The sequence below is a fragment of the Campylobacter peloridis LMG 23910 genome (genome assembly GCF_000816785.1).
Lineage (GTDB): Bacteria > Campylobacterota > Campylobacteria > Campylobacterales > Campylobacteraceae > Campylobacter_D > Campylobacter_D peloridis.
In genome coordinates this window covers 403,700-519,042 of the sequence record NZ_CP007766.1, presented here as the reverse complement: position 1 = coordinate 519,042, position 115,343 = coordinate 403,700, and the positions used below count along the sequence as shown (strand labels likewise).

Annotated in this window: 102 protein-coding genes, 8 tRNA genes and 3 rRNA genes (2 of these 113 running past the window's edge); 47 read left to right on the top strand and 66 right to left on the bottom strand. The window is 29.9% G+C overall.

What is annotated here, in order from left to right:
• Positions 1-241: the 5' portion of a uracil-DNA glycosylase family protein gene (locus tag CPEL_RS02560; RefSeq protein WP_044598491.1), read on the bottom strand. 371 nt of this gene lie to the left of the window's left edge; 241 of the gene's 612 nt are visible here — the first part of the coding sequence; it begins with the start codon at positions 239-241; the stop codon falls past the left edge of the window.
• Positions 242-715, bottom strand: a complete 474-nt coding sequence (locus CPEL_RS02555; RefSeq protein WP_049984616.1) for a GNAT family N-acetyltransferase — start codon at positions 713-715, stop codon at positions 242-244.
• Positions 716-860: 145 nt separating this feature from the next.
• Between CPEL_RS02555 and rpmH the strand changes: the two genes are divergently transcribed.
• The 11 genes from rpmH to CPEL_RS02500 are packed head-to-tail and all read left to right on the top strand — an operon-like array spanning position 861 to position 11,941.
• Complete coding sequence (gene rpmH, locus CPEL_RS02550; protein WP_004277342.1) at positions 861-995, top strand: 50S ribosomal protein L34; 135 nt, start codon at positions 861-863, stop codon at positions 993-995.
• Complete coding sequence (gene rnpA / locus CPEL_RS02545) at positions 992-1,318, top strand: ribonuclease P protein component (protein WP_044598489.1); 327 nt, start codon at positions 992-994, stop codon at positions 1,316-1,318. The genes rpmH and rnpA overlap by 4 nt, the downstream gene beginning before the upstream one ends.
• The gene (gene yidD / locus CPEL_RS02540) at positions 1,306-1,689 is read left to right on the top strand and encodes a membrane protein insertion efficiency factor YidD (protein WP_044598488.1); all 384 of its coding nucleotides are present in this window, start codon (positions 1,306-1,308) and stop codon (positions 1,687-1,689) included. Before rnpA ends, yidD begins: the two co-directional genes overlap by 13 nt.
• On the top strand, positions 1,653-3,236 hold the full coding sequence (gene yidC, locus CPEL_RS02535; protein ID WP_044598487.1) for a membrane protein insertase YidC: 1,584 nt from the start codon (positions 1,653-1,655) through the stop codon (positions 3,234-3,236). Before yidD ends, yidC begins: the two co-directional genes overlap by 37 nt.
• Entirely contained in the window at positions 3,220-4,062 is an 843-nt protein-coding gene (locus CPEL_RS02530; RefSeq protein ID WP_044598486.1) for a Jag N-terminal domain-containing protein, read from the top strand. Before yidC ends, CPEL_RS02530 begins: the two co-directional genes overlap by 17 nt.
• Complete coding sequence (gene mnmE / locus CPEL_RS02525; RefSeq protein WP_044598485.1) at positions 4,059-5,390, top strand: tRNA uridine-5-carboxymethylaminomethyl(34) synthesis GTPase MnmE; 1,332 nt, start codon at positions 4,059-4,061, stop codon at positions 5,388-5,390. Before CPEL_RS02530 ends, mnmE begins: the two co-directional genes overlap by 4 nt.
• A gap of 10 nt (positions 5,391-5,400) precedes the next feature.
• On the top strand, positions 5,401-7,578 hold the full coding sequence (gene purL, locus CPEL_RS02520) for a phosphoribosylformylglycinamidine synthase subunit PurL (RefSeq protein ID WP_044598484.1): 2,178 nt from the start codon (positions 5,401-5,403) through the stop codon (positions 7,576-7,578).
• 2 nt (positions 7,579-7,580) lie between these two features.
• Positions 7,581-8,351, top strand: coding sequence for a Dna-J like membrane chaperone protein (locus CPEL_RS02515; protein WP_044598483.1), 771 nt, complete (start codon positions 7,581-7,583; stop codon positions 8,349-8,351).
• 9 nt (positions 8,352-8,360) lie between these two features.
• Complete coding sequence (gene purH, locus CPEL_RS02510) at positions 8,361-9,893, top strand: bifunctional phosphoribosylaminoimidazolecarboxamide formyltransferase/IMP cyclohydrolase (RefSeq protein ID WP_044598482.1); 1,533 nt, start codon at positions 8,361-8,363, stop codon at positions 9,891-9,893.
• A gap of 27 nt (positions 9,894-9,920) precedes the next feature.
• Positions 9,921-11,513: an MCP-domain signal transduction protein gene (locus tag CPEL_RS02505; protein WP_044598481.1), complete on the top strand. Its 1,593-nt coding sequence runs from the start codon at positions 9,921-9,923 to the stop codon at positions 11,511-11,513.
• Positions 11,514-11,527: 14 nt separating this feature from the next.
• Positions 11,528-11,941, top strand: coding sequence for an META domain-containing protein (locus tag CPEL_RS02500; RefSeq protein WP_044598480.1), 414 nt, complete (start codon positions 11,528-11,530; stop codon positions 11,939-11,941).
• A gap of 11 nt (positions 11,942-11,952) precedes the next feature.
• Here the strand turns inward: CPEL_RS02500 and pyrF are convergent, their stop codons facing one another.
• The 6 genes from pyrF to CPEL_RS02470 are packed head-to-tail and all read right to left on the bottom strand — an operon-like array spanning position 11,953 to position 16,605.
• Complete coding sequence (pyrF, locus tag CPEL_RS02495; protein WP_044598479.1) at positions 11,953-12,636, bottom strand: orotidine-5'-phosphate decarboxylase; 684 nt, start codon at positions 12,634-12,636, stop codon at positions 11,953-11,955.
• Positions 12,636-13,031, bottom strand: a complete 396-nt coding sequence (gene nusB, locus CPEL_RS02490) for a transcription antitermination factor NusB (RefSeq protein ID WP_044598478.1) — start codon at positions 13,029-13,031, stop codon at positions 12,636-12,638. The genes pyrF and nusB overlap by 1 nt, the downstream gene beginning before the upstream one ends.
• Before the next feature lies 1 nt (position 13,032).
• A complete protein-coding gene (ribH, locus tag CPEL_RS02485) occupies positions 13,033-13,503 on the bottom strand; it encodes a 6,7-dimethyl-8-ribityllumazine synthase (protein ID WP_044598477.1) in 471 nt (156 codons plus the stop codon).
• An 11-nt stretch (positions 13,504-13,514) separates the two neighbouring features.
• Positions 13,515-14,318, bottom strand: coding sequence for a 3-deoxy-8-phosphooctulonate synthase (kdsA, locus tag CPEL_RS02480; protein ID WP_044598476.1), 804 nt, complete (start codon positions 14,316-14,318; stop codon positions 13,515-13,517).
• A gap of 9 nt (positions 14,319-14,327) precedes the next feature.
• Entirely contained in the window at positions 14,328-15,683 is a 1,356-nt protein-coding gene (locus CPEL_RS02475) for a uracil-xanthine permease family protein (RefSeq protein WP_197556441.1), read from the bottom strand.
• Positions 15,673-16,605 (bottom strand): DMT family transporter, encoded by a 933-nt coding sequence (locus tag CPEL_RS02470; RefSeq protein WP_044598474.1) that lies wholly within the window; start codon positions 16,603-16,605, stop codon positions 15,673-15,675. The genes CPEL_RS02475 and CPEL_RS02470 overlap by 11 nt, the downstream gene beginning before the upstream one ends.
• 97 nt (positions 16,606-16,702) lie before the next feature.
• Between CPEL_RS02470 and der the strand changes: the two genes are divergently transcribed.
• From der to CPEL_RS02445, 5 genes are read left to right on the top strand one after another with little or no spacing between them, the layout of a single operon-like run.
• Positions 16,703-18,088, top strand: a complete 1,386-nt coding sequence (gene der / locus CPEL_RS02465) for a ribosome biogenesis GTPase Der (RefSeq protein ID WP_044598473.1) — start codon at positions 16,703-16,705, stop codon at positions 18,086-18,088.
• The gene (locus CPEL_RS02460) at positions 18,072-18,569 is read left to right on the top strand and encodes a shikimate kinase (RefSeq protein WP_044598472.1); all 498 of its coding nucleotides are present in this window, start codon (positions 18,072-18,074) and stop codon (positions 18,567-18,569) included. Before der ends, CPEL_RS02460 begins: the two co-directional genes overlap by 17 nt.
• On the top strand, positions 18,566-19,525 hold the full coding sequence (trpS, locus tag CPEL_RS02455) for a tryptophan--tRNA ligase (RefSeq protein ID WP_044598471.1): 960 nt from the start codon (positions 18,566-18,568) through the stop codon (positions 19,523-19,525). The genes CPEL_RS02460 and trpS overlap by 4 nt, the downstream gene beginning before the upstream one ends.
• 10 nt (positions 19,526-19,535) lie before the next feature.
• Positions 19,536-20,771, top strand: coding sequence for a serine--tRNA ligase (serS, locus tag CPEL_RS02450; RefSeq protein WP_044598470.1), 1,236 nt, complete (start codon positions 19,536-19,538; stop codon positions 20,769-20,771).
• Positions 20,772-20,780: 9 nt separating this feature from the next.
• Positions 20,781-23,180: a tetratricopeptide repeat protein gene (locus CPEL_RS02445; protein ID WP_044598469.1), complete on the top strand. Its 2,400-nt coding sequence runs from the start codon at positions 20,781-20,783 to the stop codon at positions 23,178-23,180.
• A gap of 11 nt (positions 23,181-23,191) precedes the next feature.
• Here the strand turns inward: CPEL_RS02445 and CPEL_RS02440 are convergent.
• From CPEL_RS02440 to secA, 7 genes are all read right to left on the bottom strand, one after another.
• A tRNA-Asn gene (locus CPEL_RS02440) sits at positions 23,192-23,266 on the bottom strand.
• Between the two features lie 56 nt (positions 23,267-23,322).
• Complete coding sequence (locus tag CPEL_RS02435) at positions 23,323-24,231, bottom strand: radical SAM protein (protein WP_044598468.1); 909 nt, start codon at positions 24,229-24,231, stop codon at positions 23,323-23,325.
• A complete protein-coding gene (hemE, locus tag CPEL_RS02430) occupies positions 24,228-25,250 on the bottom strand; it encodes a uroporphyrinogen decarboxylase (protein ID WP_044598467.1) in 1,023 nt (340 codons plus the stop codon). The genes CPEL_RS02435 and hemE overlap by 4 nt, the downstream gene beginning before the upstream one ends.
• An 11-nt stretch (positions 25,251-25,261) precedes the next feature.
• A complete protein-coding gene (locus tag CPEL_RS02425; protein WP_044598466.1) occupies positions 25,262-25,768 on the bottom strand; it encodes a YqhA family protein in 507 nt (168 codons plus the stop codon).
• Positions 25,769-25,771: 3 nt separating this feature from the next.
• Positions 25,772-26,794 carry an aspartate-semialdehyde dehydrogenase gene (locus tag CPEL_RS02420; protein WP_044598465.1) on the bottom strand — a complete coding sequence of 341 codons (1,023 nt, stop codon included), beginning with the start codon at positions 26,792-26,794 and terminating at the stop codon, positions 25,772-25,774.
• A gap of 12 nt (positions 26,795-26,806) precedes the next feature.
• Positions 26,807-28,096 (bottom strand): sigma-54-dependent transcriptional regulator, encoded by a 1,290-nt coding sequence (locus CPEL_RS02415; protein WP_044598464.1) that lies wholly within the window; start codon positions 28,094-28,096, stop codon positions 26,807-26,809.
• A 10-nt stretch (positions 28,097-28,106) separates the two neighbouring features.
• Entirely contained in the window at positions 28,107-30,698 is a 2,592-nt protein-coding gene (gene secA, locus CPEL_RS02410; RefSeq protein WP_044598463.1) for a preprotein translocase subunit SecA, read from the bottom strand.
• Positions 30,699-30,813: 115 nt separating this feature from the next.
• Here secA and lolA point away from each other — a divergent pair, with 115 nt between their 5' ends.
• A complete protein-coding gene (lolA, locus tag CPEL_RS02405) occupies positions 30,814-31,323 on the top strand; it encodes a LolA-like outer membrane lipoprotein chaperone (protein ID WP_044598462.1) in 510 nt (169 codons plus the stop codon).
• Here lolA and CPEL_RS08695 read toward each other — a convergent pair whose 3' ends face one another.
• From CPEL_RS08695 to modB, 9 genes are all read right to left on the bottom strand, one after another.
• Positions 31,324-31,962, bottom strand: coding sequence for a flagellar basal body-associated FliL family protein (locus CPEL_RS08695; RefSeq protein ID WP_049984567.1), 639 nt, complete (start codon positions 31,960-31,962; stop codon positions 31,324-31,326).
• Positions 31,963-31,964: 2 nt separating this feature from the next.
• Positions 31,965-33,305 carry an ATP-dependent DNA helicase gene (locus CPEL_RS02395; RefSeq protein ID WP_044599492.1) on the bottom strand — a complete coding sequence of 447 codons (1,341 nt, stop codon included), beginning with the start codon at positions 33,303-33,305 and terminating at the stop codon, positions 31,965-31,967.
• Positions 33,306-34,092: 787 nt separating this feature from the next.
• A 5S ribosomal RNA gene (gene rrf, locus CPEL_RS02385) occupies positions 34,093-34,209 on the bottom strand.
• A 120-nt stretch (positions 34,210-34,329) separates the two neighbouring features.
• A 23S ribosomal RNA gene (locus tag CPEL_RS02380) occupies positions 34,330-37,237 on the bottom strand.
• A gap of 513 nt (positions 37,238-37,750) precedes the next feature.
• A tRNA-Ile gene (locus CPEL_RS02375) sits at positions 37,751-37,827 on the bottom strand.
• Positions 37,828-37,834: 7 nt separating this feature from the next.
• Positions 37,835-37,910: transfer RNA gene (locus tag CPEL_RS02370), tRNA-Ala, on the bottom strand.
• 96 nt (positions 37,911-38,006) lie between these two features.
• Positions 38,007-39,519: ribosomal RNA gene (locus tag CPEL_RS02365) — 16S ribosomal RNA — on the bottom strand.
• The 16S, 23S and 5S rRNA genes sit together here with 2 tRNA genes alongside, the layout of an rRNA operon.
• Positions 39,520-40,166: 647 nt before the next feature.
• Entirely contained in the window at positions 40,167-43,610 is a 3,444-nt protein-coding gene (locus CPEL_RS08690) for a two-partner secretion domain-containing protein (protein WP_049984566.1), read from the bottom strand.
• Positions 43,611-43,701: 91 nt separating this feature from the next.
• Complete coding sequence (gene modB / locus CPEL_RS02355; protein WP_335334174.1) at positions 43,702-44,280, bottom strand: molybdate ABC transporter permease subunit; 579 nt, start codon at positions 44,278-44,280, stop codon at positions 43,702-43,704.
• On the opposite strand from modB, the gene CPEL_RS09500 reads away from it, so the two are divergent.
• Entirely contained in the window at positions 44,216-44,404 is a 189-nt protein-coding gene (locus CPEL_RS09500) for a hypothetical protein (RefSeq protein WP_235362652.1), read from the top strand. The genes modB and CPEL_RS09500 overlap by 65 nt on opposite strands.
• A 2-nt stretch (positions 44,405-44,406) precedes the next feature.
• Here the strand turns inward: CPEL_RS09500 and CPEL_RS02350 are convergent, their stop codons facing one another.
• A complete protein-coding gene (locus CPEL_RS02350; protein ID WP_044598460.1) occupies positions 44,407-45,612 on the bottom strand; it encodes a saccharopine dehydrogenase family protein in 1,206 nt (401 codons plus the stop codon).
• Positions 45,613-45,753: 141 nt separating this feature from the next.
• Here CPEL_RS02350 and putP point away from each other — a divergent pair, with 141 nt between their 5' ends.
• From putP to CPEL_RS02330, 4 genes are all read left to right on the top strand, one after another.
• Positions 45,754-47,232, top strand: a complete 1,479-nt coding sequence (gene putP / locus CPEL_RS02345) for a sodium/proline symporter PutP (RefSeq protein ID WP_044598459.1) — start codon at positions 45,754-45,756, stop codon at positions 47,230-47,232.
• The gene (locus CPEL_RS02340; RefSeq protein ID WP_044598458.1) at positions 47,232-48,212 is read left to right on the top strand and encodes a putative transporter; all 981 of its coding nucleotides are present in this window, start codon (positions 47,232-47,234) and stop codon (positions 48,210-48,212) included. The genes putP and CPEL_RS02340 overlap by 1 nt, the downstream gene beginning before the upstream one ends.
• A 57-nt stretch (positions 48,213-48,269) precedes the next feature.
• Positions 48,270-49,640, top strand: a complete 1,371-nt coding sequence (locus CPEL_RS02335) for a hemolysin family protein (RefSeq protein ID WP_044598457.1) — start codon at positions 48,270-48,272, stop codon at positions 49,638-49,640.
• A 72-nt stretch (positions 49,641-49,712) separates the two neighbouring features.
• Complete coding sequence (locus tag CPEL_RS02330; protein WP_049984565.1) at positions 49,713-50,207, top strand: heme oxygenase, HugZ family; 495 nt, start codon at positions 49,713-49,715, stop codon at positions 50,205-50,207.
• A 33-nt stretch (positions 50,208-50,240) separates the two neighbouring features.
• On the opposite strand, the gene fusA is transcribed toward CPEL_RS02330, so the two are convergent.
• The 19 genes from fusA to CPEL_RS02235 all read right to left on the bottom strand — a co-directional run bounded on the left by fusA (position 50,241) and on the right by CPEL_RS02235 (position 67,786).
• Positions 50,241-52,316: an elongation factor G gene (gene fusA, locus CPEL_RS02325; protein ID WP_044598456.1), complete on the bottom strand. Its 2,076-nt coding sequence runs from the start codon at positions 52,314-52,316 to the stop codon at positions 50,241-50,243.
• Positions 52,317-52,329: 13 nt separating this feature from the next.
• Positions 52,330-52,800 (bottom strand): 30S ribosomal protein S7, encoded by a 471-nt coding sequence (gene rpsG, locus CPEL_RS02320; protein ID WP_012661188.1) that lies wholly within the window; start codon positions 52,798-52,800, stop codon positions 52,330-52,332.
• Between the two features lie 67 nt (positions 52,801-52,867).
• Complete coding sequence (gene rpsL / locus CPEL_RS02315; RefSeq protein WP_012661187.1) at positions 52,868-53,251, bottom strand: 30S ribosomal protein S12; 384 nt, start codon at positions 53,249-53,251, stop codon at positions 52,868-52,870.
• 62 nt (positions 53,252-53,313) lie between these two features.
• Positions 53,314-53,946 (bottom strand): CatA-like O-acetyltransferase, encoded by a 633-nt coding sequence (locus CPEL_RS02310; RefSeq protein ID WP_044598455.1) that lies wholly within the window; start codon positions 53,944-53,946, stop codon positions 53,314-53,316.
• Positions 53,947-53,985: 39 nt separating this feature from the next.
• The gene (gene rpoC, locus CPEL_RS02305; protein ID WP_044598454.1) at positions 53,986-58,539 is read right to left on the bottom strand and encodes a DNA-directed RNA polymerase subunit beta'; all 4,554 of its coding nucleotides are present in this window, start codon (positions 58,537-58,539) and stop codon (positions 53,986-53,988) included.
• Positions 58,532-62,665, bottom strand: coding sequence for a DNA-directed RNA polymerase subunit beta (gene rpoB, locus CPEL_RS02300; protein ID WP_044599488.1), 4,134 nt, complete (start codon positions 62,663-62,665; stop codon positions 58,532-58,534). The genes rpoC and rpoB overlap by 8 nt, the downstream gene beginning before the upstream one ends.
• 99 nt (positions 62,666-62,764) lie before the next feature.
• Positions 62,765-63,145 carry a 50S ribosomal protein L7/L12 gene (gene rplL, locus CPEL_RS02295; protein ID WP_044598453.1) on the bottom strand — a complete coding sequence of 127 codons (381 nt, stop codon included), beginning with the start codon at positions 63,143-63,145 and terminating at the stop codon, positions 62,765-62,767.
• Positions 63,146-63,165: 20 nt separating this feature from the next.
• The gene (gene rplJ, locus CPEL_RS02290; protein WP_044598452.1) at positions 63,166-63,645 is read right to left on the bottom strand and encodes a 50S ribosomal protein L10; all 480 of its coding nucleotides are present in this window, start codon (positions 63,643-63,645) and stop codon (positions 63,166-63,168) included.
• Positions 63,646-63,801: 156 nt separating this feature from the next.
• Entirely contained in the window at positions 63,802-64,503 is a 702-nt protein-coding gene (gene rplA / locus CPEL_RS02285; RefSeq protein WP_044598451.1) for a 50S ribosomal protein L1, read from the bottom strand.
• Positions 64,504-64,566: 63 nt separating this feature from the next.
• Positions 64,567-64,992 carry a 50S ribosomal protein L11 gene (gene rplK, locus CPEL_RS02280; protein WP_044598450.1) on the bottom strand — a complete coding sequence of 142 codons (426 nt, stop codon included), beginning with the start codon at positions 64,990-64,992 and terminating at the stop codon, positions 64,567-64,569.
• A 27-nt stretch (positions 64,993-65,019) separates the two neighbouring features.
• Positions 65,020-65,553, bottom strand: a complete 534-nt coding sequence (gene nusG / locus CPEL_RS02275; RefSeq protein WP_044598449.1) for a transcription termination/antitermination protein NusG — start codon at positions 65,551-65,553, stop codon at positions 65,020-65,022.
• An 8-nt stretch (positions 65,554-65,561) separates the two neighbouring features.
• The gene (gene secE, locus CPEL_RS02270) at positions 65,562-65,744 is read right to left on the bottom strand and encodes a preprotein translocase subunit SecE (RefSeq protein ID WP_044598448.1); all 183 of its coding nucleotides are present in this window, start codon (positions 65,742-65,744) and stop codon (positions 65,562-65,564) included.
• Positions 65,745-65,760: 16 nt separating this feature from the next.
• Positions 65,761-65,836: transfer RNA gene (locus CPEL_RS02265), tRNA-Trp, on the bottom strand.
• A gap of 20 nt (positions 65,837-65,856) precedes the next feature.
• Entirely contained in the window at positions 65,857-66,015 is a 159-nt protein-coding gene (gene rpmG, locus CPEL_RS02260) for a 50S ribosomal protein L33 (protein ID WP_044598447.1), read from the bottom strand.
• 40 nt (positions 66,016-66,055) lie between these two features.
• Positions 66,056-67,255, bottom strand: coding sequence for an elongation factor Tu (gene tuf, locus CPEL_RS02255; protein WP_044598446.1), 1,200 nt, complete (start codon positions 67,253-67,255; stop codon positions 66,056-66,058).
• A 65-nt stretch (positions 67,256-67,320) separates the two neighbouring features.
• A tRNA-Thr gene (locus CPEL_RS02250) sits at positions 67,321-67,395 on the bottom strand.
• 100 nt (positions 67,396-67,495) lie between these two features.
• A tRNA-Gly gene (locus CPEL_RS02245) sits at positions 67,496-67,572 on the bottom strand.
• Positions 67,573-67,579: 7 nt separating this feature from the next.
• Positions 67,580-67,665, bottom strand: a tRNA-Tyr gene (locus tag CPEL_RS02240).
• A 45-nt stretch (positions 67,666-67,710) separates the two neighbouring features.
• Positions 67,711-67,786: transfer RNA gene (locus tag CPEL_RS02235), tRNA-Thr, on the bottom strand.
• A gap of 92 nt (positions 67,787-67,878) precedes the next feature.
• On the opposite strand from CPEL_RS02235, the gene CPEL_RS02230 reads away from it, so the two are divergent.
• The gene (locus CPEL_RS02230; protein WP_044598445.1) at positions 67,879-68,616 is read left to right on the top strand and encodes a YaaA family protein; all 738 of its coding nucleotides are present in this window, start codon (positions 67,879-67,881) and stop codon (positions 68,614-68,616) included.
• Between the two features lie 29 nt (positions 68,617-68,645).
• Here the strand turns inward: CPEL_RS02230 and CPEL_RS02225 are convergent, their stop codons facing one another.
• The 8 genes from CPEL_RS02225 to mqnE form a co-directional block, all read right to left on the bottom strand.
• Complete coding sequence (locus tag CPEL_RS02225; protein ID WP_044598444.1) at positions 68,646-69,857, bottom strand: major outer membrane protein; 1,212 nt, start codon at positions 69,855-69,857, stop codon at positions 68,646-68,648.
• 264 nt (positions 69,858-70,121) lie between these two features.
• Positions 70,122-70,859 (bottom strand): pilus assembly FimT family protein, encoded by a 738-nt coding sequence (locus tag CPEL_RS02220; protein WP_044598443.1) that lies wholly within the window; start codon positions 70,857-70,859, stop codon positions 70,122-70,124.
• Entirely contained in the window at positions 70,856-72,013 is a 1,158-nt protein-coding gene (locus CPEL_RS02215; RefSeq protein ID WP_044598442.1) for a membrane protein, read from the bottom strand. Before CPEL_RS02215 ends, CPEL_RS02220 begins: the two co-directional genes overlap by 4 nt.
• Before the next feature lie 3 nt (positions 72,014-72,016).
• On the bottom strand, positions 72,017-72,550 hold the full coding sequence (locus CPEL_RS02210) for a monoheme c-type cytochrome (RefSeq protein ID WP_044598441.1): 534 nt from the start codon (positions 72,548-72,550) through the stop codon (positions 72,017-72,019).
• Positions 72,551-72,552: 2 nt separating this feature from the next.
• A complete protein-coding gene (locus CPEL_RS02205) occupies positions 72,553-74,952 on the bottom strand; it encodes a molybdopterin guanine dinucleotide-containing S/N-oxide reductase (protein WP_044598440.1) in 2,400 nt (799 codons plus the stop codon).
• Positions 74,953-75,017: 65 nt separating this feature from the next.
• Positions 75,018-75,458: a phosphoribosyltransferase gene (locus CPEL_RS02200; protein ID WP_044598439.1), complete on the bottom strand. Its 441-nt coding sequence runs from the start codon at positions 75,456-75,458 to the stop codon at positions 75,018-75,020.
• A 1-nt stretch (position 75,459) separates the two neighbouring features.
• A complete protein-coding gene (locus CPEL_RS02195; protein WP_044598438.1) occupies positions 75,460-76,782 on the bottom strand; it encodes an NCS2 family permease in 1,323 nt (440 codons plus the stop codon).
• An 8-nt stretch (positions 76,783-76,790) separates the two neighbouring features.
• Positions 76,791-77,855 carry an aminofutalosine synthase MqnE gene (gene mqnE / locus CPEL_RS02190; protein ID WP_044598437.1) on the bottom strand — a complete coding sequence of 355 codons (1,065 nt, stop codon included), beginning with the start codon at positions 77,853-77,855 and terminating at the stop codon, positions 76,791-76,793.
• Positions 77,856-78,200: 345 nt separating this feature from the next.
• On the opposite strand from mqnE, the gene CPEL_RS02185 reads away from it, so the two are divergent.
• The 5 genes from CPEL_RS02185 (at position 78,201) to CPEL_RS02165 (ending at position 85,611) form a co-directional block, all read left to right on the top strand.
• Positions 78,201-80,327: an ACT domain-containing protein gene (locus CPEL_RS02185; protein WP_232088180.1), complete on the top strand. Its 2,127-nt coding sequence runs from the start codon at positions 78,201-78,203 to the stop codon at positions 80,325-80,327.
• 3 nt (positions 80,328-80,330) lie between these two features.
• Positions 80,331-82,130 (top strand): glutamine--fructose-6-phosphate transaminase (isomerizing), encoded by a 1,800-nt coding sequence (gene glmS, locus CPEL_RS02180; RefSeq protein ID WP_044598436.1) that lies wholly within the window; start codon positions 80,331-80,333, stop codon positions 82,128-82,130.
• Between the two features lie 126 nt (positions 82,131-82,256).
• Positions 82,257-83,648, top strand: coding sequence for a class II fumarate hydratase (gene fumC / locus CPEL_RS02175; protein ID WP_044598435.1), 1,392 nt, complete (start codon positions 82,257-82,259; stop codon positions 83,646-83,648).
• A 42-nt stretch (positions 83,649-83,690) separates the two neighbouring features.
• Positions 83,691-84,065: an HIT family protein gene (locus CPEL_RS02170; protein WP_044598434.1), complete on the top strand. Its 375-nt coding sequence runs from the start codon at positions 83,691-83,693 to the stop codon at positions 84,063-84,065.
• Positions 84,058-85,611, top strand: coding sequence for an MFS transporter (locus tag CPEL_RS02165; RefSeq protein WP_044598433.1), 1,554 nt, complete (start codon positions 84,058-84,060; stop codon positions 85,609-85,611). The genes CPEL_RS02170 and CPEL_RS02165 overlap by 8 nt, the downstream gene beginning before the upstream one ends.
• 52 nt (positions 85,612-85,663) lie before the next feature.
• Here CPEL_RS02165 and CPEL_RS02160 read toward each other — a convergent pair whose 3' ends face one another.
• From CPEL_RS02160 to nadD, 3 genes are read right to left on the bottom strand one after another with little or no spacing between them, the layout of a single operon-like run.
• Positions 85,664-88,039 carry a tetratricopeptide repeat protein gene (locus CPEL_RS02160; RefSeq protein ID WP_044598432.1) on the bottom strand — a complete coding sequence of 792 codons (2,376 nt, stop codon included), beginning with the start codon at positions 88,037-88,039 and terminating at the stop codon, positions 85,664-85,666.
• A gap of 8 nt (positions 88,040-88,047) precedes the next feature.
• Positions 88,048-88,377 (bottom strand): ribosome silencing factor, encoded by a 330-nt coding sequence (gene rsfS, locus CPEL_RS02155; RefSeq protein WP_044598431.1) that lies wholly within the window; start codon positions 88,375-88,377, stop codon positions 88,048-88,050.
• The gene (nadD, locus tag CPEL_RS02150; protein ID WP_044598430.1) at positions 88,361-88,936 is read right to left on the bottom strand and encodes a nicotinate (nicotinamide) nucleotide adenylyltransferase; all 576 of its coding nucleotides are present in this window, start codon (positions 88,934-88,936) and stop codon (positions 88,361-88,363) included. Before nadD ends, rsfS begins: the two co-directional genes overlap by 17 nt.
• 59 nt (positions 88,937-88,995) lie before the next feature.
• Here nadD and gap point away from each other — a divergent pair, with 59 nt between their 5' ends.
• From gap to CPEL_RS02110, 8 genes are all read left to right on the top strand, one after another.
• Positions 88,996-89,991 carry a type I glyceraldehyde-3-phosphate dehydrogenase gene (gap, locus tag CPEL_RS02145; protein ID WP_044598429.1) on the top strand — a complete coding sequence of 332 codons (996 nt, stop codon included), beginning with the start codon at positions 88,996-88,998 and terminating at the stop codon, positions 89,989-89,991.
• Between the two features lies 1 nt (position 89,992).
• Entirely contained in the window at positions 89,993-91,195 is a 1,203-nt protein-coding gene (locus tag CPEL_RS02140) for a phosphoglycerate kinase (protein ID WP_044598428.1), read from the top strand.
• Positions 91,192-91,872 carry a triose-phosphate isomerase gene (locus CPEL_RS02135; RefSeq protein WP_044598427.1) on the top strand — a complete coding sequence of 227 codons (681 nt, stop codon included), beginning with the start codon at positions 91,192-91,194 and terminating at the stop codon, positions 91,870-91,872. The genes CPEL_RS02140 and CPEL_RS02135 overlap by 4 nt, the downstream gene beginning before the upstream one ends.
• Before the next feature lie 3 nt (positions 91,873-91,875).
• On the top strand, positions 91,876-93,510 hold the full coding sequence (locus CPEL_RS02130; protein ID WP_044598426.1) for a hydrogenase small subunit: 1,635 nt from the start codon (positions 91,876-91,878) through the stop codon (positions 93,508-93,510).
• Positions 93,511-93,635: 125 nt separating this feature from the next.
• A complete protein-coding gene (locus tag CPEL_RS02125) occupies positions 93,636-94,184 on the top strand; it encodes an invasion antigen I (protein WP_044598425.1) in 549 nt (182 codons plus the stop codon).
• An 11-nt stretch (positions 94,185-94,195) separates the two neighbouring features.
• Complete coding sequence (gene dut / locus CPEL_RS02120; protein WP_044598424.1) at positions 94,196-94,888, top strand: dUTPase; 693 nt, start codon at positions 94,196-94,198, stop codon at positions 94,886-94,888.
• Positions 94,885-95,595, top strand: a complete 711-nt coding sequence (locus CPEL_RS02115) for an EI24 domain-containing protein (protein WP_044598423.1) — start codon at positions 94,885-94,887, stop codon at positions 95,593-95,595. The genes dut and CPEL_RS02115 overlap by 4 nt, the downstream gene beginning before the upstream one ends.
• Positions 95,588-95,995, top strand: a complete 408-nt coding sequence (locus CPEL_RS02110; protein ID WP_044599486.1) for a pyridoxine 5'-phosphate oxidase family protein — start codon at positions 95,588-95,590, stop codon at positions 95,993-95,995. Before CPEL_RS02115 ends, CPEL_RS02110 begins: the two co-directional genes overlap by 8 nt.
• Positions 95,996-96,030: 35 nt before the next feature.
• Here CPEL_RS02110 and fldA read toward each other — a convergent pair whose 3' ends face one another.
• The 5 genes from fldA to CPEL_RS02085 form a co-directional block, all read right to left on the bottom strand.
• Positions 96,031-96,522 carry a flavodoxin FldA gene (gene fldA, locus CPEL_RS02105; RefSeq protein WP_044598422.1) on the bottom strand — a complete coding sequence of 164 codons (492 nt, stop codon included), beginning with the start codon at positions 96,520-96,522 and terminating at the stop codon, positions 96,031-96,033.
• Positions 96,523-97,215 carry a hypothetical protein gene (locus CPEL_RS02100; protein WP_044598421.1) on the bottom strand — a complete coding sequence of 231 codons (693 nt, stop codon included), beginning with the start codon at positions 97,213-97,215 and terminating at the stop codon, positions 96,523-96,525.
• Positions 97,216-97,218: 3 nt separating this feature from the next.
• On the bottom strand, positions 97,219-97,536 hold the full coding sequence (locus CPEL_RS02095; protein WP_044598420.1) for a DUF2325 domain-containing protein: 318 nt from the start codon (positions 97,534-97,536) through the stop codon (positions 97,219-97,221).
• Positions 97,537-97,621: 85 nt separating this feature from the next.
• A complete protein-coding gene (truD, locus tag CPEL_RS02090) occupies positions 97,622-98,746 on the bottom strand; it encodes a tRNA pseudouridine(13) synthase TruD (RefSeq protein ID WP_414437337.1) in 1,125 nt (374 codons plus the stop codon).
• Positions 98,724-99,545 carry a thiamine-phosphate kinase gene (locus CPEL_RS02085; protein WP_044598418.1) on the bottom strand — a complete coding sequence of 274 codons (822 nt, stop codon included), beginning with the start codon at positions 99,543-99,545 and terminating at the stop codon, positions 98,724-98,726. Before CPEL_RS02085 ends, truD begins: the two co-directional genes overlap by 23 nt.
• A gap of 96 nt (positions 99,546-99,641) precedes the next feature.
• Here CPEL_RS02085 and CPEL_RS02080 point away from each other — a divergent pair, with 96 nt between their 5' ends.
• Genes CPEL_RS02080 through CPEL_RS02030 form a run of 11 tightly spaced genes read left to right on the top strand, consistent with a single transcriptional unit; the run spans position 99,642 to position 107,569 of the window.
• Complete coding sequence (locus CPEL_RS02080) at positions 99,642-100,280, top strand: DUF5644 domain-containing protein (RefSeq protein ID WP_049984564.1); 639 nt, start codon at positions 99,642-99,644, stop codon at positions 100,278-100,280.
• Positions 100,281-100,290: 10 nt separating this feature from the next.
• Positions 100,291-100,983, top strand: coding sequence for an HdrB C-terminal domain-containing protein (locus CPEL_RS08685; protein WP_049984563.1), 693 nt, complete (start codon positions 100,291-100,293; stop codon positions 100,981-100,983).
• The gene (locus tag CPEL_RS02070) at positions 100,980-101,375 is read left to right on the top strand and encodes a hypothetical protein (protein WP_044598417.1); all 396 of its coding nucleotides are present in this window, start codon (positions 100,980-100,982) and stop codon (positions 101,373-101,375) included. The genes CPEL_RS08685 and CPEL_RS02070 overlap by 4 nt, the downstream gene beginning before the upstream one ends.
• Complete coding sequence (locus CPEL_RS02065; RefSeq protein WP_044598416.1) at positions 101,368-102,030, top strand: RsmD family RNA methyltransferase; 663 nt, start codon at positions 101,368-101,370, stop codon at positions 102,028-102,030. Before CPEL_RS02070 ends, CPEL_RS02065 begins: the two co-directional genes overlap by 8 nt.
• A 55-nt stretch (positions 102,031-102,085) precedes the next feature.
• Complete coding sequence (locus CPEL_RS02060; RefSeq protein WP_044598415.1) at positions 102,086-103,132, top strand: flagellar basal body P-ring protein FlgI; 1,047 nt, start codon at positions 102,086-102,088, stop codon at positions 103,130-103,132.
• The gene (locus tag CPEL_RS02055; RefSeq protein ID WP_044598414.1) at positions 103,132-103,497 is read left to right on the top strand and encodes a rod-binding protein; all 366 of its coding nucleotides are present in this window, start codon (positions 103,132-103,134) and stop codon (positions 103,495-103,497) included. The genes CPEL_RS02060 and CPEL_RS02055 overlap by 1 nt, the downstream gene beginning before the upstream one ends.
• Before the next feature lie 60 nt (positions 103,498-103,557).
• The gene (locus CPEL_RS02050; RefSeq protein WP_044598413.1) at positions 103,558-103,764 is read left to right on the top strand and encodes a flagellar biosynthesis anti-sigma factor FlgM; all 207 of its coding nucleotides are present in this window, start codon (positions 103,558-103,560) and stop codon (positions 103,762-103,764) included.
• A gap of 42 nt (positions 103,765-103,806) precedes the next feature.
• Positions 103,807-104,241, top strand: a complete 435-nt coding sequence (locus tag CPEL_RS02045; protein WP_044598412.1) for a flagellar protein FlgN — start codon at positions 103,807-103,809, stop codon at positions 104,239-104,241.
• A 10-nt stretch (positions 104,242-104,251) separates the two neighbouring features.
• A complete protein-coding gene (flgK, locus tag CPEL_RS02040; protein WP_044598411.1) occupies positions 104,252-106,081 on the top strand; it encodes a flagellar hook-associated protein FlgK in 1,830 nt (609 codons plus the stop codon).
• Position 106,082: 1 nt separating this feature from the next.
• Positions 106,083-106,832: a TIGR02757 family protein gene (locus CPEL_RS02035; RefSeq protein WP_044598410.1), complete on the top strand. Its 750-nt coding sequence runs from the start codon at positions 106,083-106,085 to the stop codon at positions 106,830-106,832.
• On the top strand, positions 106,817-107,569 hold the full coding sequence (locus tag CPEL_RS02030) for a TSUP family transporter (protein WP_044598409.1): 753 nt from the start codon (positions 106,817-106,819) through the stop codon (positions 107,567-107,569). Before CPEL_RS02035 ends, CPEL_RS02030 begins: the two co-directional genes overlap by 16 nt.
• On the opposite strand, the gene CPEL_RS02025 is transcribed toward CPEL_RS02030, so the two are convergent.
• The 6 genes in view from CPEL_RS02025 to nifJ are tightly spaced (at most 30 nt apart) and all read right to left on the bottom strand, a layout consistent with a single transcriptional unit that may run on beyond the window.
• A complete protein-coding gene (locus CPEL_RS02025; protein WP_044598408.1) occupies positions 107,566-108,726 on the bottom strand; it encodes a transformation system, type II secretion system membrane protein CtsF in 1,161 nt (386 codons plus the stop codon). The genes CPEL_RS02030 and CPEL_RS02025 overlap by 4 nt on opposite strands.
• A complete protein-coding gene (locus CPEL_RS02020; RefSeq protein WP_044598407.1) occupies positions 108,723-110,285 on the bottom strand; it encodes a transformation system, type II secretion system ATPase CtsE in 1,563 nt (520 codons plus the stop codon). The genes CPEL_RS02025 and CPEL_RS02020 overlap by 4 nt, the downstream gene beginning before the upstream one ends.
• A complete protein-coding gene (locus CPEL_RS02015) occupies positions 110,269-110,607 on the bottom strand; it encodes a transformation system, membrane protein CtsX (RefSeq protein WP_049984562.1) in 339 nt (112 codons plus the stop codon). Before CPEL_RS02015 ends, CPEL_RS02020 begins: the two co-directional genes overlap by 17 nt.
• On the bottom strand, positions 110,588-111,979 hold the full coding sequence (mshL, locus tag CPEL_RS02010; protein WP_044598406.1) for a pilus (MSHA type) biogenesis protein MshL: 1,392 nt from the start codon (positions 111,977-111,979) through the stop codon (positions 110,588-110,590). The genes CPEL_RS02015 and mshL overlap by 20 nt, the downstream gene beginning before the upstream one ends.
• A complete protein-coding gene (locus CPEL_RS02005) occupies positions 111,948-112,250 on the bottom strand; it encodes a hypothetical protein (protein WP_148308764.1) in 303 nt (100 codons plus the stop codon). The genes mshL and CPEL_RS02005 overlap by 32 nt, the downstream gene beginning before the upstream one ends.
• A gap of 30 nt (positions 112,251-112,280) precedes the next feature.
• Positions 112,281-115,343, bottom strand: partial view of a pyruvate:ferredoxin (flavodoxin) oxidoreductase gene (nifJ, locus tag CPEL_RS02000; protein WP_044598404.1) — the 3' portion only. Its footprint extends 492 nt past the window's final position; only the last 3,063 of its 3,555 coding nucleotides appear in the window; its start codon lies off the right edge, out of view; it ends in the stop codon at positions 112,281-112,283.

Below are 115,343 nucleotides of genomic sequence, written 5' to 3'. Positions count from 1 at the left end.
AAAACTCTCCACTTTCATTTTCTTCTTTATCTATATAAGCTTGATATACTATAATCTTAGCTTTTTTTACATCATTATTAATTAAAGATTTTTTTCTTAGCTTTGAAAAATGGCAAAGCGAACATGTTCTTATTTTTTCATTTAGCTCTTGATAATTAAAATCTATTTGAAAAATGTGTTTATTTTCTTGTATATATTCAAAGCCAAAAGCTTTAAGATAATGTAATTTTCTTTTATCCATTTACATCAATACTTCTAAATTTTCACCTTCTAAACGATAGGTTCTCCACTCTTTCATGTGTCTTGCTTTTAATGCTGTATAAAAATTTATACCCAAATCATTATCATTTAAGCAAACCCATTCTAAGCGTTTGAGATTTTTTTCTTTACAGATCTTTGCTAAATACCTAAAAACTGCTTTAGCATAACCCCTACCTCTAAATTCAGGTTTAATATAAATATCTTCAAGATACAATCCTCCACGCCCCCAAAAAGATGAAAAAGTAAAAAAATACATTACATAACCTATAATTTTTCCATCTACTTTTAAACTTAATGCCTTAGCATAATTATTTACAAAAAAAGATTCTTCTAGTTCTTTAGTAGTGCATTTTACCTCATCAAGCATGTTTTCATGTATTGCAAGTTCTTTTAAAAGCTCTAATATCTCTGCTAAGTCCTCTTTTTTACTTTCACAAATCTCAAATTTCATAATTATTCCTTTATAAATATATCTGTTAATCAAAACAAAAATCAAAATTTAGCAAAATCTTTTAAAATAACTCTTAATTAAAAGCAGATTTAAGTAAGATTTTGCTAAAATACCCGTTTATTATTTTGTTATTATTTAAGGAAAAAATATGAAAAGAACATACCAACCACATAAAACACCTAAAAAAAGAACTCACGGATTTCGTGTTCGTATGAAAACTAAAAATGGTCGTAAAGTGATCAATGCTAGACGCGCTAAAGGTAGAAAAAGATTAGCAGTATAAAAGATTTTCTAAGTATTAGTGATTTAGAAGAGTTCTCAGCAATATATAAAGAAGGTAAAAAATGGCATTGCGAAGGAATGATCATTTTTTATACTCAAAGTAAAGAGAAAAAAATTGCTGTAGTAGCTAGCAAAAAGGTAGGAAAAGCTGTTATTAGAAATCGTGCCAAAAGACTCTTAAGAGCAGCTTTTTTTCAGGTTAAACAAGAGGTGGAAAACGGAAAATACATACTTGTAGCTAAAACAAGTATCAATGAAATTCCTTTTTTAAAATTAGAAAAAAATTTAAGATGGGGTTTGAAAAAACTAGGATGTATAAAATAGTTTGCATTAAGCTAATTAGATTTTACCAACTTTTTATAAGCCCTTTCAAACCAAAATGCTGTAGATATTACCCAAGTTGTTCTGAATATGCATTATGGCATTTTAAAAAAAACAATACTCTTAAAGCTTTTGGTGCAGTTTTTTTGAGGATTTTAAAATGTAATCCGTTTTTTAAAGGAGGGATTGATTATCCTAAAATATGCAAGAAAAAACTACAATCAGGAATTTGTTTTAAACCAAATTTTAATGCTTTAAAACAACTTCGTTATTTATATATACCTTGCAATGATAATCAATTTTTTTTAATTAAGATTATATTTTCAAAGGACAATCCGTGTCAGAAAACTTATCTCAACAAAAACGTATATTAATTGCCGTTGTTTTATCATTTTTATTTTTTGTAGTTTATGATTATTTTTTTATTCCAAAAACCCCGCCAATTGAACAAAATACTACTCAAGTAGAACAAAATAATTCAGCACCAATTACATCTTCTACAAACACAGCTCAAGCTGCACCAAAAACAGAACTTAGTGTTAACAAAAAAGAAGAAATAGCTATAGTAAAAAGCGAACACTTTGAAGCACATATTGATTCTTTAGGTAGGATAGTTAAATTTTATTTAAGTGATAAAAAATACCAAGATGAAAATGGAAAAAGCATCAACTTAGTTGATACATCTTTATCGCCTTTACCTTTAGAAATTAGATTTAGCGATAATAAAATCAACCAAGAAGCTTTTAATACAGCTTATACAACTAATCAAAAAACTATTAATGTAAGCGATGAAAATACTACTTTGATTCTTACTCAAAATTTAAATGATTTAGTAGTTACTAAAAAAATTACATTTTATAAATATGGAAATTATGATTTAGAAGTAAATTTAAGTAAAGATATGCCATATTTTATTACTCCTGGGTATCGTCCAAACATAGCTGTAGACAGCTACACCGTGCATGGGGTTTTAATTTTAGATAAAGCAGATAAAATCACTATGTTAGAAGATGGTGATGTGAAAAATGATGAAAGTTTTTCTAATGTAACCTTAATGGCAGCTTCAGATCGTTATTATAGTGCATTTTTTTATAATTTTAACAATCCTTTAAACGCTGTAGTTACCAAAGACAATCACGAAAATTCCATTGTATTTGCAAGTGCAAATAATACCTTTAAAGCTAGTGGTTATATAGGCTCTAAAGAACACGAAATTTTAAGAAGTATTCATGCGGATTTAGATGATGTTGTAGAGTATGGTTGGTTTACTTTTATAGCTAAACCTATGTTTGAATTTTTAAATTTCTTACATGGCTATATGGGAAATTGGGGATGGGCTATAGTTGTAATGACTTTAATTGTGCGTATTATTTTATTCCCGCTAACTTATAAATCTATGATTTCTATGAATAAATTAAAAGACTTAGCACCTAAAATGAAAGAAATAAGAGATCGTTATAAAGGCGATCCGCAAAAAATGAATCTACACATGATGGAACTTTATAAAAAACATGGTGCAAATCCAATGAGTGGATGTTTACCTATACTTATCCAAATTCCTATTTTCTTTGCAATTTATAGAGTTTTATTAAATGCTATAGAATTAAAAGCGGCTCCTTGGGCTTTTTGGATTACAGATTTGTCTGTTATGGATCCATGGTTTATATTACCTATTTTTATGGGACTTACAATGTTTATACAACAACTCATCACTCCAATGGCTATACAAGATCCTATGCAAGAGAAGATTATGAAATTTTTACCTTTAATTTTCACTTTCTTCTTTCTAACATTCCCAGCAGGATTAACATTATATTGGTGTGTAAATAATATTTGCTCATTAATCCAGCAAGTAATTGTTAATAAACTTTTCAAAAATCACAAAAAAGAGGAAATAGCTAAACATGAACATAGAAGCTAAAGATTTACAAACAGCACTCATAGAAGCTTCAAAGCAGTTTGAGTGCTCTGTGATAGACTTAGAATACGAAGTTATACAACATGCAAAATCAGGTTTTTTTGGTTTGTTTAGAAAAAATGCCATTATTTGTATTAAAGGACATAAAAATTCTATACAAACTCAAAGTGAAAAACCAAGAAAAAGCTTTAATGATAAAGTTACAAAAACTACAAACAAAAGCCATGAAAAAAATGATACCAAAAAAACACATAAAGAAGAATTTACAACTTCTAATACAGAAAAAATAGAAAAAAAAGAACATTATAAAGTTAAAAATGATGCAATCTTTGATTCTTTTCACAAAGAATCAGAAGATAAAGATATTGCCTCTTATATAGATGAAATTAAAATTTCACTAGATAAGTTATTATCAACTTTTGATTTTGATATCAAAATAATAGACATTAGTGTTTATAGTGATAACTGCATTCTTATTAAACTAGATGGCAATGATGCTGCTTTACTTATAGGCAAAGAAGCTCATAGATATAAAGCATTTTCTTATTTGCTTTATAATTGGTTAAACTCTAAATATAAAATTTATCCACGATTAGAAATTGCTCAATTTTTAGAAAATCAAACACAAGCTATAGAAAATTATCTAAAAATACTTATAGAAAAAATAGAAGTAAATGGAAAAATTCAAACAAAACCACTAGATGGTATATGGCTAAAACTAGCTCTTGAAAAACTTAGAGAACGCTTTCCAGATAAATATGTAGGAATTAAACAAAATGATAACCAACGCGTTATCGTTGTTAATGATTTTTTGAAGAAAAATGAATGAATGATACTATAGCAGCTATAGCTACAGCTCATGGCATAGGCTCCATTAGCATTGTTAGAATCAGCGGTAAGCAAGCTTTAGAGCTTGCTTTAAAACTCACAAAAAGAACACAACTTAAACCTCGCTATGCTCATTTATGCCAAATTTATAAAAATAATGAAGATTTTTTAGATGAAGCTTTGGTTATTTATTTTAAAGCACCATATTCATTTACTGGAGAAGATATAGTAGAATTTCAACTTCATGGCGGCTTCTCTTTAAGTGAAATTTTACTTGATGAACTTATCAACTCAAAATTATGTCGTTTAGCAGAACCTGGAGAATTTAGCAAAAGAGCTTGCTTAAATGGAAAAATGGATCTTTTAAAGGCTTTAAGTATTCAAGATATTATCATGTCTAAATCCTCAAGTGCAGCAAATATCATTGCTAAAAACATAAAAGGTGATTTGGGTAATTTTTTAAATACCATAAGAATAGATCTTGTTAAAACTCTAGCCTTTGTTGAAACTAGCATTGATTATGCAGATGATGATTTACCACCAAATTTACTAAAACAAATTGTTCTTATGTGTGAAAAAAATTCAAAACTTTTACATGATATAGTGGATATTTCTTTAACTAAAAAAGGACTTATTGATGGCTTTAAAGTTGCTATTGTTGGCAAGCCAAATGCTGGAAAAAGTTCTTTGTTAAATTCTCTTTTAGCTTATGAGCGTGCTATAGTATCTAATGTAGCTGGTACTACAAGAGATCGCATTGAAGAAAATATAAAAATTGGCTCTCATTTAATAAAAATTATAGACACAGCAGGTATTAGAAATACCGACGATGAAATAGAAAAAATTGGAGTAAACTTAAGTTATGAAAGCATTAAAGAAGCGGATATAATCATAGCAGTATTTGACGCTTCAAAAGAATTTGAAAATGAAGATGAAGAAATTTTAAACATTTTAAAGCAAAGCAAAAAAAAGATTATTTATACTTTAAATAAAGTAGATTTAGAAATTAAATTTAACCACTCAATTAAAAATTCATGTGTTTTAATTTGTGCTCAAAAATCAGTTCAAGCAATTAAAAATGCTTTAAATGACTATCTAAATACTTTAGATGGCGATGGGATGTTAATTACCAATACGCTAATTTTAAATGCTTGTAAAAATGCAAGTGAAGCCATTTTGCGTGCAAAAGATTTATTACAAGAGCATTCTTTAGAATTATTTGCATTTGAATTAAATTTAGCCATAGGAGAAATAGCCCAATTTACAAAAGAATTTAAAAGAGATGAAATTTTAGATGAGATGTTTGGTAATTTTTGTTTAGGAAAATAAAGGAGAAAAGATGGATAAAGAACTTATAAAACAGCATAAAATTAGCGAAGAAGAATATCAAGAGATTATTAATATTTTAGGAAGAGAGCCAAATTTATTAGAACTTGGAGTAATTTCTGCTATGTGGAGTGAGCATTGCTCATATAAATCAAGTAAAAAATACCTCAATGGCTTCCCAACAAAAGCACCATGGGTGATCCAAGGCCCTGGAGAAAATGCAGGGGTTATAGACATAGGCAAAGGTATGGCAGCAGTTTTTAAAGTAGAAAGCCATAATCATCCAAGTTTTATAGAGCCTTTTGCAGGTGCTGCTACTGGTGTAGGTGGCATTATGCGTGATGTTTTTACTATGGGTGCAAGAGTTGTTGCGGGAATGAATTCTTTAAAATTTGGAAATATCCACGATGAGCAAATTGGAAAACGCCAAAAATACTTAGTTAAAGGTGTAGTAAGTGGAATTTCTCACTATGGTAATTGCATGGGAGTTCCTACCATAGGTGGAGAATGTGCCTTTGATGAATGCTTTAATGGCAATATCTTAGTAAATGCTTTTGCTTTAGGCACATGTAAAATTGAAGATATATTTTATGCAAAGGCAGAAGGTGTTGGAAATCCTGTAATTTATGTAGGCTCTAAAACAGGTCGTGATGGGCTTGGTGGTGCTGTTATGGCAAGTGATAGCTTTTCTCAAGCAGATAAAAGTTTAAGGCCTACGGTGCAAATTGGCGATCCTTTTATAGAAAAACTTTTAATGGAAGCTTGTTTAGAACTTTTTAAAACAGATTATATTATAGGAATTCAAGATATGGGAGCTGCAGGACTTACTTCAAGTTCCTTTGAAATGGCTGGACGCAGTGGTAGTGGTATGAAATTATATCTTGATAAAACCCCTATGAGAGAAGAAGGTATGAGCCCTTATGAGCTTATGCTAAGCGAATCACAAGAGCGTATGTTAATTTGCGCAAAAAAAGGTTATGAAAAAGAAATTATAGCTATTTTTGAAAAATGGGGGCTTGATGCAGCGATTATTGGCGAGGTTAGTGATAGTGGCAATATGGAACTTTTTTGGCATGATGAATTAGTAGGTTTAATCCCAATTGAACCTCTTAGCCAAAAAGCCCCTATTTTAGATAGAAATACCCAAAAACCAAAATATCTAGACATTATAAAAACTTATAATTTTTCTTTAAAAAGCTCACAACAAGATGCTTTTATAGCACTTTTGAAAAATGAAAACGCAAGCGATAAGGCTTATATTTATGATCAATTTGATTCTAGCGTGCAAACTAATACCATAAAAGCAGATGGAAGCTTAGGTGCTTGCTCTATACGCGTTAAAGAAAATCAATGTGCCTTAGCAATGGCTATTGAGTGTAATTCAAGATTAAATTATGTTGATCCAAAAATAGGCGCAGCAATGAATGTTGCTAGTGCAGGAAGAAAGGTTGCTTGTGCGGGTGCAAAACCTTTAGCAATTAGCGATTGTTTAAATTATGGTAATCCACAAAATCCTGAAGTAATGTGGCAATTTGCCCAAGGTTGTGAGGGTATAAAACAAGCTTGCAAAGAATTAAACACCCCAGTAGTAAGCGGTAATGTTTCTTTATACAATGAAACAGATGGTATAAGCATATTTCCTAGCCCTACTATAGTATGTGTTGGGGTTTGCGAAGATGCAAATAAAATTTTAAAATCTTATTTTAGCAAAAACACACAAGCAATTTATTTACTTGGAGAAACAAAGGCTAATTTCGCAGGTTCTTTAATTAGTAAAATTTTAGATCAGCAAGTTGCTGGAGTTCTTGATGCAATAGATTTTAAAGAAGAAAGAAAACTTTGGGAGTTTTTACTAAAAGCCAATGATATGCAAGTACTTGATTGTGCTAATAGCGTAGGCATAGGAGGTATAGCACTTACTTTAGCTAAAATGAGTGCAAAAGCAAATTTAGGCATAATAGCTAATACTAATTTTACTAATGATAGCTTGATTTTTGATGAAAGTCCAACTAGAGCTATAGTTGGTGTGAAAAACGAAGATGAATTTATAAAATTAGCTCAAACTTTTAATATAAAAACCACAAAACTTGGAAAATTAAATGATGAAGAATTCATTTTAGATGACATTAAAATTTCTTTAGCAGATTTACAAAAAAATTATTTTAAATCTTTTAAAGAGTTCTTGGAATAAAAATGGTTTTTGTTATTTTAATATTAGCTATATTAGCCTTTTATTGGTATTACAAAACTTGGGGAAAGCAGGATTTTTTAAATTCCACAAAGCGTGGGGCAAAAGGTTTTGCTAAAGGATTTATGCGTGGAGTTATGGAAGAAAGGGTAGATGAATTTAAAAGACGCATGAATTATTATGTTATAGCACTTTTAGCAAAAATCGCTAAAAGCGATGGCAGAATAAGCCAAGATGAAGCAGATATGATAAGTCAAATTTTAGATGCCAATGCCAAAGATGCAAAGGAAAGAGCTTTTTTAAAAGCAAGTTTTAATGAGCATAAAGAAAATTTAAACGACGCTTTTTATGTGGCAAAAGATTTTTTAAAAGAAGTTCCACTTCCTAAAAATGAGCGTTTTAATGTGCTTAGAGTATTGGTTTTTATGGCTTTAATTGATGGAAAATTAAATGATAAAAAGCAAGAAATTTTAAGTCAAATCGCAAAGGCTTTTGATATAGCAAAATCTGAACTTGATGATTTTATCGCTAATTTATCACGCTTAAAAAGTAGTGAAAATACAATGAGTTTAGAACAAGCTTTTAGTATTTTAGAACTTAATAACCAAGCAAATTTAAATGAAGTAAAAAAACAATACAGAGCCTTAGCTAAAAAATACCACCCTGATATATTAAATGCAAATAATGTTAGCGAAGAAGAATTAAAAAAAGGGGTGGAAAAATTCCAAAAAATCAACGAAGCTTATGAAAAAATCAAAAAACATTTAGAAAATTAAGGAGGATATATGAGGGCATTAATTAGCGTAAGCGATAAAGAAGGGGTTGTAGAATTTGCTAGTGAGCTTGAAAAATTAGGTTTTGAGCTTTTATCTACAGGTGGTACTTATAAACTTTTAAAAGAAAACAATTTAAAAGTAGAAGAAGTTAGCGAATTTACTCAAAGTCCTGAAATGTTTGAAGGGCGTGTTAAAACTTTGCACCCAAAAATTCATGGTGGAATTTTATATAAAAGAGAAGATGAAAACCACCAAGAACAAGCCAAAAAACATGATATAAAAAGTATAGATTTAATTTGTGTGAATTTATATCCTTTTAAAAAAACTACTATCTTAACTCAAGATTTTGATGAAATTGTTGAAAACATTGATATAGGAGGCCCTGCTATGATACGCAGTGGGGCAAAAAATTTTAAAAATGTGATTGTAGTTTGTGATATTTTAGATTATGAAAAAATAATCAAAGCTTTAAAAGAAGGAACTTTAGATCTTGAATTTAGAAAAAATTTAATGATAAAAGCTTATGAGCATACAGCAAATTATGATGCTTATATAGCAAATTATATGAATGAACGATTTAACGATGGTTTTGGTGCTAGTAAATTTATAGTAGGACAAAAAGTATTTGATACAAAATATGGAGAAAATCCTCATCAAAAAGGCACTTTATATGAATTTGATGATTTTTTTACTCATAATTTTACTAGCTTAAAAGGCGAAGCAAGCTTTAACAACCTAACTGATATTAACGCAGCACTAAATTTAGCAAGTGCTTTTGATAAAGCTCCAGCAGTGGCAATTGTAAAACACGCCAATGCTTGCGGTTTTGCTATAAAAGAAAATTTACTCCAAAGTTATATCCACGCATTAAAATGCGATACTTTGAGTGCTTATGGTGGCGTTGTGGCTATTAATGGAACTTTAGATAAAAAATTAGCAGAAAAAATCAATGAAATTTATATAGAAGTAATCATTGCAGCAAATGTAGATGAACAAGCTTTAGAAGTTTTTAAAGATAAAAAACGCATTAAAATCTTTACACAAAAAGCACCATTTTTAACTAGAGCTTATGATAAATATGATTTTAAACATATTGATGGAGGTTTTGTATATCAAAATAGTGATGAAGTTAGAGAAGATGAGATAAAAAATGCAGTGTTAAAAAGCCAAAGAAAGGCTAATGAGCAAGAATTAAAAGATCTTGAAATTGCTATGAAAATTGCTGCATTTACCAAATCAAACAATGTAGTTTATGTTAAAAATGGCGCTATGGTAGCCATTGGTATGGGTATGACAAGTCGTATTGATGCGGCTAAAGCAGCTATTAGCAAAGCCAAAGAAATGGGGCTTGATCTAAATGGTTGTGTTTTAGCAAGTGAAGCTTTCTTTCCGTTTAGAGATAGCATAGATGAAGCAAGTAAAGTTGGAGTAAAAGCCATTATAGAACCAGGCGGAAGTATAAGAGATGAGGATATTATTAAAGCTGCTAATGAATATGGCATAGCTTTATATTTTAGTGGCATAAGACACTTTTTACATTAAAAATATAAAAATAAAAAGGGAGGATTTATGTTTAAAAGTATAGGTGCAAAGATATCTTTAGCGATGATTTTAACCTTGCTAATTAGTTTTATTATTATGCAAATTATTTTGCAAAAAGATTCTCAACAAACCACAGATAGAATCAGTCGTGCAAATTTAGATACCTTAAGTACTTCTGTTTTTCAAACATTAAGAATGGCAATGAATTTAGGTGATCCAACCATAATTGAACAGGCTATAAAAGAAGCCGGTGAAATAGAAGGTATAAAAGATATTAAAATTTACCCCTCACAAAGCACTATAGAGCTTTTTGAGATGAAAAAAACTTCAAAAATCAACGATCCTTTAATCAGTGAGCAATTTTCTAAGCCTAATATAAATGCTCTTGAAATTAATAACGAGCAAGGTCATTACCTAAGACTCATACGCCCACTAATTGCAAATGAAAGTTGTCTTGCTTGTCATGCTAATGCTAAAGAAGGTGATGTTTTAGGTGTTATGGATATGTATAATGATTTAAAATATATTGATGAGGACTTAAAAAATTCATCAAGGACTTATATTATAATATTTACCATTGCTTTGATTTTCACTGTTTTTGCTGTGCTTTATATATTAAAAATAGTTGTTGGAACACCTATTAATAATCTTTTAAAACACGCAAAAGAACTTGCAAGTGGCGATGGTGATTTAAGAGCAAGAATTAATATAAAAAGCAGTGATGAAATAGGACAAGCTTGCACGCATATTAATCACTTTATAGAAAAAATTCAAAACACAGTTGTATCCACTAATGAAAATTCTCAAATGGTTGATGAACAAGCAAAACTTTTAAATGAAAATGCTTTAAATTTAGCCAATAGAGCTAAGGAAGGCCATGTAAAAACTGATGAGTCATATCAATTAAGCGAACAAATTCATGCAGAATTGCAAGATCTTGCAGAACTTTCAAGCAATGCAAATAAAGCAAATAGCACTTCTTTTGAAGTATTAAATAACATGCTTAATTCTTTAAATCAAATTGCCAATAAAGTTAGAATAGCAGCTGAGAATGAAAATTCTCTAGCACAAAAAATAGAAATCATGGAAAAACAAGCTGATGAGATTAAAAAAGCTTCAGAAATGATGGGAGAAATTGCTGATAAAACCAATCTTTTATCACTAAATGCTGGTATAGAAGCAGCGCGTGCGGGAGAATTTGGTAGAGGTTTTTCAGTAATTGCAGATGATGTTAGAAAACTTGCACAAAATTCTGAAGAATTCTTAAAAAATATAGCTATGGTCACTAAGCAATTAGTTGATAGCATTAATGAAGTATCTAAAGAACTAAAACACAATGCTAACGAAATCAATTCTTTAGATAAAGATACTAAAAATTTAGTAGAAGGAACAAATGAAGTTAAATTATGCAATGAAAATGCTAGAGATTTAGCAAGTGCTTGTATGCAAAAAATTTCAAGCACACAAGGAACTCTACAATCTTTACTTGAAAAAATGCAAGAAACAGTGAAACTTAGTGATAAAAATGAAGAAATTTCAAAAATTTTACTTGATGTTGCTCATGAGTTAAATGTAGTTTGTAAAAATTTAGAAGATGAATTAAAACATTTTCAAGTTTAATTAAAGGAGAATATATGAAAAAAATTAAATTATTAGGTTTAACAGCTTTGGTTTTTAGTGCTTGCTCAGTATCTACTTTAAGCGTAAATGATTTGCAAAATAAAGAATTTAGCATTAGTTCATTCGAACTTAATGGAAAAACATTTCAATTACCGCAAAATACTACAGCTACAATTAGTTTTGATAATAAAGATAAAAGAGTATTTGGAGTTGCAGCGTGCAATAGATTTTTTGGAAACTATAAAGATCAAGGAAATAGCATTCAAATAGAGGATAATTTAGCTTCAACAAAAATGCTATGCGATAAAGAAGCTATGAATTTTGAAGATAATTTTTTAAGAAATTTTAATGGAGAATTTAAAATTATCAACAAAGACGAAGGAACTATTTCTTTAGAAAGTAAAAAAATGAAAATATTTTTAAAATAAGCCAAAAAGGCTTATTTTATATGTTTTAAGACATCTTCGCAAATTTTTCTAGGTTCCTCTGCTTTATATATAGGTCTTCCAATAACGATAAAATCGCTTTTGTTTTCTTTTGCTGTGTTTAAATCTCCAATTCTTTTTTGATCATCTTGTTTTTCTTTAAAAGGGCGAATTCCTGGAGTTAGTGTTAAAAAATTTACATGCGTATTTTCTTTAATCAATAAGCTTTCATAAACTGAACAAACCATACCATCAAGCCCGCACTCATAACTTAATTTAGAAAAATTACTCACAGCATGTTTTATATCTTGTTTGTATATACTAAAAAATTCCTCTTCATCAAAACTAGTTAATGCAGAAACTGCAAATACCAATGGTCTTTTATTTAATGTATTTAATCTATCCATTATCATACACATAGCACTTTTTCCTGCACTAGCATGGATATTAAACATATCTATATCAAGTTTAGCAAGTTCAAAACAAGCATCCGCCATAGTATTTGGGATATCATAAAGCTTCAAATCCAAAAATATTTTAAAATCATCAATTTTTTTAATAGCTTCTAAAAGCTTCACTCCATCTCTTAAATAAGATCTTAATCCTATTTTTACCCAAATATCCAAGCCTTTTAGTTTTTTAGCTAAATTAATACAATCATCAAAACTAGCTACATCAAATGCTACGCAAAGCTTCATTATATTTCCTTATTGATTTTATCTAATACACCATTTATAAATTTTGGTGCATTATCCCCTGCCATTTCTTTTGCAAGCTCTATGGCTTCATTTATAATAATTGCTTTTTGAGTTTGAGTAAATAAAATTTCATAAGCACCCAAACGCAAAATCGCTTTTTCTATACTAGCTACTTCTTCTAGTTTATATTCTTTAAGATACTCATTAATTCTTTTATCAATTAAAGATAATTTTTCATTAATTCCATTATATAAATCTAAAGTGAACTTTCGCTGCTCGTTGCGAATTTTTTTCTCATCTAAAAATTCTTCAATAAATTTATCATTATCGTTGTTTAATTCTTTAGCATAAAGCAAAGAAACCACACTTTGTCTTACTTGATGTCTTGTTGCCATATTAAGCCTTAAAAGCCTTGTTTAAATCAAGCATTTCTATGATAGTAAGCATAGCTTCAAAGCCTTTATTACCTGCTTTGCTACCTGCTCTTTCTATGGCTTGTTCTAAGCTATCAGTGGTTAAAACTCCAAAGCTTACAGGTATATTTGAATTTAAACTCACACTAGCAATACCCTTAGTTGTTTCAGCCGCCACATAATCAAAATGCGGAGTGCTTCCGCGAATTACCGCTCCAACACAACATATTCCATCAAATTTTTTACTCTCACAAGCTTGTTTTAAAGCAAAAGGAATTTCAAAAGCACCAGGAACTAAGATAAGACTTAAATTTTCTTCCTTACCTCCATGTCTTAAAAAAGCATCTTTTGCACCTTCTACTAAACGATCTGTTATTATATGATTAAATCTTGCATTAATAATTGCAATTTTCTCATCGCCTTTTAAATTTAATTTTCCTTCTATGATATTCATAATCTTTCCTTTTAAATGGTTTCTTGAATTTTTAAAAGCGTATTTACGCAATTTTTAAGCCTTGAAATTTCAAGCATATTAGGCCCATCACAAAGAGCTTTGCAAGGATTAATATGCGTTTCAAAGAAAAAGCCATCTACACCCACGCTAGCTGCAGCCCTTGCTAAAGGTTCTACAAATTCGCTTTTGCCACCACTACTTCCCCCATTTGCTCCAGGCATTTGAACACTATGGGTTGCATCAAAAATAACCGGTGCATATTTTCTCATTATCACTAAACTTCTCATATCCACCACTAAATTCCCATACCCAAAACTAGATCCTCTCTCAGCCACAAAAACTCCATTTTTTTGAGCTATCTCATAGCCTTCTTCTTCTATATTTCTTGTTTGTAAAACTTTTTTAACGCTGTATTTTATATCATCAGGGTTTAAAAATTGTCCTTTTTTAATATTTACTTTAGCCTTAGTCTTTGCAGCCGCAACCAAAAGATCTGTTTGTCTGCATAAAAACGCAGGAATTTGCAAAACATCTGCTACCTCACTCACGCTTTGTGCTTGAACGCTTTCGTGTATATCGGTTAGTATTTGCATGCCAAATTTATCTTTTACCTTTTGTAAAACTTCTAAACCTTTTTCAAGTCCAGGCCCTCTAAAGCTATTAATACTCGTGCGATTAGCCTTATCAAAGCTTGATTTAAAATAAAAATCAATTCTATCATCTTTTAAAAAACACTCTAATTCTTGTGCGACTTTAAAAACAAGCTCTTCACTTTCTATCACGCAAGGCCCTGCTATTAAAATCATTTTTTTCATTTTTTTCCTTTATAATTTATTTTTACTATCTTCTGGTGGAAAAATAAAATTTAAAATAATTGCCGTAATCCCACCTGCTGCAATTCCTGAAGAAAATAAAGTTTTAAACCACATTGGCATAAATTCTAAAATATCAGGATTATTAGAGACTCCAAGTCCTATTCCCAAACTCATTGCAATAATTATAATACTACGGCGATTTAAATTTTCTTTAGATATAATTCTCACTCCAGTTGCTGCAATAGTTCCAAACATTACCAAAGTTGCTCCGCCTAAAACAGGTTCTGGAATTTGCAAAGTAATATCTGCTACAATTGGAAACAATCCTAAAATCATCAACATAAATGCAACTATAAAACCTACATATCTACTAGCAACTCCAGTTAATGCTATAACACCATTATTTTGTCCAAAGCACGAATTAGGAAAAGTATTAAAAAAAGCTGAGACAAAAGAATTTAAACCATTTGCCAAAACTCCACCTTTTAATCTTTTAGCATAAAGATCGCCTTTAACTGGTTGATTTGATACTTCACTTGTTGCACTAATATCACCAATTGTTTCTAAAGAGGTTACCATAAAAACCAAAATTAAAGGTAAAACTAGATTAAAATCAATACTTAAACCATAATAAACTGGATTAGGTAAAAACACTGCCGGTAAATTTTCATTAAAATTAAAACTAAAATTTTCAAAAGCCATGGCTACTAAAAGCCCTATAATCATAGCTATAAACAAAGATGAAATTCTTATATAAGCATTATTGAAACGATTTAACACAATAATGCTAAAAATCACAACTCCTGCTAATAACAAATTTTGCAAAGAACCAAATTCTCCACTAGCTTTAGCACTAAAGCCACCCCCAGCACTTATAAGTCCTACATTAATCAAGCTAAGTCCTATAATCATCACTACAATACCAGAAACCAAAGGTGAAATAATCCTTCTAATAAAAGGCAAAATTTGAGAAATAATCATTTCGGTTGTTGAGCAAAGCATTAAAGTTCCAAAAATAGCTCCCAACATAGCCTCTTGAGTTAAACCTTCATTTTTTAAAGCAAGCCCACCTAAAATTAATGGAGAAACAAAGTTAAAACTAGTTCCTTGAATAGATAAAAGTCCACTACCTATAGGACCCCAAGTTTTAATCTGCAAAAGCGAAGCAACGCCTGAAGCAAAAAGCGACATACAAATAATTCTTGCTGTATTTTCATCATCAACACCAAGTCCTTTACATATTAACAAAGCTGGAGTAATCACTGCTACAAACATCGCCATTAAATGAACCAAAGCTGCAAAAAATGCTTTTGCAAATGGTGGCTTATCTTCTAAGCCATAAATTAAATCTGTGTTATTTTGCACTTTTATTTCCTTTTTCTTGTTTACTAACCAAAATAATACCTCCTAAAACTATACTGAAAATTCCAACAAATACCATCAAACTAGGAAAACTATCACCTAATAAAATTCCTAAAAATAAAGTAAATACAACATCTATATAACTTACCCCTGCAACAACTCCTGCTTTTTTAGCCACTCCATAAGCTTTAGTAACATGAATTTGATACATTGCTCCAAAAACACCCATTAAAACTATAAAAATCCATGCCTTAAAACTAGGCATAATAAAAGGTGCGATTAAAAAATCAAGCTCTTTTATCTCATAAAATGAGCCTATAACCATAGAAATTAAAGGCATAAGAGTTCCAATTAACACAAAAGATAAAGCAATGAAAGGTGCTGGATAGGATTTTCTAAGCTCTCTAACACTAGTTAAAGCTAAAGCCGCACAAAACCCACTTAAAATCCCTAAAATACTATTTTTTAAATCAAAACCAGAATGATTTAGCTCATCAGCAAAAGGTTGACAAACCAAAAGAACCCCTATAAAAGCTATTAAAATCCCAAAACACGCCTTTATTCCTAAACTTTCCTTAAAAAAGAAAAAAGCAATCAAAGCTATAAAAATCGGAGCAGTTTTTTGAAAAGCAAAAGCCCCTCCTAAAGAAATATTAGATACATTATAGAAAAAAAGATACAAAGCAATAGTTCCAATAACACCTCTAAATACAAGCAAACCAAAATGCCCACCACTTTTATGAAATTTTAACTTAGTAAGCATATAAACCATAAAAGCCGTGCCTATAATATTTCTAAAAAACATAATTTCAATAGATGATAATTCTTCGCTTAATATTTTTGCACATGCACCAACCAATGCAAATTCAATAGAAGCAATTATCATAAAATAAATACCTAAATTTTTCTTGACTATTCTTAACATAATGATTCCATATAAAATTCTTGTTATTTTAGTCTTTTTTGCTTAATTTTAAGGCAAATTTTATATAATCACAAATAAAAAATAAAAATGAGAATAAATGCAAAGTATTATTTTAATAGGAAAACCAAATGTTGGCAAATCAAGTCTTTTTAATAGACTTGCAAGAAAACGCATTGCTATTACAAGTGATATTAGCGGCACAACAAGAGATACAAATAAAACAGAAATTCAAATAGATAACAAAAAAGCTTTATTAATAGATAGTGGCGGACTTGATGAAAGTAATGAACTTTTTAAAAATGTTAAAGCAAATTCACTTAAAGCTGCTAAAAATAGTGATATTATTTTTTACATGGTTGATGGAAAATTTTTACCTGATGATGAAGATAAAGCATTTTTTTATGAAATGAAAAAACTTAATAAACCTATAGCATTAATAATAAACAAAATAGATAGCAAAAAAGACGAAGAAAGATCTTGGGAATTTTTAAATTTTGGTGTAAAAGAGATTTTTAATATTTCAGTTACACATAATATAGGCATAGATGAGCTTTGTATGTGGGCTGGAAAATTTTTAAATGAACAAGTATTAATTCAAGATAGCGAAGAAGATTTTGAAAGTTATTTAGAAAATTTTGACGAAAATAATGAAAATTTTAATCTTAAAAACATCGATGAAAACCATATTAAAGTAGGTATTATAGGCAGGGTAAATGTCGGCAAATCAAGTCTTTTAAATGCTTTAGTAAAACAAGAAAGATCAGTAGTAAGTAATATAGCAGGAACTACCATAGATCCAGTAAATGAAACTTTTATGTATAAAGATAAAATTATAGAATTTGTAGATACAGCAGGCATTAGAAAGCGTGGTAAAATTCAAGGACTTGAACGCTATGCTTTAAACAGAACAGAAAAAATTTTAGAACAAGCACAAATTGCACTTTTAGTTTTAGATGCAGCCGAGGGTTTTAATGAGCTTGATGAGCGTATAGCAGGACTTGCTGCCAAACATTATTTGGGCGTGATTATAGTTTTAAACAAATGGGATAAAAGCGATTTAGAATTTGATAAAACCATAAAAGAATTAAAACTTGATAGGTTTAAATTCTTAGCTCATGCGCCTATAATTAGCGTGAGTGCTTTAAGTGGTAAAAGGGTGCATGTTCTTTTGGATAAAATTTTAGAAGTTTTTGCTAATTTTATTCAAAAAATTCCAACTGCTAAATTAAACACCTTGATAGAAGAAGCCACAAAAGCCCACCCTTTGCCTCATGATTATGGTAAATTAGTAAAAATTTATTATGCAGCTCAATACGACATCGCTCCGCCAAAAATAGCTTTGATTATGAACCGCCCAAAAGCTTTGCATTTTTCTTACAAAAGGTATTTGCAAAATCAAATCAGAAAGCAGTTTAATTTTGAAGGCGTGCCTTTGATTTTAGCTTCACGCAAAAAAGGAAGTAAAAATGAACAAGAAGAATAATCTTCTTTTTGTTGGCTTTATGGGTTGTGGAAAAACAACTATAGCTAGAGCTTATGCCGTAAAATATAATCATTTCTTTTTAGATACAGATAATCTAATCAAAGAAAAATTTAATCTTGAAATTAGTGAAATTTTTAAAAAATATGGGGAAGATTTTTTTCGTAATGAAGAAAAAAAACTTGTTTATTTTTTAACTCATGTTAAAAATTGTATTATTGCTAGTGGTGGTGGTTTTATCAAACAAAAAAAACTTCGTAAAATAGGAACTATTGTTTATCTAAAATCAAGCTTTGATTATATCTTGCAAAGATTAAATACTCAAGAATTAAATTTAAGACCCCTATTTTCTAATATTAATAATGCTAAAATATTATTCGATCAAAGAATTAAAAAATACGAAAAAAAGGCAGATATTATTATAGATATTGAAAACAAAAGCATAGAAGAAATTATTAAAGAAATAAAAAAAGAGGTAAAATGAGAGTTTTAACAGGGCTTCAGCCAAGCGGTGATTTACATATAGGTAATTATTTTGGTTCTATAAAGCAAATGCTGAATTTACAAGATGATAATCAAATGCTTATTTTTATAGCAAATTATCACGCTTTAACTTCCAATTTTAATGGCGCAGAATTAAAACAAAACTCACTTAAAGCTGCTGCTGCATTTTTGAGCTTAGGTATAGATCCAAACAAAAGCATATTTTGGTTACAAAGTGATGTAAAAGAAGTCTTAGAGCTTTATTGGATTTTATCCCAATTTACCCCTATGGGACTTTTAGAAAGAGCCCATTCTTATAAAGATAAAATAGCAAAAGGCTTAAACGCAAATCACGGCTTATTTTCTTATCCTGTTTTAATGGCAGCTGATATTTTGCTTTTTGATACTCAAATAGTTCCAGTTGGAAAAGATCAAATTCAACATGTAGAAATTGCAAGAGATATAGCCTTAAAAGTAAATAACACATGGGGAGAAATTTTTACCTTACCAAGTGCAAAAGTAAATGAAGAAGTTGCAGTGGTAGTAGGCACTGATGGAGCTAAAATGAGTAAATCTTATAAAAATACTATAGATATTTTTGCTTCAGAAAAAGTTCTAAAAAAACAAATTTCATCTATAAAAACAGATTCTACTCCATTAGAAGAGCCAAAATCATGGCAAGATTGCAATGTTTATAATATCGCAAAGCTTTTTTTAAACAAGCAAGAGCAAGAAAATTTACAAGCAAGATACCAAAAAGGTGGCGAAGGATACGGGCATTTTAAAATGTATTTGAATGATTTAGTGAAAGATTATTTTGCAAGTGCAAAAAATGAATACGAAAATTTATTAAATAACCCTGCAAAATTAAAAGAAATTTTAGAATTTGGTGCGAGTAAAGCAAAAAAAATTGCAAAAAGCAAAATGGAAAAAATTTATGAAAAAATAGGACTTTAAAGGAATTAAAATGCTAGATTTAAAACTTTTACAAAACAACTTTGAAGAAATTGCAAAAAAACTAAAAGCAAAAAAAGTAGATGAAAATCTATTAAAAGAGCTTAGCGCGTTATTTATATCTTTAAAAAAAGAAAAAGCGTTATTAGAAGAATTACAAGCTTTTCAAAACAAATTCAGTAAAGAATTAGCAAATGCAAGCGATAAAGAAAAACTAAAAGCACAGCTTGTAGAAAACAAAGAAAAAATATCATCGCAAACAAAAATAGTAAGTGATTTAGAAAGCAAACTCGAACAAATTGCTGCTAGCGTGCCAAATATCCCCGATGATTGTGTTCCAGTAGGCAAAGATGAAGATGAAAATGTAGAATTAAAAAAGATCTTAACCCCACCAGAATTTGATTTTACCCCAAAAGAACATCATGATTTAGGTGAAAGCTTAGATTGGCTTGATTTTGTAAGGGGAGTTAAGATTTCTCAAAGTCGTTTTTGCGTGTTAAAAAACGAAGGTGCTTTGTTAAATAGAGCCTTGGTTAATTATATGATAGATTTTAACAAAAGCAGGGGATTTAACTTAGTCAATGTGCCCTTTTTAGTAAATGCAAACACTATGTTTGGTACAGGACAATTACCAAAATTTAAAGATGATATGTATAAAATAGAAAACGATGATTTATATCTTATATCTACTTCAGAAGTTCCAGTGACTAATCTTTATTCTAATGAAATTTTATTAGCTGAGTCTTTGCCTATAAAAATGACTTGTTATAGTGCTTGTTTTAGACAAGAAGCAGGAAGTGCAGGACGCGATACAAGGGGCATTATAAGACAACATCAGTTTGAAAAAGTAGAGCTTGTAAGCATCACAAAGCCTGAGCAAAGCGATATAGTATTTGAAGAAATGGTAAATTGTGCTAGTAATTTACTCACTTCTTTAGGTTTAGCACATAGACATTTAATGCTTTGCACGGGAGATTTAGGCTTTTGCGCAGCAAAAACTATAGATTTAGAAGTGTGGATACCATCTCAAAATAAATATAGAGAAATTTCATCTATATCAAATTGTAGAGATTTTCAAGCAAGACGCGCTAAAATTCGTTACAAAAATGAAAAAGGCAAAAATGAATTAGTTCATACCTTAAACGGCTCATCTTTAGCAGTTGGTAGGACTTTAGTTGCTATTATGGAAAATTATCAAGAAAAAGATGGCAAAATAGCTATACCAGATGTTTTAAGAAAATATTTTTAATGAGAAAAAATGGCTGAAGAAGTAACTTTAAAAGAACAAGATCAACAAGAACAAGTTTCTAATCTAGAAGAAAATCAAACCGAACAAGTGGAGATACCTTCTGATTTAATTCCACCTGAATTAGAAGAAGAAAGTACTTTTCAAAGAGTAGAAGAAGAACCTCAAGAAATTCAAAAAGAAGAAAAAAAGAAATTTTTGGATAAAAAATTTATTATTTTAATCTCTGCTCTTGGAGGGCTTGCTTTAGTTTTATTAATAATACTAATCTTATTGATTGTTCTAAAAAAAGAACCAGAGTCTTTACCTATAACACAAAATAATACTCAAGAGGATAACACCACAATAAGTATTACAAAAATACCTTCTTCAGCTCTTGATCAAATGATACAAAAAGCAAATGTTTTATACGAAAAAGGTGATATTGAAAATGCTTTGGAACTATATAATAATGTAAATCTTTTCAATCAATCACTATCAAGTTATAATCTTGGTGTAGCTCAAATGAAGCAAAAAGATTATACAAAAGCTATAGAAAATTTCAAACAATCATTAAAACTTGAAGAACATAAAGTAGCAGCAGCTATTAATTTAGCAGTGTGTTATTTTAACATAGGAGATAAAGATAAATTTTCTTATTATATTGATTTGGCTAGAGTTTATCTTCCACAAGATTCAAAATCAACTTTGTATAATTATTATTTAGGTTTGATTAATTACTACCAAGGCTTTTATCCAGAGGCTTTACAAATGTTAACAAAAACAGATAATAATCAAGCCTATAAGGATGAATCTTTTTATATTAGTGCAAAAATTTATTCTCTTTTAAATTCTGAAAAAGATGCTATTGAACTTTTAAAAAAACAAGAAAGCTTTGAAGCAAGTTTGCCTTTAGGGTTGTTATATGCAAAAACTGGAGATTATGTTAATGCAAAAGAATATTTACAAAGAGCTTCAAAAATAGATAATCAAAAGTCTCAAAGTGAAACTGCTTTAGCTTTAGTAGAATTAAAAACGGGTAATTATAATAATGGAGCACATATCTTAAAAAATTTATACACAAAAGATAAAAGTGAAGTGACTAAATATTACAACATTAAAACTATTTTGAAAAAAAATTTTTCAAATATAGATATCGCTCAACAATCTTTTGCTAAAAAAATTATTACCGGTAAACAGCATATCTATGATTTATTATTTTATTTTGCACCTTATAGAGTTTTTGATGCCAAACAAAGTATGGAACTTATTACAAAAGCTGATTTAGGAAATTTTATACAAGCATATGAGTATGAAAACCAGTTATTAACTCAAAGCAAAACATTATCTGGAGCTAATATAGAATTATCCAAAGCTATCAACTTAGCTTTTAATTATCATTTAAGAGAAGCAAATGAGCAGTTAAAAAACCTTAGCAATACATATCATGCACATGATGTTATTCATTACAATCTTGCTTTAACTTATGCGCAATTACAAGATTACATCAACGCTGCAAAGCATTTTTCAACAGCTTATCATCTAAATCCTAAAAATTATCTAGCAGGAATTTTTGCTATATTTTGCATGGATTTGACAAAAAAAGACTATACAAAATTATTTAATGAGCTTATAGAAAATTTACAACTTGATCAAAATATTGATCAAAGTGCTAATATATATAAATCATTATTGTATCTACCTCGCAATGATTATGTAGCTATGATTCCGTATTTAGATAATAATTCCATACAAAAAAAGACACCTTTAGAGCTAATGTTTGCAATAATTGCAGCAAATGGAAATCATTTAGATAGTATAAGAAATACAAAAATAAAAGAATTAAAAGAATTATTAAACAAAGATATTATTAGCAATATTTTATTCTTTAACTCGAAAAATATGGATCTTAGCATAAAAGACTATGCAAAACAAGCTCAAGGATATTTTCAAAGTATTGAACTTGATTATAATTCTTTATTTGGCGGAGCTGGTATAGTAAAAGATAGCTATATTGCTCTTATGCAAATTACTGGTTTACTTAATCATGTTCGAAATGACATCAAAAAAAGACTTTCTTTAAGTAGTAAAAACTCAGTGGGATTAATTTTTGCTTTGGCTTATATTGATATTTTTGCAAAAGAATACCAAGAAGCATATACTCTTTATAATATTTTAATAGATGATTATAAAATTAAAGACGCACAGACTCTATTTTTAGCAGCAGTTTCTGCTATAGGCTCAAATAATCCAAATTCAGCCATAGCATTATTAGAACTTGCTAAATTGGAAAATGAAGAAACTCTAGAAGCAAGATTAGCATTAGGACTTTTATACCATGAAGTGCAAAATATAGAACCGGCTTTGTTCCAATATGAAAAAGTTGGTAATAATTTCAATAGTAAATTTTTCACATTTGATATAAAATATTAGAATTAAGAAAGTGGCTCCGGATGTAGGATTCGAACCTACGACCAATCGGTTAACAGCCGACTACTCTACCGCTGAGCTAATCCGGAATCTAATAAATAAGAAGTGGTATTATATAAGAAAAAAATGTATTTGTCAAGATTTTTTATATAGTTTTGTAAAATTTTACTCCCAAAAGATTTAGTTCTTGAATTTTTGATTCTAAAAGTAGTTTTTTAAGTCTTTCTTTGCTTTTTGGACTAAAGGTATTTTCCACATCAAATTCGCTTTGAGCGCGTAATTTTAGCATTTTTAAAAGCTCATTTTCACTAAAATCAAATTTAGTTTGATTATAAAAATGCTTAGCCACAACAACACAAGCACTATCAATGCAAGAGCTAAGCTCTATTAGCCTTTGATTTGATATGGCTTTTACAGGATAAGCTGGGGGTCTATCTATGGTGCTAAAATCCACTCTTAAAGGTTTGATTTTTTTAAAAGCTTGGTTTAAAGCAAGCATTTCTTCTTCATTATCATTTAAACCTTGCACAATCAAAACTTCTATGATTAAATCGCCTTTAAATTTTTGACTAAATTTTATCATTTTTTCAAGCAAAAGATCGATTTTAATGCTTTTTAAAGCCCTATCAATACGATAAAAAGTTTTTTCTATCACGCTATCAAGACTAAATTTAACCACATCTATATCAAGCAAGGCATTAAAACTTTGTGAATTTAAAACCGCACTCCCATTGCTTAAAATCAAGAGTTTTTTATCTTTTTTTATGGCATTTAATTCTTGGATTAATAAAGCTAAATCAGGATATAAACTAGGCTCACCATTTGCAGTAAGCGTTAAAAAATCAAACTCAACACCACTTTCCATAGCATTTAAAACCTCAGCTAAAACCTCATCAACACTAGGATAAAGCACAGATTTTTCCACAGGTTTTGCGGCTTTTAACTCACAATAAACACAATCAAAATTACATTGTTTTTGGCTAGGACTTAAGTCAATCCCCAAAGAAAGCCCAAACCTTCTTGAGCTTATAGGGCCAAAAACAATTTTACTCATTTTTTAGATTGCTCTTGAACTAATTTAATAAAATATTTTGCATTTTCCACAGGAATATCAGGCAAAATTCCATGTCCTAGATTGAAAATATGCGGAGTGTTTTTCATGATTTGTAAAATTTCTAAAACACCTTGCTCTATAGCTTTTTTATCGTATAATCTGCATGGTTCCATATTGCCTTGCAAAGTGTATTTAGCGCTTAATTTTTCTTTTGCTAAATCCAAAGGCGTGCTCCAATCAACCCCAAAAACATCAAAATTTCCATTGATTTGATCTAAAAAAGCACTCACACCTTTAGGAAATAAAATCACAGGAATATGGGGATATTTTTCTTTGATATAGTTTGAAATTTCAAGCATATAATTAAAAGAAAATTCAAAAAAAGCCTCTTTTTCCAAAGCACTAGCCCAGCTATCAAAAATTTGCACAGCATTAGCACCTGCTTTGATTTGCTCTTCTAAATACAATTTTAAAGCATGGCTTAACTTAGATAAAATTTGGTGCAAAAATTCAGGGTTTTGATACACAAGTTTTTTGCATTTTGCATAATTTTTACTCCCACCACCTTCTATCATATAAGTAGCAATAGTCCAAGGGCTACCACAAAAACCAATCAATGCTTTATCATTGGCTAATTTTTCTCTAGTTAATTTTAAAGCATCATACACATAAGAAAGATTTTTAACACTTTTTTCTACATCTAATTTTTCTAAATCAGCTTTTGTTTCAATGGGTTTTGCAAATACAGGCCCCTCACCTTTTTGAAAGCTAAGTTGCATACCCATTTCCAAAGGCACCACCAAAATATCTGAAAAAATAATAGCCGCATCCACTCCCAAAATATCCACAGGCTGTAAGCTAACCTCACTTGCTTTTTTATAATCTTTACAAAGAGATAAAAAATCCCCAGCACTTGAGCGAACTTGCATATACTCAGGCAAATACCTTCCTGCTTGTCGCATCATCCAAACGGGAGTATAAGAGGTTGGCTTTTTAAAACACGCATCTATAAAAATCATTTTTATCCTTTTTAATGATCACTTTTATGTAAAAAATAAAGTCCTACACAAAGTGCTAAAATAGAACCTGCAAGATAAGCCATATCTAAAACAGTGCTAATTTGCATTTGTAAAATTCTTTGGAAAAAATTTACTACCAAAACCATGATAATAACTTTAGCCAATTTATCTTTTAATTGATCTAGGCTATGAACTTCTAAAACTTTTGATTGTTTTGTGCGTTTAAAATCTTCAATCTCACTAATAAAAAGCTCATAAATTCCAAAAGAAAAAATAAATAAAACCAGAGCCATTAAATACAAATCCACAGCCCCTATAATAAGCCCTACAACATCTTCATGTAAGTCAATGCTAGTATTAGGTATGAAAAAATAATCATACACATATTTTAAAACCTTAATCACATCATAACTTGCAATAAAAAACAACACAAAAGCACCAATAAGCCCAAAAATCACAGGCAATATAGTAACAATACGACTTTTTACCAATAAATTTTCAAAAAATTTTTCCAACATTCATTAACCTTTAACTAATTCTAACCATTTTTTTGCGATACGCACAGCATTGGTTGCTGCTCCAACTCTGATTTGATCAGCCACGCACCATAAGTGCAAAATATTTTTATGATTAATATCACTTCTTATTCTTCCTACATAAGTTTCGTTAGTATCGCTTGTAAAAAGTGGCATAGGGTATTTTTGATTTTTTATATCATCAATAACAACCACACTAGGTGCTTTAGAAAGAATTTCTCTAGCCTTAGCAACATCAACTTCTTTTTCAAAATGCATAGTAATAGCCTCACTATGGCTTCTAAGCACTGGAACTCTCACACAAGTTGCTGAAATTTCAAGCTTTTTGTGCAAGATTTTTTGTGTTTCATTCACCATTTTAAGCTCTTCTTTTGTGTAGCCATTTTCATTAAAAACATCAATTTGCGGTATTAAATTTAAGGCTAAAGTATATGGAAAGGTTTTTGCTTTAAAATTATCTAACTCAAAAGCAAAAAAGCTTTGCATACCCTTAACCAATTCTTCCATACCTTCTTTACCCGCTCCACTTGCTGCTTGATAAGTGCTTACATCAACTCTTTTTAAATTAAAAACATCATCAAGAGGCTTTAAAATATGCACCATTTGTATAGTAGAACAATTTGGATTTGCAATAATTCCTGTTTTTTTCCAATCCTTAATATCATCGCTATTGCACTCAGGCACCACCAAAGGCACATTTTCATCCATTCTAAAATGGCTTGTATTATCAATAACCACAGCCCCGCACTCCACAGCATACTTTGCATACTCAGCACTTATGCTTCCACCTGCACTAAAAAAGGCTATATCCACTGGGTTTTCTTTAAAAACACTTGGGGTTAATTCTTTAACCTTATAAGTTTTTCCTCTAAATTCTACCTCAGCACCCGCGCTTTTTGCACTAGCTAAAGGCAAAATGCTTTCAACTGGAAAATCAAGCTCATCTAAAACATTTAAAAGCTCCTCACCCACTGCACCTGTTGCGCCTACAATAGCTATTTTTTTCATTTTCCTTCCTTTTTAAGTAATATTGTATTTTTTCATTTTTTCGCTAAAAATTTTTTCACTCATTCCTATAAGCTTAGCTGCTTGGCTTATGTCTTGGGAATTTTTTAAAGCCTCTAGTATTAGTTCTTTTTCAAGATTTTTTATGTCCTTACTTTTTCTGCTTTCTAAAAATAAATCTTGTGCATTAACTATATCATTTTCGCTTAAAATACAAGCTCTTTGTATGATAGAGATTAATTCTCTGATATTACCTGGAAAATCATAAGCAAGCAAAGCATCTTTAGCCTCTTGGCTTAAGGTTTTTTCTTTGAAGTCGTATTCTTTACAAGTTTCAAGCAAAACTTTTTGTGCAATTTGTAAGATTTCTTCTTGGCGTTCTCTTAAAGCAGGTATATTAATAGGAATGGTATTAAGCCTATAATACAGGTCTTGTCTGAATTCATTGTTGGCAATCTTTTTTTCTAAATTTGCATTAGTTGCACTAATAATTCTTACATCAATTTTTACACTTTTAGTGCTTCCTAATCTTGTGATTTCTTTTTCTTGCAAAGCTCTTAATAATTTTGCTTGGATTTCATAGGGCATCTCCCCTATCTCATCTAAAAACAAAGTTCCCTCATTTGCCATTTCAAACAAACCAATTTTTGTAGCATTAGCATCAGTAAATGCACCCTTTTCAAAACCAAAAAGCTCACTTTCTATAAGATTTGCTGGAATGGCTGCCATATTTATAGCTACAAAAGGCTTTTGAGCTCTTTTAGAATTTTTATGTACAAAATTTGCAAAAACTTCCTTACCCACCCCACTTTCACCAAAAAGCATTATACTAGCATCAGTTTTTGCAGCTTTTAAAGCTAGATTAAGACAATGATCTAAAGCCTTAGAGCTACCATAAAATTCCTCATTATTTTCTTTTTTACTTGTTTTTTTAGTGCTTTTTTTAGAAGTTTTTTCTTGGATAATTTTAGCGCGTTTTATGGTGGTTACTAAGGTATTAATATCAAATGGTTTTACTAAAAAATCTTTCACGCCCAGTCTTAGTGCTTCTATGGCACGATTTAGCGTTGCATTTCCTGTGATAATAATAAAATCATATTTATTATCACAAGCTTGGACAAATTCTATGCCATCCATACCAGGCATATTAATATCTGTGATAATCAAATCCACTTCTTCATTTAGTTTTTTTAAAGCCTCACTTGCTGATTTGTAAGATTTAATGTTAAATTCTTCATATTCACTCAATGCAATTTCAAGTGATTTTCGCATATTTATATCATCTTCAACTATTACTAAATTCATTAATCAAACCTTATGCTAAAATACCCTTTTTAGGACCACTTTTTCCATGGCAATCTTTGTATTTTTTTCCACTACCACAAGGACAAGGTGAATTCCTAGGAACCTTTGTAATTTGAGCTTGTCCTTCCTCATTTACTCCACTTTCTGTGGTATTAGCCAAAAATTGCTCATTTTGCTCATGAGATTTTTCTTCAAAATTTTGGGCTTCTTTTTGTGTAAAAGTAACATTAAATAATAATTTTAAGCTATCAAATTTAATACGCTCTACAAGCTCCATAAATAAATTATAACTCTCTTTTTTATATTCTACTAAAGGATCTTTTTGATTATAACTTCTTAATCCAATACCTGTTTTTAAAATATCCATTTGATATAAATGTTCTCTCCAAAGATTATCTAAAATTTGAAGATACAAAATTCTCTCTATCCTTCTAGCTTCCATATCTTCAATAATACTCATTTTATCCTTATAAGATTTTTCTAAAATTTCACTAAGCTTGTTTTCAATTTCAATTACGCTTAAATCTTTAAAATCATTTTCGTTTAATTCCATATTGCATTCATAGTTAATTCTTTGTTTTAAAGTTTCAAAATGCTTTACATCATCCTCAAGTTCAGCATTTAGATAAATTTGACTTACTAAATGATTGCTGTATTCAGCTATATTTTTTAAAATTTTATCTTGTAGATTAAATTCCTCATCTAATAATTCATTTCTATAATTATATATAGTTTTTCTTTGCTCATTTGCCACATCATCATACTCAAGCAAGTGTTTTCTACTTTCAAAATGCAAACTCTCAACTTTTTTTTGCGCATTTTCAACCGCTCTTGTAACTATACGACTTTCTATATGCTCACCCTCTTCTATACCCAATCTCTCCATAATACTCTTAATACGATCACCGCCAAAAATTCTTAAAAGATTATCCTCTAAGCTCAAATAAAATCTACTCACTCCAGGATCGCCCTGTCGCCCTGCTCTACCTCTTAGTTGGTTATCAATCCTTCTACTTTCATGGCGCTCTGTTCCTATAATATAAAGCCCACCTAATGCTCTTATCTCATCATCTATTTTTATATCAACCCCACGACCTGCCATATTAGTAGCTATAGTTACAGCACCTTTTTTTCCTGCATCTTGGATAATCAAAGCCTCTTGTTCGTGATTTTTAGCATTAAGCACATGATGAGGAATGCGTTCTTTCACAAGCATATTGTGAAAAACTTCACTCCTTTCAATACTTGCAGTTCCTACCAAAACAGGCTGTCCTTTTGCATTGGCTTTTTTAATTTCTTCAATCACAGCTTTAAATTTTTCATCTTGTGTTTTATAAATCAAATCATCTTTGTCTATTCTAGCAATAGGAATATTTGTAGGTATAGAAACTACATCAAGATTATAAATTTGAGAAAATTCCGTAGCTTCAGTTTGTGCAGTTCCTGTCATACCTGCTAATTTTTTATACATTCTGAAATAATTTTGAAAAGTAATATCTGCTAAAGTTTGACTTTCTTCTTGAATTTTTACCCCTTCTTTAGCTTCTAATGCTTGATGCAAACCATCGCTAAAACGTCTTCCTTCACTTAACCTTCCTGTAAATTCATCTACAATAATTACTTGTTTATCTCTTAAAACATAATGCACATCTTTTTCAAATAGATTATGTGCTTTTAAAGCTTGATCAAGTTGATGAGCCAATATTGCATTATCAAGGCTATACAAATTTTCTACACCAAATAATTTTTCTGCCTTAGAAATTCCAGTTTCAGTAATCATAATAGTTCTGTTTTTTTCATCTACAACAAAATCTCCGCTTGGAAGATCTTGAGGAGTAGCAGCTGCTTCACCTCTTTGCATTTGTCTAGCTACTTCATTTGCTTTAATGTATCCATCTAAAGTTCTATTTGTAGGTCCGCTTATAATAAGTGGGGTTCTAGCTTCATCAATTAATATACTATCAACTTCATCCACGATTACAAAATTGTGCTCTCTTTGAACTTTTTCAAACTTTGAAAATTTCATATTATCACGCAAATAATCAAAGCCAAATTCATTATTTGTTCCATAAGTTATATCGCATTCATAAGCTTTTTTATGCGCTTCATCGTTATTTTGTTCTGAAAGTATCACACCAACACTAAAACCTAAAAAATTATAAATAGCACTCATTTGTTCAGCATCTCTTTTTGCTAAGTAATCATTTACGGTAACTACATGCACGCCTTTACCGCTCATAGCATTTAAAACAACTGGCAAAGTAGCTACTAAAGTTTTACCTTCTCCTGTTTTCATTTCAGCAATTTTACCCTCATGCAATACCATTCCACCGATTAATTGCACATCAAAATGACGCATATTTAAAGTTCTACGACCAACTTCTCTAACAATAGCAAAAACATCATTTAAAATTTGATCTAGATTTTTTTCATTATTTTGAATTTGTGTTTGAAAATCTTTAAAAGCCTTTTTTAAATCTTCATCACTTAAATTTTGATATTTTGCTTCTAAAGCATTAATTTGAGCTACTCTTTTTAAATATTTTTTTACCTCTCTATCATTTTTTGTGCCAAATACTGCTTTAAATATACTAGAAAACATTTTTTTACCTTTATTTATAAAAATATATGCTAAATTATATCTTTATTTTAATTAGAACTATATAAAAAGTTTGTTTGATAATTTTTTATATAATTTATGAAAAAAAAGGTAAAACATGAAATATTTTGCAATACTCGTATTATTTTTTATAAATCTTTTTGCTTTTAATATTAATTTTAAAAATTTTAGCAGTGATTTTGAACAAATAGTTCAAAGTAACAATTCATCATTAAAATACAAAGGCAATTTTATCATCACTCAAAATAAAGCATTTTGGAATTATACCCATCCTACAAATAAAAAAATTTATATTAATAATAAAGAAATTATCATCATAGAACCTGACCTAGAACAAGCTATTTACACTAAATTACAAAACACACCAAAACTTCAAAAAATTTTTGAAAAAGCCAAAAAACTATCATCGAACACTTATGAAGCTCACTATGAAAATACCACATATAAAATTAAACTAAAAAATGATGATTCATTAGAAAGTATTTCTTATAGTGATGAACTTAATAATCTCATTACTATATTCTTTTTTAATCAAAAATTTGATCAAAATATAAATGAAAATTTATTTAGCCCAAAAATTCCTGCAAATTTTGATATTGTTCAATGATTAATATGGCAACTCTTTGAACAAATCTTGATCCTTACTTGGTGCTAGCATTTGCATTTGCGTATTTTCCATAGTTTTTAAAATTATATCCATCGCTTCTTTGCTCGTGTTAACATCTTGTATATTTGAACTATTTATATCTTGCTTGATAATTTCTGTGCTTATATTAGCATCTTCATTTTTACTTATATTATGCTCTTTGTTTTCAAGAATATTTTTAGTATTTTCTATTTTTTTAGACACCACCTTCTCTTTAATATCTGTTTTATCCATATCCTTTAAAAAGCGTTTTAATTCTTCTAAGTCAAATTCTTGTATAGAATTGATTTTTAAAATATAAATATTTTTTATATGAGTTTTGTATTTTTTATTACTAAATTTAAGTAAAGTTTCTTTGAAATTATTTTTTCCAATTTCTGTAAATAAATCTTCATAAAAATAGCTTGAAATTATTGTATTTAAAGCATCAATAATTTTTATTTCATCTAAATTATCACCTTCAAATTCTAATGTTATTTCTATTTTTTTTAAAGTATTATTTCCTATTTTAGAATATAAATCTGTTCTAAAATCTTCAATACTCAAAGAATTAGCTAAAACACTAAATTGTAAAAAAAATAAAAACACAAGCCATTTCATCGTTACATCTCCTCATTATCTTCTAAATTTATAAATTTTTCTTCCATATAAAATTGTCTAACTTCTTTGTCTATTTTTAAAATTTTTAAAAAATAATCTTCAAAAGGTATTTTGTAATTATATACAATTTTTAAATTGCAAGGATTAACAGCTCTTGATAAGCAAACATATAATTGTCCTTTTTCAAAAATTCCATCAATATCACATATTAAATAATCTATACTCATTCCTTGAGATTTGTGTATAGTAATTGCGTATGCTAGTTTTATAGGAAATTGTATAAATTTTGCTCTTATTTTCACCTCTATTTTATCATCATTTATTTCATACTCTTCAAAAGTATATTCATAAGGTTTAATTCTCAATCGCTCGCCATTATTTTTCTCGATTAAAATATACTCTTTTTCATCTTCATAAATAAAATCAATTACAACTCCTTGTTCTCCATTATAATAATTTTCTTCTTTATTATTAACGCAAAAAATTATTTTAGCTCCTATTTTTAATTTTAACACTTCTAAAGAATTTAAACTATTAATCCATTGATGATAAATTTTATCATCCAATAACACATCTAATTTTTCACTTTTTGAATTAAAAACATATTCCTTTCCTTCTAATAAATTTAATTTTTTTTCATTAACTTGGTTTGTTTTTTTATTAGTAGAACATAACAAGGTATATGTATTTGTATATTCAAGTAAATTTTCTTTTTTGATAAGCATTTTTTTAAAAAAATCAAGTGTTTCTTGTTTAAGAATACCCATTCTCAAGTAAAATAAATAATCATAAAATTGTCTATCACTTGTTCTTTTAGCTAATGTAAGCATTACATTTGTAAAATTAAAATCTTTCCAAGCCTGAGATGAAAACGCATATAAACTAGCTTGAAATAAATTATTTATTTGAGTGTTAAAATCTACAACTGGAGGAAGTTGAAAAAAATCACCTACCAATAAAATTTTTCCATTAAATTCAGATCTTATAAGCCTATAATAAATCATTTCCATTAAAGAAGCACTAACCATAGAAATTTCATCAATAACTAACAAATCACATTGTTTTAAAATTCGTTTTAGTTTTTCTAATTTATCCTTTTGTTTTCTATCTTCATAATATAATTCATCGTAATTTTTACATCTTTTAAAAGCAAAAAAACTATGCAAGGTTACACCGCCTATATTAAAAGCACTAATAGCACTAGAACCCAAAACGATAACTATTTTTCCTTGCTGCCTATACGCCTTAATAAGCTCCATAGTTAAAAAAGATTTTCCAACACCTGCTCCACCGGTTAAAAAAACATTATTGTATTTTAATTTCTCAATCAATCTGTCTAAAATCATCATAAAATTATACCAAATCCAAATCACATCTTTTAATTAATTATCCTCATCACCCCAACCCAACCATACCTAAAACAAACAATCTAAACCCATAAGATTAAACTAAAAACTATTTCTCACTCAAACTCACTTACAAACACTCTTTTGTAAAAAATAAATCTCTATACCAATACTTTATCCACTCTAACACTAAAATAATTTATTTTACAAGCTAAACAATAAAAACCTAAAACTAAATCTAACACTAAAAAATAGCTATTTTTATAATAGGAAATAAAGAAAAATACATTAAACTTAAGCATTTTGAATATCTTAAAGATATACACACTATCACACCATAAATCATACACAAACATAATATTGCTAGCTAAATACTCTAAGCTAGCTTTTTATTAAATAAACTATAAAAATCTCTCAACACAATCCATAAAAAATAAAGAATAAAATAAATTAAAAAAACTAAAAAATAATATAATTAAATAAAAAAATAAAATAATAAAACCTAAAAATCATCCCAACTAAAAAATAAAAACCAAATTTAGCAAATTTATTATAAGTATTTTAAAACCGAAAAATTAAAACAACCAGAAGAAATAAAATAATAAAACTAAAAAAATAAAAAACAGAATAAATTAAAAACCATAAAAATTTAAAAAAATAAAACAATCAATTAAAAAATAAACTAATTTAAAAGTTAAACCAATAAATAACTAAATAATTTTAATAACTAACAATAAAAATAAACATAGGATTATATATAAAGTAAGAATAATAAGAATTAACAAGTCCGCAATGAGCTACTTTCCCCCTGCCAGTAAGGCGTAGTATCATCACCCACGATGTGCTTAGCTTCTTGGTTCGGGATGGGACAAGGCGTCTCCACATCTGTATAATCACGGACATTGTTATTTAAATATTCTTTATTAAGAATACTTAAAAAACAATGTTAAGAGCAAGTTTAAAAAACTTTTTTACCTTTTAAGATTTTAAAAACCTTAACAAGGAAGTGATGCTTATAAAAAAAGATAAGCCAAACGCTCTATTAGTACTGGTCAGCTAAAAGACTTTCATCCATTACACACCCAGCCTATCAAACTAGTAGTCTTCTAGAGAGCTTAGAGAAGATTCATCTTAGAGTTGGCTTCACGCTTAGATGCTTTCAGCGTTTATCCTTTCCAAACTTAGCTACGCTGCGATGCTCTTGGCAGAACAACAGCTACACCAGTGGTTTGTTCAACCCGGTCCTCTCGTACTAGGGTCAAATCTCTTCAATCTTCTTACGCCCACGGCAGATAGGGACCGAACTGTCTCACGACGTTCTGAACCCAGCTCGCGTACCGCTTTAAATGGCGAACAGCCATACCCTTGGGACCTGCTCCAGCCCCAGGATGCGATGAGCCGACATCGAGGTGCCAAACCTCCCCGTCGATGTGAGCTCTTGGGGGAGATCAGCCTGTTATCCCCGGGGTACCTTTTATCCTTTGAGCGATGGCCCTTCCACACAGAACCACCGGATCACTAAGACCGACTTTCGTCTCTGCTTGACTTGTATGTCTTGCAGTTAAGCTGGCTTATACCTTTATACTCTACGAACGATTTCCAACCGTTCTGAGCCAACCTTTGTAAGCCTCCGTTATTATTTGGGAGGCGACCGCCCCAGTCAAACTACCCACCAGACATTGTCCTACTTGAGGATAACTCAAGCTAGTTAGCTACCCAAATAAGAAAGAGTGGTATCTCAACAATGGCTCATAATAAACTGGCGTCTATTACTCAAAGCCTCCCACCTATCCTGCACATTCTTATCCAAATAGCAGTGTCAAGCTGTAGTAAAGGTCCACGGGGTCTTTCCGTCTTGCCGCGGGTAGGAGGAATTTTCACCTCCACTACAATTTCACTGGATCCCTCTTTGAGACAGCTCCCATCTCGTTACGCCATTCATGCAGGTCGGTATTTAACCGACAAGGAATTTCGCTACCTTAGGACCGTTATAGTTACGGCCGCCGTTTACTCGGGCTTCGATCAAGAGCTTCGCTAATGCTAACCCCATCAATTAACCTTCGAGCACCGGGCAGGCGTCACACCCTATACATCCTCTTACGAGTTAGCAGAGTGCTGTGTTTTTGGTAAACAGTCGGGAGGGACTCTTTGTTGTAAGTTTCTTTGCTTTCGAAGTAAATTCTAATACAAAGCGAACCACACCTTATACCGAAGATACGGTGCTATTTTGCAGAGTTCCTTAAAGAGAGTTCTTCCACGCGCCTTAGAATACTCATCCCACCCACCTGTGTCGGTTTACGGTACGGGCAACATTAGCTAAACTTAGAAACTTTTCTTGGCTCGACGGCATCAGCAATTCTCCTATCCATCCGAAGACTTCAAAGAGCCTTTAAGATCTCGGAGTATTCTTATACGGATTTGCCTATATAAGCTCCTACATCCTTAGACTAGCACTTCCATCCGCTAGCTTGCTTAGCCCTAAGCGTCCTTCCATCGCACACTAATGTTGGTATTGGAATATTAACCAATTTGCCATCACCTACCCCTTTCGGACTCGGCTTAGGACCCGACTAACCCTACGATGACGAGCATCGCGTAGGAAACCTTGGGTTTACGGCGTTAATGATTCTCACATTAATTATCGCTACTCATGCCTGCATGCTCACTTCTATTCGCTCCAGCACTCCTTACCGGTATACCTTCGACGCAAATAGAACGCTCTCCTACCACTTAGTAAAACTAAGTCTATAGCTTCGGTGCTTACTTTAGCCCCGTTATATTTTCCGCGCAAAATCACTAGACCAGTGAGCTATTACGCTTTCTTTAAAGGATGGCTGCTTCTAAGCCAACCTCCTGGTTGTTTAAGTAACTTCACATCGTTTTCCACTTAAGTAAGACTTGGGGACCTTAGCTGATAGTCTGGGTTGTTTCCCTCTTGACGACGGATTTTATCACTCGCCGCCTGACTGCTGTGATTACATATAAGGTATTCGGAGTTTGATAGGGTTTGGTACATTGGTGTATGCCCTAGCCCATTCAGTGCTCTACCCCCTTATATTACGACACAACGCTATACCTAAATATATTTCGGAGAGAACCAGCTATCACGAAGTTTGATTGGCCTTTCACCCCTATCCACAAGTCATCCCATAGCTTTTCAACGCTAGCGGGTTCAGTCCTCCACTAGTTCTTACACTAGCTTCAACTTGCTCATGGATAGATCACTTCGTTTCGGGTCTGCAGCATCTGACTTAAGCGCCCTATTCAGACTCGCTTTCGCTACGGCTTCGCGTGTGCTTAACCTTGCCAGACACCACAACTCGCAGGCTCATTATGCAAAAGGCAGTCCATCACCCTGTATTGCTACATAGGGCTCTGAATGATTGTAAGCAAATGGTTTCAGGTTCTATTTCACTCTGATCACCTCAGTTCTTTTCACCTTTCCCTCACGGTACTTGTGCACTATCGATCTGGTATTAGTATTTAGGGTTGGATCGTGGTCGACCCAGCTTCAGACAAAATTCCACGTGTTTCGCCCTACTCAGGATACTGCTAGCTAAAGTTTGGTTTTCGTATACGGGACTATCACCCTCTATGGCTACACTTTCCAGAGTGTTCTACTAACCTTACTTATTGCACATTGCAGTCCTACAACCCCCAGTGCAAGCACTGGGTTTGCCCTCTTACGCTTTCGCTCGCCGCTACTGACGCAATCTCTATTGATTTCTTTTCCTGTAGGTACTAAGATGTTTCAATTCCCTACGTTCGCTCCATTATGGTAGTATATATCTCTATATACTGGGTTGCCCCATTCGGAAATCTACGGATCAAAGCTTCTTGACAGCTCCCCGTAGCTTATCGCAGTCTAGTACGTCCTTCATCGCCTTTACCAGTCAAGGCATCCACCATTCGCTCTTAGTAGCTTACCTTTTTTACCTTTTATTCTAAAACGCATCACTTCCTTGTTAAAGTTTTTAATGATAAGACTTTACTATCTTAAGACGGAAAGCATTTAAACACTTAAGGCAAACTAAAATATTAGTTTTATTAAGTCGTGAGTTTAAAACTTATCTTTAACTAGAGGTTAAAGAAAAGATAGTTAGGTTTTATCCTTTAACAAGTCCTGTAAAATTGTTTTTATTAAACTTGCTTGTGACTCTTAACAATGATAATTTAAATAACATTAAATAAAGCAATAAAATCTATAAAGCATAAGTTTTATAAAAGTATATGAAAAAACTTTTACAAATCTTGTTTTAAATTAATCAATTTTATTATTTTATTTAGCTTAGGTCTTAAAACCTAAAGCAAGTATATATAAAGACTTTAAATAATTTAAAAATATAAATAAAGTAGTAAGTCTTTAATTTATATGTTTTTATATACTTGCTTTAAGTTTTAAAACTTATAAATGCTTATATGTTTTTCAAATCTTTTTTACATGGTGGGCCTAACAAGACTTGAACTTGTGACCTCACCCTTATCAGGGGTGCACTCTAACCAGCTGAGCTATAGGCCCTTAATAATGGTGGAGAATAGCGGGATCGAACCGCTGACCTCCTGCGTGCAAAGCAGGCGCTCTCCCAGCTGAGCTAATTCCCCAAAATTAGCTTTTTCATCAATCTTTGAAATCTAAACAAGGATGATTGAGTTATATATGAAGTAATAGTTGTGAGACTTATTACTTTAGTACTCTAGAAAGGAGGTGATCCAACCGCAGGTTCTCCTACGGTTACCTTGTTACGACTTCACCCCAGTCGCTGATTCCACTGTGGGGGATAACTAGTTTAGTATTTCCACTTCGAGTGAAATCAACTCCCATGGTGTGACGGGCGGTGAGTACAAGACCCGGGAACGTATTCACCGTAGCATGGCTGATCTACGATTACTAGCGATTCCGGCTTCATGCTCTCGAGTTGCAGAGAACAATCCGAACTGGGACATATTTTATAGATTTGCTCCATCTTGCGATATTGCGTCTCATTGTATATGCCATTGTAGCACGTGTGTCGCCCTGGGCATAAGGGCCATGATGACTTGACGTCGTCCACACCTTCCTCCTCCTTACGAAGGCAGTCTATTTAGAGTGCTCACCCGAAGTGTTAGCAACTAAATACGTGGGTTGCGCTCGTTGCGGGACTTAACCCAACATCTCACGACACGAGCTGACGACAGCCGTGCAGCACCTGTCTCTAAGTTCTAGCAAGCTAGCACCCTCATATCTCTATAAGGTTCTTAGGATATCAAGCCCAGGTAAGGTTCTTCGCGTATCTTCGAATTAAACCACATGCTCCACCGCTTGTGCGGGTCCCCGTCTATTCCTTTGAGTTTTAATCTTGCGACCGTACTCCCCAGGCGGTATGCTTAATGCGTTAGCTGCATTACTGAGATGACTAGCACCCCAACAACTAGCATACATCGTTTAGGGCGTGGACTACCAGGGTATCTAATCCTGTTTGCTCCCCACGCTTTCGCGCCTTAGCGTCAGTTGAGTTCCAGCAGATCGCCTTCGCAATGGGTATTCTTGGTGATATCTACGGATTTTACCCCTACACCACCAATTCCATCTGCCTCTCCCTCACTCTAGATTACCAGTTTCCCAAGCAGTTTAATGGTTAAGCCATTAGATTTCACAAGAGACTTGATAATCCGCCTACGCGCCCTTTACGCCCAGTGATTCCGAGTAACGCTTGCACCCTCCGTATTACCGCGGCTGCTGGCACGGAGTTAGCCGGTGCTTATTCCTTAGGTACCGTCAGAATTCTTCCCTAAGAAAAGGAGTTTACGCTCCGAAAAGTGTCATCCTCCACGCGGCGTTGCTGCGTCAGGGTTTCCCCCATTGCGCAATATTCCCTACTGCTGCCTCCCGTAGGAGTCTGGACCGTGTCTCAGTTCCAGTGTGACTGATCATCCTCTCAGACCAGTTAAGCGTCATAGCCTTGGTGAGCCATTACCTCACCAACTAGCTGATACTATATAGTCTCATCCTACACCGAAAAACTTTCCCTACTTAACTTGTGTTAAGCAGGAGTATAGAGTATTAGCAGCCATTTCTAGCTGTTGTCCTCTTGTGTAGGGCAGATTAACTATACCTTACTCACCCGTGCGCCACTAATCCACAACTAGCAAGCTAGTTGCTTCATCGTTCGACTTGCATGTATTAGGCACGCCGCCAGCGTTCACTCTGAGCCAGGATCAAACTCTCCATAATAATTAAAAATTATATTGATTGAAAAGTTTAATCTTTTTCATCAAAGAAAAAAGTTTATATTTGTTTTTATAGTTAAAGACAATTAAGCTTTAACTATCTGGCTCAATCGATCACTTATTTAGATTTCAAAGATTGACTAATAAGATTTGATTAACAATATTAATATTTTAAAGAACATAAAAAATTAAAACAAAAAGTTTTATTTTTAATTTCCTTTCAATAAAAAAGGAAATGAAATTATAGCTATATAAGCTTAAAGTATTATTAATATTCTTTTATATTCTTTTATATTCTTTTATATTCTTTTATATTCTTTTATATTCTTTTATATTCTTTTATATTCTTTTATATTCTTTTATATTCTTTTATATTCTTTTATATTCTTTTATATTCTTTTATATTCTTTTATATTCTTTTATATTCTTTTATATTCTTTTATATTCTTTTATATTCTTTTATATTCTTTTATATTCTTTTATATTCTTTTATATTCTTTTATATTCTTTTATATTTTTGTATGTTTTTATATTAAGCAAAGATTGTATTAGAATTAATTGGGTTAGTTGATAGTTTTTGTATTTATTTTAATAAATTAATAAGAAAAACACTTTGTATAATCTACACTGCTAAATTAGCAGTGTAGAGTTTTAATAACTTTCTACCACGCAAGGATTCATAGTTTTAAAATTATCACTTACTATACAAGTTCTAGCTCTTTGAGTTAGTGCTGTTTCTTCTATTTCTTTTTTTTCTTCCTCTTCTTCTATGGCATTATCGCCTATTAAATTAAGTGAAGCAGTTTGTTCAAATACAGGTTGTTTATCACCACCTAAAGAATTATCTATATCAGGAAGAATAGGTTTGGTTAAATCTGTTTTAATGATATTATCAAATTTAACAAAAGCAAATTGTTTATATCCTAATGTTGTATTGATATATTGAGTGTATTGATTTACTTTAGAATTTAACTCACCTATATCATTAGATAAGCTATTATAAGCATTATATGCTTTAGTCCAATTATCAAATGCTTGAGTAAATTTAGGATCATTATAATTTAGCTTACCTTTATTGACTAAATCTAAAAGTTTATTAAATTCAGCTTGGGCTTTAAAATAAGCTTGTTCTTTAATTTTAAAATCATTTTTTATGCTTTCATATTGTTGTAGCTGTGCTATGATATTGTTTTTATTGGTATCTAAATAAGTAATGATTTCTAAAGTATTAAAAACATTAGGTTTGATTTGATTATTGTAAAGCTCTAATGCTGTTTTGTCTAGTTTGTTGTTAAAATTAATTTCATTATAATGCAATAAAAAGCTAATACTTTGAGCTATACTTAAAGCTTTATCATCATCTTTTATACCCAAATGTGTTTTTACTATAGTTTTAATTTCATTTTCATTAGAATCTTTGTTTAATCCTTTAAAAGCTTGTATTAAACTATATAAGTTTTTAATATCAATAGTATATTTTTCATTTCTTATACTATCGATAATACCTTGTATGATATCTTGATGTAAATCATCACTTGCTAAGATAACATCATTATCGCTTGGTTTATTTGGATTATCAGGGGTGATAGTTGGTGGAGTGATGTTTGGTTTTTCTATGGAATTTGCTTTAGATAAAAAGTCTTTATATGCATTTGCTTGAGTTTCATCTGTGTAAGTGTGAATTTGAATTTTATCATTAGTATTTCCCCAATAGTTTTTATCAGTTGTTGCATTGGCTAAATCATCTTTGTGATGATAGATGTGGATGTTGTTGAAAGTATATGTTACTTCATCATTTAATGCACCAAAAAATTTACCAGCTTCGCCATCATAATCTTCACTAGTTATAGATATATTAGGATTAAAAAATATATAAATATTTTTAAAAGTTAAATTTCTCACATCGTAAACATACCCAACAAAACCACCAGTAGAAGCTTTACCGCTAATACTTCCTATACTATTTAAAGAGATGTTTGTGAAATTACCTGTTGGAACTACAAATCCAACAAAACCACCAGTAGAAGCTTTACCGCTAATACTTCCTATACTATTTAAAGAGATGTTTGTGAAATTACCACTAAAACTACCAGCAAAACCACCTGCATGTCCATAATTACCAGCAGCAATAATATTTCCTATATCATTTAAAGAAATATTTGTAAATCTTCCAGAAGCATTAGAGCTATTATTGCCTCCAATAAAACCACCTGCATGTCCATCATCACCAGCAGCAATAATATTTCCTATATCATTTAAAGAAATATTTGTAAAAACTGGGTGCCAAGCTCCATCAGGAGTTTGACCACTATCAATATCTCCGATAAAACCACCTGCATTATTAGCATTAATATTTCCTATATTATTTAAAAATATATCAGTAAACGATCCAATCAACCAGCTATCACTACCACCATATCCAACAAAACCACCTGCAAAAGAATATACATTATCAGCGCTAGCACTAATATTTCCTATATTGCTTAAAAAGATATTAGTAAAAGAACTACCGCCAACATGTCCAGCAAAACCACCTACATAAACTCTATTATCAGCACTAGCACTAATATTTCCTATATTGCTTAAAAAGATATTAGTAGCAGAATTACTATGTCCAGCAAAACCACCTGCATAAGAATATATATTGCTAGCACTAGCACTAATATTTCCTATATTACTTAAAAAGATATTAGTAAAAGACCCACCATATCCAGCAAAACCACCTACATAAACTCTATTATCAGCACTAGCACTAATATTTCCTATATTGCTTAAAAAGATATTAGTAAAAGATCCACCACCATATCCAGCAAAACCACCTACATATAAAGAGTCAGCACTTACGCTTTTAATTCCTCCACCCATATAATCTATATTTATATTATTAAAAAATCCACCCCTTATTATATGACCGAATATACCGACCGTTTGTAATTTAGTAGTATCTATATTTATATTTTTTAAAGTAAATCCTTGTCCATTAAAAATTTTATTAAAAGCACTTTGATAATCATATCCTACTATCATAGAAGTACATTGTCCTTGTGATATACAATAATTTGCATAGTTTTGCCAGTCTTTACCTTCTTCACCTTTGCCTTTATTGCCACTAAAATCGATATTGCCTACTAATTTAAATTCATCTACACTTCTAATATGCCCTAAACCTTCATTCCATCCTTTAGCAAAATGCCACCATTCTATAGCATTAGCTTTTTCATTTTCCATATTGCCTATGGTTAGAGCTTTTTTGAAATTAGAAGAAATTCCATTATGAGTAACATTGGTATTATCTGTGTAATTTACTTTATTTATATTTGCATTACTAATTTTATAACCATCTTTTGCAAAATTTATCATTTGTCTTTGTATATAGCCATCTTTTATAGCTGTTACATTGATAATGGAATTTAAATTTGCACTATCTGCATCTATATATACATAATTGCCTACTAAGTGTGTTTTAGAATTAGCATTGCCTAATTTACCACCTTGTATATCTACCTTATGTCCTATAAGCAATACATCATTTGCATTGATATTGCCCATATTTACTACGCTACCTGCTTTTTGTGGTTTAAATACAGGAGAAAAATTTCCAGCTTGATTTTCATTTAGCTTTGCAAATTTATTCATATCCTCATTACTCATCGATGAAGTAGAAGCTACAAAGCGATTAGCATTGATATTGCCTGTTTTAGTAATGATTACTCCATTAGGATTGATTAAAAATACATTATTACCACTTGCATTTAATATACCTGCTATGGTAGATTTATTTGTTCCATGAGCTATGTTTAAGTAGTTTTTACTATTACCACCAAAATTTACACTTTCACCTTTATTTATATTAAAACCACCACCCCATTGGATAACAGAATTAACTTTATTACCATGTATATGCATATTATTACCACTAACATTTATAGTTCCACTTGTGCCATGAGTAAATTTACCACCACTTGGTAAGGCAAATGCAGGTGAAAAAAGTAATGAAGCAACTATACTTGAAAGTAAGATGTGATTAGTTAGTTTTTTAGAAGGAGTTAAATCAAAATTATTCGATCCCCCCCCCCGTGGAGAAAATACTGCCATAATAAATCCTTTATTTGAAAAAATTTATGTATGTTAATATTATATTTATAAAAAAATACTTAAGTTAATGAAATTTAATTGAAAATAAATTTTATTTTTTACTTAGTAAATTTACACTCAATAAAACTAAAAAACTAAAAATAAGCAAAATGGCACTATAAACATGAGCTGTTAAAAAGTCTAAATTCTCCATGCTTTCATATATAGCAATACTTGCTACTTTTGTTTCTCCGCTTAAAGAACCTCCTATCATTAATACTATACCAAATTCGCCCATAGTATGAGCAAAAGTAATAACCATAGCATTTAAAATAGCTGGCTTTATACTTGGTAGGATTATTTTAAAAAGCGTCACAAATGCATTTTTTCCTAGAGAATAGCTTGCTTCAATGATATTTTTAGGTATAGATGATATAGCAACATATAAAGGATTAAACATAAAAGGTAAAGAGTATATACAACTAGCTACAACCAAGCCTTCAAAGGTAAAAGCTAAAGTGATATTGAAATTTTTTTCTAGAAATTCTCCAAGAAAAGAATACTTAGAAAATAAAATCAACAAATAAAACCCAACCACGGAAGGAGGCAAAACTAAAGGCAGAGTTATGATGGTTTCTAAAATTTTTTTAGTTCTAAAATTTTTAAACGAAAAAAACCAAGCTAAAGGTATGCAAAATATAAATAAAATAAAACAAGTAATCAAAGAAAGTTTTATCGAAACTAAAAAAGGGTTCCAATCTATATTTTGCAATACTTCTAACATCATCAAAGCTTTCTCAAGTTTTTTAACTTGAAATTATTTTCCTAAAGTTGGCTCCATTTCTATTATTTTCCAAGGAAGTCCTTGAGTATTTAATTCATCCATAAATTCCTTTGCGTCAAATTCTTCCATATTAAATACACCTTGTCCTTTCCAAATACCTTTAGCTATTAATTTTGTTCCTATCATAGCTGGAACTCCTGTTGTATAGCTTACTGCTTGAGCTCCTGTTTCTTTAAAGCATTCTTCATGATTGCAAACATTATAAATATAAATTTGCTTATCTTTTCCATCTTTAATACCTCTTATTACACAGCCTATATTTGTATATCCTTTAGTTCTAGGGCCTAAACTAGCAGGATCAGGTAATAAAGTCTTTAAAAATTCTATAGGAATTATTTCCACACCTTTATGCATTATAGGTTTAATGCCAAGCATTCCTACATTTTCTAAACATTTCATATGCGTTAAATAACTTTGTCCAAAAGTCATAAAAAATCTTATTCTCTTTAAACCTTTTATATTTTTTACCAAACTTTCTAATTCTTCATGATAAAGCAAATAGCTATCCTTTACTCCTACTTCAGGATAATCCCATTCCATTTTTATTTGCATAGGATCAGTTTCTATCCATTTTCCATTTTCCCAATAACGCCCTTTAGCTGAAACTTCTCTTAAATTTATCTCAGGATTAAAATTTGTAGCAAAAGCATAGCCATGATCTCCAGCATTGCAATCAAGTATATCTATATAATGAATTTCATCGAATAAATTTTGTTGAGCATAAGCGCAAAATACATTAGTAACACCAGGATCAAATCCACTACCTAAAAGCCCTAAAATCCCAGCTTCTTTAAATTTTTCATTTCTTGCCCATTGTTCTTTGTATTCGAATTTTGCTAAATCAGGATGTTCGTAATTTGCAGTATCTATATAATGAATTTTTGCTTTGATACAAGCATCCATTAATGATAAATCTTGATAAGGCAAAGCTACATTTAACAAAATTTCAGCATTTGTTTTTTTGATAAGTTCTACTACAGCGTCTGTATCATCAGCATCTATTTGTTCTGTTTGAATTTCTACACCTAAGCGTTCTTTTATAAATTTAGCTATTTCATCGCATTTGCTTTTTGTTCTACTAGCTAGAGTTATTTTACTAAATACATCAGCATTCATAGCACATTTTATTGTAGCTACGCGACTTACTCCACCAGCTCCTATGATTAAAAGATTTTTCATTGATTTTCCTTGAATTTTTTTGAAATTGTAACAAAAAAAGTTTATATAGCTTTGAAAGTAAAGTAGAAATTATAGTTTTTATAATATTTTTTTAAAATAAAACGAGTAAAATAATGATTTTCTATAAATTCAAGGACACTTATGAATTTACAAAGTGTAAATTTTTCTTATCCTATAATCATTACTTTTATAGCATATGCATTTTTAATGCTTTTTATAGGTTTTTATTTTTATAAAAAAAACAAAAATAGCAAAGATTATTTTATAGGTAATGCTTCTATGGGGCCCATCATCACAGCATTAAGTGCAGGAGCTTCTGATATGAGCAGTTGGCTTTTAATGGCTTTTCCTGGAGCATTATACGCAGCTGGACTTGGGCAAATTTATATAGCCATAGGACTTAGCATGGGAGCATTTTTAAACTGGACTTTCATAGCTAAAAGATTAAAAATATTTTCCCAAATAGCTAAAGAATGCATTAGCATACCTGATTTTTTTGAAAGTCGTTTCAATGATGATAAACATATTTTAAGAAGTATTTGTTCTGTTGTTATTTTAGTTTTTTTTACCATATATATTAGTGCTGGATTGGTTAGTGGAGCAAAACTTTTTGAAAGTGTTTTTGGTTTATCGTATATTTTTGCTTTGAGTATTGGTTTTGTGATTATTGTTTTATATACTTTTTTAGGCGGATATAAAGCAGTTTGTTGGACTGATATGATACAAGGGTTATTAATGATGGGTTCGTTGATTATCATTCCTTTGGTGATGATATTTAAGCTAGGTGGCTTTGGCGAAGCTTTTTTGGTTATCAATGATGTAAAGCCACAAGCTTTTGGGCTTGATGGTGGTGGTTGGTTAGTAGTAGTTTCTACTTTAGCATGGGGACTTGGGTATTTTGGACAACCTCATATTTTAATCCGCTTTATTTCCATAAAACATGTTAAAGAAATTCCAACTGCAACCTTTATAGGTATAAGCTGGATGGTGATTTCTTTATTTGGAGCTGCTATGATAGGTTTTTTGGGTATAGCTTATATAGCTAAATTTGATCTTAGCTTAAGTGATCCTGAAAGAATTTTTATCGTAATGTCTCAAGTTCTTTTCAACCCTTGGGTAGCTGGGATTTTATTGTCTGCGATTTTAGCTGCTATTATGAGCACGGCTAGTTCTCAACTTTTAGTTTGTGCTTCGTGTTTAGTGCAAGATTTTTACACACAAATTTTAAAAAGGCGTGCTAGTGATAAGAAAACTACTTTTTTATCTCGATTAGGGGTTTTAATAATAGCCTGTGCTGCTTTTTTACTTTCTTTAGATACACAAAGCCAAATCTTAAGCATAGTTTCATATGCTTGGGCTGGCTTTGGCGCAAGCTTTGGAAGTGTGATTTTGTTTTCTTTGTTTTATAAAAATATGAGTAAAGAAGGTGCGATAGCTGGAATGATTGGCGGTGCTATTAGTGTGATTTTATACAAAAATTTTGGCTATTCTTATTTAGAAATTTATGAAATTATACCTGGATTTTTAATAGCAAGTTTATGTATAATCATTTTTAGTTTATTATTTAAAGTACAAAAACAAAGCGTAGATAATTTTGAAAAAATGTTGAAAGAGCTTTAATGTTTAAATCGTTTTTTATGTCTAAAAAATGGGCTATATGGGCTTATGTTGGATTGTTTTTTTTGTTAGGTTCTTTACTTGCTCAAACTTCCATTAATGTAGCTATTAATGAATGGTATAAAGAATTTTATGATGTTTTACAAGATGCTAAAAATCATAGTATAGATGATTTTTATCTTTTTATAAGGCAATTTTTATATTTAGCTTTACCATATGTTTTAATAGCAACTATCACTCAATATTTTGGCAGTATATATGCTTTTAAATGGCGTGAAGCTATGACTTTTGAGTATATTGAATTTTGGAAGAAAAAAGATGATAATATAGAAGGAAGTTCTCAAAGAATTCAAGAGGATATTTATAATTTTTCTAAAATTATCGAAAGCTTAGGACTTGCATTTGTTAAAGCTTTGATGACTTTAATTGCTTTTATACCTATTTTATGGATATTAAGCGAACATGTAAATTTGCCTATTTTAAAAGATATTAAAGGTTCTTTGGTATGGATAGCATTTTTAGTTTCTTTAGGAGGACTTGTAATATCATGGTTTGTTGGCATTAAACTTCCAGGACTTGAATATAATAACCAAAAAGCTGAAGCTGCTTTTAGAAAAGAATTAGTTTATGCAGAAGATGATAGAAAAAATTATGCAAGTGATGAAAATATTCTATCTCTTTTTACTGGACTTAAGATAAATTATAAAAGATTGTTTTTGCACTATGGATATTTTAATATTTGGCTTTATTTATTTGAACAAATTATGGTAATAGTCCCCTTTTTAATCATGGCACCAAGCTTGTTTTTAGGTTTGATACAGCTTGGTATCATCATCCAAGTTGGCAATGCTTTTGATCAAGTTAGAAGTTCTTTTAGTATTTTTATAACAAATTGGACTAAAATAACAGAATTAAGGAGTATTTATAAGCGTTTAGATGAATTTGAAACACACATTGCATATAGAAAACAAAATCAAATTTAAGCTATTTTTATAGATTTTATTTGATATAATAAAAAAAATTATTTTCAAGGAGATTTTTTGGACCCCAGTCAATCTTTAGACTTAAATCAAACCTTACCTGCAGTCGCTTCTATAGATGTAGGTTATTCTACTTTTATGATTATTGTTGCACTTGCTTTAGTGCTTTTAAATGGCTTTTTTGTTCTATCTGAATTTAGTATTGTTAAGGTTAGAAGATCAAAGCTTGAAGAAATGGTAAAAGAAAAAAAACGCAATGCAAAAAAAGCTTTGGAGGTAACTTCAAAACTTGATACTTATTTAAGTGCATGTCAACTTGGAATCACTTTAAGCTCTCTTGCTCTTGGTTGGATAGGTGAACCTGCTATTGCTAAAATTCTTGAAGTTCCTTTAACAAATTTAGGTTTAACACCTACGCTAATCCATACTATAGCTTTTATAATAGCCTTTGCAATCATCACGCTTTTACATGTTGTATTAGGTGAGCTTGTTCCAAAAAGCATTGCTATAGCAATTGCTGATAAAGCTGTTTTGTGGGTAGCTAGGCCTTTACATTTATTTTGGCTTTTATTTTTGCCTTTCATTAAAACATTTGATTTTTTAGCAGCAATTTCTTTGAAGATTATAGGAATTAAACCTGCAAAAGAACATGAGTTAAGTCACTCTGAAGAAGAAATCAAATTTATTGCTAGTGAAAGTCAAAAAGGTGGAGTGTTAGATGAATTTGAAACTGAAATTATAAGAAATGCGGTGGATTTTTCAGATACAGTAGCAAAAGAAATCATGACACCTAGAAAAGATATGATTTGCCTTAATAAACAAAAAAGTTATGAAGAAAACATGCAAATTGTATGCCAATACAAACATACTAGATTTCCATATATAGATGGTTCTAAGGATATTATTTTAGGTATGGTTCATATTAGAGATATTATGCAAAATGAACTTAACCAGCGCAAGAAAAATCTTGATGATTTTTTAATAAAAATGATACTTGTTCCAGAAAATATCAGTATTTCTAAAGTTCTATTCATGATGAATAAAGAGCAAGTACATACTGCCTTAGTAGTGGATGAATATGGTGGAACAGCAGGACTTTTAACCATGGAAGATATCATGGAAGAAATTGTTGGAGACATTAATGATGAACATGATGATTCTAGTCCACATTTTAAAAAGCTTGCTGAAAATATCTATGAATTTCAAGGCAGATATGAGGTTAGCGAAGTAGAAGAATTATTAAATATACGCTATGATGAGGAATTAGAGCAAGTCACTATAGGTGGATATGTATTTAATCTTTTAGGACGCTTACCTGTAGTTGGCGATAGAATAGAAGATGAATTTTGTTATTACGAAGTTAAAAAAATGGATGGTAATAGCATAGAACGCGTTAAAGTCGTTCGTAAAAACAATGAAGAAGATGAGTAAATCATCTTTTTCATTTCTTTTAACCTTCTTTTGATATACTCTTTAATATAAACTCATTCAAGGAAAAAACAAATGCAAAATGAAAATTTGCATGAAGAAATCACTTGCTTCATAAAACAATGTAAAAGTATATTAATAGCTTCTTTAAATCTAAACAAAGAATGTATATGTTCATATGCACCTATTATAAAAGTAGAAAATGAATTTTTTATTTATATAAGCGAAATTGCTCAGCATTATGAGTGTTTTGCAAATAATGCTGATAATATAGAAATAATGTTTATAGAAGATGAAAAAGATGCCTTTTCTATACTTGCTAGAAAAAGATTAAAATTTAGAGTTAAAGCTTTAGAAGTATCACGAAATGATGCTAAATTTAATTATGTGTTAAGTTATTTTGAAAAAGAAAATCCTCAAGAAGAAGCAATAAAAATAATAAAAAATATGCATGATTTTCATCTTTTTCAGTTAATACTAAAAAATGGTAGATATGTAAAAGGATTTGGCAAAGCGTATGAAATAAAAGGAGAAAATATTTCTTTAATAAATTCTCATTTTCATAGATAACAAAGATGAGCAAAAGCTCATCTTATAAAAATACTATCCGTTTCTTTTTTTGATAATTTCTTCAGAAACATTTTTAGGAACTTCATCATAATGATCAAATTCCATAGAATAAGTAGCACGGCCTTGTGTTTGACTTCTAAGATCAGTAGAGTATCCAAACATTTCAGCCAAAGGACAAAACGCAGTAATAATTTTGTTACCACCTCTTTCATCCATAGAATTTACTTGACCGCGGCGTTTATTTAAGTCTCCAATTACATCACCCATATACTCTTCTGGAGTTTCAACTTCAACTTTCATCATAGGTTCAAGTATAACAGCACCTGCTTTTCTAGCACCTTCTTTAAAGCCCATAGAAGCTGCAAGTTTAAATGCCATTTCAGAAGAATCCACTTCATGGTAACTTCCATCATAAACAGTTACTTTAACATCTTCAACAGGATATCCCGCTAAAACACCATTTTGCAATGCTTCTTGAACACCTTTATCAACAGCTGGAATATATTCTTTTGGAATAACCCCACCTTTGATATCATTTACAAATTCATATCCGCTACCTGGCTCGAGTGGTTCAAGTCTTAAGAATACATGACCATACTGACCTCTACCACCTGATTGTTTAGCGTATTTGTATTCTTGTTCAACCATTTTTCTAATGGTTTCACGATAAGCAACTTGAGGTTGACCTACTTCTGCTTCAACTTTAAATTCTCTAAGCATACGATCAACGATAATTTCTAAGTGAAGCTCACCCATACCAGAAATTATAGTTTGACCGCTTTCTTCATCAGTAGAAACTCTAAAGCTAGGATCCTCTTGTGCTAATTTATTTAAAGCAATAGACATTTTTTCTTGATCAGCTTTTGTTTTTGGCTCAACTGCAACAGAAATAACAGGATCTGGAAAATCCATTCTTTCTAATATAACTTTGTCTTTTTCGCTAGCTAAAGTATCGCCTGTTAAAGTATCTTTAAGACCTACAACTGCACCGATTTCCCCAGCATATAAAGTTTTAATTTCTTCTCTTTTGTTAGAGTGCATTTTCAAAAGACGACCAATTCTTTCTTTTTTATCTTTAGTAGAATTATAAGCATAAGAACCGCTTTCTAAACTTCCTCTATAAACACGAACGAAAGTAAGTTGCCCTACAAATGGATCTGTCATAATTTTGAATGCAAGTCCTGCAAATTCACCATCATCGGTTGATTTAACAGAAACTTCAGTTCCATCTTCATATTCACCTTTTATATTTGCAACTTCATCAGGTGCTGGTAAATACGCTACAACAGCATCAAGTAAAGGCTGAACTCCTTTATTCTTAAATGCTGTTCCACAAAGCATAGGAACCATAGAAAGACTCAAACATCCTGCTTTAATACCTGCTTTAATTTCATCTTGAGTTAATTCCTCGCCACCTAAGTATTTTTCCATTAACTCATCACTTGTTTCAGAAACTGCTTCTATCATTTTAGTACGATATTCTTCAGCTTTTTCCATTAACTCAGCAGGAATTTCTCTTTCAACATAATCAGTTGGTTTATTTTCATCTTCCCAAACTAAAGCTTTCATAGTAATAAGATCAATCACACCTTTGAAATTATCTTCAGCGCCAATTGGAATTTGAAGTGGGACAGGATTTCCTTTTAAGCGATTTTTAATTTGCTCTTCAACATTGAAAAAATTCGCACCAATTCTATCCATTTTATTGACAAATACTATTCTTGGAACACCATATTTATTTGCTTGTCTCCAAACTGTTTCAGATTGTGGTTGCACCCCGCCTACTGAACAAAACACAGCAACAGCACCATCTAAAACACGCATTGATCTTTCAACTTCAATCGTAAAATCAACGTGGCCTGGAGTGTCTATAAGATTTATTTGGTGATTTTTCCAAAAACAAGTTGTTGCAGCAGAAGTAATAGTAATACCTCTTTCTTTTTCCTGCTCCATCCAGTCCATTGTAGCAGCACCATCATGGACTTCACCTATCTTATGACTCATACCTGTGAAAAATAAAATTCTTTCACTAGTTGTAGTTTTACCCGCATCGATGTGAGCTGCGATACCTATATTTCTAACTCTTTTTAAAGGAGTACTTCTTGACATATTTTACTCCTTCTTACCAGCGATAATGAGCAAATGCTTTATTAGCTTCTGCCATCTTATAAGTGTCTTCTTTCTTCTTAAACGAAGCACCTTTGCTATTTGCCGCATCTAGTAATTCAGCAGCTAATTTTTCTATCATAGTTCTTTCACTTCTTTTTCTAGCAAAAGAAATAATCCATCTTATAGCCAAAGCTTGTTGTCTAGCAGGACGAACTTCTACTGGAACTTGATAAGTTGCACCACCCACACGGCGTGATTTAACTTCTAGTAAAGGTTTAATATTTTCAATAGCATCATTAAAAATTTCTATACCTTTTTTTTCTCCACCTTTTTTGTCAATAGCTTCTAAAGCACCATACATAATAGTAGTAGCCGTGCTTTTTTTGCCATCATACATTAAAGAATTAATGAATTTTGTGATTACTTTGTTTCCATAAATCGGATCAGGCAAGACTTCTCTTACCGGAGCTTTTCTTCTTCTCATTTTCTTCCTTCAAATTTATAATTTTACTCAAACAAAATCAAATCTAACGGATTTGTCTGTAAATTGATTATTTAGCTGCAGCTTTAGGGCGTTTAGCACCATATTTAGAACGAGAAACAGTTCTTTTTGCAACACCTGCTGTATCTAAAGCACCACGAACGATGTGATACTTAACACCTGGTAAGTCTTTTACCCTACCACCACGCACTAAAACTATGCTGTGTTCTTGTAGGTTGTGACCTTCACCACCGATATAACTAATAACTTCAAAGCCACTTGTAAGTCTTACTTTGGCAACTTTTCTTAACGCTGAGTTTGGTTTTTTAGGAGTTGTTGTATAAACCCTAGTGCAAACTCCCCTTCTTTGTGGACAATTTTTAAGCGCTGGAGATTTAGATTTTTCTAAAACTTTTTTGCGCTCTTTTCTAACCAATTGATTTATGGTTGGCACAGTAATTCCTTTCATTAATAAAATAATAAACTTTGGATGATATCTAAATTTTACTTATAAAATTATAAACTATTAAGATTTTCTTGTAATTTTTCCAAAAATAAATGCACATGATAAGCATCATTTACTGCATGATTTACATTAATGCTAAAAGGGATAAAAATTTTATTGTTTTCTTTTATAAACTTACCGCTTGTTATGATAGGAAAAAAATATTTTTCTTTTTTAGGTAAATGTAAAGAAAAATTATCAAAAGCTATCCAAGGAATAGCAGAAATGTTAAAAAGATTATCAATGGGTTCTTTTAAAAACATTTTTTTGTTAGTTTTGGCTAAAAGCTTATCTTCTTCGTATAAAGCTAAAAAATCTTTTAAATTTTCTTTATAAAAAGTCCAAAGGATGGAAAATGTCTTACTATCTTTATGAAAAATAGTATAAGCAGGGTGTATAAAATCATAGCGTATTAATTGTCCGTTTGCATCTAAAGCTAATTTAAATTCATCAAAATGATTTACACTTTTACTAATACAATAAATAAAACAAGGATAAAAATCAAACTGGTTGTTTTTTACGAAATGATAAAATAAACTAATATCTAATTTCATAGTTATTTCAAAAGAACAAGGAATGTTTTGAGTATAAAAATCAAAATGTTCTTTTCTTTGATAAGTTTTTAAATTAACTTTATGATACATTTAATTACTCAAAAATTTAGCAGGATTAACCTGCTAAATTTAATTTTGCTGTTTAAGCTTTAATTTTTGCTCTCCATAGAGTCCTGTTCCAACTGGAATCATACGACCTAAAATAACATTTTCTTTTAGATCTTCAAGATAATCAAATTTACCCGCAATACTTGCTTCGGTTAATACCTTAGTAGTTTCTTGGAATGAAGCTGCTGAAATTACACTATCACTTCCAATAGCCGCTCTTGTAACCCCAAGCAATACAGGTTCAGCAACAGCCGGTTCTCCACCATATTTTAAAATTCTTTCATTTTCTTCTCTAAATTTCCTTCTTGAAACTAAATCACCTACTATAAAATTAGTATGACCACTATCTACTATTTTTACTTGTCTTAGCATTTGTGATACGATTATTTCAATATGTTTATCAGAAATTACAACACCCTGACCACGATAAACTTGCTGAATTTCAGAAATTAAATAATAATGCAATGCTTTTTCGCCTAAAATTCTAAGAACATCATGACTTGAAATCACACCATCGGTTAATTTTTCACCTGCATGGATAAATTCGCCTTCTCTTACTTGGATACGCTTTGATTTATCAATCAAATATTCAGCACTACTTCCATCCTCAGCTTGGATGATGATTCTTTCTTTGGATCTTAAAGGTTTATCAAATCTTACAACACCATCTATTTCAGCAACTACTGCAGTATTTTTTGGTTTTCTAGCTTCAAATAACTCAGAAACCCTTGGAAGACCTCCTGTGATATCTTTTGATTTAGCCGCTGCTTTTGGAGTTTTAGCTAAAACATCAGCTTGTTTTACTTTATCTCCATCATGGACAAAAATAACCGTTTTTGGCTCAAGCTGATAACGCACTACCTTATCATTTTCTCCTATAACCAATATAGCAGGACGCACACCACTAGGCAAATACTCATTAATTACAAGAGATCTTTTTCCTGTGGCTTCATCAATTTGTTCATCAGCACTATAGCCTGATTCTATATCTTCAAAGCTTATTGTTCCTGCAATTTCAGCAATCACTGTGTTATTATAAGCATCCCATTCAGCGATAATGGTTTTATCTTCTTTACTTGATCTTGCAATAATAGTCTTAGAATCATCTATAAAAGCACTATCGTTAAATTCAATAACAGACTCTCTTGGTATATAATGTCTCTTTGCTTCACGATCATTTTCATCTGCAATCACAACAAAAACACCTTTTTCTTTAACTATATCACCTTTTTTCAAATTTCTTATTCTATCTAAACCATCGCCTTTTAGCATATAAAATTTCAAAGTTCCTTTTGCACCAGCAATAATATCTTGAGTAATAGGATCTCCATCTTTTACAAGCAATTCACTAGCATAAGGAATACGATTTGGAACATTCCATCCTTCTTTAATAACTTCAACTATACTTTCATTTTCAGCTACTTCATCACCGCTATTATATGGAATATACAATTTACCTTCTATGTTACCACTTACACCTGCTAATTCATTCGCTTTAGCTAAATCATATTTTCTTAAAATGAATTTAGCTTCGTTGCTTTTATTTTTAACACTTACTATTACATCTTCGTAAGCATATTCGATATTAATCTTACCTTTAAATGGCGCTTTAATTTTTGGTTCTACAAGTAAAATAGCCGCATTGCGGTGATTTGCTACTATAGTTTTATTATGTTTATCCTTGTATGTATTTAGATTATAAAATCTCACAAAACCTTCTTTATGTGCTACAACTTGACGATCTTGCAAATCTGTACTCGCCGTTCCACCGCTATGGAAGGTTCTAAGAGTTAGCTGAGTTCCTGGCTCTCCAATTGATTGAGCTGATATTATACCTACTGCTTCACCTGGCTTAACTAATCTTCCCTCTCCTAGGTTAATACCATAACATTTAGAACATACACCTTTTTTTGCTTTGCAAGTAATCGGGGTTCTAATATTTACACTTTTTACGCCACTTTCAACAATAATTTTAGCTTTTTCCTCATCAATCAAAGTTCCCTCTGAAAATAAAATTTCATTGGTAATAGAATCAATAATATTTTCAGCTAAAACTCTTCCTAATATTCTTTCTTCTAAAGTCTCAATCACAACACCATCTGCTGTAATTTCGTTAATTTCAACACCTTCATGTGCTCCACAATCTTCTATAGTAACTTTAACATTTTGTGCAACATCTATTAATTTTCTAGTTAAATAACCTGCATTTGCAGTTTTTAATGCTGTATCAGCTAAACCTTTTCTAGCACCATGGGTTGAGATAAAGTATTCAAGAACATTTAAACCTTCACGGAAATTTGAGATGATAGGCGTTTCTATAATAGAACCATCAGGCTTTGCCATAAGTCCTCTCATAGCCGCAAGTTGTGAAATTTGTGCAGCTGAACCTCTAGCACCAGAATCAGCCATCATGTAAATAGAGTTAAATCCTTCTTTATCTTTTTTAATTAATTCCATCATATCTTTTGAAAGAATATTATTAGTGCTCTTCCAAATATCAATAATTTTATTATATCTCTCACCTGAGGTAATTAAACCAAGATTATAAGAATTTTGAATTTCTCTTACTTGCTTTTTAGCTTCTTCAATACTTTTTTGTTTTTGATTAGGAACAATAATATCTGCAATAGATATGGAAATTCCAGCTTTAGTTGCATACTCAAAGCCAAGATCTTTAAGTCTATCTAAAAAGCTTGCACTTACTTCAAGTCCACCTACTTTATATACATAATCAACTAAAGCGGCAATATCTTTTTTCTTCATTGTTTTATTCCACATATTTTCTGGAACAAAATCTGGTAAAATGGATTTAATGATCAATCTACCAGCAGTTGTAGTTACTTTTCTACCATTTACTACACTTCTAATGCTTGCATGGATATCTAAAGAATCAGCTTCTAAAGCTACCATTACTTCTTCAATACCTGTGCAAATTTTATGCTCACCCTTAGCACCATCTTTTTCTAAAGATAAATAATAAATTCCCAAAACCATATCTTGAGAAGGAACGGTAACTGATTTACCACTAGCAGGTAATAAAATATTCATAGAAGAAAGCATTAATACTTTACACTCTGCGATAGCTTCTTGAGATAAAGGCACATGCACAGCCATTTGATCCCCATCAAAGTCCGCGTTAAATGCAGCGCACACTAAAGGATGAAGTTGTATAGCTTTACCTTCAACAAGCACTGGATGGAATGCTTGAATAGAAAGTTTATGAAGAGTTGGAGCACGATTAAGCATTACAGGATGACCTTTAACCACTTCTTCTAGACACTCCCAAACTTCATTGGTTTTATTTTCTATCATTTTTTTAGCTTGTTTAACAGTGGTTGCATAACCTTTTTCTTCAAGCTTTGCTAATAAATGCGGTTTAAATAATTCTAAAGCCATTTTTTTAGGTAAACCACATTGATCCATTCTAAGTTTTGGTCCAACAACAATAACGCTACGACCTGAAAAATCTACCCTTTTACCAAGTAAATTTTGTCTAAAACGCCCTTGCTTACCTTTGATAATCTCACTTAAAGATTTTAATGGGCGTTTATTTGCACCTTTTACTGCATTTGCTCTTCTGCCATTATCAAACAAAGCATCAACAGCTTCTTGAAGCATTCTTTTTTCATTTCTTATAATGATTTCTGGTGCATCAAGTTCCATTAATCTTTTTAAACGCGTGTTTCTATTGATAACTCTTCTATATAAATCATTTACATCAGAAACAGCAAATTTTCCACCATCTAAAGCAACTAAAGGTCTTAAATCAGGTGGCAATACAGGTAAATTAGTAATCATCATCCACTCAGGGCGATTTGGAACAACTTCATCAATATTTGTATTGCTATTTAAATTGCTATTTAAGAAATTTTCTACAACTTTTAAACGCTTAATAATAGTTTTTTTCTTAGCCTCAGAATTAGTTGCAGCGATATCTTCTTTTAATTTATTTAAAAGTTCTACTAGATCTAAATTTGCTAGCAAATCTCTAACAACTTCCCCACCCATTCTAGCTTTAAAACCACTACTTTCATAGCGTTGCATTAAATTTAAATATTGCTCCTCGTTTAATACATCACAAAATTCAACTTTTTTAGAATTCTCATTATCATAATAAGCTTCACCTGGATTTTCTACTATATATGCCTCATAGTAAAGCACGCGTTCTAAATCTTTCATCTTAACGCCAAGTAGCGTTCCTATACGGCTTGGTAAAGAATTTACATACCAAATATGAGCCACAGGTGTAACTAACTCAATATGTCCCATTCTTGAGCGACGAACTTTAGAACTAGTAACTTCAACGCCACATTTTTCACATTTAATGCCTTTAAAACGCATTTTTTTATATTTACCACAAAGACACTCATAATCTCTTACAGGTCCAAAAATTTTAGCACAAAATAAACCATCTCTTTCAGGTTTTAATGTTCTATAGTTTATTGTTTCTGGTTTTTTTACTTCCCCATAAGACCATGATTTGATTTTTTCAGGACTTGCAAGTCTTAACTGAAATGCTTCAAAGTCTCTTGGTCTACCATCTTCTTTTATTTCGATAGGTTTAAATTTACTCATTATTTTCATCCTTATCAAAAATCTCAACATCTAAAGCAAGAGATTTAAGTTCATTTGTAAGCACAAAGAATGTTTCTGGAATACCTGTTGCTGGAACATTCTCACCTTTTGTTAAAGCCTTATAAGCACTAAATCTACCTTCTACATCATCTGATTTTATAGTAAGCATTTCTCTTAGAGTATGTGCTGCACCATAAGCTTCTAAAGCCCAAACTTCCATCTCTCCAAATCTTTGACCACCAAATAAAGCCTTACCACCAACAGGCTGCTGGGTTACAAGGCTATAAGGTCCTGTACTTCTTGCATGAACTTTTTCATCAACTAAGTGATGTAATTTAAGCATATACATACATCCAACATGCACACGCTCTGCCATTTTTTCACCGGTTCTTCCATCATAAAGCTCACTTTTTCCATCCATAGCAATCTTTGCCATCTCAAAGAGCTTACCAAATTCCTCAACTGTCACCCCTTCAAATACAGGAGTTGCGAATTTTATCCCTTTTGCCCAGTCTCTAGCATAAGATATTAATTGTTCATCATTTAGGGATTGAACAAATTTTTTCTCAATTTCAAGTCTTGAAACACTACAAATTTCAAGCATTTTCTGGCGTAATTGTTTGATAAAATCTTTTTGTTTTTTATCAAAAATTTCTTGAATTTGATCTCCTAGTCTCATACCTACTAAACCTAAATGACTTTCAAGAATTTGTCCTATATTCATACGACTTGGAACCCCAAGAGGATTTAAAGCTATATCAATAGGTCTTCCATCTGGTAAATATGGCATATCAACTTCTGGAACGATATTAGATACGATACCTTTATTTCCATGGCGTCCTGCCATTTTATCTCCAACTTTAAGTTTTCTTTTAGTAGCTATATAAACTTTAACAAGCTTAACAACTCCACTTGGTAAAATATCATCTTTTTCTAATATCTCTAATTTTTCATCATGTTCAGTTTTTAATTTTTTCTTTTCATTTTGAAAGTGATTTTTAAGATCTTCATATTCTTTTTGGACATCTTTAGAGTATGCTTTAACCAAAGAATTTAGCGCAAAACGATTGATTTTTTCAAGTTCGCTAATTTCAACCTTAGCACCTTTTTTATATTTCACGCCATTAATTTCTTCTGCTGAATTTAGCGCTGATTTTGAAAGTAAAGAGCATACTCTTAAAGTTTCTTCTCTATCCATCATTAAAAGCCTATCATGATGTTCTTTTTCGAGATTTAATTTTTCTTCATCATAAGCTTTTACCGCGCGTGTATCTTTTTCATAACCTTTTTTTGTAAAAATTTTTACATCAACTACCACACCTTCTAAAGACGCAGTTGCATATAAAGATTTATTAACAACATGGCCAGCTTTCTCACCAAAAATAGCTCTTAATAATCTTTCTTCTGGAGTTGGCTTAACTTCGCCTTTTGGAGACACCTTACCAACTAAAATCATACCTGGTTTTATATGAGTACCAATTTTTGCTATACCGCTTTCATCAAGATGTGCAAGATCTTCTTCTTTTACATTTGGAATATCCTTAGTAATTTCTTCTACACCATCTTTAAGCTCTCTTGCTTCCACTTCTTTTTCATAAATATGAACACTAGTAAAAGTATCTTCGCGTAAAATTTTTTCACTAATTACAATAGCGTCTTCATAGTTATATCCATGCCAAGGCATAAAAGCAATTAAAGCATTTTTGCCTATAGCAAGCTCACCCTTATCCATACTTGGACCATCTGCTATTATTTGTCCTTCTTGAACAAAATCACCTTTTTTCACTATAGGATGCTGAGTATAAGTTGTATTTTGATTTGTTCTTAAATTCTTTTCCATTTTATAATGATCTATAAAAGGACCATTTTCATCTTCACCCAAAATGAAAATATTTTTATTATCAACTTTTTCTACTATACCTGCTCTTTTTGCTTTAATTGCTTCCCAAGCATCACGCGCAATAATTTTTTCCATACCAGTTCCAACTATAGGGGCTTCTGCTCTTAAAAGCGGAACCGCTTGGCGTTGCATGTTTGAACCCATTAATGCTCTATTTGCATCATCATGTTCTAAGAAAGGAATAAGTGAAGCAGCAACACCAACAATCATACCAGAACAAAGATCGATTAATTGCACTTCTTCTCTTCTAGCTAAAATAGTTTCACCATCTTGTCTTGCTTCTACAAATTCTTCAACAATATTACCTTTATCATCAATTTTCGTTGATGCAGCAGCAATAATTAAACCTTCTTCTTGGGTTGCAGTTAAATAAATAATCTCGCTGCTTACTTTTCCATTTTCAACTTTTTTATAAGGTGCTTCGACAAAACCTAAATCATTTACTTTAGCGTAAGTTGATAAAGTATTAATCAAACCAATATTTTGTCCTTCTGGAGTTTCAACAGGACAAATTCTACCATAATGAGTTGCATGAACATCACGCACTTCAAAACCTGCTCTTTCCTTAACTAAGCCACCTTCTCCAAGAGCTGATAAACGGCGTTTATGTGTAACTTCACTTAAAGGATTAGTTTGATCCATAAATTGAGATAATTGTCCACCTGTAAAAAATTCCATTATAGTAACAGTTATAGTTTTTGGATTGATTAAATCATATGGCATTACCTTATCAATATCTGTATTTAATGCAGTGAATTTATCTCTGATGGATTTTTGCATTTTAGCAAGGCCAATATGAAGTTCATTAGCCAAAAGTTCGCCAATTGATCTAATACGACGATTACCCAAATGGTCTCTATCATCAATATGACCCCTACCATTTTTTACTTTTATTAAATATTTTGCAGTTTTTACTATATCTTCATTAGTTAAAACTGTTACATATTCTGGAGTATCTAAACCTAGTTTATGATTCATTTTCATACGACCAACTTTAGTCAAATCATATCTTTCTGGATTAAAAAATAAATCATTAACAAAAGCTTTAGCAGCATCTTTTACAACAGGCTCTCCTGGTCTCATAACTTTATAAATTCTAATAGCCGCTAAATCGTTTTCATCATCAATATTTTCAGTTTGTTTTAGCAATTTTAAAGTTTCATTATCTTGAATAAAGGAATTAATTATAGCAGCATCAACTCCATTTGCTAAATCATTAGCTATATCAAATTGCTTTTCCTCTTTTATTTTAGCTAATTTTGCTTCATCAAGCAAAGTTAAAGAATCAAATAAAACTTCACCTGTTTCTTTATTGATGATAGGATTTGCTAAGTATCTATTAGCTAAAATTTCAGCTGGATACTCAACCCATTTTACACCATCTTTAACAAGCTGTTCAGCTTTTTTCTTAGTCATTCTTTTACCAGCTTGATGGATAACATTTCCTTTTTCATCTTTTAAATCATATTCAACTCTATCTAAAAAATCATTTGGATTAAATTCGGTTAAAAATTTATCTTTTTTTACATGTATAGTTTGTATAGGATAAAATAATTTTATTATATCTTGTTTTTTATACCCTAATGCTCTAAATAAAATTGTTATAGGAACTTTTCTTCTTTTATTAATACGCACATAAAGAACATCTTTAGCATCATATTCAAAATACAACCAAGATCCACGATCTGGGATGATTTGTGCTGTATATACTAATTTATTTGCAACAGTAGAACTTTCTTCTTCTTTAAAAATAACACCCGGGCTTCTGTGTAGTTGATTTACAACAACTCTTTCAACCCCATTGATAATAAAAGAAATTCTATCTGTCATTAAAGGTATTTCTCTTATATAAATTTCTTGTTCTTTTATATCTTTAATGCCTATTTTTTCACCTGTTTTTTCATCTTTTTCATGTAAAGTTAGACGAATTTTCATTTTTAAATTTACAGAATAAGTTAAACCTCTTTCCATACACTCTCTTATGGTGTATTTTGGCTTACCTACTTCACTACTTACATATTCTAAACTTAATCTATTTTGTGGATCATGGATTGGAAATATCGATTTAAATACTTTTTCAATCCCGCTTTCGGTATTTTTATCATTTAAATTTAAAAAATAATCAAAACTCTTTTTTTGTAATTGTAATAAGTTTGGAATGTCAATTTGTTGTGGAACATTCGAGAAGTCAATTCTTAGACGATTTCCTAGTTGTTTGTTTAACATATTATTATACCCCATGGTAAAAGTATTAATTAAAGAAAGAATCCTATTTATTTTAAGGAAAAAAGAAAGAGAATATCTCTCTTTCTTTTAAAAAATATACTACTTAAGCTCAACCTTAGCGCCAGCTTCTTCAAGTTGTTTTTTAGCTTCTTCTGCTTCAGCTTTAGCTACACCTTCTTTAAGAACTGAAGGAGTTTGCTCAACTGCATCTTTAGCTTCTTTTAAGCCTAATCCAGTTAATGCACGCACTACTTTAATAACATTGATTTTTTTATCGCCACCATCTTGTAAAACAATATCAAATTCTGTTTTTTCTTCAGCAGCAGCACCAGCAGCACCTGCAACTCCAGCAGCACCTGCAACCATAACTGGAGCAGCAGAAACACCAAATTTTTCTTCGAACTCTTTTACTAATTCTGATAATTCAAGAACACTTAAATTAGAAATAAACTCTAATACATCTTCTTTAGTTATTGCCATAATTTATCCTTTTATTTGTTTTATTCAGCTTGTTTTTTTTCTTTTAATGCATTTAATCCAATTGTAAAATTGGTAATTGGTGCATTCCAAACTTGCAAAAGCATTGCAAGTAATTCATTGCGAGAAGGCATTTTAGCTAAAGCTTTTACTTTATCAACAGAAGCAACTTCGCCTTCAATAAATGCGGTTTTAATTTCAAATGTTTGATTAGCTTCGCTAAATTTATCAGCAACTTTTGAAACATTTAACTGGTCTTCACCCCAAAGATAAATATTAGTATCTTTAAGTTCCATTCCATCTTTGCCGGCATTTTTAAGAGCAATACTTGCTAAAGTATTTTTAATAATTTGAACTTTAACATCCATTTCTCTAGCATTGTTTCTTAACTCTTCTAGTTTTTTAGTATTTAAACCTTTATAGTTACAAACTATAACAGCTTCACTAGCTTTAAAACCATCTTCAAGTTTTGAAACAAGTTCAATTTTTTGGCTTTTAGTCATTTTCACTCCTTTCCGACCGGTGATTTCAAGCAGAGTAGATTAATTCTAATTAAGTCAAATGACCTCGACTATCTCCAATCTAAGATAAAAATTTAGATAAAATAAAAGAATTATCTTATCTAAATTTTATTAATGAGAGAAAAACTCTCATTAATTTTATTTAGTATCTAATAATTCTTGAGTATCTAAAGAAATAGAAGGACTCATAGTTAAAGATAAATTAGCATTTTTAATATATCTACCTTTTGCAGCAGCTGGTTTATGTTTATTTATAGCTTTAACAAAAGCAGTTATATTTTCTTTTAATTGCTCTTTAGAAAAACTAACTTTACCTAAGCCTGCATGTATATTTCCTTGTTTATCCACACGAAAATTAACTTGACCATTTTTTGCATTATTAACAGCTTGTGCTACATCCATAGTTACTGTTCCGGTTTTTGGATTTGGCATTAAGCCTTTAGGCCCTAAAATACGACCAACTTTACCCACTAAACCCATAAGATTAGGAGTTGCGATCAAAACATCAAAATTCATATTACCTTTTTGAATTTCTTCTACTAAATCATCACTACCTACTATATCAGCACCAGCATTTTTAGCTTCATCAGCTTTTGCATCTTTTGCAATAACAGCAACACGAACTTTCTTACCTGTTCCACAAGGTAAAACAACGCTACCTCTTACCATTTGATCAGCATGTCTTGGATCAACATTTAATTTTAAAGCAATTTCTACAGTTTCATCAAATTTTGCAGAAGCTAGAGTTTTTACAACACCTATTGCTTCATCCATTTGGTATATTTTATCAGCTTCAATTTTTTTTAATAATTCAGTAAATCTTTTAGTATTTTTTGACATTAAATTTCTCCGCATTTTAAATAAAGTGCTACCGCCTTTTTAAACTCTTGGCGGTAAAGAGTATTAATCTACGATTTCAACACCCATAGAACGAGCAGAACCCATGATGATTTTAGCTGCTTGCTCTCTATCTTTAGTGTTCATATCTGCAATTTTTTTATCCACAATTTCTAAAACCTGTGCTTTTGTTAATTTTCCAACTTTATTTTTTAGTGGATTATCAGTTCCTTTAGAAATTCCAGCGGCTTTTTTTATCAAATCAGTTGCTGGTGGTTGTTTTGTAATAAAAGTAAAACTTTTATCTGCATAAACTGTAATAACAACTGGGATATTATAACCAGCCATATCTTTAGTTCTTTCGTTAAATGCTTTACAAAATTCCATAATATTCACACCTTGCTGACCCAAAGCAGGACCAACAGGTGGCGATGGATTAGCTTTTGTAGCAGCTATTTGTAATTTTATTTCTCCTACAACTTTTTTAGCCATAACCTTATCTCCTTTATTTGCTTTATATTAAACTATTTTTTCAACTTGAGAATATAAAATCTCAACAGGAGTTGATCTACCAAAGATAGAAACATTTAGCTTCAATACGCCTCTTACCATATCATACTCTTCAACAATACCGGTAAAATTCGCAAAAGGACCCTCAGTGATTCTTACACTCTCTTCTTTATCAAATGAAATTTTAGGTTTAGGTGCTGCTTTATTTTTCACCTTCTCTAAAATAAGATTGATATCCTTTTCACTTAATGGGGTAGGTTTTTTACTCTCCCCAATAAAACGACCGACTTTTGGTAAAGATTGAATCTTATGCCAAAGTTCAGTGCTTAAGTCAATATTAGCAAAAACATAACCTGAATATAAGCTTCTTTCACTTATTTTTTCTTTACCATTTTTAAATTCGATTACATCTTCTGTAGGAACTATAACCTCAAGAAGTTGCTCTTGAATTCCATGATCTCTTACTAAATTTTCTATAGCTCTTTTAACAGCCATTTCACTGCCAGCATAAGTTTGTATAGCATACCATTTATGATTATTCATAATATTCCTTATCCTATAATCTTAGATAATGAAAATGACATAATTAAATCCACTAATGCCAAAAACAACGAAACAACACTCACAACTACAAAAACCGTAATATAAGCATTTCTAACTTGCTCTTTTAAAGGCCAGATTACTTTTCCTAATTCAGCTTTTGATAATTTAAAATAAGTTATTAATTTTTCCATATTTAACCTTATTTTGTGGCAGGGCAAGAGGGATTCGAACCCCCAACCATCGGATTTGGAATCCGGCGCTCTACCATTGGAGCTATTGCCCTAGGGGCTTTTTAAAAAAGCCTTAACTTTTTAATTTTACTTCTTTATGAAGAGTATGTTTTTTTAATCTTGGGCAATATTTCTTTAATTCTAATTTTTCAGTTGTATTTTTACTATTTTTAAAAGTACTATAATTAATATCACCGCACTCTTCACATTTTAAACCAATTTTAATTCTCATTTTTATTCCTTAAAAAGCGAGGAAATCCTCGCTTGTAAAATTATTTAATAATTTTAGAAACAACACCTGAACCAACGGTACGACCACCTTCACGAATTGCAAAGCGAGTACCTTCTTCAAGTGCAACTGGAGCAATAAGACTTACAGTGATTCTAACATTCTCACCAGGCATAACCATTTCAACGCCTTCTGCAAGTTGGATAGAACCAGTAACATCTGTTGTTCTTACATAAAATTGTGGTCTATAGTTATTAAAGAATGGAGTGTGACGACCACCTTCATCTTTATTTAAAATATAAACTTCTGCTTCAAAATCAGTGTGTGGAGTGATTGATTTAGGTTTAGCAAGAACCATACCACGAAGAACATCTTCTTTCTTAGTTCCACGAAGAAGAACACCAACATTGTCCCCTGCTTCACCTTGATCCATTTCTTTTCTAAACATTTCAACACCAGTAACTGTTGTGCTTTGAGTATCTCTAATACCAACAATTTCTATAGTATCGCCAACTTTTACAACACCTTTTTCAATTCTACCTGTAACAACGGTTCCACGACCTGAAATCGAAAATACATCTTCAATTGGCATTAAGAAATCTTTATCTGTATCACGAGCTGGAGTTGGAATATACTCATCAACTGCTGCCATAAGATCTAATATTTTTTTAGACCATTCACCATCTTGTCCAGCTTTTGCTTCTTCTAAAGCTTGTAAAGCAGAACCTGAAATAATTGGTGTATCATCTCCTGGAAAATCATAAGAGCTTAATAACTCTCTAATTTCCATTTCAACTAATTCTAACAATTCAGCATCATCAACCATATCAGCTTTATTCATAAAAACAACAATGTATGGAACACCTACTTGACGAGAAAGTAGAATATGCTCTCTAGTTTGTGGCATTGGACCATCAGCTGCAGAAACAACAAGAATTGCTCCATCCATTTGTGCTGCACCTGTAATCATATTTTTAACATAGTCAGCGTGACCTGGGCAGTCCACATGCGCATAGTGACGATTTTCAGTTTCATACTCAATATGTGAAGTAGCAATAGTAATACCACGCTCTTTTTCTTCTGGAGCATTGTCGATATTATCATAATCTTTTAGCTCAGCCAAACCTCTTCTAGAAAGAACAGCAGAAATAGCAGCTGTTAAAGTTGTTTTACCATGATCAACGTGACCAATAGTACCGATATTTACGTGAGGCTTATTTCTTGAAAATTTTTCTTTAGCCATCTTTTTCCTCCATATAAAATTTACAAACAAATACTAATTTATGTTTTATAATCTTTTGAAATCAATGGAGCTCATAGCGGGACTTGAACCCGCGACCTCTCCCTTACCAAGGGAGTGCTCTACCTCTGAGCCATACGAGCGCTCAGAAAAATTAAAAACATAAACTATAAATTTGGATTAGAAACTGCAAGAAATCTGAATTTAAAACAGCTCCCAGTTTCACTCTACCAAAATCTAGGTTGGAGCGGGAAACGGGACTCGAACCCGCGACCCTCAGCTTGGAAGGCTGATGCTCTAGCCAACTGAGCTACTCCCGCAAAGCAATGGTGGTGAGTCGTGGATTCGAACCACGGAAGGCGAAAGCCAGCAGATTTACAGTCTGCCCTCGTTGGCCACTTGAGTAACTCACCTTAAATAAATGCTTTTTATTTCTGGTCAAACACTGCTATCAACAATGGAGCTGGTTAAGGGACTTGAACCCCCGACCTGCTGCTTACAAGGCAGCTGCTCTACCAACTGAGCTAAACCAGCAAAAAATAAAGTTGAATTATAATCTAATTTTATAACAATGTCAAGTATTTTAAATATTTTTGTATAATTTATAAAAACTAGAAAGGATTAAAATGAAAATTTTATTTTCACCTAGCGAAGGAAAAAGCATTCAATCAAATGATAATATCCTCAATGAAAATTCCTTTATTTTTAAAAAATTGTATCCAAAGCGTAAAGAAGCATTGGAATATTTTCAAAATTTTATCAAATCACAAAATGATGAAAATTTAAAAAAATTTCTTGAAACTAAAAGCGACAAAGAATTAATTTTTTTTAAAGAAGATATTTTTTCAAAGCCAACTATAGAAGCCATAAAAAGATATAATGGCGTTGCATACGAAATGCTTGATTTTATAAATTTAAATAAAAAAGCACAAGAATATATTTTAAACAATGTGCTTATATTTTCTAACTTATTTGGGCCTATCATGGCAAAAGATTTGATTCCTTTTTATAAATTTAAACAAGGTAAAAAAATTGATAATTTCAATATAGAAAAATTTTATAAGGAAAATTTTTCATCATCTATTGATAATTTACTAAAAGATGAACTTGTAATAGATTTAAGAGCAAAATTTTATGAAAAATTTTACACTTTAAAACAAACCCACCTAAGTTTTATTTTTTTAAAAAATTCTAAAATATTAAGTCATTATGCTAAAGCTTATAGAGGTAAGATTTTAAAAATACTAGCATTACATGATATACAAACAAAAGAAGAATTATTTAATAATCTACCAAATGAGTTAAAAATAAAAGATATAAAAATACAAGGATTAAAAGAAGAGATAGTTTTAGAGATATTATAAGCTAAGCCTATAAGGCTTAGCTTTTGTAATTAGAATTTATATAAAGCTTCAAGTCTGATGAATTGATCATCTTTATCGCTTGTACCAGCTGTATTGAAATCTTCTGTTAAATAAGAATAGAATCCACTAAATGTAAGTTTTGGACTATAAGCATAAGATACACTACCTACAAATTCGTTTTTGTCTATATCATTTTTATTTGTTTGCTCAGTTTTACCACCAATATAGTCAAATCCTACTCTTAATGTTTCAGCAAAAGTATAACCTAAACCTGCAAAATAGAAGAAGTTTTCACCATATACATGAGTTAATTGGCTAGTATTTTTAGCATAGAAAATTTGTTGACCTGGAGCGATAACTCTACCTGTATCTTCTAAAGTAACTACAGTTTGTTTATCTTTATCACCATAGCCTAATAAACCTGCTTGGAAATCAAAAGCAGAGATTTGTCCGCTAAATTTAGCAGCATAGAAGTTACCATTGTCTACACCATGATTGTAGAATTTTTCAAAATCGCTATCTAAGCTATTTCCTAGGTATTGACCTTGGATTTTGAAGTTCATATCATTGAATGCAAATTTATAGCTAGCATCTACTGCATATAAGAATGCATTATTAGCTGAATAAGCTGCCCATAATTGGAAAGCAAATGGATCAAAATCACCTAATACAGCAGCACCATATAATGATGATTTAGGTAATTTTGTATCTGTATAATCACCATCATTGTTCCAGTTAAATGCATCAAACCAATAACCTGCGAAAGTTAAACCTTCTATAGAATTATTTACAACTTTAGCACCTGTTCCTACAGCATCATCAGTCCAAATTGAACCAACTTCCATTTTACCGAAAGTTAAGCTTGTAGCATAAGCTTCGTTAGTGTATTCTAAGTAAGCTTGGTTAACAACAAAAGGACTTTTAGTATCTGTTCCTGTTGTTCCTTGACCAAAACCATAGTCAGTTGTTTGGCCATATTGGAATTGAACAAAAGCTTTGAAGTTATCATCTAAAGCTGCTTTGAAATTTAATTGAGATTTAAATTTGTGCTCGTTGTTTTTAGAGCTGTTGTAACCATCGCTAATTACATTACCTTGCTCTTGTCTATCAGATTGGAATCTGTATCTAAACATTCCTGATACATCAACATCTTTTATAGCTTCTTCAAGTGAAACAGCGTTAGCTGCTGAAAAAGCACCTGCAGCTAAAGCTGCTACTAAACTAAGTTTAACTAGTTTCATGAGAATTCTCCTTATTAAAATTAAAACTATGGAGAGTATTATAGCATAGTTTTATATAAGAATTCTTAAAATAAAGAAATATTTATTAATTAACTAAAGAAAATGTGTAGCTTAGTTAGTTTATATAGACTTATAGCTATATAAATCTTTAAAGATCTAGAAAAACTAGATCTTTAAAAACTAAGGAGTTATCTATGAATGTTTGCTTTTACAAATGTAATTATGCTCTTTGAAGGTAAATGTTTAGAAACGAAAGAGGTAGGGTTACAAATTTTCACAAGTTAGAATTTTATTGTTTATGTTAATCATTTGCTTATTGTTGTTAAATTGTGGAATATAAGCATAAGAATTTAGGGGATTTATAACAATACAAATGTGCTTATTTGATTTGTTTGATAATTTTATAATGCAATTATCATTGAAATTTAGTAATTTATCATAACTTCTTAAAGCATTTTTTAATGGAGAATACAAGCGTCCATAATCATCAAAAACTAATCTAGTACTTCCCTTACACGAACCTTCAAAAGTAACTTTAGATATACCATAAGTTTTTTCTATATTGTATTTAGGGTTAGCCTTAGAATCACCTTGTGATATAACTCCACTTTGTCCTGAATTCATTAATATATTTGGATTGATTAAATCAATTGCAATTTCTCTGTCTTTATTAATTATATTTTTTCCTATATTTGCATTGCCATCGCCATTTTTGTCTAAAAAAATCGTATAAGTTTGTTCGTTATTGGTAGCTGTTTTTGATCGTATAAAATAAATTTGCCATTTAGCTTGATACCACTCTCGTTTGGCAATGTTAAATTCTTTAACTCTAAAATCATTTTGCATTAGCGCTAAGTGTCTAGTGTATTTTATATCATTTAAAATTTGCTCAGCACCTAAATGTAAATAATCTGGTTTTAAATAAAAATATCCCATAGAAAAAATTATAGAAAGTATCATACTAACGATGATTAATTCTAGTAAAGAAAAAGCTTTTTTCATTTTATAGCATAGTATAAGTTGTGATTGGCTAGTTTTATATTTAGCTTGGTTATTTTGTTTGTTTGATATAATTTATCCTTTCCCTTTTCTATGCCATAAAATTTTAATCTTAAATTTAATTCTTCATTTTGTGCTGTTATTTTTGTAATACCTCTTTGTTTTAACTTTAATGCTAATTCTTTTGCTATATGATAATCATAAGCAAAGTGTTTTTTTGGCTCTTTTAAAAAATAATAAAAACTATGATTAAATATAATCCCTAAATAAAAAAATACTAAAAATACCAAAGAACACTCGATAAAAATATTATGCTTTAAGCGTAGTTGAGGCATTCTTGAACGATAAGAAGACATTAAATAACGGATTAAAAGAGGAGTACAAACCACACAAAAAGGTAAAAAATCTTCCAAATACAACTTTTGTCTAATAGAAAAAATCAAGCAAAAAATAAAAGTAGTCGCACTGATAAACCATAAAAGTGGTTTTTGATCTTGAAGTAATACTCTATATATAACATAAAAAAAATACAAAAAAATCAAAGGTGAAAAACATGCTGCAAAAATTCCTAAAGTATCTAAAAAATACCCCTTAGGCTTACCGCTTGTGTCAAAACCATAAATACTCATAGCAATTGCAAATAATAATAAAGAAATTCCAATAAGAATTTTATCTTTTTTGTAAATTGCATAAAAGAAAAATGACAAATACAAAATGGCAAAATTTCCATCAACAAATAAGACTAAAAACAAAAATAAATAAAATAAAATTGTCTTTTTATATTCAAATAAAACTAAAATTAAAAGCGTAAAAAAAATAACAATACTAGATTCATTAATAAGCAAGGCACTAGCAACACTTCCTGGCAGTAAGATAAAAAGCACTACAGAGATAAAAGCATCAAAAGAAGTTTTGGTATATTTACGCGCTAAAATATAAAGCAATATGCAACTTAAAGAATGCAATAACACAAAAGGAATTCTTAAACCAAAATCATTTTGTCCTAAAATTGCAGTTCCAAACCTAGCAAGCATAGCTACTAAGCTATGCTCATAAAAATAAATTTGTGCTTCATTATAGCTGATGGATAAAGTATTTATACCATATAATAAAGCACAAAAATCTAAAAATAAAATTGTGGCTAAATACCTTTTCATTTTTTAATCAAGTTTTACAGGTCCATTACTTGCATGAGATTGTAAAAATCTTAAAATTCTATTTTTTTCTGCATCGGTAATTTTTGCAAATCCTTGCATAGCTGATAAATACGCATCCCACTCTTCCATTAAGTGTTCTTTTGGTTTGTGAGCTGCATGGCAACTTGTGCAAGTATCATAATAAGTTAATTCTATTTCATCCCAAGCAAGAATTTCTTTATCAGTTAAATCCTTGCTTTTTACCAAAAATTCCATTTCATTACTGGCATTTGCAGAATTTAAAGTAAGTAAAAGATAAATTCCATCTTTAGTGTAAGCAAGACTTTTTGGATTTGAATCAACTACTTCACCTTTAACTTTGATTAAAGAATACTCACCCTCTTCTTTTAAAAGCTCAACTTTAGAACCTTCATAAATTTGCCCTACTACATTTTTACTAGTGCTATCTAAAAGATCTACTTTTTCATTAAAAATAAACATATCCTTAGCAAATAAAATACTAGTTAAAAAAGTTAATGCTAATATAATTTTCTTCATAATTAAGCTCCTATAATTTCTGGTGGTGTAGTTGAGTTATATGGCTTTATAACTTCTTTTAACTTTTTAATTCCTACAAGACAAGTATTTACGCTTGTAGCTTGAGCCATAGTAGAAGTTGGTCTTGAACTTGTTAAAACATTTACATGCCCTGCATTACATCTTGGTTTGCTATCGCTTATGTCTTCTGGATCATACCAAGCACCCTCTTGTATGCTAATAACTCCTTCCATGATATTATCTGTTACAAAAGCACCTGCTAAAAGTGAACCACGATCATTATATACTTCTACAACCTCTCCATGAGTAATACCAAGTTTTTTAGCATCATTTGTATTAATCACCACAGGTTCTCTACCTTGAATTTTATATAAATCCCTTACCCAAGTATTATCAAGTTGAGAATGCACTCTATATCTTGGATGTGGACTTAACAAATGAAAAGGATATTTTTTAACTAATTTTTCATTTCCAAGCCATTCTGCAGGTTCAAACCAAGTTGGATGTGCTTTAAAATCATCTAAGCCATATTTTTCAAATTTTGGAGAATAAATTTGAATTTTACCACTTTCTGTTGCAAGTTTATTTGCTATTGGATCAGCTCTAAACTCAGAATGTCTTACAAAATTATAAGCTTCTTTTGGTGGCTCAAAATGAATAAAGCCTTGCTTCCAAAAATCAGCAAATTCCATATAATAAGGACAATCACTTCTTCCATAAAATCCTTCAAGCCATTGTTGTTTTGTCTTACCGCCTGTGAATTTTTTGTGCTCTCTTTCGCCTATTCTTTTTGCTAATTCTTCAAAAATATCATAATCATTTCTACTTTCAAAATAAGGTTCAATAACTTTTTTCATAGCATATACATAATCTTGAGAATAAGAACCACCAAAGCTTATATCATCTCTTTCTAAAGTAGTAGTTGAAGGCAATACTATATCAGCCATTTTTGCCATAGGAGTCCACCAAGGCTCATGGACTATCAAGGTATCAAGAGTTCTTAAAGCTTTGATAAGCTCGTTAGTATCTGGATGGTGACCCAAAACAGAAGCTCCTACTACATACATTGTTTTTATTTTAGGATAAGTAATTTCTTTACCCTTAAATTTAATTTTCTTACCTGGATTTAAAATAGCTTCTGAAATTCTACTTGCAGGAATATTGGTATCAAGATTATTTTTACCCTGTGGCAAACCTACTGGTAATCTTACACCTGAAAATGCTTGGCCACCACCTGAATAATGCATAGAAAAACCAAAACCTCCACCTGGTAAACCTACTTGACCTATCATAGAAGCTAAAACCATTAAAGTCCAATCAGCTTGTTCTCCATGATGTGCTCTTTGCATAGCCCAATTACCTGCTAAGAAAGTTCTATTTTTTACAAAAGTATCTGCTAAAGCAGTGATAATATTTTCTTCAACCCCTGTGATATTTGCTGCCCATGCTGGAGTTTTGTCAATTCCATCAGTTTTTCCAAGTAAATAAGGTAAAAATTTATCAAAACCATCAGTATATTTTTCTATGAATTTTTTATCATATTTTCCACTTTTATAAAGATAATTCATCATACCAAGCATTAAAGCAACATCAGTATTTGGACGAATTTTAATCCACTGGGCGTTTAAAATTTCTGCTGTTTGGGTGTATTGAGGATCAATTGAAATAAATTTAATATTTGATTTGCTGTATTTTTTATAATATTCATCATTTCCACGATTTGCTACTTTAAAATCAATTTGATTACACTTATAAAGATCAGCTCCCCATAAAACATACACTTGGGTATTTTTTAAAATAACCTCATGTGAAGTTTGTAAAGAATAAACTTCTAAATCCCCTACTATACTAGCATTTACCTTACCGGCAGCTCCATTACTATACTCGCCATCAGTGCCGATATGGCCACCTAAAGCAGTATTGAAAAATCTTCCTGCTACAGAGTTACAATTATGCAATAAACCTACATGCCCCCAAGCACCATAACTAGCATTAAATAAATTTTCAATAGGGGTTTCTTTTAATTTTTGCAATACAAGCTCTAAAGCTTTTTCCCAGCTTACTCTTACAAAAGGCTCTTTGCCTCTTAATTTAGGTCTTTTTTTTCCTTCTAAAAAGCTTTTTCTAACACAAGGATACTTTACCCTAGTATCTGAATAAGTTCTATCGATGATTGCATCTGTAATCACTGAAGGATGTTTGTCAGATTGTTGTGGTGTAACTTTTATAAGCTTTCCTTCTGAATTTACTTCAGCCCAAAAAGCACCAAAATGTGTAGCATGGGGAATTTTTTTAGTATTATAAAATTTCGTTCCCTCACTTGCAGCTAATAAAGGATTAATAGAAGCAATTGCCGAAGAAGCAGCAAGTCCTTTTAAAAATTTCCTTCTTGTTAAACTCATTAAATATCCTTTCTTTAACAAAATTCATTTAAAATATTATTATAATAATTTTATTTTATACTGAACTAAATTTTAATACTCCAAAAAAATTCTATCCATTCTTTTGCTTCTTTAATATAAAATTCAGGGATTAACAAAGCAGAAGTTTTATAAAAAACACTAGCTACTTTGAGTTCTAAATGAGGATATTTTTCCATTAAAACTCTTTTAATTTCTATCATAGTTTCACCACTATCTATAATATCATCTACTAAAAGAATTTTTTTATACGCACTAAGATCAGGAATATTAAAAATTTTAATTGTATCTAGCTTTTTAGTATCTTCATAATGAATGGAATTTAATGAAAATAAATTTCTATTATCCATACCTTCTGCTAAAAAATGTCCTAAAGTCATCCCCCCTCTTGCAATGGCAAGCAAAACATCAGGATTAAATTCATTTTTAATTTTTTGAGTAAAAGGGATAATTTCTTGTTGAAATTCTTCGTAAGAATAATAATACATCTTAATTTCCTATAAATTGTAATAAAAAAACAAGCAATGAAATTGCACTTAAAATAACTATACCGAAATTGATTTTTTCAAATTCTTTCCGCACTATACGCATAAATAAATAAGCAATAAAACCAAAAGCAAAACCTGTAGTGATAGAATAAGTAAGTGGCATCATTATAATGATAAAAAACGCACTTACTGCAATAGCTTTATCTTTAAAATTAATACTTGCAACCTCCATAAACATTAAAACTCCAACTAAAACCAAAACCGGATAAATAGAATTTGCAGGAATGGCTTTAAATACCGGAAGTAAAAATAAAGTAAAAATAAAACATACAGCAGTTACTAAGGCAGTAAGTCCTGTCTTACCACCTGCTTCAACTCCTGCTGAGCTTTCTACAAATGCTGTAACGGTTGATGTGCCAACTATAGCTCCTACAGCTGAACTTGCCGCATCTGCTCCTAGGGTTTTGCCTAATTTTTTTTCACCTAGTTTTGGATCATCAAAAATTTTTCCTCTTGATCCTACCCCCGTAATAGTGCCTATACTATCAAAAAGCTGGGTAACAAAAAAAGTCAATACTATAGGTATCATACTAAGTTCTAATGCACCCTTAATATCAAGCTTGCCAAATATAGCACTTAAACCATTTTCTCCACTAATCACTGGTAAAGACAAAAGCTGCTCTGGAAATTTAGCATTATCAATACCAAAAATCCAAGCACACAAAGCACTCAATAAAACCGCTAAAATAAATGCTGCTTTAATTCTCCAAGCCCAAAAAATAAACACCAAAAATAAGCCAAATAAAGCAAAAAGAACTTTAGAACTAGAAAAATCTCCCAAACTTACTAAAGTAGATTCATTTTTTACAATAATTCCCATTTGAGATAACGCAATAAAGGCTATAAACACGCCAATACCCGCTGAAATAGCTTTTCTTAAATCATTTGGTATGCTTTTAATTACCCAAATTCTAAAATTAGTAAAAGAAAGTAAAGTAAAAATAAGTCCGGATAAAAATACAGCACCTAATGCACTTTGCCAAGGAATTTCATAGGTTTTACACACGCTAAAAGTAAAATACGCATTTAAACCCATTCCCACGCTCATTGCAACGGGAGTATTTGAAAAAAAAGCATTGAAAGCTGTTGCTATGATAGTTACTAAAGCCGTTGCAACAATCAAAGCTTCTAAGGGCATACCCGAAGCACTCATGATATTAGCATTAATAGGGATAATATAAATCATTGCCAAAAAGGTGGCAATTCCTGCATAAATTTCAGTTTTTACATCAGTTTTATTTTCTTTAAGTTTAAAAAAATCCATATTATTCCTTAATATGTTTTTAATTCATTATACAAGCTATCTCGCTCTATAGCTATATAACCTGAACTTTGTATCATTTCTATAAAAGTTTTTAAGCTCAAGCCATTAGCACTTTTTGCACCGCCTGCACTTTGTATGCTTTCTTTTTCTATAGTTCCATCTAAATCATTTGCGCCAAATTCTTGAGCTACCATAGCTAAATTTATACCCATAGTTGCCCAATAAGCTTTGATATTTTTAACATTATCAAGAACTATTCTTGCTATAGCTATGGTTTTTAAAATTTCAACCGAACCTAGAGGTTTTTTACCCGTAATAAAGCTATTATCTTGTTGCCAAAGCAAAGGAATAAAAGCATTAAAACCACCTGTTTGATCTTGAAGATTTCTTAATCTTATCATGTGGTTGATTCTATTTTCTCTACTTTCTATATGCCCAAAAAGCATTGTAGCGTTACTTTGTCTGCCTTTATCATGCCAAAGTTTGTGAATTTTTAACCAATTTTCACTACTTACTTTACCATGGCAAATCTTTTTTCTAATTTCCTCATCAAAAATTTCGGCCCCACCACCTGGCATAGAATCAACACCATATTCAAGCATTTTTTCTATCACTTCTTCATAGCTCATATTAAAAGCCCTGCTTAAAAAATCAACCTCAGCAGCAGTTAAAGCTTTGATGTGTAAAAATGGATATTTCTCTTTAATCATTTTAAAAATTTCTAAATACCATTGCCATGATGTGTTTTTATTGTGTGCTGAAACAATATGAATTTCTTTTGTATCTCTTAAAACCGTTTCATCAACTATTTTCATAATCTCTTCATGCGACATAGTGTAAGGATTAGGGTTTTTTCTGTGCGCTGAAAAAGCACAAAATTTGCAAGTATCAGCACATATATTTGTAGGGTTAATATGGCGATTTATATTAAAATAAACTTTTTTTCCATGTAATTGTGTGCGGATTTTTTGAGCGTATTTTGCTAGCGTAAAAAGATCTAAATCCCAAAGTTTATTAGCCTCTTCTTCGTTTAATCTTTCTTGTTTTTCTAATTTTTCTATAATCATATTCATGCTCTTAATTATTTATTTTGTTTAAAATCACAATTATAATTTTAACTTACTTAAAATTTAATACAAAATATTTTTGGTATGATATACAAATTTTCAACTAAGGATTAAATCTTGGCTCTTGATATACAAAAAATTCATAAATTAAAAAATTCTTTAAAAGACTATGAAGCATATTGTTCTAGACTTTTTTTAAAACAAGGCTCATTTAGTTTTTATCATTCTAAAGAAATTGATCGTTTTATCGAAGATACTTATGAGATTATTTTAAATGATTTTTTTGATGATTTTTTTCCGCATAATGATAAATTTCCCTTTTGTGTTATTGCTATTAAACAATATGCTAAGATGAATTTAAGTATAAAAGAAAATATTGATTTGTTATTTATATATAAAGATATAAAAGCTTATAATATCAAACCATTAATAAAGGCTTTTATAAGTGCTTTAAGTGATATTAATCTTAACATTAATTACCAAGTTTGTGAAATTAATGGGCTTTATAATATAGCTAAAAACGAGCTAAAACAAAATATCATACAACATAGATATATTTGTGGTTCTAAAATTTTATTCAAACAAATAAAAGAAAAAATTATCCAAGTTCAAGAAGAATTTAAAGAAGAATTTGTTTTAAAAATAATAAAAGATTTCAATCCATTTTTACAACCTTTACTAAAACAAGAATTTGATATTAATAAAAATTTTGGCGGTTTAGATGAACAACTAGAAATAGAAAATTTAAATATTTTGCTTAAAGATACTCCTAAAAATTACATGCTTTATTTTATCAACGAGAAAGAATTAAGCGAATTTAAATTAGCGAGCGATTTTTTATTTTCACTTAAATGCGCAATGAATCTTTTAGAGGGTAAAAATACTAATTTATTTTTAGTGCAAAATTCTCAAGAGCTTGCTAACTTAATGCAAAAAAAAGAGAAAAAAAATTTAGACTTAAGATCCATTTTAACTCAAAAAGCTTTACAATCTATGCAAATTTGTGGAATTTATACTCACTTTTTAGCAAGATGTATTCAAGAAAAACATTATAAAGAGCAAATAAATTGTTTAGAACAAAATGATTTATTTATTTATTCAAAAAAAGAAGAAAATTTAAGTGAAATTTTAAAAGATATTTTGTTGTTAGAAGATAAAAACTATCATTTTGATATTAATTTGGTTTTTGCGTTAAAAAGAGCTAAAAATAATGGGGAAATTTTGGATTTTTTTAAAGCTATTTTAGAAAGAAAATATTCTTATAGCATTTTAAAACTTTTAAATGATGCAAATATTTTAAAAGATTTTTGCAAACCTTTAACTCAAAGTAGATTTTTACTCGAAGAAGAAGGAATATATAGTGCCATAGATAGAGCTTTACTTTGTTTGAAATATTTTGAAGAAAAAGAACATGATTTTGATACTAAAACTTTATTAATTTTAAAACTTACTATATTATTAAGTGCAATAAACGAAGAAAATGAAATTTCCCTAGCTAATATTTACAGAGCTTATATGATAAAATTTAATATTCATAATGATGATTTAGATTTTGGATTAAGATTGTTAAAAAATTTCAATGCTTTTAAAGATATCATTGAAAAAGAAGATATTTATAATTCTACCATTGTTTTAAATTTTATTTCAAAACTAAACGATATTAAAACTTTAAAAGTGCTACATCAATTATCTTTTTGTAATGCTAAAGCTTTAGGTATAGAAAATCATTTTTACTATAAAAGTTTAGAAAGATTATATCAAAATGCCTATGAAGGTTTTGAAGATGAAAATTTAATCGATGAAAGCCAAAGAAGAGTAAAAAAAGAACAAACTTTAAAAAGAAGTAAAGCTTTTTTAAATCTTGATGAGCAAAGTCAAAACAATATTTTGCATATTAAATCAAATTTATTTTTTATCAAAAATAGTTTTGAAAATATTATTAAAATTGCACAAATTGCACAAAATGAGAATTTTGCATTTTGGCTTGATAATCAAGAAAATTTTACTTTAGAACTCATTATGAATAGAAAAAACAATCTTGAAAACATACTTAACACTTTAAGTTCTTTAAATTTAGTTTTTATGAGCTTTTTTGAGTTATTTGATGAAAAAATATATCTTAAATTTGAGTATTCTGACATAGTTAGCAACACACAAAAGGAAAGTTTGGAAAATTTATTGAATTCAAAACTCCATACAAAAGTACAAAAACAACTTAAAAAACCAAGCATTAAAAAAGATGAATTAAAATTAGATATGAATTATTCCAAAAGCTATGCCAAAATAACCTTAAACACAAAAGATCAAAAAGGTTTAATGGCATATGTGATGGATGTGCTTGCAAAATACGACATTGCACTAAGCGCAGCAAAAATTCAAACCATAAAAGAAAGAACGCGAAATGTTTTAATTTTGCACAAAAACGAAAGTTTGCAAGATTATAAAGATCAAATTCTTAAATCATTAATAAGCGAGTAAAGAATGTGTGGAATAGTAGGCTACATAGGTAACAAAGAAAAAAAACAAATCATATTAGATGGTTTAAAAGAGCTTGAATATAGAGGCTATGATAGTGCTGGTATAGCAGTGATGAAAAATGGGGAATTAGACTTTTTCAAGGCCGTTGGAAAATTGGAAAATTTAGCTAATAAAACAGCAAATTTCAGTAGTGATGGCTTTGGACTAGCTATAGGACATACGCGTTGGGCAACTCATGGAAAACCAACTGAAATCAACGCTCATCCTCATTTAGGACAATACTCTTGCGTTATACACAATGGAATTATAGAAAATTATCAAGAGTTAAAAACAAAATTAACCAAAGAAGGGGTTAATTTTTTAAGTCAAACTGATACTGAAGTAATTGTGCATTTATTTGAATACTACGCAAATAATCTAAAGCCTTTTGATGCTTTTAAAAAAACTATAGCTGAATTAAGAGGTGCTTTTGCAATCTTACTTGTAAGTAAAAAAGATCCTAATACTATATATTTTGCTAAAAATGCTGTGCCTTTGATTATTGGTAAAAATGGCGATGAGAATGAGTATTATTTTGCATCAAGTGATGCTCCTTTGGTTTCTTTGGTAGATAAAGTAGCTTATCTTGAAGATGGAGATTATGGATATGTGAATTTAAACGAATGTAAAATTTGCCATGAGCAAGCTTGCATACAACCTACTTTTGTAGCTCTAAGTCAAGATAAAAGTTTTGCACAAAAAGATGGCTACAGATTTTTTATGGAAAAAGAAATTTATGAACAAAGTAGAGTTTTAGGTGAAGTTTTAATGGGGCGTTTGCAAGGTGAGCAAGTTGTTTTTGAAGATATAAATGAGACACTTTTACAAAACATAGATGAAATCACACTTTGTGCTTGCGGAACAAGCTATCATGCAGCATTAAGCGGAGCTTATTTACTTGAAAGACTTGCAAAAATTAAAACTAAAGTTGAAGTAGCTAGTGAATTTAGATATAGAGAAGCCATTATAGGTAAAAATACTCTTTTTGTAGTAATCTCTCAAAGTGGTGAAACAGCTGATACACTAGAAGCTTTAAAAATAGCAAAAGCACAAGGAGTTAAAACTTTAGCAATATGCAATGTGGATAATTCCAACATTGTGCGTTTAGCTGACATATCTTTACTTACTAGAGCGGGCATTGAAAAAGGCGTAGCTTCAACCAAAGCCTTTGCTACTCAAGTAGCGACTTTATGGATGCTTGCAATTTATCTTGCACAAAAAATAAATTTAGATATGAGTAAAGAAATCAAAGCGCTAAGAAGCTTGCCAAGTATAGTTAAAGTCGAACAAAGCCTGCATGAAAAAGTGCATAGAATTTCAAAAAGATATCTACATGGACATGGTTTTTTCTTTATAGGAAGAGATGTGTTTTACCCACTAGCACTAGAAGGAGCTTTAAAATTAAAAGAAATTTCATACTTGCATGCTGAGGGATACCCAGCAGGTGAAATGAAGCATGGGCCCATTGCTTTAGCAGATAGTGAGCTTTTCACCGTTGCTTTAATGCCACAAAATTGTCTTTATGAAAAAACCAAATCAAATGTAGAAGAACTTGCTGCAAGAGATTCTACTTTACTTGCTATCTCTCCGCTTGATTTTGATTTAAGCGATGATTTTATAAGAACTTCAAAACAAGAACACTACATGTGTGAATTTTTTGAAATGATGGTAATATTACAACTTCTAGCTTTAGAAGTTTCTATAAGACTTGGCAATGATGTAGATATGCCAAGAAATTTAGCAAAAAGCGTCACCGTAGAATAATTTTTGTGTAGTTTGAAAAAACTACACTTTAATAAATAAATTTATAAATACTTCTTAAATTATAAGCAAACTTTAGGGTTTATTTGGCTTAAATACTATATATCATTTTAACACTAAGGAAAAACCATGGAATATAGAATCGAACATGATACTATGGGAGAAATTAAAGTTCCTAATGACAAATATTGGGGAGCACAAACTCAAAGAAGTTTTGAAAATTTCAAAATTGGTTGTGAAAAAATGCCAAAAGTTTTAATTTATGCTTTTGCAAATCTTAAAAAATCTTTGGCCTTGGTAAATAATAAACTTGGAAAATTAGATGATGCTAAAAAAAATGCCATCGTGCAAGCTTGCGATGAAATCGTAGCAGGCAAATTTGATGATAATTTTCCACTAGCAATATGGCAAACAGGTTCAGGCACGCAAAGCAATATGAATATGAATGAAGTTATAGCAAATCGTGCGACTGAAATCATGGGTGGAGATTTTAGAAAAGCAAAACTCGTTCATCCAAATGATCATGTTAATATGAGTCAAAGTTCAAATGATACTTTTCCAACCGCTATGAGTATAGTTTCAGTAGAACAAGTAGAAAAAAAACTTATCCCTGCTTTAGATGAGCTTATAGCAACTTTTGAGAAAAAAGTAAAAGAATTTGATGGAATTATCAAAATAGGAAGAACCCATCTTCAAGATGCTACGCCACTTACTTTAGCACAAGAATTTAGTGGATATTTGTCTATGCTACTTCACTCAAAAGAACAAATCATCGCTTCTTTGCCTACATTAAGAGAACTTGCAATAGGCGGAACAGCTGTTGGTACAGGTTTAAATGCTCATCCAGAACTTAGTGAAAAAGTAAGTGAAGAATTAAGCAAACTAATAGGTACTAAATTTGTTTCAAGCCCAAATAAATTCCATGCTCTAACAAGCCATGATGCGATTAATTTTACTCATGGAGCTATGAAAGGTTTGGCTGCGAATTTAATGAAAATAGCAAATGATATTAGATGGCTAGCAAGTGGCCCAAGATGTGGTCTTGGGGAGTTAAACATACCTGAGAATGAACCAGGAAGTTCTATCATGCCAGGTAAGGTTAATCCTACTCAGTGTGAAGCTTTAACTATGGTTGCAGTGCAAGTTATGGGAAATGACGCGGCTATTGGAATTGGTGCAAGTCAAGGAAATTTTGAGCTTAATGTTTTTAAACCTGTGATTATTTATAATTTCTTACAAAGTCTTGATTTGCTAGCTGATGCTATGCATTCATTTAATATCCATTGTGCAGTAGGCATAGAGCCAAATAAAGAAAAAATTGATTATAATTTACATAATTCTTTAATGCTAGTAACTGCATTAAATCCGCACATTGGCTATGAAAATGCAGCTAAAGTAGCAAAAAATGCTCACAAAAAAGGCATTTCTTTAAAAGAAAGTGCTATGGAACTTGGTTTAGTAAGTGAGGAAGATTTTGCTAAATTTGTAGATCCTACAAAAATGATAGGACCAAAAAAATAATCAAAAGACTAGGAATAATCCTAGTCTTTTTTAAGAGTTAATATGATTTATGAAAATGATTATTTGTTTATAGAAAAAGAAAATTCTCAAATTCCTTGGGTAAAAATTTTTACTAAAGAAAATTACAAAGAATTAAGTGATTGTCCAGCTTTTTTACAAAATATGCTTTTTCAGTATGTTTTAGCTTGCGAATTAAGCCTTAAAGAATACTACAAACCAGAAAAAATCAACATAGCTTCCTTTGCAAACTATGTCCCAAAAGTGCATTTTCATGTTATGGCGCGCTTTAAAGAAGATGCATTTTTTCCAGAATGTATATGGGGAAAGCAACAAAGAGAAATTAAAGATTTAAATTTACCTGATTTTGAAGGATTTGTATCAATTTTACTTAAAAAAATAAAAAATATTTATGTTTAAAAAATTTATTAATTCTAGCTATATAGCTTTATTACATCATCCACTTGGAGTTATTTTTTATTTATTTTTTTGGTTTTTTATAGCATTTTTTCATAATTTATATCAATGTAGCGATTTTTTATTTTTAACTCTTTTTGTTATTTTTTGTGAAACATTTTTTAAAGCAAAAGAAAATTTAACACAGACTTATAAAAGTATAACAAATTTTTGGATTTTATTTTTTGGGCTAACTTTCTATATAATTTTGCATTTTATTTTCAAACAAGATGAAGATTATTTGCTATTTTACACTCAAAATACTCTTTATGTATCTTTAGCACTGACACTCATAGCTTTAGTATGTGCAAGAAAATTATATGATTTTAATTATTTTCATCATTTTTTAGCAGCCCTTTCTTTTAGTGTAAGTTTTTGGCTGATTTTTGGTATATTTTTGGCTATATTTTATGGTTCGTTTAATTTTTTATTTGATATTTCTTCTAGTAAATTAAATTCTCATGTTTTATCATTATGGCTTTTTAGTGCTGGAATTTTTTCTTTATTTTTGCTTGGCAAATTTACTTCTTATTCTTTTAATAAAATTTTTATTTTTATACTAAATACTTTTAGTATTTTATATATAATCATGCTTTTTGCTTATGGTTTAGGAGTGTTATTTAATCTTTTAGAAAGTCTTAGTATAGTTCATTTATGCCTTTGGTTTGGTATTTTTTTATTAATTAATCTTTGGATAAATTTATCTTTTTATAAAATCAAAAAATCATTACTCTATGCCTTTTTTATTGTGTTATTATCGTTAAATATTTTTGTATTTTATGCCATTATAGTTAGAATTATACAATATGGCTTCACACCTGAGCGTTTGGCTGTATTGACTTTAAATTTATGGCTTTTGATTGCAAATTATCTAAGTGTATTTAGGCAAAAAATAGCATTAAAATTTTCTTTTTATCTACTTGCACTTATGGCACTATTTTTAGGATTTTTTGCAAATCATATCACTATTTTTTCACAAAAATACCAACTGCAAAAAATAGAAAACTCTATATACTCTTTAGATCTTAACTACACTCAAAGCAAACAATATTACAATCAAATCAAAAATATCAAAAACACCTTGCATGATCTTGATAAAAATTACAACAACAACTATAGTTTTGATGATTTTTTAAAAACTTATAACTTAACTCATTTAAAACCACAAAAGATAGAATTTCACAATATGTCCAAAAAATTTCATCCAAAATACCATAAATTAAAAGACAATTATGATGAAGTATTATTTGATTTTATTGCTAATACAAGTGACTTTAAATATTTTATGAGGATTGATAATAATACCTTGTATTTTTTACTTCAAGAAAAAGAACTTTTAAAGCTTGAAAATTTTGACAAAATCTTAAAAAATTATCAGAAAAATTCTCAATTAAACTACAAACTTAACAATGGCTCATCTTTGATTTTTATTCCTTTGGAATTTAATATTAATATAAAGGGTGAGATAACTTTTTTTAAAACTCATGTTTTTATTAAAAATAGCAAATAGACTTTATTTGTGCAAATTTTAAATCCATCTAAATAAGAAATCAGACAAAGCTTTAATTCCAAATTTGCCACCATTTTTTATTTTGCTTTTTTAATTTTTGCATTAAAATATCTTGATTTTTTAATGCAAACTCATTTTCTTCATCAAATTTTAATAATTCTTTAGTGCACTCCAAAGCTTGCTCATATTCTTTTAACTCTTCTAAACACTGAATTTTTCCCACCAAAGCATCGGTATTTTCATTTACTATCTTTAAGCAATCTTCATAACATTGCAATGCATCATGAAATTCACCCAAATTTCTTAAGCACTCTGCTTTATAATAATGTGTCCAATTTTGGTTTTCATCTAAATTTAAAGCCATATTAAGATATTTTATAGCTTCTTTAAAATCTTGTAAATATACTTTAACCGCACCCATAAAATGATAACACTCATATGATTTAGGCTCTATCTCACTTGCTTTTTTTGCTGCCTCAAAGCTTTCATCATATTTTCCTAAAAAGCTTAAAATTTGTGCTTTTTCTATCCAATATTCTGCAATATCATCAACTATCTTCAAACACTCATTAATATCTTTTAAAGCTTCATTGTATTTTTCAAGATTTCTTTTACACTTTGCTCTATGAAAATACGATTCATCGTCTTCTTCATTATTTAAAATCACGCTATCATAGCATTTTATGGCTTCTTCAAACATATAAAGATCTTCATAACAAAGTCCTTTATAATACTTTGCACCATTATGGTTTTTATCGATTTTTAAAGCCTTGTTTAAATCTTCTATAGCTTCTTCTTCTAAGCTTAAATTATATTTAGCAATTCCTCGCCAAAAATAAAGTTTAAAATTATCTTTATCCACCTTGCATGCTGCATTACAATAAGCTATTAACTCTTCATAAGATTCAAGCTCTTTTGCACAATATGCTCTTTCAAATAACACATCTTTTAAATCAAGATAATCTTTATATGATTTTATAAGTTCATTGTATTCATCCATAGCTTCTTGAAATCTCTCAAGTTTGCTTTTAATCCAAGCTCTTTGAGAAAGAGAATTAGCATAATCTTGAGTATTATTTTGTTTTTTATAGTATTGTATAGCTAGCTCGCTATCTTCTAAAGCTTCCTCATATTTTTCAAGATCTGATTTTAAATAAGCTCTATTATAAAAAACATCAGGATATTCTTTTTGATATTTCAAAGCTTTTTCATAACTTATCAAAGCTTCATCATATTTGTCTATCTCATACAAGCTATTACCCAAATGATAAAAACCATAAGGTACTGCGTGTTCAAGTTCTGCTAATTCTGACATAGAAAAACTATGCTCTTTTACTCTTTTTTCATAATACTTTGCTGCTAAATCAAAATCTTCCACTGCCTCTTCAATCATTTTTAGATTAATTTTAGTATTACCCCTATTAATATATGCTTGGGCATATTCTTTATAAAGCTCAATGGTTTTATCATAATACTTCAAAGCTTGTTCATAATCTTTTAAATCATATAAAATCCTAGCTAATGCAAAACATGGATATTGTAAATTTTCATCTAATTCAATAGATTTTTTAAAAGCATTTATTGATAATTCTATATTTTCTAAATCTTTATAAATATGCCCCAAAATTAAGTATGCCATTGCATTTTCATTGTCTAATTCAATGGATTTTAAGCAATCTTGTAAAGCTCCTTCTAAATCATCAATTTTGCGTTTATTATTAGCCCTTTTATAATACGCATCAGCAAAACTCTCATCTTGTTCAATCATCTTAGTAAAAAATTCAACAGCTTTTTGATAATCTTCTAAATTCTCATAAGCTACACCTTGATAATAAAATATTTGCGAGGATTCAAAGCCTAAATCTTGGGATTTTTTAAAATCAATCAAAGCTTGTTTTGGATCAACACTAAGCAAGGCAATAGCTCTAGTATAATAAGCCATATAATATTTTGGAGCCAAATCAATACAAATTTGTAAATCTTTTAAAGCTTTTGCTTGTTCATCCAAAAGCAAATAAACTCTAGCTCTATTAAAATATGCTAAATAATATGCATTATCTAATGCTATGGTTTTATTAAAAGCTAAAAGTGCTTCTTGTAATAAATCTAACTTAAAATTACACAAACCCAAAAGATTAAATAAAAATACATTATTAGGATCAAATTCTACAGCTATAGTTGCATCTTTGAGTGCTTCTTGAAATTTCAAACAATTAAATCTACAAAGTGCTCTATTATGGTAAGCTTCTAAGAGTAAACGCTCTTTATCTTCATCACTTATAAAAATCACTTTACCATCTTGAGCAAGTGTAATTTCACCTTTGCAAAAAGCTATAAGCTCACTTAAAACCTCATCACATTTTTCAAATTCTGAATTTTCAAAATATTCTTTAGCTAAATCTGATAATTCAGTAATTAAATTATCCAATTTTTTTCCTAGTTATGATTTTCTTTATTTAAACTTTTTAAAAATTCTTCAATATTGTATTTTGCTCTATAAGTTTCACTCATTAAGTGAATCAAAATATCACCCAAATCAAGCACACTCCATTCTTCACTACTTTCTATATTTAAAAACTCTTCACCTTTACTTTTAAGATTAGTTTTTAAATCATCAATCAAAGAAAGCGCATGTCTTTCTCCCATAGTAGTGGCAATTACTACAAATTTAACAAAATAATCCTTATCTTGCATATCAAAAATTTCTATTAAATCTGCTTTTTTATCATCTAAAATCTGTACTATGTTATTAATTCTTTCTTGCATTGTTTTCCTTTTGTTGAATATTTTTAAATTTAGAATAATAAAGCTTAACTTCTTCTTTGATTTGCTCACAAACTTGTGATGTTTGCAAGGTTTGCCTTATAAAAGAAGAAGAAATATCTACTTTAGTATCTAAGGTTTTAAAATGTTGTGGTATAAAAATATCATCTCTTTTAGCTATAACAAATTCTACCAAATTTTGTAATCTTTCAAATTCATGCCATTTTTCAAGACTTTGTAAATGATCAGCTCCTAAAATAAGATAAAATTTTGAGATTTCATATGTTTTATACAAAAAATCAACACTTTCTATACTAGGCACAGGTCTTTGTTTTTTTATTTCAAAATCACAAATTTCAACTTTTTCCAAATCTCCCCAAATCATCTTACACCATTTTAAGCGTCTTTGTTCATTTGCAGTAAATTCTTGCTTAAATGGACTGATAAAAGTAGGCATAATAATGAGTTTATCAAGCTCTAAATTTGTTAGTGCATTAAAAACTATAGCATTATGCCCTAAATGAGGTGGATCAAAACTACCACCAAAAAGTGCGATTTTCATTAAAATTTAACCTTTTTTTAGTAGAATTTTACCTACTTAATCATAAAAAGGAAATGAAAATGGCTGTAAAAGTTGCAATAAATGGTTTTGGACGCATTGGAAGATGTGTTGCAAGAATTATCATGAAACGCGATGATATTGAGCTTGTAGCAATTAATGATACTACTGATATTGAACTCACAAAATATCTTTTTAAATACGACACTATTCATGGAGTATATGATGGTAATGTTGATAGCGAAGGTGATGATTTAATAATTGATAATAAAAAAATAAAAGTATTAAAAAGTAGAAATGTAGCTGATTTAGACTTTGCAAAATATGGTGCACAAATTGTTTTAGAATGTACTGGTGCACACTTAACCATGGAAAAATGTCAAGGATTTTTAGATCATGGAGTGCAAAAAGTTATCATGAGTGCACCTGCAAAAGATAAAACTCCAACTTATGTTTTAGGGGTAAATGCACATGAATACAAAGGCGAAAGTATCATCTCAAATGCAAGTTGTACTACCAACTGCTTAGGCCCAATTTGTAGAGTTTTGCAAGATAATTTTGGCATAGAAAAAGGTTTAATGACTACTATTCATGCATATACAAATGGACAAAGCATTATTGATGCAAAAGCAAGAGATAAAAGAAGATCGCGCGCTGCTGCACAAAACATCATCCCAACTTCAACTGGTGCAGCAAAAGCTATGAAGCTTGTTATGCCTGAACTTGATGGAAAATTACATGGCCAAAGCATGCGTGTGCCTGTAGCTGATGTATCAACCGTGGATTTGACTGCAACTTTAAAGAAAAAAGTAAGTAAAGAAGAAATCAACGAAGCTTTTAGAAAAGCAGCTACTAGCAATTTAAAAGGTTTATTATTAGTAGATGATGAAGAAAGAGTTTCAAGTGATTTTATAACTTGTTCATATGGAGCGATTGTAGCAAGTGATTTAACTCAAGTAATTTGTGATGATTTTGTTAAAGTAGTTGCTTGGTATGACAATGAGTGGGGATATTCTTCTCGTTTAGTAGATATGGCAGTATTTGTGGCAAAGGCTTAAAATGAGTAGTATTTTATCGATTAAAGATATTGATCTGGCAAAGAAAAAAGTATTTATTAGATGTGATTTTAATGTTCCTCAAGATGAGTTTTTAAATATAACAGATGATCGTCGTATTCGCTCAGCTATCCCTACCATAAGATATTGTTTGGATAATGGTTGTGCAGTTATCCTAGCTTCGCATTTAGGGCGCCCAAAAGAAATAGCTTCAAAATATTCTTTAGAACCGGTTGCAAAAAGACTTGCACGTTTAATGGCTAAAGAAGTCATCATGGCTAAAGATGTTATAGGTGAAGATGCAAAGAAAAAAGCTAGTGAATTAAAACCTAGTGAAATTTTAATTTTAGAAAATTTGCGTTTTGAAAAAGGAGAAACTAAAAATGATGAAAATTTAGCCAAAGAACTTGCTTCTATGGCTGATGTTTATATTAATGATGCTTTTGGAGTTTGCCATAGAGCCCATGCAAGTGTTGAAGCTATTACTAAATACTTTGATAATGCAAACAAAGGTGCAGGTTTTTTACTCCAAAAAGAAATAGAATTTGCAAGCAATCTCATCAAACACCCTGCGCGTCCTTTTGTAGCTGTAGTGGGTGGTTCTAAAGTGAGCGGTAAATTACAAGCTTTGACTAATTTACTTCCAAAAGTGGATAAACTCATCATCGGCGGAGGTATGGCCTTTACTTTCTTGAAAGCTCAGGGTTATGATATAGGAAATTCACTTTTAGAAGAAGATTTAATAGAAGAAGCAAATAAAATCTTACTCAAAGGTAAAAATTTAGGAGTGAAAATTTACCTTCCTGTGGATGTTACAGCAGCACAAACTTGTTCTCAAGAAGCAGTGATGAAATACACTCCTGTGCAAGAAATTCCTGCAGGTTGGATGGGGCTTGATATAGGTCCAGCTAGTGTAAGATTATTTAAAGAGGCACTTTCTGATGCTCAAACTATTTGGTGGAATGGGCCTATGGGAGTTTTTGAAATCGATAAATTCTCAAAAGGTAGCATTAAAATGAGCCATTATATTAGCGAATCTCATGCAACTACGGTAATAGGTGGTGGCGATACAGCTGATGTTGTAGCAAGAGCAGGCGATGCTGATGAGATGACTTTTATATCAACTGGCGGTGGAGCTTCTTTAGAGCTCATAGAAGGCAAGGAACTTCCTGGTGTAAAACCTTTGACTATAAAGGATAATGAATGATTTTTGCAGCAAATTTAAAGTGTAATCATACAAGATCAAGCTTTGAACTTTACGCTCAGGAATTAAATCAAAATTTAAATAAAGAAGATGAAATTTTCATCTTCCCACCAAGTACAGCTTTTTTAAAAGCAAATTTCACCTTTCATCAAGGAGCACAAAATTTTTATCCTTGTGAAAATGGAGCCTATACTGGAGAAATAGGTAAAACTCACTTAGAAGAATTTAATATCAAAAGTGTATTAATCGGCCATTCTGAAAGAAGAGCTTTAAATGAAGATGAAAGCTTTTTAAAAGCTAAATTTAATTTTGCTAAAAGTCTTGATTTTAACATTATTTATTGCATAGGTGAAAGTTTAGAAACTAAAAATGCTAACAAAAGCTTAGATTTTTTAAAAAAACAAATAGAAAATATTGATTTATCTTATAAAAAACTTATCATAGCTTATGAGCCTATTTATTCTATAGGCACAGGAGTAAGTGCCAATCTTAATGATATCAATACTATACTTAATTTTTTAAGAGAATTTACCAAAGCCAAACTTTTATATGGTGGAAGTGTTAATCAAAACAATATTAAAGAAATTTGTGCTTTAAAAAATTGTGATGGAGTTTTAATAGGTTCAGCTGCATTAAATGCAAATGATTTTTTAAATATGATACAAATAGCTAAAGGTTAAAAAATGTCTTTGGGCAATGAAGAATTAAAAAGCATATTAGAGCATAAAATTGCACTTTTAGAAAACTCACATAAAGAAGAAAAAAATATCTCATTAGAGGCTGTAAATTCCATCATTAAAATTTTAGGTTTACCAAATGATTTTAGCTCTTTAGCACATAGATATTTTCAACTTCACACCCCACCTAGCCTTATATGGCTTCATTTAAGTGAATGCACAGGGTGTAGTGAGAGTTTACTTAGAACTTCATTGCCTGATTTTTTGGATTTAATTTTTGATTTTATTTCTTTAGAATATCATGAAACCTTTATGAGTGCAAGCGGACACCAAGCAGAATCACATTTAGAAGAAGTTTTAGAAAAAAAAGATTTTATTTTAGCTGTTGAGGGTGGGGTTTGTGCGATAGATCCTTTTTATCTAACCATAGGAGCACATGGTGAAAATGGATATGAAATTTTACAAAAATGTGCTAAAAATGCTAAAACAATTTTTGCTATGGGAACTTGTTCAAGCTATGGAGGAATTCAAGCTGCACATCCAAACCCTACCAAAAGTATAGGAATTTCTAAAGTCTTAGAAGAAAAAATCATCAATATACCAGGTTGCCCTCCAAGTGATGTAAATATCATTGCAGCACTTTGTTTTTATATATTATTTGAGCAAGATATGGCTTTAGATGAGCAAAATAGACCTTTAGCTCTTTATGGAAAATGCTTACATGATTTATGTGAAAGAAAGGCTAAATTTGAAGCAGGAAATTTTGCTCAAAGTTTTGATGATGAAAGCATTAAAGAAGGCTATTGTCTTTTTAAAATAGGCTGCAAAGGGCCTTATGCTTACAATAACTGCCCTAAAGTTAAATTTAATTCCAAAACATCTTGGCCAGTAGCTGCAGGACATGGTTGTATTGCTTGTAGTGAAGAAAATTTTTGGGATGATTTTGGTTTTTATGAAAAACCTATGAGTAATGAGTTTGCTTATAATGATTTTTCTATTATATTAGATGATAAAATAACTTATAATAGCTCTAGTAATGAGCTTAATTCTGATAATATTTTGCTTGATTTAGAAAGTGATATCAGTGGGATTTTTTATCAAAATAATACAAAAATTAATTTTTTAGATTTTAGTTTTGAAGCTAATCCTAAAGTTTTTTTAAATAATTTTGCAAAAACCAAAATGGCTATAATTTTAAGTGAAAATTATCAAAAATATTTCAAAGATTATTATGATTTTATACAAAAAAATTACGATGATGAAAGTAAAACTAGCAATAATATATTAGATTTATTTTATTTTATATATCCATTTATTAGTGGAAAAAAATTAAACCATTTAGATGAGTTTTTAGATCTTGCTTTAGCTTATAAATTTAAACATCCTAGCAAATTTGATTTTAAAACCACTATTACTGACAAGGCAAAAATTGACATATCAAAATCTCTTAGAATGCCTTTAATATATATGCTTGGTGGCCTTGATAAAAATGCAATTGCCTTTGGGTTGATTTTTTCAATAAAAGAGCACTTAAAACAAGCGCTAAAAGCTTGTAAAAGCAATCATAACAAAAAAGAAATTTTAATACATACAAAAAATGAAAAATTACTAAAAATATTTTGGGATTTAACGAGCATTTAAAAACTTAATGTTAAAATATTTTTCTCCCTAAATATTTGAAATTTGCAAAGTAAAAACTTTGCAAATTTTATTTAAGATTTAACTATTTTGACGATGTAGTTTTATCTTGATTTGAAAGGAAGAAAATGCAAATATCTAGTTTAAATTCTCAAAGTTTTTCAATGGACATTAAAACAAAAAGTGGTAATCAGCTTTCATTTTCAATGTATGACAAAAAAGAAGCAAAATTTGAAAAAGATGGAGATTTGGCTTCCTTAAACCTTAGAAATCAATTTGGTTTTTCCTTTTCTTACACTGGAACAAAACTAACACAAGATGATATAAATGAAATCAAAGAAGCAGTAGCTAAAATACAACCTCAAATCGATGAATTTATGAAAAACTCAAGAGTAGGAAGTTTAAAACCAAAAGAATTAATCACAACTGCAATGAAAATTGGCAATGCATTACCTGAATCAAAAACCAATGAACATAAAAAAGCTACATTACATGAACTTTTAAACACCATGGATAAAAGCTTAAAACAAGAAATGAATAAAACCAATCTTGCTGATATTAAAAAACAAATTTTTCAAGATAGTGCAAAATTACTAGAAGAAATTTGGAAACAATACGAAAATCAAGAAAAGAAAAAAGAAGAAGAAAATAATAAAGAATTTGGATTTTACGCTTAATAAGGAAAAAAATGGAAGTAAAAGATATTTTAAAAAGCATGCTAGAACTCCAGCAAAAATTAAACGATGATACCAATGGTATAGGTTGGGAAAATGGTTACACCAAAGAAGGTAAATTAATAAGTTTTAGAAGATGTATTTATATGGAGTGTGCTGAGCTTATAGATTCTTTTGCATGGAAACACTGGAAAAGCATACACACTCCTGCAAATTGGGACAATGTTCGCATAGAAATTGTTGATATTTGGCATTTTATCCTTAGTTTGATATTGGAAGAATATAAAGAAAAACAAATAAATGATAAAAATTTCATCGCAGAAGAAGTTTCTTCTGTGACTTTTTTTGATGATTTTTGCAAAGAAACTTCCAATCCAACTGATGCGGATATCTATGGAATTTTAAACGACATAGAACTTATCATTCACAAATGTAGTGGATTTGATTATGATTTAGGCGAGCTTTTAAGTGTGTATTTTGTTTTGGCTAGAAAATGTGGCCTAAATTTCTTTGAACTTTATAGAATTTACATTGGAAAAAATATTCTCAATCAATTTAGACAAGAAAATGGTTATAAAGAAGGTATGTATAAAAAAATATGGAACGGCATAGAAGATAACGATGTTTTAAGTCAAATTTTAAAAGAAACTTTAGAGTATAAAGAAATTTACAAAAAATTACAAAATGCTTATAATGATGCAAAATGACTATTTTTTACTTAAGCTTGCAAGATTTTCTTAGCAAGCCTTTTTTAAAATTTTCTTTATTGCCTTTGGTTTTTAGTTTAATTTTATTTAGTTTTTTAGTATTTTATACTTATGATTTATTTTTTTCTTATATTGATGAAATAATCAATGGAACTTTTCTAGCATGGTTTTTTAGTTTTTCTATTGTTCAATTTTCCTTAGCATTTTTAAGTGCCATAGGCGGATTTTTCATAATAATATTTGCTTGTGTTTTTTTTACTATGTTTATTATTTCTTTTTTAACTCCTTATATTGTAAAAAAAATAAACCAAAAATACTATAATTATTCTATAGAAAATGAAATAAGTTTTTTAGAAGTTTTATTTAAAGCATTTAAATTTATACTATTTTTTTGTATATTATTTATAATAGCTACTTTTTTACTTATTATGCCTTTTGTTAGTATTATAATTTACTATGGAGTGTTTTACTATTTATTTCATAAACTTTTAATACTAGATGTTCTTAGCAATGTTTTAGATAAAAAAAATTTTAATGAATTTTATAAAAATTCATCACCATTATATTTTAAAATAAGCACATTAGTGTTTTTTATTCTATCAAGCATTCCTTTATTTGGCTTATTTTTACAGGTATTTTATGTTATTTTTTTAACTCATTTAAGTTATCAAAAAATTTTAAATTTGAAAGCTAAACATGATGGATGAAAGAATCAAAAATTTTATTCGTTCTCAAAAATTATTAAATTTAAGTATGATAGATGAGGATAATGGGGTTTATTGTGCAAGTTGTTATTATGCTTTTGATGAAAAAGCACTAGCATTAGTTTTTGCAAGCAAAGAGCATACAAAACACATAAAGCTTTCTTATAAAAATCCAAAAGTTGCCATAAGCATTGCTTTAGATACAGATATTATTAATCTCATTAAAGGAGTTCAAATTAAAGCTAAATTTTCTAAAGCTTCAAAAGAACAAGAAAATTTATATTTTCAAAAATTTCCTTTTGCAAAATTTTCTAAAGCTTCAATATTTTCTTTACAAATTCAATGGGCAAAATATACTGATAATAAAATACTATTAGCAAAAAAGCTAGAATTTTCAGTTTAAATAATATAGATGCTGTTTATAGCATCTATATTGTATTAAGAAAATGAGGGTTTGATTTGTTCAATCCAAACATCAATTCTACTTTCAGTTAAGTCTTCATGGTTATCATTATCTAATGCAAGTCCAACGAATTTATCACCTTCTACTGCATCACTTGCTTCAAAAGTATAGCCTCCAGTAGATACCGCACCAACTAAATTCGCACCTGCTGCTTTTAAAGCTTGAGCAAGTTTACCCATAGCACTACAATAAGTATCAGAATAACTCTCACTATCACCCATACCAAAAACCGCTATAGTCTTACCACTAAGACTTAAAGCAGAAAAATCAAAACCATCCCAATCATCTTGCAAATCTCCACTTCCCCAAGTTGAAGTTCCGCAAATTAATTTATCATAAGAATTTATTTTATCTGCATCAATATCTGCTATATTTAATACATCTGAAATTCCTAATTTTTGAGCAATCATATTCGCCGCACCTTCAGTATTTCCCATAGAACTACCATAAATTACCGCTATTGACATTTATTTTCTCCTTAAAATTTGGTTATTAATAGTATAAGGCACTAATTTTAACAAAGTTTTTTTATTTTCGCATAAAAAATGTTTGATTTCCATACATTGTGTAAAATTTTTATTTCTAGGATACACAATATAGAATTTTTCAAAATTATTTTCCTGTATAAATTTTAAAGCACCTTGTATATCATTATTTTTATCCATGACAAAACAAGCTTTGATTGCAATTTTATTATCTAAAATAATGATATCTTTTATAAAATTAATTTTTATACTTTGGTTGCTTTTGCTTATTTTATCCAAAACAAAACTTTCAAAGGCAAATTGTGTATTTATCATAAATCCATCATTAAAAAATACATTGTAAATTAGTCTTGCTAAAGATGTTTTTGGAATTTTTACACCAATATCACGCAAAGAAAATTCGTTCATCAAAAACGCTTGTATTATTTTGTGCGAGTAAGGGCAAAAAGATTTTGCTCTCTTGAAATTTAAAGGCTTTTGATTTAGCATATCCTTGATTTTTAACTCAAAAATATTTCTTAAACTATTAGCTTTATATGCGTATTTATAGGCAATTTTCATTTCATCATCAACCAAAGCATTATATAAATTTAAAAAAATATAATTTATTTTTTGTTGATGTAAATCATGAAAAATTTCAGGGATTATTTCATTTTTTCCATAAAAACCAAACATAAATTAACCTTTTTTAAGGCATTGATATTCTTGCTCTAAGCCAAAAACCTTACAATACTCACAATACACACAACTTACACTACGCTTTGCGCAAACTAAAGGTATATTGCGTTTTTTTGCTTCTGTTTTTATTTTTTTCATGGTATTATGATTTAAAAAACTTGTAAGCATAACTATACATTCAGTATTTTGAGGGATAGGTTTTTTATTTACTCTATTTTCATTTCTAGCATCCCAATGCTCTATATTTTTTGCACCTAAATTTGTCAAAACTGCTTTAATAGGAGTTATCTCATCTGCTCCAATAACTAAAACCGACATTGAGTTTCCTTTTATAAAAATGATAATTGTTATTATAATTTATAAAAGATAAATTTTTTCTGATATTTAATATCATTTTTAAAAATTATGCATTATGTGTATGCTCAAAAATATCCATGTGCAAAATTTCTTCTAAAACTACGGTTGCATAAGAGCCTTTTTGTAAAAAAAACTCTAAGTTAAAATGTGCTTTTTCCTCATCATAATTGTATTTGCATTCTTCTAAATAAGCCCACATAAAACGCCTTGAACCTTGCATTTTATTTTTAAATTCATAAACAGATGAAAAAATATCATCTTCTAATTTTTTAGCTAATCCTTCACCCACTTCAAAAGCTTTAGAGCCTACCAAAAGCCCCATTACACTTATATCTTTTTTATTAAATCTTTCTAGTTCATTTGGTAAATCTTCGCATATAAAACATTTTCCAAAAGGATAATGCCCCAATACATCACCTTTTAAAATTTTAAAAAAATGTTTTTGTTTTTTTAAACTCTTAATTTCTGATTTTTCTAAATTATAAATTTGTCTTATCTCTGCTTCGTTAAAATCATTTATAAAATGAGAAAATTCTATTCTTTTACTTAAATATTTATTAAAAAGTTCACTCTGAAAAGCAGAAATCAAAAAATCTTGCATTTTTTTATTTTTTATTTTTTTGCCCTTTAAAATCTCTAAACCTTGTAAAAAATTATCTTGAAATTTACCAAAACGCTGATAACCAAAATAATTAGCAAAACCTTGTTCTTGAATATTTTTAAAAGCTTGCTCAATTTTTAAAGCATCTACTTTTGAAACTTTTTTTAATCTAATAAAAAAAGAGTTTCCTTTTAAATGCCCTATTCTAAGTTTATTATCATGATAAAAACTTTCTAAAATTTTCATCTTATCGTGTTTAAAATTTTTTAAATTTTCTTCATTTTTTTTAGGCATTGAAATATACTGCGTTGTTAAGCCTTGCTTATCCTTAAGTCCGCAATATCCAAAATCTCTCATTTTAACGCCACTTTGTTCGCTTAAAATTCTTAAAGCTTCACTAGTACTAAGATCTTTTTTTTGTATATGCAAGATCAAATGCTCGCCTTTGCCACTAAATTCATATAAAGGCTTTTCTCTAACCACAAAATCATTGCTATTTTTAGAAAAATATACATTTATTGGACTATGTTTTAATACATATAAGGGTTTAGAAATGATGCTCTTTTCCATAAAATTTATACCTTCCTGTTATTGTTTTTGCAAAAATATTCAATTTAACTCTATGTTTTTTAGCCATATTTTGTATAAATGCTTTGTGTTTTTTATCAAAAGCAAATAATAATTCATACTCTTCTGCGCTATTTAAAATAAATTTATTTAATTTTTTAAAAAATTTTGCATTAAGTTGATTTAAAAAAAGCATTCTTGATAAATCTTTATTTAAACCATCTGATATATCCATACTTACTCTAACTTTTTTAGCTATATCATAAAAAAAATTCTGTCTTAAATTAGGCTTTATAAAACGATGGTTAGAATGTAATTTACCACCTCGATATAAAATATTTAAACCTTTTAAACTTTCACCTAAATTTCCACTAAAAGCTAAAAGATCACCTTTTTTTAAACCTTTTCTATAAATAGCTTTTTGATTAATTTTTGATATAATTGTAACACTAATATCAATATTTTTTCCAGCTATAGTATCTCCGCCAATTATTTGTATTTTAAAATCTTTTGCAGTATTTAATAATCCTTTTTGTAAAGCCTTAATTTGCTTCATATCTAAATATTTTGGCAAAGAAAGTCCCAAAAGAGCATATTTTGGAGTAGCATTCATAGCTATTGCATCTGAAATATTAACCAACATTGCTTTTGCACCAATTTGTTCTAATTTCATCCATGATGTTTTAAAATGAATATTTTCACAAAATAAATCCTTAGAATAACAATATCCATCAACAACCGCTCCATCATCTCCATTAATAGAGTTAGCAAAGGCACTTATAATCAAATTTTCCTTATCCATGTGAGTATTTTATACAAAAAAGCTTTTATTTTATATAATAATCAAATTTTTATAAGTTTAAAATGTATATAATGAAAAATATTATAAGGATAAAATATGCAAATAACTTTGAAAATTTTTCGTTTTGATAAAAATAATGATTATTTAGCTTATTATAAACCCTATGTTTATAATAGTAGTGAATTTGAGAGTGTTTATGATCTTCTTGTTCAAATTAAAAAAGATGATATATATTTTAATTTTGAAGAAAATCCAGAAAGTTGTATAAAAGTTAATCAAGTTGCAATAAGACAAAGAAGAAAACTAGAAAATATAGCTAAGCAATTTGGTAAAGAACTCATTTTAGAACCACTAGATACTAAAAGAGCTACTAAAGATTTAATCATGGATAAAAGCGATTTTTTGGAAAAATTAGACTATTTTAAAGGTCTTATTGATATCCATGATATAGAACTTTACAAGCAATATGATTTTTTATACTACACTAGTGAAGTAAGGGAATTTTTACCTGAATATCTTGGTGATAGCTTTTTTATCTTTGCTTATAAAATGATTTTAAAATACCCAGAAAAAGCGCCTCAGTTTCTAAAATTAGTTGCAGATGAAAAAAAAGGAATTTATTATCACACTAGATTTAAAAATTTTATATCCGCTAATGAATTAGACTATGAATCTTATATTAAAGAATTAAAAGTTATGCTTGTAAAATCAGGTCTTGCAAGAAGTATTTTTTAAGGGATAAAAAATGTATAATATTTACACAAACAGCAATAATGATTTATTTTGTCATTTTGATATTATAAAAGATGCTTTAGAAGTAGTTGGAATTAAAAGCACACTTTGTGAAAAACCTTTAGGGAAAAATTATTTTATTATTGATTATGATCCAAAAGATATCTTACAAGAATACGCAGCAATGTTAAAAGAAGATAATATTCTAGCATGCGAATATAGTTCTTATGAGATTATACAAAAAATAGAAAAAGTCCAATATGCTCCACAAATTTTTTTAGAAAATTTAAAAACAGAACACATTAAACATTATTTTAAACAATTTAACATAGGAGTATATCAAGGTTTTTGTGATGCAAAATGTTCTTTAGAACTTGCCAAAATGGTAGATGCAAATATTATTGATTTTGAAAGAAAATACAAAAGCTGTGGATATGGTTTTTTAAATTTAAATGCTAAATTGGCATTTGAATGTGCTGCTGCAATAGTATTAGATGCTTATGATAGTGGATGTGATTTTTTAATAGTAGAAAATTTCTATTCTTTTTATATGTTTGATAAATGTGCAAAAGAATTACAAGCTGTATCAAATAGAAATTTTGAAGATTTTTATATACTAAGTTTTGCAGAATTTGCAAACTTAGCTTTAGGTATAATACCGCATACTTTAAAAAAACATAAATTAAAAGTGAGTTTAGTAGGATGAAAATTGCCCTTGAATGTAAAGATTTGATTTTGGAGAAAACTTTAGAAATAGCTTTGAAAGATTTTTTAGTTTTGAAAAAAGATTGCGACTTTATCGTTTGTGATGAAAAAATTAATACACAAAAACCTCAATTTATCATTAATAAAAAATCTAATTTTCTTACATTGCCTTTTAGTATGGAAGAATTACTTTGCGCCTTAAATGATTTTAATACAAGTTTGCAAAATATTGCATATAAAATAGCCTTGCGCGAGAAAAAAATAATGAATCAAAAATGCGAAGCAATTTTGGAAAAATTGCGTCAAGAAAGTCATCAAAAAATTGATGAAATATTTGATTTTTATAAAATAGAGCTTAAAAATCTTATCAAAGATGATAACAATAATGCATAAAATACAAGATTATCAGAATGTAAAAGATTTCTTAAAATCTTACAAGCCAAAAGAAGAAAAAAAAGAAAAATCAAAAAAGAAAAATCAAAAAATCTACACTATTATTGAAAGTGGAATTTACAAAGGTAAAAAAATTTTACTTCCTAGTTTAAATACCACAAGAAGCACTAAAAGCATAGTAAAATCATGTGTTTTTAATGTATTGCGTTATTCTTTGCAAGATAAAATTTTTATAGAAGCTTTTGGGGGAAGTGCTTTAATGGCCTTAGAAGCAAGAAGTAATGGTTGTTTAAAGAGTTATGCTATAGAAAAAGATAAAAAAGCTTATGAGGTAGCTTTAAAAAATGCTTCTAGCATTGATAAAAATACTATTTGTTTTAATGATGATACTTTTAAAAAAACCCCTCAAATCATTCAAAATTCCAAAGAGAATATCATCTTATATCTTGATCCTCCATTTGATATCAGAGAAGGGTTTTTTGATATTTATGAAAAAACTTTAAAATTGATAGAAAATATACAAAATTCAAATGTAAAAATTATTATTATTGAACATCATAGTTCTTTTAAAACCCCAGATAAAATACAAAATTACAATAAAACAAAAGAAAAAAAATTTGGCTCTACTAGCTTGAGTTTTTACTCGCTTGTATAAATTGGAACTTTTTTTGCTTTTATGCTAAAAATAGCATAGATTAAAGGAATAATCGATGAGAATATTATTATTTTGCTTAGTTTTAAATCTAAGTGTTTTTGCAGCTACTATCAAAGAGCTTACCAATGTAGTAGGTGTTAGAGATAACCAACTTATAGGATATGGTTTGGTTGTTGGTTTAAATGGAAGTGGTGATGGCACAAGTAGTGAATTTACCTTACAATCTATTTCAAATATGCTCCAAGGTATGAATGTAAAAGTTAGCCCAGGTGATATAAAATCAAAAAATACAGCCGCTGTAATGGTTACTGCAAAACTTCCTGCTTTTGCAAGAAGTGGTGATAAACTTGATGTAAGCGTAGCTTCTTTAGGTGATGCAAAATCTTTACAAGGTGGAACCCTACTTATGACAGCCCTAAAAGGAGTTGATGGTGAAATTTATGCTGTAGCTCAAGGTTCTTTAGCAATAGGTGGACTTAGTCCAAGGCCAGGTGCAGCAGGAACACACTCAACCTCAGCTAATGTAATGAATGGCGCTGTTGTTGAAAGAGAAATTCCTCAAAATTTTAGCCAAAATGATGATTTAATTTTGAGTTTAAAAGAAGCAGATTTTAAAACAGCTAACAATATAGAAAGAGTTTTAAATACTATTTTTGATACAGATATAGCAAAAGCTTTAGATTCTAGAACTATTAAATTAACAAAGCCTGAAGAATTTTCTCATGTTGAATTTATGGCAAGAGTGTTAGAACAAGATATAGCTTATACTCCAGAGAGTAAGGTAATTATAGATGAAAGAACAGGAACTATAGTAGCAGGAGTAAATATAGAAGTTGAACCTATATTAATCACTCACAAAGATATTACTATAAAAATTGATCCAAATAATACCGTTGCTTTAGGGCAAAATGAAATTGATATGAAAGATGGTGGTATTTTAGATCCAGTATCTAATACTTTAAAAATTACAAATAGCAAAACAACGGTAGCAAACATAGCAAGAATGTTAAATAAACTCGGAGCAGCTCCAAATGATATTATAGCTATTATGCAAAATTTAAAAAGAGCTGGCGCAATTAGCGCTGAATTAGAGGTGATATGATGAGAGTTGATAATTATTTAGCAAGTAAAAACTATAGCAGTGAACTTTATGAAAGCATTACTAAACATAACAATAGCTATAAAGCCGCTAAAAACTATGCAGATAGTGCTTTTAAAAATGATATTGCTCATATACAAACACTAAGTGATGAGGATAAAGCTTTAAAAGAACAAACTGATGCTTTTGAAGCTTTTTTAATCAAAAGTGTTTTAGATATTTCTTTAAAGCAAGAAAATTCTTTATTTGGAAAAGATGCAAGTGATGAAATTTATTCTTCAATGTATAATGACACTATGAGTAAGGCTTTAAGCGGTGGTTTAGGTTTTTCAAAATTATTATTTGATTATTTAAAAGAAAGGGGTTAAGTTATTTTTTTAAGTGTCGATATAGTTCTTAGAGTTTTTCGATAGAACTGGAGGCTTAAAATGATAAATCCTATACATCAAACTTATGTAGCTCAAGTTGCTACTAGTGATTTGAACAAAACAGAAAATAAAGAAAACAACAAGGCAAAAGAAACTCAAAAGGTAGAAGAAAGTAAAGTATCTTTAATTGCTTCTCAAATTAAAAATGGTGAGTATAAAATAGACTTACAAGCCACATCAAAAGCAATAGCAGATTCTTTATTATAATTTTTATCCTTTTTTGGGTTTAGCCTAAGAAAGGATAAAAAAATGGTAAAACAATACTTAGACGAAACAAATTCTATATTAGAAAAACTCATCAATCTTACTATAGAAGATATCACTCAAATTCAAGCTGCAAACCATCAATATGTTAGCAAAAGTGTGGAAGATAAAACCAAACTTGTTAACGATTTTCAAATAGCTAAAAAAAATCTAGATAAAGCTTTAGTAGATTTAAGCAATCAAGGAAATAATAAAGGTTTAGATGAACTCTTAGATGATGAAGATAAGGAAAAACTTGCTCTTTTGAAGCAAAATTTAAATACTTTACACCAAAAAAATAAAGAATACGCAAAATTAGTCTTAGTAATAAAAGATTTTTACGACAAACTTTTAAATACCATGTTTGAACAAAATGGAACAAATAATGCTTATGGAGATAAAAAAACAATTCCAGATTCATTGTTTAAAATCAATGTTTAAAGGCTAAAAAATGGGAATTTTTGATAGTTTATACACTGGAGTTAGCGGTATTAAAGCTGCTGAACTTCAAATTAATACCACTGGCAATAATATCTCTAATGCAAATGCAGTATTTTACACTAGACAAAGAGCAGTTCAAAGTTCTGCTATGTCTATTGATAGAGGTGGATTACATTTAGGAACAGGAACCCAAATAGATACTATTAAAAGATTGCACGATGAGCATTCTTATTATAAACTAAAAAATGCCTCTACTCAGCAACAATATACAGATTATCTAGGAAGAATTTTACAAGAAGCAAGCCAAAGATTTCCTGACATGCAAGGAACTGGTATTTTACAAGATTATAAAAATTATTATGATGCATGGAATAACTTTGCTTCTAATCCAAGTGATGGAGCAAGTAAAATAGATCTTGTTGAAAGTGCAAACACACTTACCCAAAATATACAAAAAACATTACAAGCACTTGACAAAATGCAACAAACCGTTAATGAGGAAATTAGACAAACGGTAGATGAAATTAATAATATTGGTGAAGAAATTGCAAATATTAATAAACAACTTGAGAATGAAGAAGTTTTACCTACAGATAATGCAAACCAATTAAGAGACAGAAGAGATGAGCTAGAGCTTAGGCTTTCAAAATTAGTAGATGCTGTTGCTTGGAAAGGTAAAAGTACCCAAGATAGCACTTTAGAATCAACTATGACTGATTCTGGAAGGTATTATGATCTTAGCATACAAGGTTTTAGCATAGTTAATGGATCAAGCTTTCATCCTTTAAAACTTGACAATAAAAATCCACAAGGATTTTATGAAATTTCTTATGAAGTTAATGATGAAAACAGATATGATTTAACAAAAAAAATAACTGGGGGACAACTTGGTGCTCAACTTGATTTAAGAGGTAGAAATTATGATGGCAATACCCATTCTTTTAGTGATGGAATTTTACAAGAATATAAAGATATGTTAAATACTTTTACAAAAACTCTTATCACTCAAACCAATAATGTTTATGCTCAAGCAGCAACAGATAGAGTGAATTCAGATGATTTAAAAGGTTTAAAAGCAAATACTTCTTTGATGAGTTATGATAAAAATATCCAAGCAGGAAGCTTTGAATTAACTGTGTATAATGACAAAGGCGATCCAGTAGCTAAAAGAACAATAAAAATCGATGTTAATACCACCATAGAAGATGTTATTAGACAAATTAACGCAGATGTTGATGATACAGGTGATTTAAACAACGGAAATGATTTGGATGATTATTTTAAAGCATTTTATCATTATGATGGACAAAGTGATAGTGGAAATTTTCAAATCAATGGTTTAAAAGAAGGTTACAAAATAGCCTTTAAAGATAATGGGACCAATTTTCCTGGTGCTTTAAATGTATCATCATTTTTCAACGGACAAGATGCAAGCAATATCAATGTAAATTCAAGTATAAGAAATGATCCAAATACTTTAAAAGCTAGTTCTAGTGGTGTTGATGGAAATAACGATGTAGCAAATGCAATGCTACAGCTTCAAACTCAAAAAGTTAATTTTTATAACAAAGATGGAACGGTAGATACCATGGCTTTAGATGGATATTATAGAAAATTTACAGGCCAAATTGCCTCTAATGCAGAAAGTAATAATTTTACGCATGCTACCAATACAACGGTTTATAACACAGTGTATGCAGAATATCAATCTAAAAGCGGTGTTAATACAAATGAAGAACTTGCCGCTCTTATACAATATCAAGCAAGCTATGGAGCAGCAGCTAAAATAGTAACCACAGTAGATCAAATGCTAGATACCTTGCTTGGCTTAAAATCATAATATGCAACTTAAAGCTCTTTTAGATGATTTAGCAATAAGCAAAAACACTCAAAAAGAGCTATTTTTACATCCTGATCCTTTGCAAATTGCTAGTATTTACAAAGATGAAAATATATCTTTAATTTGTGCTTTATTTGCCTATGGAAATGCTAAAAATATAGTTAATTTTTTAAAAAAACTTGATTTTTCTTTATTAGAAATAAACGAAGAAAAAATTTTGAAAGAATGTAAAAATTTAAAATATCGTTTTCAAAATTCTCAAGATATAGCCCAAATTTTTATAAGCTTAAGACGATTAAAAAACGAAGATAGCTTAGAAAATATTTTCACCAAAGCTTATCAAGAAGAACAAAATATCATTCATAGCATAAAGACTTTTATAGAAAAAATTTATAAAATCAATTCTTATAGAAGTTTTGGATATGAATTTTTCTTTTCCAAAGAATTTCAAATTCCAAAATCTCCCTTCAAAAGATATAATATGTTTTTAAGATGGATGGTAAGAAAAGATGAACTTGATCTTGGATTGTTTAAAAATATAGATAAAAAAGATTTGCTTATACCACTAGATACTCATACGCATAAAGTTTCATTGGAGCTTAAGCTTTTAAAGCGTAGAATTTATGATTTTAAGAGTGTTGTAGAATTAACACAAAATTTAAAAAAATTAGATCCAAAAGATCCTACAAAATATGACTTTGCTTTATATAGAATCGGACAATGTAAGGAAAAATTATGGAGCTTGAGTTAAGTTATTATGTGATTTTATTTTTTGTTGCTACTTTTGCAGGATGTGTTGATGCTATCGTTGGTGGAGGTGGTTTGATAACTATACCTGCTTTACTTGCTTGTGGAATTCCTCCGCACTTAGCCTTAGCTACTAATAAACTTCAAAGCACTTTTGGTTCACTAACTGCTGTATTAACTTATAGAAAGCATATGAATATAGAAAAAATTGCTTTAGGCGTTTTATTTACCGCAATTGGAGCTGCCATTGGAACTTATGCGGTTTTATTGATCGATCAAAATGCTGTAAAAATCATTGTGCTAATATGCTTAGTTTTGGTTTTTCTTTATACTATTTTTAAACCTGAACTTGGAAAAGTTCAATGTGAAGCTAAAATGGATGCGAAAAAATTTCAAATCACCTTTGGTTTATTGCTTGGTTTTTATGATGGATTTTTAGGACCTGGTACTGGTACTTTTTGGATTTTTGCCTGCGTGATATTTTTAGGTTTTAATATGAAAAATGCAAGCATTAATACTAAAATTTTAAATTTCACAAGCAATATCGTAGCATTAATAGCATTTTTATATTTATATGAGGTGCTTTGGAAGGTTGGAATTTTAATGGGTATTGGTCAAATACTTGGAGCTTTTATTGGCTCAAAACTTGTTTTAAAAACACAAGGAACTTTTATTAAAAAACTTTTTTTAACTATGGTTGCACTTACCATTATCAAAGTTATCTATGATTATCTTGCCTAAAATCCATGACTTATTTGCCACATAGGCAAAAATACACCCAAAGCAAGAATCAAAATCAAACCTGCCATAAAAAAGACCATTAATGGCTCTAATAACACAAAAAGTCTTTGCATATACTCTTCTTTTTTATTTTCAAAAAACAAAGCTAATTCATAAGAACTTTCATCTAAATTTGAACTCTTAAAAGACAAATTTAACATTCTAATTACAAAATTTTCAAAAATTTCAATTTTTAAAAAAGCCTGTGATAAAGAAAGTCCAGATTCAAACAAATAAATAGCATTTGCTATTTTAGTATTTAAAAATTTATTTTTTACTCCGTTATTGGCTAAATTCAAAGCCTTTTTTATATCTACTCCCGAATTCAACAAATGCGATAAAATCAAGAAAAAACAAAATTTATCTTGATAAGAAATTAATTTTCCAAAAATAGGCATATAAAAACATAATTTATCAAATAAATAAGAATTTTTATATAAAAAAAATAACCATAAAATCAATAAAAAAAATACCACAATAAAAATGTAAAAATTATTAATAAAATCTCCTATAGCAAAAAGAATTCTAGTGATCAAGGGAAGGTTAAGTTCAAGTTGCTCAAACAAAGCCTTAAATTCAGGAAGAACAAAAACCATTAAAACACCAAAGGCAAACAAAATACAAACTAAAACCAACAATGGATAAGAAATTGCTTTTTTAAATTGCTTATAATTTTTTAATCTTTTTTCTTTTAAAGCAATGATAATATCAAAAGCTTTACTTAAATCATCTTTACCATTGCAAATTTTTAACATAGCTAACTCTGTAGAATTTAAAATTCCACTAAAAGCATCATCATAAGAAGTTCCATTCTTAAGTTTTTGATATATGATTTTAAAATTGTGAGTTATTTTTTGATCATAAGCATTATTGCAAAATTCTAAAACCGCTTCTTGTAAACTCAACCCAGCTTTTAAAATCATATTTAGATCTTTAAAAATAAATATTAATTCCTCTTCTTTAAATTTAGCCCTTTGTTTTTCTTCTAATTCTTGAATTTCAACTATAGTATGGTATTTTTTTAAAGCCTGCATTCTTGCTTCATAAGTATTTTTTGCTTTAAGAAATGTTTGTTTTTGCTTGTCATTTATCATGTAAATTATTTTAAATTTTTTCAAACTACAACTTTCTTTATTTCTTCCAAACTTGTTAAGCCCATTTTTACTTTTTCTAAAGCATCTTCGCTTAAATTTATAAGACCATTTTTTAAGGCATAATTTAAAATCAGCTCATAAGAAGAATTATTTTCTATCATGGTTTTTATATTTTGATCTAAAAATAAAAATTCAGCTATCATAATACGACCTTTATAGCCACTCATCATGCATTTGGCACAACCCTTCGCTTTGTATATTTTTTCTTTAATTATTTCATTTTTATATAAGATATTTTCATGAATTTCTTCTTTGCATTCACATAATCTACGCACTAAACGCTGTGATATGATTAAATTCACAGAACACGCTATCAAGTAAGATTTAGCTCCCATATGTAACATTCTAAAAATAGCTTCTAAAGCATTATTAGTATGTAAAGTGCTTAAAACCAAATGTCCACTTAAAGAAGCTTTTAAAACTATATCTAAACTTTCCTCATCGCGTATTTCGCCTATCATAATCACATCAGGATCTTGTCTTAAAACTCCTCTTAGTGCTTTTTTAAAATCAAATCCAACTTTAGCATTTAAAAGAATTTGCTGAGCGTGCTTTAATTTGTATTCTACAGGATCTTCAAGTGTGATTATTTTTTTACTTTTATCTAATTGATTTAATATTGTATGCATAAAAGTACTTTTACCGCTTCCTGTAGGCCCACAAAATAAAATTAAACCATATGGGGTATTTAAGCTATGGCTTAATCTTTGTAAATTTCTTTCATCAATAAAAAGTTGCTCTAAAGATAAAATTTGTTCCTCTTGTTTTAAAATCCTAATAACAATACTTTGCCCAAAAAGCAAAGGCATTATAGAAATTCTAAAATCATATTTTTGCTTGAAAATTTCCTTGCTGAAGCTACCATCTTGAGCATTTCTTTGTTCAGCAACATTTAACAAAGATATGATTTTAATATGCAAAAGTAAAGCTTGGTAATTTGAATGAGATAAACTTGTAATAGAATTTAAAATTCCATCAATTCTAAACCTAATCAATACTTCATTTTCTAAAGGTTCAAAATGAATATCACTTGCTTTTAAAAAACTTGCATACGATAACACTAAAAACAAAAAATTTTCAACTATATCATTGTCTTGAGCATCCTTAGTTTGCAGAATTTTTTCTATTTCATAAGAATAATTTTGAAATTTAATCAAAAATTTTATTTTTTCAAAAAAATATTGAAATTTACAAAAAGCACTAATATACACTATAATGTTTTTAAATCTAAACAAATTTTGTATTTTTGCTAATGCTTCTTCTTCAAGTGGTTTAAAAGACACAATATAAATATTTTCTTCATCTTCTTTAAAACAAAAACAATGATATTTTTCCACCAAAACCAAAGGTAAAGTATTTAGATGCAAATCAAAGTCTAATTCTTGGTTTAAATCCAAAAAATTTAAGCCATAATTTTTTGCCAAATTCTTAAAATACTGCTCATTTATACTATAGAGTTCATCTTGACTTAATTTATTAAAAACTATATATTCAAATAATTCTTCATCATTTAATTTTAACATTTAATAATTTCTCGTATTCTTCTTTTGCTTTTAATGCTTGTGAGTTTTTACCCTGCTTTATTTTAGCATTAATAAAAACAAGCCATGCTTCTTCTTTTAGATTATCAATTTCATTAGCTTCTACCGCCCAAAAAATAGCTTTATCATAATCTTTATTAATGTAAAAAAATTGTGCAAGATTTAATGCATTGTGATAATTTGGATTTTGTATGAATTTCTCATATAAAATTTTAGAATCTACTTTTTCATTTTTAATCACCGCAAAAGAATCAGCATACAAAAAAGACAATAAAAATAAAAAACTAAAACATATAATCTTCATGATCAAATCCTAATTCTTTTAAATTTAATATCTTTTTATCTTCTTTTACAATCACTGGTTTTATAATGAATACTATTTCACTCACATCTTCTATATTTTGCTTTCCTTGAAATAACAAGCCAAATAAAGGAATTTTCGAAAGAGCACTAATTTCATTTTGATTATTGACGCTATTTTTACTGATTAATCCGCCTAAAATCAAAGTCTGTCCATCTTCCACTTCAACAACAGTGGATAATTTTTTTTGTATAGTATCAGGGGCTATATTTCTTGGTTTGTTTTGGCGGTGATTATCTACACTATATTTAAAATCACTTAAACTTGGATTTATCCTAAGCATAATTTTATGATCATCTGAAATTTCTGGCAAGATATTTAGTAAAATACCTACAAATATTGAGTAATTATTATAAGTTTCACTTATAGTTGTTCCATTTTCTGTTCCTTTGGAGCTTTCTTTAACTTGATAATTAATAGTATCACCAATAGAAATTATAGCTTGTTGATTATTTAAAGCCATTAGCTTTGGATTAGAAAGAACTGAAGTTTTTCCATTTTCTTGTAATAAATTTAAAATTGCTTTGATTTCTATATTTGATTTTAAATTAATATTTTTAATTCCACCTTTATTAAGTATGAATTCTTTATCATCTGCATTTAACTTAAAAGCAAGCTCTTGCCAATTAATCCCACTAGAATGACTTTTATTTAAGTGAACTGCAACTATACTTACATCGATTAACACTTGCTTTTTTAGTCTTTTGTTTAAATCTTTTAAATAATTTTGCACCCTAGTTATTTCATAAGGAGTTGCATTTAAGGTTATAATACCTGCATTAGTATTGATAATAGGTTTAGTAGAATCATCATCTAACAAAGCTTGTATTTCTTCTGCAATTTTTTCCCAAAAATTAAATTTATCTGTGCTAACAACTAAATTATCTGCATCCTTTCCAAAAATATCTAAATCCCCTTGTCTTGGCCTAGAATCAACAGAAGCTTTAGTAATGCTTTGACCTTCTCTTATAGAACTTATGTAATGGACTTTAAAAGTTTTAACTAATTTACCATAAATTTTTAAAACATTCTTTTCATATTCATAAGCAAGATTATTCTCCTTTAGCAAAAGATCAAAAATTTCTCTTAGAGTCATTTTACTAATATGAATATAATTTTGTTGGTTGTTTAGTTTATTTTTAGCTAAATCATCTTTAATGATAATACTAAATCTACACTCTCTACCTAATTCATTTAAAACCTCAAGCAAAGAACTTTTTGTTTCAACACTTATATCAAATGTTCTTTGAGAGCATTTTAAAGCCCCATTAGCAAAACATACGCTAATAAATAACAATATTATTATTTTTTTCATACAATTTTAAAACCACTTTTCTTTCTTTATCCATTAATATAACTTCAAAATTTCTAATTTCAACCAATTTAAAACCTTCTATATCATCATTTAAAACATACCATTTATCATTAATTTTTGCCTTATTAGCAACAATAGCCTGTAAAGAAAGATCGGATTTAACATTTATTGTTTTTTGAAAAAAAGGATCTTGGATTAAATTTAAATTTTGATTACTACAATTTTCTTTAAAAAAATAGCGATCAAAGCTAAAAGCTTTAATCACTATCATTATAAATATAATTAAAATTTTAAACAAATTTTAGTTTTCATTACTAAAATCAGCATTTGCTAAGCGCTTAAGTTGTCTATAACGGCGTTGAGCTTCAGCTTTATTTTTTTCGAATAATTCTCTTGCGTGTTCAGGATTTGATTTTTTCAAAGAACTATAACGAACTTCATTCATTAAAAAACTTTCATATAAATCCCAATCAGGCTCCTTAGAAGAAATTGTTAAAGGATTTTTACCTTCAGCTTCTAAGCGTGGATCGTAAATATAAGTTGGCCAGTATCCGCATTTTGTAGCTAATTCTGCTTGATCTCCTGAATTTCCAAGTCCACCTTTAATACCATGAGCTATACAAGGAGAATAAGCAATAATTAACGATGGGCCATCATAAGATTCTGCAGCAATTACTGCTTTTAAAAGTTGAGCATAGTTTGCATTAGAATTAACTTGAGCAACAAAAATATAGCCATAAGTCATAGCAATTTGACCTAAATCTTTTTTCTGTACCGGTTTACCAGCTGCGGCAAATTGTGCTACCGAACCTGTTCTTGAAGATTTTGAGCTTTGGCCACCAGTATTTGAATAAACCTCAGTATCAAGGACTAAAATATTAACATTTTCTCCACTTGCTAAAACATGATCAAGCCCACCATAACCTATATCATAAGCCCAACCATCACCGCCAAAGATCCAATGAGATTTTTTACTTAAATAACTCTTAAGCTCTAAAATATCATTTACAGCTTTAATTTGCTTATTTTCTTCTAACAATGGAACTAATTTATCTCTTAACTCTAATGAAGCATTAGAATCTTCTTTATTTGCAATCCATTCTTTATATAAAGCAGAAAGTGCATTAGGAACATCTTGCATACTTTCATTCATTATGTGTTCTATTTTATGTCTTGTTGTCTCAGTTGCTATTTTCATACCCAAGCCAAACTCAGCATTATCTTCAAACAATGAATTTCCCCAAGCAGGTCCATGGCCATTTTTGTTACTTTTTCTATATGGAGTTGAAGGTGCTGAACCACCATAAATAGAACTACAACCCGTTGCATTAGCAATAATCATTCTCTCACCAAACAATCTTGTTATCAAAGTAATATAAGGAGTTTCTCCACACCCTGGACATGCACCATGAAATTCAAATAAAGGTTGAGCAAATTGGATACCTTTAGCATTTTCTCTATTTAAAACATTATCTTTATAGCTTACTTTTTTAAACAAGTAATCAGCATTTTCTTGCTCACCATGGTCAAGTTCTTCACCTAGTGGCACCATTACTAAAGATTTTTCTTTAGTAGGGCACTCATGCACGCAAAGCTCACAGCCAGTACAATCAAGCGGAGAAACTTGAATTTTAAAATTTAATTTTTGTTCTTTCACACCTTTTGCATTTAAACTATGCTCTTTTACGCCAATTGGAGCATTGTTTAATTCTTCTTCGTTGATTAAAAATGGTCTAATAACTGCATGCGGACAAACTGAAGCACATTGGTTGCATTGGATACAATTAGTTTCTATCCATCTTGGCACCATAACCCCAACACCTCTTTTTTCAAACTCAGTTGTTCCGTGCTCAAAACTACCATCTTCATAACCCAAAAATGCCGAAACTGGTAAATCATCACCCTTAGCTGCATTCATTGGTTTTGCTATTTTTTCAACAAATTCAGTTCCTTTATAAGCTATGGTTTCTTCTTTTACTTCATCAGCTAAATTTGCCCAAGATGGATCAACATCAATTTTTACAAGCCCATCTGCACCCACATCAATAGCTTTATAATTCATCTCAACTATAGCATCGCCTTTTTTACTATATGATTTATAAGCTAATTCTTTCATATATTTTTGTGCATCCTCAAAAGGAATGATATTAGCAAGTTTAAAAAATGCTGATTGCATGATAGTGTTTGTTCTACTACCCAAGCCTATTTCTCTAGCAAGCTTTGTAGCATTAATAATATAAAAATTAATCTCTTTTTGTGCTAAAACTCTTTTTACTGCATTAGGAATTCTTTTTATTGTCTCTTGGGCATTCCAAATACTATTTAAAAGAAAAGTTCCACCTTTTCTAATACCCGCTAAAACATCATAAATTTCTAAGTATGCAGCAACTGAACATGCAACAAAATGTGGCGTAGAAACCAAATAAGTTGAAGTAATAGGTTTTTTAGAAAATCTCAAATGGCTTCTTGTATAACCCCCTGATTTTTTAGAATCATATGCAAAGTAAGCTTGCGCGTAAAAGTCTGTTTTGTCCCCTATAATTTTAATTGAATTTTTATTTGCTCCAACCGTTCCATCAGCACCAAGTCCATAAAATAAACATTCTATAGTGCTTTCATCACTTAAAGAAATTTTTTCTCCTACTGCTAATGAAGTAAAACTCACATCATCATTAATTCCTATAGTAAAGCCATCTTTTGGATTTGCCTGATTTAAATTTTCAAATACCGCTATAAGTTGGGCAGGATCAACATCTTTTGAAGAAAGTCCATATCTTCCACCAACAATTAAAGGTGCATTTTCTTTTCCATAATAAGCACTTTTTAAATCAAGATAAAGTGGCTCGCCTAAGCTTCCTGGCTCTTTAGTTCTGTCTAAAACAGCTATTTTTTCAACGCTTTGTGGCATCACATCAAACAAATATTTTAAACTAAATGGTCTATATAAATGAACCTTTAAAACTCCTACCTTTTGGCCTTTATTATTTAAGTAATCCACAACCTCTTTTAAAGCTTCAGTCACTGAACCCATAGCTACAACTACACGCGTTGCATTTTTATCACCATAATACACAAAAGGCTTATATTCTCTTCCTGTGATTTTTGAAATTTCTTGCATATATTCATTAACAATATCAGGAATAGCTTCATAATATTTATTTGCTAATTCTCTTGTTTGAAAGTAAATATCATCATTTTGTGCTGTTCCTCTTGTTTTAGGATTTTCAGGATTTAAACAGGAATTTCTAAATTCCAATAGAGCTTTACGATCTAATAATCTATCAAAATGTGCATAATCCATTACTTCTATTTTTTGAATTTCATGAGATGTTCTAAAGCCATCAAAAAAATGCATAAAAGGAAC

Excerpts from the sequence above, each read along its gene's own strand:
- CPEL_RS02050 (WP_044598413.1), top strand. The coding sequence starts at position 103,558 with ATGATAAATCCTATACATCAAACTTATGTAGCTCAAGTTGCTACTAGT.
- fldA (WP_044598422.1), bottom strand. The coding sequence starts at position 96,522 with ATGTCAATAGCGGTAATTTATGGTAGTTCTATGGGAAATACTGAAGGT.
- truD (WP_414437337.1), bottom strand. The coding sequence starts at position 98,746 with ATGGAAAAGAGCATCATTTCTAAACCCTTATATGTATTAAAACATAGT.
- purH (WP_044598482.1), top strand. The coding sequence starts at position 8,361 with ATGAGGGCATTAATTAGCGTAAGCGATAAAGAAGGGGTTGTAGAATTT.
- mnmE (WP_044598485.1), top strand. The coding sequence starts at position 4,059 with ATGAATGATACTATAGCAGCTATAGCTACAGCTCATGGCATAGGCTCC.
- CPEL_RS02100 (WP_044598421.1), bottom strand. The coding sequence starts at position 97,215 with ATGTTTGGTTTTTATGGAAAAAATGAAATAATCCCTGAAATTTTTCAT.
- CPEL_RS02340 (WP_044598458.1), top strand. The coding sequence starts at position 47,232 with ATGTTTAAATCGTTTTTTATGTCTAAAAAATGGGCTATATGGGCTTAT.
- ribH (WP_044598477.1), bottom strand. The coding sequence starts at position 13,503 with ATGAATATCATAGAAGGAAAATTAAATTTAAAAGGCGATGAGAAAATT.
- CPEL_RS02060 (WP_044598415.1), top strand. The coding sequence starts at position 102,086 with ATGAGAATATTATTATTTTGCTTAGTTTTAAATCTAAGTGTTTTTGCA.
- glmS (WP_044598436.1), top strand. The coding sequence starts at position 80,331 with ATGTGTGGAATAGTAGGCTACATAGGTAACAAAGAAAAAAAACAAATC.
- gap (WP_044598429.1), top strand. The coding sequence starts at position 88,996 with ATGGCTGTAAAAGTTGCAATAAATGGTTTTGGACGCATTGGAAGATGT.
- rpmH (WP_004277342.1), top strand. The coding sequence starts at position 861 with ATGAAAAGAACATACCAACCACATAAAACACCTAAAAAAAGAACTCAC.
- CPEL_RS02435 (WP_044598468.1), bottom strand. The coding sequence starts at position 24,231 with ATGAGTAAAATTGTTTTTGGCCCTATAAGCTCAAGAAGGTTTGGGCTT.
- hemE (WP_044598467.1), bottom strand. The coding sequence starts at position 25,250 with ATGATTTTTATAGATGCGTGTTTTAAAAAGCCAACCTCTTATACTCCC.
- CPEL_RS02070 (WP_044598417.1), top strand. The coding sequence starts at position 100,980 with ATGAAAATTGCCCTTGAATGTAAAGATTTGATTTTGGAGAAAACTTTA.
- rpoC (WP_044598454.1), bottom strand. The coding sequence starts at position 58,539 with ATGAGTAAATTTAAACCTATCGAAATAAAAGAAGATGGTAGACCAAGA.
- CPEL_RS02230 (WP_044598445.1), top strand. The coding sequence starts at position 67,879 with ATGAAAATTTTATTTTCACCTAGCGAAGGAAAAAGCATTCAATCAAAT.
- CPEL_RS02030 (WP_044598409.1), top strand. The coding sequence starts at position 106,817 with ATGGAGCTTGAGTTAAGTTATTATGTGATTTTATTTTTTGTTGCTACT.
- putP (WP_044598459.1), top strand. The coding sequence starts at position 45,754 with ATGAATTTACAAAGTGTAAATTTTTCTTATCCTATAATCATTACTTTT.
- secA (WP_044598463.1), bottom strand. The coding sequence starts at position 30,698 with ATGTTTTCTAGTATATTTAAAGCAGTATTTGGCACAAAAAATGATAGA.
- CPEL_RS02330 (WP_049984565.1), top strand. The coding sequence starts at position 49,713 with ATGCAAAATGAAAATTTGCATGAAGAAATCACTTGCTTCATAAAACAA.
- rplJ (WP_044598452.1), bottom strand. The coding sequence starts at position 63,645 with ATGACTAAAAGCCAAAAAATTGAACTTGTTTCAAAACTTGAAGATGGT.
- CPEL_RS02055 (WP_044598414.1), top strand. The coding sequence starts at position 103,132 with ATGAGAGTTGATAATTATTTAGCAAGTAAAAACTATAGCAGTGAACTT.
- CPEL_RS02530 (WP_044598486.1), top strand. The coding sequence starts at position 3,220 with ATGAACATAGAAGCTAAAGATTTACAAACAGCACTCATAGAAGCTTCA.
- CPEL_RS09500 (WP_235362652.1), top strand. The coding sequence starts at position 44,216 with ATGATGGTTTCTAAAATTTTTTTAGTTCTAAAATTTTTAAACGAAAAA.
- mqnE (WP_044598437.1), bottom strand. The coding sequence starts at position 77,855 with ATGAATATGATTATAGAAAAATTAGAAAAACAAGAAAGATTAAACGAA.
- CPEL_RS02185 (WP_232088180.1), top strand. The coding sequence starts at position 78,201 with ATGAATTTAAGTATAAAAGAAAATATTGATTTGTTATTTATATATAAA.
- CPEL_RS02045 (WP_044598412.1), top strand. The coding sequence starts at position 103,807 with ATGGTAAAACAATACTTAGACGAAACAAATTCTATATTAGAAAAACTC.
- lolA (WP_044598462.1), top strand. The coding sequence starts at position 30,814 with ATGAAATATTTTGCAATACTCGTATTATTTTTTATAAATCTTTTTGCT.
- flgK (WP_044598411.1), top strand. The coding sequence starts at position 104,252 with ATGGGAATTTTTGATAGTTTATACACTGGAGTTAGCGGTATTAAAGCT.
- CPEL_RS08690 (WP_049984566.1), bottom strand. The coding sequence starts at position 43,610 with ATGGCAGTATTTTCTCCACGGGGGGGGGGATCGAATAATTTTGATTTA.
- yidD (WP_044598488.1), top strand. The coding sequence starts at position 1,306 with ATGTATAAAATAGTTTGCATTAAGCTAATTAGATTTTACCAACTTTTT.
- CPEL_RS02125 (WP_044598425.1), top strand. The coding sequence starts at position 93,636 with ATGCAAATATCTAGTTTAAATTCTCAAAGTTTTTCAATGGACATTAAA.
- CPEL_RS02220 (WP_044598443.1), bottom strand. The coding sequence starts at position 70,859 with ATGAAAAAAGCTTTTTCTTTACTAGAATTAATCATCGTTAGTATGATA.
- nusB (WP_044598478.1), bottom strand. The coding sequence starts at position 13,031 with ATGGCAACAAGACATCAAGTAAGACAAAGTGTGGTTTCTTTGCTTTAT.
- rplL (WP_044598453.1), bottom strand. The coding sequence starts at position 63,145 with ATGGCAATAACTAAAGAAGATGTATTAGAGTTTATTTCTAATTTAAGT.
- rplK (WP_044598450.1), bottom strand. The coding sequence starts at position 64,992 with ATGGCTAAAAAAGTTGTAGGAGAAATAAAATTACAAATAGCTGCTACA.
- CPEL_RS02200 (WP_044598439.1), bottom strand. The coding sequence starts at position 75,458 with ATGTATTATTATTCTTACGAAGAATTTCAACAAGAAATTATCCCTTTT.
- rplA (WP_044598451.1), bottom strand. The coding sequence starts at position 64,503 with ATGTCAAAAAATACTAAAAGATTTACTGAATTATTAAAAAAAATTGAA.
- CPEL_RS02505 (WP_044598481.1), top strand. The coding sequence starts at position 9,921 with ATGTTTAAAAGTATAGGTGCAAAGATATCTTTAGCGATGATTTTAACC.
- CPEL_RS02460 (WP_044598472.1), top strand. The coding sequence starts at position 18,072 with ATGAACAAGAAGAATAATCTTCTTTTTGTTGGCTTTATGGGTTGTGGA.
- CPEL_RS02035 (WP_044598410.1), top strand. The coding sequence starts at position 106,083 with ATGCAACTTAAAGCTCTTTTAGATGATTTAGCAATAAGCAAAAACACT.
- pyrF (WP_044598479.1), bottom strand. The coding sequence starts at position 12,636 with ATGAAGCTTTGCGTAGCATTTGATGTAGCTAGTTTTGATGATTGTATT.
- CPEL_RS02085 (WP_044598418.1), bottom strand. The coding sequence starts at position 99,545 with ATGGATAAGGAAAATTTGATTATAAGTGCCTTTGCTAACTCTATTAAT.
- CPEL_RS02310 (WP_044598455.1), bottom strand. The coding sequence starts at position 53,946 with ATGTATCATAAAGTTAATTTAAAAACTTATCAAAGAAAAGAACATTTT.
- CPEL_RS08685 (WP_049984563.1), top strand. The coding sequence starts at position 100,291 with ATGTATAATATTTACACAAACAGCAATAATGATTTATTTTGTCATTTT.
- CPEL_RS02210 (WP_044598441.1), bottom strand. The coding sequence starts at position 72,550 with ATGAAGAAAATTATATTAGCATTAACTTTTTTAACTAGTATTTTATTT.
- CPEL_RS02130 (WP_044598426.1), top strand. The coding sequence starts at position 91,876 with ATGTCTTTGGGCAATGAAGAATTAAAAAGCATATTAGAGCATAAAATT.
- fusA (WP_044598456.1), bottom strand. The coding sequence starts at position 52,316 with ATGTCAAGAAGTACTCCTTTAAAAAGAGTTAGAAATATAGGTATCGCA.
- purL (WP_044598484.1), top strand. The coding sequence starts at position 5,401 with ATGGATAAAGAACTTATAAAACAGCATAAAATTAGCGAAGAAGAATAT.
- CPEL_RS02445 (WP_044598469.1), top strand. The coding sequence starts at position 20,781 with ATGGCTGAAGAAGTAACTTTAAAAGAACAAGATCAACAAGAACAAGTT.
- trpS (WP_044598471.1), top strand. The coding sequence starts at position 18,566 with ATGAGAGTTTTAACAGGGCTTCAGCCAAGCGGTGATTTACATATAGGT.
- CPEL_RS02005 (WP_148308764.1), bottom strand. The coding sequence starts at position 112,250 with ATGATAGTGATTAAAGCTTTTAGCTTTGATCGCTATTTTTTTAAAGAA.
- kdsA (WP_044598476.1), bottom strand. The coding sequence starts at position 14,318 with ATGAAAAAAATGATTTTAATAGCAGGGCCTTGCGTGATAGAAAGTGAA.
- CPEL_RS02225 (WP_044598444.1), bottom strand. The coding sequence starts at position 69,857 with ATGAAACTAGTTAAACTTAGTTTAGTAGCAGCTTTAGCTGCAGGTGCT.
- CPEL_RS02420 (WP_044598465.1), bottom strand. The coding sequence starts at position 26,794 with ATGAAAAAAATAGCTATTGTAGGCGCAACAGGTGCAGTGGGTGAGGAG.
- nusG (WP_044598449.1), bottom strand. The coding sequence starts at position 65,553 with ATGAATAATCATAAATGGTATGCTATACAAACTTATGCTGGCAGTGAA.
- mshL (WP_044598406.1), bottom strand. The coding sequence starts at position 111,979 with ATGAAAAAAATAATAATATTGTTATTTATTAGCGTATGTTTTGCTAAT.
- CPEL_RS02350 (WP_044598460.1), bottom strand. The coding sequence starts at position 45,612 with ATGAAAAATCTTTTAATCATAGGAGCTGGTGGAGTAAGTCGCGTAGCT.
- nadD (WP_044598430.1), bottom strand. The coding sequence starts at position 88,936 with ATGAAAATCGCACTTTTTGGTGGTAGTTTTGATCCACCTCATTTAGGG.
- secE (WP_044598448.1), bottom strand. The coding sequence starts at position 65,744 with ATGGAAAAATTAATAACTTATTTTAAATTATCAAAAGCTGAATTAGGA.
- CPEL_RS02020 (WP_044598407.1), bottom strand. The coding sequence starts at position 110,285 with ATGTTAAAATTAAATGATGAAGAATTATTTGAATATATAGTTTTTAAT.
- CPEL_RS02080 (WP_049984564.1), top strand. The coding sequence starts at position 99,642 with ATGCAAATAACTTTGAAAATTTTTCGTTTTGATAAAAATAATGATTAT.
- CPEL_RS02205 (WP_044598440.1), bottom strand. The coding sequence starts at position 74,952 with ATGAGTTTAACAAGAAGGAAATTTTTAAAAGGACTTGCTGCTTCTTCG.
- rpoB (WP_044599488.1), bottom strand. The coding sequence starts at position 62,665 with ATGTTAAACAAACAACTAGGAAATCGTCTAAGAATTGACTTCTCGAAT.
- CPEL_RS02470 (WP_044598474.1), bottom strand. The coding sequence starts at position 16,605 with ATGTTAAGAATAGTCAAGAAAAATTTAGGTATTTATTTTATGATAATT.
- CPEL_RS02425 (WP_044598466.1), bottom strand. The coding sequence starts at position 25,768 with ATGTTGGAAAAATTTTTTGAAAATTTATTGGTAAAAAGTCGTATTGTT.
- CPEL_RS02215 (WP_044598442.1), bottom strand. The coding sequence starts at position 72,013 with ATGAAAAGGTATTTAGCCACAATTTTATTTTTAGATTTTTGTGCTTTA.
- CPEL_RS02515 (WP_044598483.1), top strand. The coding sequence starts at position 7,581 with ATGGTTTTTGTTATTTTAATATTAGCTATATTAGCCTTTTATTGGTAT.
- CPEL_RS02165 (WP_044598433.1), top strand. The coding sequence starts at position 84,058 with ATGTTTAAAAAATTTATTAATTCTAGCTATATAGCTTTATTACATCAT.
- CPEL_RS02065 (WP_044598416.1), top strand. The coding sequence starts at position 101,368 with ATGCATAAAATACAAGATTATCAGAATGTAAAAGATTTCTTAAAATCT.
- CPEL_RS02500 (WP_044598480.1), top strand. The coding sequence starts at position 11,528 with ATGAAAAAAATTAAATTATTAGGTTTAACAGCTTTGGTTTTTAGTGCT.
- tuf (WP_044598446.1), bottom strand. The coding sequence starts at position 67,255 with ATGGCTAAAGAAAAATTTTCAAGAAATAAGCCTCACGTAAATATCGGT.
- fumC (WP_044598435.1), top strand. The coding sequence starts at position 82,257 with ATGGAATATAGAATCGAACATGATACTATGGGAGAAATTAAAGTTCCT.
- CPEL_RS02015 (WP_049984562.1), bottom strand. The coding sequence starts at position 110,607 with ATGAAGATTATATGTTTTAGTTTTTTATTTTTATTGTCTTTTTTGTAT.
- rpsG (WP_012661188.1), bottom strand. The coding sequence starts at position 52,800 with ATGAGAAGAAGAAAAGCTCCGGTAAGAGAAGTCTTGCCTGATCCGATT.
- CPEL_RS08695 (WP_049984567.1), bottom strand. The coding sequence starts at position 31,962 with ATGAAATGGCTTGTGTTTTTATTTTTTTTACAATTTAGTGTTTTAGCT.
- rsfS (WP_044598431.1), bottom strand. The coding sequence starts at position 88,377 with ATGCAAGAAAGAATTAATAACATAGTACAGATTTTAGATGATAAAAAA.
- CPEL_RS02415 (WP_044598464.1), bottom strand. The coding sequence starts at position 28,096 with ATGAATTTAGTAATAGTTGAAGATGATATAAATATGCGAAAATCACTT.
- CPEL_RS02095 (WP_044598420.1), bottom strand. The coding sequence starts at position 97,536 with ATGTCGGTTTTAGTTATTGGAGCAGATGAGATAACTCCTATTAAAGCA.
- CPEL_RS02110 (WP_044599486.1), top strand. The coding sequence starts at position 95,588 with ATGGATGAAAGAATCAAAAATTTTATTCGTTCTCAAAAATTATTAAAT.
- rpmG (WP_044598447.1), bottom strand. The coding sequence starts at position 66,015 with ATGAGAATTAAAATTGGTTTAAAATGTGAAGAGTGCGGTGATATTAAT.
- CPEL_RS02195 (WP_044598438.1), bottom strand. The coding sequence starts at position 76,782 with ATGGATTTTTTTAAACTTAAAGAAAATAAAACTGATGTAAAAACTGAA.
- CPEL_RS02170 (WP_044598434.1), top strand. The coding sequence starts at position 83,691 with ATGATTTATGAAAATGATTATTTGTTTATAGAAAAAGAAAATTCTCAA.
- CPEL_RS02115 (WP_044598423.1), top strand. The coding sequence starts at position 94,885 with ATGACTATTTTTTACTTAAGCTTGCAAGATTTTCTTAGCAAGCCTTTT.
- serS (WP_044598470.1), top strand. The coding sequence starts at position 19,536 with ATGCTAGATTTAAAACTTTTACAAAACAACTTTGAAGAAATTGCAAAA.
- CPEL_RS02135 (WP_044598427.1), top strand. The coding sequence starts at position 91,192 with ATGATTTTTGCAGCAAATTTAAAGTGTAATCATACAAGATCAAGCTTT.
- dut (WP_044598424.1), top strand. The coding sequence starts at position 94,196 with ATGGAAGTAAAAGATATTTTAAAAAGCATGCTAGAACTCCAGCAAAAA.
- CPEL_RS02140 (WP_044598428.1), top strand. The coding sequence starts at position 89,993 with ATGAGTAGTATTTTATCGATTAAAGATATTGATCTGGCAAAGAAAAAA.
- der (WP_044598473.1), top strand. The coding sequence starts at position 16,703 with ATGCAAAGTATTATTTTAATAGGAAAACCAAATGTTGGCAAATCAAGT.